General features: G+C 58.4%; 114 protein-coding genes, 2 tRNA genes, 1 rRNA gene and 1 riboswitch (1 of these 118 running past the window's edge). Of the genes, 53 read left to right on the forward strand and 64 right to left on the reverse strand.

Going from position 1 to position 115,343, the window contains the following annotated elements; genetic code table 11:
• The first annotated feature begins 97 nt into the window (after positions 1–97).
• From rrf to A37O_RS0100075, 15 genes are all read left to right on the forward strand, one after another.
• Positions 98–215 (forward strand): 5S ribosomal RNA (gene rrf, locus A37O_RS0100005).
• A 137-nt stretch (positions 216–352) separates the two neighbouring features.
• Entirely contained in the window at positions 353–1,273 is a 921-nt protein-coding gene (locus A37O_RS0100010; RefSeq protein ID WP_018295433.1) for a tetratricopeptide repeat protein, read from the forward strand.
• Between the two features lie 10 nt (positions 1,274–1,283).
• Complete coding sequence (locus A37O_RS0100015) at positions 1,284–2,267, forward strand: HAD hydrolase-like protein (protein ID WP_018295434.1); 984 nt, start codon at positions 1,284–1,286, stop codon at positions 2,265–2,267.
• A gap of 2 nt (positions 2,268–2,269) precedes the next feature.
• The gene (locus A37O_RS16615) at positions 2,270–2,437 is read left to right on the forward strand and encodes a hypothetical protein (RefSeq protein WP_018295435.1); all 168 of its coding nucleotides are present in this window, start codon (positions 2,270–2,272) and stop codon (positions 2,435–2,437) included.
• 27 nt (positions 2,438–2,464) lie between these two features.
• Positions 2,465–3,286, forward strand: a complete 822-nt coding sequence (locus A37O_RS0100025; protein ID WP_026195985.1) for a TlyA family RNA methyltransferase — start codon at positions 2,465–2,467, stop codon at positions 3,284–3,286.
• A gap of 4 nt (positions 3,287–3,290) precedes the next feature.
• The gene (locus tag A37O_RS0100030) at positions 3,291–4,235 is read left to right on the forward strand and encodes an NAD kinase (RefSeq protein WP_018295437.1); all 945 of its coding nucleotides are present in this window, start codon (positions 3,291–3,293) and stop codon (positions 4,233–4,235) included.
• Positions 4,236–4,244: 9 nt separating this feature from the next.
• Positions 4,245–5,960, forward strand: coding sequence for a DNA repair protein RecN (gene recN / locus A37O_RS0100035; RefSeq protein WP_018295438.1), 1,716 nt, complete (start codon positions 4,245–4,247; stop codon positions 5,958–5,960).
• A gap of 52 nt (positions 5,961–6,012) precedes the next feature.
• Complete coding sequence (steA, locus tag A37O_RS0100040) at positions 6,013–7,206, forward strand: putative cytokinetic ring protein SteA (protein WP_018295439.1); 1,194 nt, start codon at positions 6,013–6,015, stop codon at positions 7,204–7,206.
• Between the two features lie 33 nt (positions 7,207–7,239).
• On the forward strand, positions 7,240–8,166 hold the full coding sequence (locus tag A37O_RS0100045; protein WP_018295440.1) for a copper transporter: 927 nt from the start codon (positions 7,240–7,242) through the stop codon (positions 8,164–8,166).
• A gap of 104 nt (positions 8,167–8,270) precedes the next feature.
• Positions 8,271–9,905 (forward strand): CTP synthase, encoded by a 1,635-nt coding sequence (locus A37O_RS0100050; protein ID WP_018295441.1) that lies wholly within the window; start codon positions 8,271–8,273, stop codon positions 9,903–9,905.
• A gap of 10 nt (positions 9,906–9,915) precedes the next feature.
• Positions 9,916–10,569: an NUDIX domain-containing protein gene (locus A37O_RS0100055; protein WP_018295442.1), complete on the forward strand. Its 654-nt coding sequence runs from the start codon at positions 9,916–9,918 to the stop codon at positions 10,567–10,569.
• Complete coding sequence (gene xerD, locus A37O_RS0100060; protein WP_018295443.1) at positions 10,566–11,471, forward strand: site-specific tyrosine recombinase XerD; 906 nt, start codon at positions 10,566–10,568, stop codon at positions 11,469–11,471. Before A37O_RS0100055 ends, xerD begins: the two co-directional genes overlap by 4 nt.
• Positions 11,472–11,494: 23 nt before the next feature.
• Positions 11,495–12,415 (forward strand): hypothetical protein, encoded by a 921-nt coding sequence (locus tag A37O_RS0100065; RefSeq protein ID WP_018295444.1) that lies wholly within the window; start codon positions 11,495–11,497, stop codon positions 12,413–12,415.
• Positions 12,416–12,518: 103 nt separating this feature from the next.
• Entirely contained in the window at positions 12,519–13,406 is an 888-nt protein-coding gene (locus tag A37O_RS0100070; protein ID WP_026195988.1) for a ParA family protein, read from the forward strand.
• Positions 13,407–14,204, forward strand: coding sequence for a segregation and condensation protein A (locus A37O_RS0100075; RefSeq protein ID WP_018295446.1), 798 nt, complete (start codon positions 13,407–13,409; stop codon positions 14,202–14,204). It abuts the gene before it with no gap.
• On the opposite strand, the gene A37O_RS0100080 is transcribed toward A37O_RS0100075, so the two are convergent.
• Entirely contained in the window at positions 14,201–14,764 is a 564-nt protein-coding gene (locus A37O_RS0100080; RefSeq protein WP_018295447.1) for a GNAT family N-acetyltransferase, read from the reverse strand. The genes A37O_RS0100075 and A37O_RS0100080 overlap by 4 nt on opposite strands.
• Positions 14,765–14,925: 161 nt before the next feature.
• Here A37O_RS0100080 and A37O_RS0100085 point away from each other — a divergent pair, with 161 nt between their 5' ends.
• From A37O_RS0100085 to A37O_RS14325, 6 genes are read left to right on the forward strand one after another with little or no spacing between them, the layout of a single operon-like run.
• The gene (locus A37O_RS0100085) at positions 14,926–15,699 is read left to right on the forward strand and encodes a sulfurtransferase (protein ID WP_018295448.1); all 774 of its coding nucleotides are present in this window, start codon (positions 14,926–14,928) and stop codon (positions 15,697–15,699) included.
• Positions 15,700–16,239 (forward strand): SMC-Scp complex subunit ScpB, encoded by a 540-nt coding sequence (gene scpB / locus A37O_RS0100090; RefSeq protein WP_018295449.1) that lies wholly within the window; start codon positions 15,700–15,702, stop codon positions 16,237–16,239. It begins immediately after the preceding gene.
• Positions 16,240–16,284: 45 nt separating this feature from the next.
• Positions 16,285–17,199 (forward strand): pseudouridine synthase, encoded by a 915-nt coding sequence (locus A37O_RS0100095; protein ID WP_018295450.1) that lies wholly within the window; start codon positions 16,285–16,287, stop codon positions 17,197–17,199.
• The gene (gene cmk, locus A37O_RS0100100; protein WP_018295451.1) at positions 17,196–17,891 is read left to right on the forward strand and encodes a (d)CMP kinase; all 696 of its coding nucleotides are present in this window, start codon (positions 17,196–17,198) and stop codon (positions 17,889–17,891) included. Before A37O_RS0100095 ends, cmk begins: the two co-directional genes overlap by 4 nt.
• Positions 17,888–19,468: a ribosome biogenesis GTPase Der gene (gene der, locus A37O_RS0100105; RefSeq protein WP_018295452.1), complete on the forward strand. Its 1,581-nt coding sequence runs from the start codon at positions 17,888–17,890 to the stop codon at positions 19,466–19,468. Before cmk ends, der begins: the two co-directional genes overlap by 4 nt.
• Positions 19,469–19,471: 3 nt before the next feature.
• A complete protein-coding gene (locus A37O_RS14325) occupies positions 19,472–20,371 on the forward strand; it encodes a CE1 family esterase (protein WP_018295453.1) in 900 nt (299 codons plus the stop codon).
• 2 nt (positions 20,372–20,373) lie between these two features.
• On the opposite strand, the gene A37O_RS0100115 is transcribed toward A37O_RS14325, so the two are convergent.
• Together A37O_RS0100115 and A37O_RS0100120 are read right to left on the reverse strand one after the other, a co-directional pair.
• A complete protein-coding gene (locus tag A37O_RS0100115; protein ID WP_026195989.1) occupies positions 20,374–21,657 on the reverse strand; it encodes an HNH endonuclease signature motif containing protein in 1,284 nt (427 codons plus the stop codon).
• Between the two features lie 409 nt (positions 21,658–22,066).
• The gene (locus tag A37O_RS0100120; RefSeq protein WP_018295455.1) at positions 22,067–22,855 is read right to left on the reverse strand and encodes a class I SAM-dependent methyltransferase; all 789 of its coding nucleotides are present in this window, start codon (positions 22,853–22,855) and stop codon (positions 22,067–22,069) included.
• A gap of 32 nt (positions 22,856–22,887) precedes the next feature.
• Here A37O_RS0100120 and A37O_RS0100125 point away from each other — a divergent pair, with 32 nt between their 5' ends.
• The 4 genes from A37O_RS0100125 to A37O_RS0100140 are packed head-to-tail and all read left to right on the forward strand — an operon-like array spanning position 22,888 to position 28,043.
• On the forward strand, positions 22,888–24,330 hold the full coding sequence (locus A37O_RS0100125; RefSeq protein ID WP_026195990.1) for an ABC transporter transmembrane domain-containing protein: 1,443 nt from the start codon (positions 22,888–22,890) through the stop codon (positions 24,328–24,330).
• The gene (locus tag A37O_RS0100130) at positions 24,327–26,087 is read left to right on the forward strand and encodes an ABC transporter ATP-binding protein (protein ID WP_018295457.1); all 1,761 of its coding nucleotides are present in this window, start codon (positions 24,327–24,329) and stop codon (positions 26,085–26,087) included. Before A37O_RS0100125 ends, A37O_RS0100130 begins: the two co-directional genes overlap by 4 nt.
• Positions 26,084–27,064: a CE1 family esterase gene (locus A37O_RS0100135; protein WP_169332140.1), complete on the forward strand. Its 981-nt coding sequence runs from the start codon at positions 26,084–26,086 to the stop codon at positions 27,062–27,064. The genes A37O_RS0100130 and A37O_RS0100135 overlap by 4 nt, the downstream gene beginning before the upstream one ends.
• Before the next feature lie 10 nt (positions 27,065–27,074).
• On the forward strand, positions 27,075–28,043 hold the full coding sequence (locus tag A37O_RS0100140) for a diacylglycerol/lipid kinase family protein (protein WP_018295459.1): 969 nt from the start codon (positions 27,075–27,077) through the stop codon (positions 28,041–28,043).
• A gap of 6 nt (positions 28,044–28,049) precedes the next feature.
• Here the strand turns inward: A37O_RS0100140 and A37O_RS0100145 are convergent.
• From A37O_RS0100145 to A37O_RS0100155, 3 genes are all read right to left on the reverse strand, one after another.
• A tRNA-Pro gene (locus A37O_RS0100145) sits at positions 28,050–28,126 on the reverse strand.
• Between the two features lie 67 nt (positions 28,127–28,193).
• Complete coding sequence (locus A37O_RS0100150) at positions 28,194–28,559, reverse strand: YchJ family protein (protein ID WP_026195991.1); 366 nt, start codon at positions 28,557–28,559, stop codon at positions 28,194–28,196.
• The gene (locus A37O_RS0100155) at positions 28,556–29,716 is read right to left on the reverse strand and encodes a bifunctional alpha/beta hydrolase/OsmC family protein (RefSeq protein WP_018295461.1); all 1,161 of its coding nucleotides are present in this window, start codon (positions 29,714–29,716) and stop codon (positions 28,556–28,558) included. The genes A37O_RS0100150 and A37O_RS0100155 overlap by 4 nt, the downstream gene beginning before the upstream one ends.
• A gap of 128 nt (positions 29,717–29,844) precedes the next feature.
• On the opposite strand from A37O_RS0100155, the gene secA2 reads away from it, so the two are divergent.
• The 5 genes from secA2 to A37O_RS0100180 all read left to right on the forward strand — a co-directional run bounded on the left by secA2 (position 29,845) and on the right by A37O_RS0100180 (position 34,762).
• Positions 29,845–32,136 carry an accessory Sec system translocase SecA2 gene (gene secA2, locus A37O_RS0100160; protein ID WP_018295462.1) on the forward strand — a complete coding sequence of 764 codons (2,292 nt, stop codon included), beginning with the start codon at positions 29,845–29,847 and terminating at the stop codon, positions 32,134–32,136.
• 108 nt (positions 32,137–32,244) lie between these two features.
• Positions 32,245–32,673 carry an oxoglutarate dehydrogenase inhibitor Odhl gene (gene odhI, locus A37O_RS0100165; RefSeq protein WP_018295463.1) on the forward strand — a complete coding sequence of 143 codons (429 nt, stop codon included), beginning with the start codon at positions 32,245–32,247 and terminating at the stop codon, positions 32,671–32,673.
• Between the two features lie 62 nt (positions 32,674–32,735).
• Positions 32,736–33,482, forward strand: coding sequence for a transcriptional regulator FtsR (gene ftsR, locus A37O_RS0100170; protein WP_083912549.1), 747 nt, complete (start codon positions 32,736–32,738; stop codon positions 33,480–33,482).
• Positions 33,483–33,506: 24 nt separating this feature from the next.
• Positions 33,507–34,076 carry a bifunctional nuclease family protein gene (locus tag A37O_RS0100175; RefSeq protein ID WP_026195992.1) on the forward strand — a complete coding sequence of 190 codons (570 nt, stop codon included), beginning with the start codon at positions 33,507–33,509 and terminating at the stop codon, positions 34,074–34,076.
• Positions 34,077–34,198: 122 nt separating this feature from the next.
• Positions 34,199–34,762, forward strand: coding sequence for a MerR family transcriptional regulator (locus tag A37O_RS0100180; protein ID WP_018295466.1), 564 nt, complete (start codon positions 34,199–34,201; stop codon positions 34,760–34,762).
• 73 nt (positions 34,763–34,835) lie between these two features.
• On the opposite strand, the gene A37O_RS0100185 is transcribed toward A37O_RS0100180, so the two are convergent.
• The 6 genes from A37O_RS0100185 to gndA form a co-directional block, all read right to left on the reverse strand.
• The gene (locus A37O_RS0100185; protein WP_156802447.1) at positions 34,836–36,203 is read right to left on the reverse strand and encodes a vWA domain-containing protein; all 1,368 of its coding nucleotides are present in this window, start codon (positions 36,201–36,203) and stop codon (positions 34,836–34,838) included.
• Between the two features lie 13 nt (positions 36,204–36,216).
• A complete protein-coding gene (locus A37O_RS0100190) occupies positions 36,217–37,074 on the reverse strand; it encodes a hypothetical protein (RefSeq protein WP_018295468.1) in 858 nt (285 codons plus the stop codon).
• A 4-nt stretch (positions 37,075–37,078) separates the two neighbouring features.
• Positions 37,079–38,131: a hemolysin family protein gene (locus A37O_RS0100195; RefSeq protein WP_018295469.1), complete on the reverse strand. Its 1,053-nt coding sequence runs from the start codon at positions 38,129–38,131 to the stop codon at positions 37,079–37,081.
• Positions 38,131–39,510 carry a hemolysin family protein gene (locus A37O_RS0100200; RefSeq protein ID WP_018295470.1) on the reverse strand — a complete coding sequence of 460 codons (1,380 nt, stop codon included), beginning with the start codon at positions 39,508–39,510 and terminating at the stop codon, positions 38,131–38,133. The genes A37O_RS0100195 and A37O_RS0100200 overlap by 1 nt, the downstream gene beginning before the upstream one ends.
• Positions 39,511–39,537: 27 nt before the next feature.
• Positions 39,538–40,866 (reverse strand): DEAD/DEAH box helicase, encoded by a 1,329-nt coding sequence (locus A37O_RS0100205; protein ID WP_018295471.1) that lies wholly within the window; start codon positions 40,864–40,866, stop codon positions 39,538–39,540.
• A gap of 158 nt (positions 40,867–41,024) precedes the next feature.
• Positions 41,025–42,479 (reverse strand): NADP-dependent phosphogluconate dehydrogenase, encoded by a 1,455-nt coding sequence (gene gndA, locus A37O_RS0100210; RefSeq protein WP_018295472.1) that lies wholly within the window; start codon positions 42,477–42,479, stop codon positions 41,025–41,027.
• Between the two features lie 95 nt (positions 42,480–42,574).
• Between gndA and A37O_RS0100215 the strand changes: the two genes are divergently transcribed.
• The gene (locus A37O_RS0100215) at positions 42,575–43,012 is read left to right on the forward strand and encodes a PaaI family thioesterase (RefSeq protein WP_026195994.1); all 438 of its coding nucleotides are present in this window, start codon (positions 42,575–42,577) and stop codon (positions 43,010–43,012) included.
• A gap of 10 nt (positions 43,013–43,022) precedes the next feature.
• On the opposite strand, the gene corA is transcribed toward A37O_RS0100215, so the two are convergent.
• Complete coding sequence (gene corA, locus A37O_RS0100220; RefSeq protein ID WP_018295474.1) at positions 43,023–44,105, reverse strand: magnesium/cobalt transporter CorA; 1,083 nt, start codon at positions 44,103–44,105, stop codon at positions 43,023–43,025.
• Between the two features lie 75 nt (positions 44,106–44,180).
• On the opposite strand from corA, the gene A37O_RS0100225 reads away from it, so the two are divergent.
• Positions 44,181–44,783: a class I SAM-dependent DNA methyltransferase gene (locus tag A37O_RS0100225; RefSeq protein ID WP_018295475.1), complete on the forward strand. Its 603-nt coding sequence runs from the start codon at positions 44,181–44,183 to the stop codon at positions 44,781–44,783.
• Here the strand turns inward: A37O_RS0100225 and A37O_RS0100230 are convergent.
• The 5 genes from A37O_RS0100230 to A37O_RS0100250 form a co-directional block, all read right to left on the reverse strand.
• A complete protein-coding gene (locus tag A37O_RS0100230) occupies positions 44,780–46,264 on the reverse strand; it encodes a bifunctional hydroxymethylpyrimidine kinase/phosphomethylpyrimidine kinase (RefSeq protein ID WP_018295476.1) in 1,485 nt (494 codons plus the stop codon). The two genes, A37O_RS0100225 and A37O_RS0100230, sit on opposite strands and share 4 nt — an antisense overlap.
• A gap of 55 nt (positions 46,265–46,319) precedes the next feature.
• Positions 46,320–46,422, reverse strand: a riboswitch (TPP riboswitch).
• A 68-nt stretch (positions 46,423–46,490) separates the two neighbouring features.
• A complete protein-coding gene (pflA, locus tag A37O_RS0100235) occupies positions 46,491–47,363 on the reverse strand; it encodes a pyruvate formate-lyase-activating protein (protein WP_018295477.1) in 873 nt (290 codons plus the stop codon).
• 32 nt (positions 47,364–47,395) lie between these two features.
• Positions 47,396–47,647 carry an autonomous glycyl radical cofactor GrcA2 gene (gene grcA2, locus A37O_RS0100240; protein WP_018295478.1) on the reverse strand — a complete coding sequence of 84 codons (252 nt, stop codon included), beginning with the start codon at positions 47,645–47,647 and terminating at the stop codon, positions 47,396–47,398.
• A gap of 35 nt (positions 47,648–47,682) precedes the next feature.
• Positions 47,683–49,773, reverse strand: coding sequence for a pyruvate formate lyase family protein (locus A37O_RS0100245; RefSeq protein WP_018295479.1), 2,091 nt, complete (start codon positions 49,771–49,773; stop codon positions 47,683–47,685).
• Positions 49,774–50,038: 265 nt separating this feature from the next.
• The gene (locus A37O_RS0100250; RefSeq protein ID WP_018295480.1) at positions 50,039–51,445 is read right to left on the reverse strand and encodes an NAD(P)/FAD-dependent oxidoreductase; all 1,407 of its coding nucleotides are present in this window, start codon (positions 51,443–51,445) and stop codon (positions 50,039–50,041) included.
• Between the two features lie 163 nt (positions 51,446–51,608).
• On the opposite strand from A37O_RS0100250, the gene A37O_RS0100255 reads away from it, so the two are divergent.
• Entirely contained in the window at positions 51,609–52,937 is a 1,329-nt protein-coding gene (locus A37O_RS0100255) for an SAM-dependent methyltransferase (RefSeq protein WP_018295481.1), read from the forward strand.
• Positions 52,938–52,949: 12 nt separating this feature from the next.
• Here the strand turns inward: A37O_RS0100255 and A37O_RS0100260 are convergent, their stop codons facing one another.
• Together A37O_RS0100260 and A37O_RS0100265 are read right to left on the reverse strand one after the other, a co-directional pair.
• Positions 52,950–53,372: a VOC family protein gene (locus tag A37O_RS0100260; RefSeq protein ID WP_018295482.1), complete on the reverse strand. Its 423-nt coding sequence runs from the start codon at positions 53,370–53,372 to the stop codon at positions 52,950–52,952.
• Positions 53,373–53,395: 23 nt separating this feature from the next.
• Positions 53,396–54,466 carry a M20 family metallopeptidase gene (locus A37O_RS0100265; protein ID WP_156802448.1) on the reverse strand — a complete coding sequence of 357 codons (1,071 nt, stop codon included), beginning with the start codon at positions 54,464–54,466 and terminating at the stop codon, positions 53,396–53,398.
• Positions 54,467–54,510: 44 nt separating this feature from the next.
• Between A37O_RS0100265 and A37O_RS14330 the strand changes: the two genes are divergently transcribed.
• Positions 54,511–55,011: an SRPBCC family protein gene (locus tag A37O_RS14330; RefSeq protein WP_018295484.1), complete on the forward strand. Its 501-nt coding sequence runs from the start codon at positions 54,511–54,513 to the stop codon at positions 55,009–55,011.
• A gap of 81 nt (positions 55,012–55,092) precedes the next feature.
• Here the strand turns inward: A37O_RS14330 and A37O_RS16620 are convergent, their stop codons facing one another.
• From A37O_RS16620 to A37O_RS0100285, 3 genes are read right to left on the reverse strand one after another with little or no spacing between them, the layout of a single operon-like run.
• Positions 55,093–55,260, reverse strand: a complete 168-nt coding sequence (locus A37O_RS16620) for a hypothetical protein (protein ID WP_018295485.1) — start codon at positions 55,258–55,260, stop codon at positions 55,093–55,095.
• A gap of 14 nt (positions 55,261–55,274) precedes the next feature.
• Entirely contained in the window at positions 55,275–55,955 is a 681-nt protein-coding gene (locus tag A37O_RS0100280; RefSeq protein ID WP_245533761.1) for a YceI family protein, read from the reverse strand.
• A gap of 29 nt (positions 55,956–55,984) precedes the next feature.
• The gene (locus A37O_RS0100285) at positions 55,985–56,323 is read right to left on the reverse strand and encodes a hypothetical protein (RefSeq protein WP_018295487.1); all 339 of its coding nucleotides are present in this window, start codon (positions 56,321–56,323) and stop codon (positions 55,985–55,987) included.
• A 114-nt stretch (positions 56,324–56,437) separates the two neighbouring features.
• On the opposite strand from A37O_RS0100285, the gene A37O_RS0100290 reads away from it, so the two are divergent.
• On the forward strand, positions 56,438–56,809 hold the full coding sequence (locus tag A37O_RS0100290) for an RNA polymerase-binding protein RbpA (RefSeq protein ID WP_018295488.1): 372 nt from the start codon (positions 56,438–56,440) through the stop codon (positions 56,807–56,809).
• A 50-nt stretch (positions 56,810–56,859) separates the two neighbouring features.
• Here A37O_RS0100290 and A37O_RS14335 read toward each other — a convergent pair whose 3' ends face one another.
• The 7 genes from A37O_RS14335 to A37O_RS0100325 all read right to left on the reverse strand — a co-directional run bounded on the left by A37O_RS14335 (position 56,860) and on the right by A37O_RS0100325 (position 63,057).
• Positions 56,860–57,267, reverse strand: coding sequence for a RidA family protein (locus A37O_RS14335; protein ID WP_018295489.1), 408 nt, complete (start codon positions 57,265–57,267; stop codon positions 56,860–56,862).
• 21 nt (positions 57,268–57,288) lie between these two features.
• Positions 57,289–58,290, reverse strand: a complete 1,002-nt coding sequence (locus A37O_RS0100300; protein WP_018295490.1) for a polyprenol monophosphomannose synthase — start codon at positions 58,288–58,290, stop codon at positions 57,289–57,291.
• Positions 58,291–58,336: 46 nt separating this feature from the next.
• Positions 58,337–59,806: an apolipoprotein N-acyltransferase gene (lnt, locus tag A37O_RS0100305; protein WP_018295491.1), complete on the reverse strand. Its 1,470-nt coding sequence runs from the start codon at positions 59,804–59,806 to the stop codon at positions 58,337–58,339.
• Entirely contained in the window at positions 59,803–60,348 is a 546-nt protein-coding gene (locus A37O_RS0100310) for an FxsA family protein (protein WP_018295492.1), read from the reverse strand. The genes lnt and A37O_RS0100310 overlap by 4 nt, the downstream gene beginning before the upstream one ends.
• A 77-nt stretch (positions 60,349–60,425) precedes the next feature.
• Positions 60,426–61,145: an SDR family oxidoreductase gene (locus tag A37O_RS0100315; protein ID WP_018295493.1), complete on the reverse strand. Its 720-nt coding sequence runs from the start codon at positions 61,143–61,145 to the stop codon at positions 60,426–60,428.
• Between the two features lie 35 nt (positions 61,146–61,180).
• A complete protein-coding gene (gene ygiD, locus A37O_RS0100320; protein WP_018295494.1) occupies positions 61,181–61,954 on the reverse strand; it encodes a 4,5-DOPA-extradiol-dioxygenase in 774 nt (257 codons plus the stop codon).
• Complete coding sequence (locus A37O_RS0100325; protein WP_026195997.1) at positions 61,951–63,057, reverse strand: M24 family metallopeptidase; 1,107 nt, start codon at positions 63,055–63,057, stop codon at positions 61,951–61,953. Before A37O_RS0100325 ends, ygiD begins: the two co-directional genes overlap by 4 nt.
• 46 nt (positions 63,058–63,103) lie before the next feature.
• On the opposite strand from A37O_RS0100325, the gene A37O_RS0100330 reads away from it, so the two are divergent.
• Positions 63,104–63,661, forward strand: a complete 558-nt coding sequence (locus tag A37O_RS0100330) for a trypsin-like serine peptidase (protein ID WP_018295496.1) — start codon at positions 63,104–63,106, stop codon at positions 63,659–63,661.
• On the opposite strand, the gene A37O_RS0100335 is transcribed toward A37O_RS0100330, so the two are convergent.
• Genes A37O_RS0100335 through A37O_RS0100385 form a run of 11 tightly spaced genes read right to left on the reverse strand, consistent with a single transcriptional unit; the run spans position 63,648 to position 76,497 of the window.
• Positions 63,648–66,404, reverse strand: coding sequence for a DEAD/DEAH box helicase (locus tag A37O_RS0100335; protein ID WP_018295497.1), 2,757 nt, complete (start codon positions 66,402–66,404; stop codon positions 63,648–63,650). The two genes, A37O_RS0100330 and A37O_RS0100335, sit on opposite strands and share 14 nt — an antisense overlap.
• A 9-nt stretch (positions 66,405–66,413) precedes the next feature.
• Entirely contained in the window at positions 66,414–67,364 is a 951-nt protein-coding gene (tatC, locus tag A37O_RS0100340; protein WP_018295498.1) for a twin-arginine translocase subunit TatC, read from the reverse strand.
• A gap of 59 nt (positions 67,365–67,423) precedes the next feature.
• Positions 67,424–67,735: a Sec-independent protein translocase subunit TatA gene (gene tatA / locus A37O_RS0100345; protein WP_018295499.1), complete on the reverse strand. Its 312-nt coding sequence runs from the start codon at positions 67,733–67,735 to the stop codon at positions 67,424–67,426.
• A 55-nt stretch (positions 67,736–67,790) separates the two neighbouring features.
• Complete coding sequence (locus A37O_RS0100350) at positions 67,791–68,729, reverse strand: helix-turn-helix transcriptional regulator (protein ID WP_018295500.1); 939 nt, start codon at positions 68,727–68,729, stop codon at positions 67,791–67,793.
• The gene (locus A37O_RS0100355; protein ID WP_342661945.1) at positions 68,722–69,651 is read right to left on the reverse strand and encodes a helix-turn-helix transcriptional regulator; all 930 of its coding nucleotides are present in this window, start codon (positions 69,649–69,651) and stop codon (positions 68,722–68,724) included. Before A37O_RS0100355 ends, A37O_RS0100350 begins: the two co-directional genes overlap by 8 nt.
• Positions 69,652–69,664: 13 nt before the next feature.
• Positions 69,665–71,065, reverse strand: a complete 1,401-nt coding sequence (pafA, locus tag A37O_RS0100360; protein WP_018295502.1) for a Pup--protein ligase — start codon at positions 71,063–71,065, stop codon at positions 69,665–69,667.
• Between the two features lie 5 nt (positions 71,066–71,070).
• Positions 71,071–71,253 (reverse strand): ubiquitin-like protein Pup, encoded by a 183-nt coding sequence (locus tag A37O_RS0100365; RefSeq protein WP_018295503.1) that lies wholly within the window; start codon positions 71,251–71,253, stop codon positions 71,071–71,073.
• A 57-nt stretch (positions 71,254–71,310) separates the two neighbouring features.
• The gene (gene dop / locus A37O_RS0100370) at positions 71,311–72,873 is read right to left on the reverse strand and encodes a depupylase/deamidase Dop (protein ID WP_018295504.1); all 1,563 of its coding nucleotides are present in this window, start codon (positions 72,871–72,873) and stop codon (positions 71,311–71,313) included.
• A gap of 10 nt (positions 72,874–72,883) precedes the next feature.
• Entirely contained in the window at positions 72,884–74,395 is a 1,512-nt protein-coding gene (arc, locus tag A37O_RS0100375; RefSeq protein WP_018295505.1) for a proteasome ATPase, read from the reverse strand.
• Between the two features lie 9 nt (positions 74,396–74,404).
• Positions 74,405–75,238, reverse strand: coding sequence for a tRNA (adenine-N1)-methyltransferase (locus A37O_RS0100380; RefSeq protein WP_018295506.1), 834 nt, complete (start codon positions 75,236–75,238; stop codon positions 74,405–74,407).
• 41 nt (positions 75,239–75,279) lie between these two features.
• Positions 75,280–76,497, reverse strand: a complete 1,218-nt coding sequence (locus tag A37O_RS0100385; RefSeq protein WP_018295507.1) for a M18 family aminopeptidase — start codon at positions 76,495–76,497, stop codon at positions 75,280–75,282.
• Positions 76,498–76,536: 39 nt separating this feature from the next.
• Here A37O_RS0100385 and A37O_RS0100390 point away from each other — a divergent pair, with 39 nt between their 5' ends.
• Positions 76,537–77,355 carry a RecB family exonuclease gene (locus A37O_RS0100390; RefSeq protein WP_018295508.1) on the forward strand — a complete coding sequence of 273 codons (819 nt, stop codon included), beginning with the start codon at positions 76,537–76,539 and terminating at the stop codon, positions 77,353–77,355.
• Here the strand turns inward: A37O_RS0100390 and A37O_RS0100395 are convergent.
• The 9 genes from A37O_RS0100395 to A37O_RS0100435 form a co-directional block, all read right to left on the reverse strand.
• Positions 77,352–79,004, reverse strand: a complete 1,653-nt coding sequence (locus tag A37O_RS0100395) for a formate--tetrahydrofolate ligase (RefSeq protein ID WP_018295509.1) — start codon at positions 79,002–79,004, stop codon at positions 77,352–77,354. The genes A37O_RS0100390 and A37O_RS0100395 overlap by 4 nt on opposite strands.
• A gap of 4 nt (positions 79,005–79,008) precedes the next feature.
• Positions 79,009–80,316 carry an anaerobic C4-dicarboxylate transporter gene (locus tag A37O_RS0100400; RefSeq protein WP_018295510.1) on the reverse strand — a complete coding sequence of 436 codons (1,308 nt, stop codon included), beginning with the start codon at positions 80,314–80,316 and terminating at the stop codon, positions 79,009–79,011.
• Positions 80,317–80,434: 118 nt separating this feature from the next.
• The gene (gene aspA, locus A37O_RS0100405) at positions 80,435–81,859 is read right to left on the reverse strand and encodes an aspartate ammonia-lyase (protein ID WP_018295511.1); all 1,425 of its coding nucleotides are present in this window, start codon (positions 81,857–81,859) and stop codon (positions 80,435–80,437) included.
• Positions 81,860–81,930: 71 nt separating this feature from the next.
• On the reverse strand, positions 81,931–82,776 hold the full coding sequence (gene hisG, locus A37O_RS0100410) for an ATP phosphoribosyltransferase (RefSeq protein ID WP_018295512.1): 846 nt from the start codon (positions 82,774–82,776) through the stop codon (positions 81,931–81,933).
• 32 nt (positions 82,777–82,808) lie between these two features.
• A complete protein-coding gene (locus A37O_RS0100415) occupies positions 82,809–83,078 on the reverse strand; it encodes a phosphoribosyl-ATP diphosphatase (protein ID WP_018295513.1) in 270 nt (89 codons plus the stop codon).
• 4 nt (positions 83,079–83,082) lie between these two features.
• On the reverse strand, positions 83,083–83,739 hold the full coding sequence (locus A37O_RS0100420) for an HAD family hydrolase (protein WP_018295514.1): 657 nt from the start codon (positions 83,737–83,739) through the stop codon (positions 83,083–83,085).
• Between the two features lie 10 nt (positions 83,740–83,749).
• Entirely contained in the window at positions 83,750–84,130 is a 381-nt protein-coding gene (locus A37O_RS0100425; protein ID WP_018295515.1) for a hypothetical protein, read from the reverse strand.
• Between the two features lie 24 nt (positions 84,131–84,154).
• Entirely contained in the window at positions 84,155–85,372 is a 1,218-nt protein-coding gene (gene mshC / locus A37O_RS0100430) for a cysteine--1-D-myo-inosityl 2-amino-2-deoxy-alpha-D-glucopyranoside ligase (protein ID WP_018295516.1), read from the reverse strand.
• A gap of 10 nt (positions 85,373–85,382) precedes the next feature.
• Entirely contained in the window at positions 85,383–86,210 is an 828-nt protein-coding gene (locus tag A37O_RS0100435) for an undecaprenyl-diphosphate phosphatase (protein ID WP_018295517.1), read from the reverse strand.
• A gap of 61 nt (positions 86,211–86,271) precedes the next feature.
• On the opposite strand from A37O_RS0100435, the gene A37O_RS0100440 reads away from it, so the two are divergent.
• From A37O_RS0100440 to A37O_RS0100450, 3 genes are all read left to right on the forward strand, one after another.
• Entirely contained in the window at positions 86,272–87,123 is an 852-nt protein-coding gene (locus A37O_RS0100440; protein WP_033377612.1) for an aldo/keto reductase, read from the forward strand.
• Between the two features lie 71 nt (positions 87,124–87,194).
• Entirely contained in the window at positions 87,195–88,208 is a 1,014-nt protein-coding gene (locus tag A37O_RS0100445; protein ID WP_018295519.1) for a YncE family protein, read from the forward strand.
• Positions 88,209–88,214: 6 nt separating this feature from the next.
• Positions 88,215–89,300, forward strand: coding sequence for a quinone-dependent dihydroorotate dehydrogenase (locus A37O_RS0100450; RefSeq protein ID WP_018295520.1), 1,086 nt, complete (start codon positions 88,215–88,217; stop codon positions 89,298–89,300).
• Here A37O_RS0100450 and A37O_RS0100455 read toward each other — a convergent pair.
• Positions 89,275–89,622, reverse strand: a complete 348-nt coding sequence (locus A37O_RS0100455; protein ID WP_018295521.1) for a hypothetical protein — start codon at positions 89,620–89,622, stop codon at positions 89,275–89,277. The genes A37O_RS0100450 and A37O_RS0100455 overlap by 26 nt on opposite strands.
• The gene (locus A37O_RS0100460) at positions 89,623–90,177 is read right to left on the reverse strand and encodes a YbhB/YbcL family Raf kinase inhibitor-like protein (RefSeq protein WP_018295522.1); all 555 of its coding nucleotides are present in this window, start codon (positions 90,175–90,177) and stop codon (positions 89,623–89,625) included.
• Positions 90,178–90,334: 157 nt separating this feature from the next.
• Between A37O_RS0100460 and A37O_RS0100465 the strand changes: the two genes are divergently transcribed.
• The 3 genes from A37O_RS0100465 (at position 90,335) to A37O_RS0100475 (ending at position 92,687) form a co-directional block, all read left to right on the forward strand.
• Positions 90,335–90,423, forward strand: a tRNA-Leu gene (locus A37O_RS0100465).
• Between the two features lie 373 nt (positions 90,424–90,796).
• Positions 90,797–91,300: a nuclear transport factor 2 family protein gene (locus A37O_RS0100470; RefSeq protein WP_018295523.1), complete on the forward strand. Its 504-nt coding sequence runs from the start codon at positions 90,797–90,799 to the stop codon at positions 91,298–91,300.
• A gap of 82 nt (positions 91,301–91,382) precedes the next feature.
• Positions 91,383–92,687, forward strand: coding sequence for an MFS transporter (locus A37O_RS0100475; protein WP_018295524.1), 1,305 nt, complete (start codon positions 91,383–91,385; stop codon positions 92,685–92,687).
• 69 nt (positions 92,688–92,756) lie between these two features.
• Here A37O_RS0100475 and A37O_RS0100480 read toward each other — a convergent pair whose 3' ends face one another.
• The gene (locus tag A37O_RS0100480) at positions 92,757–93,545 is read right to left on the reverse strand and encodes an SDR family NAD(P)-dependent oxidoreductase (RefSeq protein ID WP_018295525.1); all 789 of its coding nucleotides are present in this window, start codon (positions 93,543–93,545) and stop codon (positions 92,757–92,759) included.
• Positions 93,546–93,609: 64 nt separating this feature from the next.
• Positions 93,610–94,035, reverse strand: a complete 426-nt coding sequence (locus A37O_RS0100485; protein WP_018295526.1) for a cupin domain-containing protein — start codon at positions 94,033–94,035, stop codon at positions 93,610–93,612.
• Between the two features lie 82 nt (positions 94,036–94,117).
• Between A37O_RS0100485 and A37O_RS0100490 the strand changes: the two genes are divergently transcribed.
• Both A37O_RS0100490 and A37O_RS0100495 read left to right on the forward strand, forming a co-directional pair.
• Complete coding sequence (locus A37O_RS0100490) at positions 94,118–94,771, forward strand: TVP38/TMEM64 family protein (RefSeq protein ID WP_018295527.1); 654 nt, start codon at positions 94,118–94,120, stop codon at positions 94,769–94,771.
• A 4-nt stretch (positions 94,772–94,775) separates the two neighbouring features.
• Positions 94,776–95,336: a hypothetical protein gene (locus tag A37O_RS0100495; protein WP_018295528.1), complete on the forward strand. Its 561-nt coding sequence runs from the start codon at positions 94,776–94,778 to the stop codon at positions 95,334–95,336.
• Here A37O_RS0100495 and A37O_RS0100500 read toward each other — a convergent pair.
• The 3 genes from A37O_RS0100500 to A37O_RS0100510 are packed head-to-tail and all read right to left on the reverse strand — an operon-like array spanning position 95,314 to position 97,825.
• On the reverse strand, positions 95,314–96,543 hold the full coding sequence (locus A37O_RS0100500) for an SPFH domain-containing protein (RefSeq protein ID WP_018295529.1): 1,230 nt from the start codon (positions 96,541–96,543) through the stop codon (positions 95,314–95,316). The genes A37O_RS0100495 and A37O_RS0100500 overlap by 23 nt on opposite strands.
• A 3-nt stretch (positions 96,544–96,546) precedes the next feature.
• A complete protein-coding gene (locus A37O_RS0100505) occupies positions 96,547–96,975 on the reverse strand; it encodes an NfeD family protein (RefSeq protein WP_018295530.1) in 429 nt (142 codons plus the stop codon).
• A 10-nt stretch (positions 96,976–96,985) separates the two neighbouring features.
• Positions 96,986–97,825, reverse strand: coding sequence for a DUF3097 domain-containing protein (locus A37O_RS0100510; protein WP_018295531.1), 840 nt, complete (start codon positions 97,823–97,825; stop codon positions 96,986–96,988).
• 33 nt (positions 97,826–97,858) lie between these two features.
• Between A37O_RS0100510 and A37O_RS0100515 the strand changes: the two genes are divergently transcribed.
• On the forward strand, positions 97,859–98,608 hold the full coding sequence (locus tag A37O_RS0100515) for a hypothetical protein (protein WP_018295532.1): 750 nt from the start codon (positions 97,859–97,861) through the stop codon (positions 98,606–98,608).
• Here A37O_RS0100515 and A37O_RS0100520 read toward each other — a convergent pair.
• From A37O_RS0100520 to A37O_RS0100530, 3 genes are all read right to left on the reverse strand, one after another.
• Positions 98,590–99,627 carry a ferrochelatase gene (locus A37O_RS0100520; RefSeq protein WP_018295533.1) on the reverse strand — a complete coding sequence of 346 codons (1,038 nt, stop codon included), beginning with the start codon at positions 99,625–99,627 and terminating at the stop codon, positions 98,590–98,592. The genes A37O_RS0100515 and A37O_RS0100520 overlap by 19 nt on opposite strands.
• A gap of 31 nt (positions 99,628–99,658) precedes the next feature.
• The gene (locus A37O_RS16860) at positions 99,659–101,578 is read right to left on the reverse strand and encodes a DIP1281 family NlpC/P60 protein (protein ID WP_281167704.1); all 1,920 of its coding nucleotides are present in this window, start codon (positions 101,576–101,578) and stop codon (positions 99,659–99,661) included.
• Between the two features lie 492 nt (positions 101,579–102,070).
• Complete coding sequence (locus A37O_RS0100530) at positions 102,071–102,538, reverse strand: Rv1476 family membrane protein (RefSeq protein WP_033377626.1); 468 nt, start codon at positions 102,536–102,538, stop codon at positions 102,071–102,073.
• Between the two features lie 314 nt (positions 102,539–102,852).
• Between A37O_RS0100530 and acnA the strand changes: the two genes are divergently transcribed.
• The 3 genes from acnA to A37O_RS0100545 all read left to right on the forward strand — a co-directional run bounded on the left by acnA (position 102,853) and on the right by A37O_RS0100545 (position 107,055).
• Positions 102,853–105,633 (forward strand): aconitate hydratase AcnA, encoded by a 2,781-nt coding sequence (gene acnA, locus A37O_RS0100535; protein WP_018295536.1) that lies wholly within the window; start codon positions 102,853–102,855, stop codon positions 105,631–105,633.
• Positions 105,634–105,728: 95 nt separating this feature from the next.
• Positions 105,729–106,304: a TetR/AcrR family transcriptional regulator gene (locus tag A37O_RS0100540; RefSeq protein ID WP_018295537.1), complete on the forward strand. Its 576-nt coding sequence runs from the start codon at positions 105,729–105,731 to the stop codon at positions 106,302–106,304.
• A gap of 25 nt (positions 106,305–106,329) precedes the next feature.
• Positions 106,330–107,055, forward strand: a complete 726-nt coding sequence (locus A37O_RS0100545; RefSeq protein ID WP_018295538.1) for a glutamine amidotransferase — start codon at positions 106,330–106,332, stop codon at positions 107,053–107,055.
• Here A37O_RS0100545 and A37O_RS0100550 read toward each other — a convergent pair.
• Complete coding sequence (locus A37O_RS0100550) at positions 107,052–107,723, reverse strand: NAD(P)H-binding protein (protein WP_018295539.1); 672 nt, start codon at positions 107,721–107,723, stop codon at positions 107,052–107,054. The two genes, A37O_RS0100545 and A37O_RS0100550, sit on opposite strands and share 4 nt — an antisense overlap.
• A 90-nt stretch (positions 107,724–107,813) precedes the next feature.
• On the opposite strand from A37O_RS0100550, the gene A37O_RS0100555 reads away from it, so the two are divergent.
• The 3 genes from A37O_RS0100555 to A37O_RS0100565 all read left to right on the forward strand — a co-directional run bounded on the left by A37O_RS0100555 (position 107,814) and on the right by A37O_RS0100565 (position 112,279).
• A complete protein-coding gene (locus A37O_RS0100555; protein ID WP_018295540.1) occupies positions 107,814–108,083 on the forward strand; it encodes an ACT domain-containing protein in 270 nt (89 codons plus the stop codon).
• Positions 108,084–108,096: 13 nt separating this feature from the next.
• Positions 108,097–109,461 carry a PFL family protein gene (locus A37O_RS0100560; RefSeq protein ID WP_018295541.1) on the forward strand — a complete coding sequence of 455 codons (1,365 nt, stop codon included), beginning with the start codon at positions 108,097–108,099 and terminating at the stop codon, positions 109,459–109,461.
• A 127-nt stretch (positions 109,462–109,588) separates the two neighbouring features.
• Positions 109,589–112,279: a cation-transporting P-type ATPase gene (locus A37O_RS0100565; RefSeq protein ID WP_026196004.1), complete on the forward strand. Its 2,691-nt coding sequence runs from the start codon at positions 109,589–109,591 to the stop codon at positions 112,277–112,279.
• Here A37O_RS0100565 and A37O_RS0100570 read toward each other — a convergent pair.
• Both A37O_RS0100570 and A37O_RS0100575 read right to left on the reverse strand, forming a co-directional pair.
• Positions 112,257–112,928 carry a YczE/YyaS/YitT family protein gene (locus A37O_RS0100570; RefSeq protein ID WP_018295543.1) on the reverse strand — a complete coding sequence of 224 codons (672 nt, stop codon included), beginning with the start codon at positions 112,926–112,928 and terminating at the stop codon, positions 112,257–112,259. The two genes, A37O_RS0100565 and A37O_RS0100570, sit on opposite strands and share 23 nt — an antisense overlap.
• Before the next feature lie 65 nt (positions 112,929–112,993).
• A complete protein-coding gene (locus A37O_RS0100575; RefSeq protein ID WP_018295544.1) occupies positions 112,994–114,622 on the reverse strand; it encodes an ABC-F family ATP-binding cassette domain-containing protein in 1,629 nt (542 codons plus the stop codon).
• Between the two features lie 101 nt (positions 114,623–114,723).
• Between A37O_RS0100575 and A37O_RS0100580 the strand changes: the two genes are divergently transcribed.
• Complete coding sequence (locus A37O_RS0100580) at positions 114,724–115,149, forward strand: hypothetical protein (protein WP_018295545.1); 426 nt, start codon at positions 114,724–114,726, stop codon at positions 115,147–115,149.
• 68 nt (positions 115,150–115,217) lie between these two features.
• On the opposite strand, the gene A37O_RS0100585 is transcribed toward A37O_RS0100580, so the two are convergent.
• Positions 115,218–115,343: the end of a metal-sulfur cluster assembly factor gene (locus tag A37O_RS0100585; protein ID WP_018295546.1), read on the reverse strand. The gene runs 312 nt beyond the window's last position; the window shows 126 of its 438 coding nt (coding positions 313–438); its start codon lies beyond the right edge, outside the window; its stop codon occupies positions 115,218–115,220.

Raw genomic sequence — 115,343 nt, forward strand, 5'->3', positions numbered from 1 at the left:
AACACACCCCTAACATGGTGGTGGTTTGTGTGTTAAGTGAATATGTATCATGTCTACTAGTCGCCTAGTAACAGTGCTGATACACCCCAATAGGTGTGTCGGTGGTTGATGGCGGCGGGGAAACGCCCGGTCCCATTCCGAACCCGGAAGCTAAGCCCGCCCGCGCTGATGGTACTGCATCCGGGAGGATGTGGGAGAGTAAGTTACCGCCGACCAAATAATTTAACAGTGAAACAGGAGTGTGGTTGTGAGTTGAGTCGTATCAATACGAACTCCTTACAACCACACTCCTTTTCGCATTCCTATAATGGTGAAGAGCTTCACCAATAAACCAAAAAGGAAGGTCCCTGAGATGAGCGACGATAGGAATCGTGGAAACGATCGACGAGGTAACCGAGGCGAGGATCGCCCGGACCGTCGAAACTCACGCCCAAATGATCGTCGCTCCAACGACCTCAACTCCTCAGGACGTAAATACGAAGTACGCGGCTCCGAGGGTCGCCGCTCAGACAGCCGGAGTTCCGAACGCCGTCGTGAAGACGGCAAGATCCGCCACGACCGCTCCAACCCGCAGCGTCACGGTTTCCGCGAAGACCGGATGGCACAAAAGCTCTCCGAGCCAGACCTTCCAGGCGACGTAGACATCAAGGACCTAGACCCAATGGTCCTGCAGGATCTGCGCCCTCTCTCCAAAGACAACGCCGATCGCGTGGCGAAGCACATGATCATGTCTGCCTCTTTGATGGCTGATGATCCACAGCTTGCTCTGCGACACGCCCGTGCGGCCAAGAACCGTGCAGGTCGTGTCGGTGTGGTCCGCGAAGTCAACGGTATCGCTGCCTACCACGCAGGTGAGTGGAAAGAAGCCCTAGCAGAGCTGCGCGCAGCACGACGTATGTCGGGAGGCCCCGGACTGCTCGCCGTCATGGCTGATTGTGAGCGAGGCTTAGGACGCCCAGAGAAGGCTATCGAGCTGTCCAAGAGCCCGGATGTCCGCGAGCTTGACGCCGAATCGAAGATTGAGCTCGGGATCGTCGCTGCCGGCGCACGCCGTGACCTTGGTCAGAACGACGCAGCCGTTGCGACTCTTCAAAAGCTTAACCCGTCCCTGGATTCTTCCGGTTTGAGTCAGGTGCGTCTGTCTTATGCCTATGCCGACGCGTTATTGGAAGTGGGCCGTAAGGATGAAGCAAAACAGTGGTTTGAACACGTCGTTGACATCGATACTGATGAATCCACGGACGCTGCTTTGCGCGTCGAAGAGCTAGGCTAAAGTCTTACTTATGACGCTTTCTCAACAGTATGATTCGCTGCTCCTTGATCTTGATGGAACGGTCTGGGCTGGAGGTGCTGCAATCGACTGGGCCGTTGACTCAATCAAACAAGCGGGCCTGCCGTCTGTCTACGTCACCAACAATGCCTCCCGGGGTCCCCAGGAGGTGGCAGACAAACTCAACGGCATCGGATTGGATGTTGCTGCTACGGACGTTCTGACTTCGGCACAGGCCGCCATCACCCTGGCAGAAAGCGTTTTGGAGCCGGGTGACCCTGTCTATGTTGTGGGCGCACCTTCCTTTAAGGATCTCGTCACCTCGGCTGGCTATCGCGTCGTCGACTCAGCAGATGAGAATCCTAAGGTCGTGCTGCACGGTCACTTCACGGAAACTGGCTGGCACCAACTTTCGGAGGCTGCCCTTGCCATTCGCGGTGGCGCGACGTACCTCGCCACAAACCTTGACACGACGTTGCCAATGGAGCGTGGACTGCACGTCGGTAACGGCTCGATGGTCGCAGCTGTCACCTCTGCTACTGGAGTTACTCCAGCGTCTGCGGGCAAGCCTGGCCCGACGATGTTCCATCAGGCTGCATCTGGTTTGCAGTCTCAACGTCCTCTTGTCGTGGGCGATCGCCTCAACACCGATATTGCTGGTGGCGTTGCCGCAAAGATGGATGTCTTGCATGTCCTGACTGGCGTTTCCGGCCCACTCGAGCTCATCGAGGCACCTGCGGAGCAACGTCCGACCTATATCGGCGAAGACTTGCGCGCGTTGTCGGAGTTCGGTGCGAACCTGGTTCCAGGACCTCAAGGCGGCTTTACCGCACGTGTAGACGGTAATGACATCTTGCTGCTTGCCGGCGACGAAGGGGCTACCAGCGTGCAGGCCCTGCGTACCGTTCTCAACGTGGCTTGGGCGATGAATGAGCCACCTGAGTTCATTCGCCCCATGTCGGCGCAAGCCGAGGCCGCAACCGCTCAGTGGTGGTGACAATGTCGGCACCCAAACCGCATGATCCGCGTGCCACCGGTATTTCACCGGATCAGCTCACGGCTCAATTCGAGGAGATCCTGGCTCAGCCAACGCATTCGCTTGCCGACGAGGCTGAGGTCCTCGGCCAAGCGCATACGCTGCTGAATGAAGCGCTCCAGGAAAGATGATCAGCTACTAAGAGGAAGGACCGCGCTGTGGCCCCAGGACGTCGTCGCTTAGACGCCGAGCTAGTTCGACGCAAAATCGCACGATCACGGGAACAAGCCGTGGAGTGGATTAAGTCAGGGAAAGTCTCGGTTGGTGGGTTTGTTGCTACGAAACCTGCCACCGTCGTGGAACCCGACGTGTCTATCAAAGTTGCTGCGAGCTCGGACGACGAGTGGGCATCGCGAGGTGCTCATAAGCTGATCGGCGCCCTAGATGCCTTCGTGCCTCATGGGTTGCAGCTCGAGGACCGTCGCGCCCTGGATGCAGGTGCGTCTACAGGTAGCTTCACCGATGTGCTGTTAACTCGCGGAGTAAAAGAAGTCGTCGCCGTTGATGTCGGTTATGGCCAATTGATTTGGCGGCTGCAGAATGACGATCGGGTAGTGGTGCTTGATCGGACAAATATTCGCCATCTGACCCCCGACATGATGGGCGGGCCCGCTGACCTGATGGTCGGGGACCTTTCCTTCATCTCTCTCAAGCTCGTCCTTCCCGCAATCGCAGCATGCATGACCGATGGTGCAGATTTGCTGCCGATGGTGAAGCCTCAATTCGAAGTGGGCAAGGAGCGACTCGGTCACGGTGGTGTCGTCCGCTCGGATGAACTGCGAGCCGAAGTTACTCACGATATCGCCGCGTTCGCGCTCACTTTGGGCCTGAGTTGCAAGGCGGTTGTCGCCTCTCCGCTCCCAGGGCCCAGCGGCAACGTAGAATATTTCCTATGGCTTGTGAAAGATGGCGGCCAGTCGGGGCCGTCGGATGACGAGTTAGTGCACATGATCGCCACAGCAGTGGAGGAAGGTCCGTAATCTCATGACTGAACAACCTCAAGCTCGAGGTGCTCAGAAGAAACGCGAAATTCTTCTCGTTCCGCACACCACGCGCTCAGGCAATATCGCCGCAGCCGCGCGGGCGGCGGAGCTGATCACCGGGGCAGGAATCAGTCTGCGGATCTTGGAGCAAAACGACATGCGCCCGGTCGTCGAGCATCCTTCGTTGGCCAGTTTGGAAACAGTCCCACACACCGCCGAGGCAGCCAAAGGCTGTGAGCTCGTCCTCGTCCTCGGCGGCGATGGCACATTCCTGCGCGCTGCTGACCTTGCGCATGCTCAAGACATTCCAGTACTGGGTATCAATCTCGGACATGTCGGCTTTTTGGCAGAGGGTGAGGCAGAGAGCCTTGACCTCGCCATCGGCCGTGTCATTGACAAGACGTACCGCGTCGAAGAGCGCATGACTATCGACAGTACGGTCTTCGACGATGAAGGAAACATCATTGACACCGGCTGGGCACTCAACGAGGTCAGCGTCGAAAACTTAAACCGCCGGGGCGTCCTCGATGCCATCCTCGAGGTCGACGAGCGTCCGGTGTCCTCCTTCGGTTGCGATGGTGTACTCATCTCTACACCTACGGGTTCTACCGCCTACGCCTTTTCCGCGGGCGGGCCCGTGATGTGGCCTTCCCTCGACGCGATCCTGGTGGTGCCGAATAATGCGCACACCTTGTTTGCAAAACCTCTGGTAGTGTCCCCGAATTCGATGGTAGCGGTGGAATCTCGTCCAACCACCTCGCCGGCCATGGTCGTCATGGACGGTTTCCGCCCCATCGCCATGCCGCCGGGCTCCCGGACGGAAGTCGTGCGCGGCAAGCGCGCCGTGAAGTGGGTGCGTCTCGACGATTCAACCTTCACCGACCGCCTCGTACAAAAGTTCCGCCTCCCAGTTTCGGGTTGGCGCGGACCCGCAACGCCAAAGTAGGCTCGAAGCGTGCTTGTAGATATTTCCATTGAGAACCTCGGCGTGATTCCCAAGGCCTCTGCGGAACTCCACGAAGGCCTGACCGTGCTCACTGGTGAAACCGGCGCGGGTAAGACCATGGTTGTTACCGGGCTCCGCCTGCTCACGGGCGGGCGCGCTGACGCGTCGCGTGTGCGTACAGGGGCAGATCAGGCCGTCGTCGATGGCTCGTTTAGCACGCAGAAGTTGCCGGAAGCCGACCAGGCCGAAGTCCGCAAGATCGTGGATGAGGCAGGCGGAAGCCCGGACGAAAACGGCGAGTACTTGGTGTCTCGATCGGTCAAGTCCTCGGGTCGCTCGCGCGCGCATCTAGCAGGTCGTAGCGTGCCGGCAGCGACGATGGCGGAATTTTCCTCCCGATTGCTCACCATCCACGGGCAAAATGACCAACTGCGCCTGCTCGCACCCGAGGAGCAACTGGCCGCCTTAGATCGTTTTGACCCTTCACTCGGCGGGCTGAAAGCAACATATCGCGAAAGCTTTCTCCAGTGGCGAGAGCTGGCGAGGGACTTAAAGGAGCGTACGGAGAAGCGTCGAGAATTAGCCCAAGAGGTCGACCGGCTGCAGTTCGCCATCGATGAAATCGACGCGGTGAAGCCCGAAGCAGGCGAGGATGAACTGCTCTTGGCGGACATCCGCAGGCTCCAGGACGTCGACGCTCTGCGCGAAGCCGCACAAACCGCCCTCGGGTCGATCGATGGCAACGACGATTACGGAGACGAACAAGCTGCCTCCTCGCTGGTGGGTGCCGCCGAAAGCGCGCTGACCCAATCCAGCGACAAGGAGCTGCAAGAGCTCGGCGAGCGTGTGTCTGAGGCCTCGAGCATTCTGGCAGAAGTCGCGGGTGATTTGGGCAGTTACCTCTCGGATTTACCAAGCGACCCGGCCGGGCTGGAGTCGCTGCTGCAGCGTCAGCAGGACTTGAAGTCGTTGACAAAGAAATACGCCTCGGACGCGGCCGGTGTCGTGGAGTTTCGGGATAAAGCTGAGCAACGGCTGGCGAAAATTCATACCTCCTCGGAGGCCTTGGAGGAACTAAAGAAGCAGGCGGCGGCCGCAGAGAAAGACATGGTGGCCAAGGCCGCGACGCTGACCAAGGCGAGGAAGAAGGCTGCAAAGTCTCTGGCGGCCGCTGTGACCAAGGAGTTGCACGGTCTGGCAATGCCGAAAGCCAGGTTAGAGGTGGTCGTCGATAAGCAAAAATACAGCCGTGACGGTGCTGATACCGTCGAACTGCGACTTGCTCCCAATGATGCGATGGAGGCGAAGCCTCTGGCTTCGAGTGCGTCGGGCGGTGAGCTATCGCGAGTGATGCTGGCACTCGAGGTGATTTTGTCGTCGACATCGACGGGCACGACTTTGGTGTTCGACGAGGTCGACGCAGGTGTCGGTGGACGCGCAGCGGTGGAGATTGGGCGCAGGCTCGCGCGACTGGCTACGCACAACCAGGTCATTGTGGTGACGCACTTGGCGCAGGTGGCGGCGTATGCGGATACGCATTTGCATGTGTCGAAGAATGTGGGGGACACCTCGGTGACCTCGGGAGTGGCCACGCTTGACGGTGAGGAACGAGTAGAAGAGTTGGCGCGCATGATGGCGGGTCTCGACGATACTGACACCGGTCGGGCACACGCTCAGGAGTTGCTCGATCGCGCGCAAGTTGAAGTCGCAAATATGAGGCAATAATTCCCCGCGTGCCTTCGCCACTTTTGACGATTCACCGGCAACAATAGCGGGCATGAGTAGCATCTTCTCCCGCACCGACGATCAGCCAGGACTGCAAGGCACGTTGCGCGATTGCACGGCAGAAGCCAAAGGAAAAGGTTTCAAACGCTTAGGCGTCGGCGACATTGCTGTGATCAATTCGCCCGACCTCTCTCGCCGGGAAGCCCAATTACTAGTCAACGCGCAGCCGGCCGCGGTGATCAACCTGTCGAAGTTCTCCACGGGCTCGATTCCCAATTTCGGCCCGCACATGCTGCTCGACGCCGGGATTTTGCTCATCGAGGACGTCGATACCGAGGCTCGCGAGAGTCTGCGGGGCGGGAAGAAGAGCACCGTCACCGCCGATGGCGAGATTTACGTCAGTAACAAGCCGGCCGGCAAGGGCACCGTGGTTGACCGGGAATCGGCGGATCGCAACTTCAGCGAGTCCCAGACGCACCTGGTCGACCACATGGAGGCCTACTTCGGTAACACCATCGAGTTCATCCACTCGGAGGCCCCGCTACTCATCGATGGGGTCGGTGTGCCAGATCTTGGCGACGAGATGGCCGACAAGAAGGTGCTCATTGTCTCTCCCGAGGCAGGCCACCGCGACAGCGTGATTAACCTGCGCAACTTCATCCGCGAATACGATCCAATCATTATCGGCGTTGCGCAGGCGACCGACACCCTGGCGGAGCTGGGCTATAAGCCAAACTATATTGTCAGCGACCCGAATGACGTCTCGAACGACAGCTTGCGCGGCGGCGCACGGGTGATCCTGCCCGCCGATCCGGACGGACATGCGGTGGGACTGGAGCGCATCCAGGATCTCGGCGTCGGTGCAATGACCTTCCCGTCGGCGCTGGACTCGCCGATGGATCTGGCCGTGTTGCTCGCGGTCTTCCACGACGCGCAGATGATTGTCACGGTCGGCGACCAGGTGGACCTCGACGCGATTTTTGCTGGAAACGAAGATGCTGGTCCGTCGTCGATGTTGACCAGGTTGAAGGGCGGTGCCCGCATCGTTGATTCGCAGGTGATCGAGGATCTATATCACGTCAGTTCCGGTCGCGGCGTCGCCTGGGCTTGGGCACTATTCGCGGTACTGGTTGCCATCGCGGTGATCATTCTCGTCGCAGGCCTGGGTGGGGATGACTCGTTCGGAATGAACCTAATCAATACCTGGAACAATATCGCGCTGACGGTGCAGAGCTGGTTCAACTAATTTCTCGGGTTTTCCTGGAAGGAGGACAACACAATGGCTAAACGACGAGGCCAAGGTGGCTGGGTAGTCACCGGGCTTGGATTCGGTGTCGCTCTTGGTGTAGCGCTGGGCACGCTGGTTATTGCACCGGCGCTTAACATCGGCGGACCAGTGGCATCTGAACAGGCCACCGCCCAACCTGCCGACAATCAGGCAGACACCCAAGCCGCTGAAGCTCAGGCGCAGGCCGCCGACGAAGTCGTGGCAGGGTCCTCCTCGGAGCTGGTGGCGGACACGCTCACCGATCGCCCGGTGGTTGTCCTCGTAGCCTCTGACGCGCCGCCCGAGAGTGTCGATGCGGTGACCGACCTCCTTGACCAGGCAGGCGCCCTGAATTCTGGGCAGATCACCTTGACGGAGAAGTTCTTTGATCAAGACTCCACCGACGAGTTGATGTCGTTGATCTCGAATACCCTTCCTGCCGGGGCACAGTTGTCGGAGGACAATCTGTCGCCGGGTATTCACGCTGGCGAATCGTTGGGTTCCGCATTGATGTACGACCCGGAAACCGGCGAACCGCTCTCCAGCGTGGCCGATCGCGCCCTTGTACTGCAAACGCTGCGTGAGCAGGGCTTTATCGACTATGAGGATGGCACTGTTCTCCCAGCCCAGGGCGCGGTGGTGCTCACCGGCGACGGTGAATCGGAGCACGCAGCTTCGGTGTTGGCTGATTTCGCCACCGCCCTGAGCACCCGCGGTGATGCGGTTGTTGCTGCGGGCGGCGAGTCTGCGGCGGCAGGCGAGGGGGCCATCGGCCAGCTGCGCGCCGAAGGGCCAACTGACGTATCCACAGTGGATTCGCTTGATCGTGCCTGGGCGCAGGTAGCCACAGTTCTTGCGCTGCAGGAGCAGTTTACTGGTGGTGCTGGTGCCTATGGTGTGGCTGAGAACACCGATAGCGTGATGCCCACCACCGAATAGTGAGCTGCGTCACTCTGATGGTTTTTAACTGTCAATTGATAGGCTAGTGGTTGTACACTGAGGGTCCGTAAGTTTTTCCCATTCCTACTTACGGGAGGCACCTGATGGAAACCACATCAGAAACCAAATTTATCGTGGTCACCGGTGGCGTCGTATCGTCGCTAGGCAAGGGCCTCACCGCAGCATCGTTGGGCCGTCTGCTCATCTCGCGCGGGATCACCGTGACCATGCAAAAGCTGGATCCGTACCTCAATGTCGATCCCGGCACCATGAACCCCTACGAACACGGGGAAGTGTTCGTCACCGACGACGGCGCGGAAACCGACCTGGACCTCGGCCACTACGAGCGCTTCCTGGATCGCAGCCTGACCCAGAACGCGAATGTCACCACCGGTCGCGTCTACTCCAGTGTGATCGCGCAGGAGCGCCGCGGGGGATACCTGGGCAAAACCGTCCAGGTCATCCCGCATATCACCGACGAGATCAAGGCACGCGTGTTGGCCATGGCTGACGATCAGGCGGACGTCGCCCTCATCGAGATCGGCGGCACCGTCGGCGATATCGAGTCCCAGCCCTTCCTCGAGGCCGTCCGCCAGCTGCGCCGCGACATCGGACGTGAGCGCATCATGTTCCTGCACTGCTCGCTTGTGCCCTACATCGCGCCTTCGGGCGAGCTAAAGACGAAGCCGACCCAGCACTCGGTGGCCGAGTTGCGCTCCATCGGCATCCAACCCGATGCGATCGTGCTGCGCAGCGACCAGCCAATTACCACTGCTATCAAGGATAAGATCGCGAATTTCTGCGACGTTGACATCGACGGCGTTGTCTCCTGCCCGGATGCGTCCTCGATTTACCAGATCCCTGACGTGCTGCACGAGGAAGGGTTGGACGACTTCGTCGTCAAGCGTCTTAATCTTGGCGGCGGCGAAGCCGACCTGACTACCTGGCACGACCTCACCGACCGCGTCGAACACCCCTCCGGCGAGCTCACCGTCGGCATTTTGGGCAAGTACGTTGAGCTGCACGACGCGTACTTGTCCGTCGCGGAGGCAATCCGTGCTGCAGGGTTCGCTTATCGACGAAAGACTGTCATCCAATGGATCACCACGGAAGGCATTACCACTGACAACGTCGCTGATCAGCTGTCGCACCTCGACGCCATTGTGGTTCCCGGCGGCTTTGGTGGGCGTGGCATCGACGGCAAACTGGCCACGATTGCCTACGCGCGCGAAAACCAGGTGCCTTTCCTAGGCATCTGTCTGGGTTTGCAGTGCGTGGTGATTGAGGCCGCCAAGCGCTCCGGTTTGCCGGAGGCGACCTCCACGGAGTTCGACTCGGAGACCTCCACACCGGTGATCTCCACCATGGCGGAGCAACGCGCGGCCGTGGCAGGCACCGCGGACCTTGGGGGCACGATGCGCCTGGGCGCCTACCCGGCAGTGCTCGATGCTGGCTCCGTAGTCGCGTCGGTCTACGGTGCGACTGATGTCTCTGAGCGCCATCGTCACCGTTTCGAGGTGAACCCGGATTACGTGTCTCAGATTGCTGCTGGTTCCGGCCTGGTCTTCTCGGGCAAGAGCCCGGACGGATCTCTGGTCGAGTTCGTGGAATACCCGCGCGAGGTGCACCCGTACTTCGTGGCCACGCAGGCGCACCCAGAGTTGAAGTCGCGCCCGACGCGTCCGCACCCTCTTTTTGCCGGCCTCGTCGCGGCAGCAGTGGAGCGTGGCCGGGAGTAGATTGTAGGACATGACTCGCCATAGTTTTGAAGTGACCGATTCCGAATTGCTCGTGGACGCACCGATTATCTCGTTGCGCCGCGACACCGTCACCATGCCCGGCGGTGGCACGGCCAAGCGTGAAATCGTGGAGCACTTCGGCGCGGTGGCAGTTGTCGCGCTCGATGATCAAAACCGCATCGCTATGGTCGAGCAGTATCGTCACTCCGTGGGAGCGCGTCTGTGGGAGCTGCCCGCGGGAATCCTCGACTTCGCTGGCGAAGAGCCGCTCACGGGCGCGGAGCGCGAGCTTGCCGAAGAAGCCGGGCTCGCCGCCGATTCCTGGTCGCTGCTGACCGATATTGTTACCTCGCCGGGTTTCTGCGAGGAGACCGTGCGCATCTTCTTGGCCCGCGACCTCCGAGAGGTGGAGCGCCCCGAGGTGAGCGAAGAAGAGGCCGACATGAACTTTTCCTGGGTTCCTTTTCACGAGGCGGTCAACGCGGTGATGGCGGGCAAGATCGCCAACTCCATTGCTCTGGCAGGGATCATGACTGCCGCGGAGGTCGTGGCTGGACGCCATGAAACCCGCGACATTGACACCCCGTTTGAGTTCCGCCCGAGGTCCATGCCGGATCGTCGTCAAGCGCAAGGCATTGTCCCCGACATGAAGCAGATCCGTTGAACGCCCGCGACATCGCGGGCACGTGGCTGAATCACCTCGCCGTCGAGCGCGGGTTGTCGCAAAATACGCTGAGCAATTATCGACGAGACGTTGAACGCTACCTCGACTGGCTCGATCGAGCGGGCAAGACTGATCTCAGTGACGTGTCCACCGCGGATGTTGAGGCCTATTTGCAAGACCTGCGCCGCGGTGTCGACGGGGCAAAGCCGCTCGCGAGCTCGTCGGCAAGCCGTGCCCTCGTTGTGGCACGTGGCCTGCACAAATTCGCGGTGTCGGAGGGCAATGTCGCCGCCGATGTCGCGGCTGACGTCTCGCCGCCGTCGAGCGGGCAGCACCTCCCGGATACGCTGACGGTCGCGGAGGTCACCTCACTTCTCGATGCTATCCCCACCGAGGATCCCATCGGCCTGCGCGACAAGGCGCTGCTCGAGCTGCTTTATGGCACGGGCGCGCGCGTGTCCGAGGCGCTGGCACTGCTTGTCGACGATGTCACCGACAACGACGGCGTCATCGTGATTACCGGTAAGGGCGATAAACAGCGGATCGTGCCGATTGGCTCGCATGCACGCGACGCCGTCGATGCCTATTTGGTGCGGGGGCGGCCCGTATTTTCGCGTGGCAAGTCCCACGCCTTGTTTCTGAATAAACGCGGTGGTGCGCTTTCTCGACAGAGTGCCTGGACGATCATCAAGCACGCTGCGGAGCGCGCCGGCATTGACAAGGAAATCTCGCCTCACACGTTGCGGCACTCATATGCCACGCATCTGCGCGAAGGGGGAGCCGACGTGCGCACTATTCAGGAATTGCTAGGGCATTCATCGGTGACCACGACGCAGATCTATACTCATATCACTGCGGATAACCTCCGCGAAGGGTGGAACCTGGCGCATCCCCGCGCCTAATCAAAAACCGAAAGGCGCCTATAGTGCGAGTTCGTTCACTGGTTGCAAGCGTTGCTGCCGCAACATTGCTTGGATTCTCGGTCCCTGTTGCTTCGGGACAGATTCCTGAAGGACTCGATCCTTTGACGGTCCAGTCGATTATTCCGTCGACTGTTCCGGTTCCGGCGGGCACGACCACAACCGTCGACCTCGGGGTTCCCGTAGAGGTTGCATATAACGACGCGGGCTGGAGTGTTTCCTCCTCCGGAACAGGTGTGACCGTGACAGCGCCGAATGAGCCAGGTTCTCAGATTAGTGTTCCGGTTACCGCTGGTGACTATTCCGCGACCATCACGTTGGTAGCGGAAGGCGATTCTGGTGCTCCTGATTCTGGTCTCGAGCCTGAACCTGCGCCGGTACCTGCTCCTGCTCCGGCTCCCGCTCCGGCGACTCCCGAGCGTCAAACCGCATCCACCGTCGATTCAAGTCAAGCCAAAAAGCTTTACCTGGACGGTGTTGTCGAAGACAACGTGCTTCGCGTGCAGTTGTCCATCAACCAAATCTCCGATGTGATGCCGCTGGTCAACGCCTCGCGCGACGGTAGAAAACTGCGCTACCTTGACATTAATGGCCAGATCATCAAGAACGTTGAACGCGAAATCAAGGTGACCGAGCGTTCCATTACCCTGACCTACCCGGCAGGTGAGACACCGGACAATCCGTTCATCATGGAAGTCGTTCGTGACGATACTGTTGCCGAGTTCTACGCCATCATCACGGCATCAAATGCGCCGGTAGCGCAGCCGAAGTCGGATGGGAACCAAGAGGGCTCAGTAGCATCGATGGCACAAGATACCGAGGCGGCCTCCGAGCAGCAATCATCCTCGATCTGGTGGATTGCCGGGGGAGTCATTGCGTTAGTGTTGGTGCTTGGTGGCGTGTTCGTTTGGCGAATGCGTCGCTAATCTGAGGTCGCTCATGGCTGTGTCGCTACCATAGGAAATGACACGCATGTAAGCTAAGGCTCGTGGACCCAAAAAGCCGGGAGTCAAGGAAGAAGGTATGACGGTGAGCAAAGACGGACTGTTCGACGCTTCTGAAGCGAAGGAAGCTCCGGATGCGCCGGTGGGGCTGACTGGTCGCCCGGTTCGCGAGCTTCCGCAGCCAGCACCTTTAGAGAAGCACGGTCCGGCACGCATCATCTCGATGGTGAATCAGAAGGGTGGCGTGGGGAAGACCACCTCTTCAATTAACCTGGGAGCGTGCCTGGCAGAGCAGGGGCGTAAAGTCCTGCTCGTTGACTTAGATCCGCAAGGTGCGTTGTCTGCCGGTCTTGGTGTGACGCAGGAAGAGGATGCCATAACGGTCTATGACCTGATGCTGGATAACACTGCGAGCATTCACGGAGCCATCCGCCATACCAATGTCTCCGGGTTGGATCTGGTGCCGGCGAACATCGACCTTTCCGCTGCGGAGATCCAGTTGGTCAACGAAGTTGGCCGCGAGCAAGTGCTGGGGCGTGCCCTGCGACCTGTTCGAGGTGACTACGACTACATCATCATCGACTGCCAGCCATCGCTTGGCCTGCTTACCGTGAACTCCCTCGCATGCTCTGACGGTGTCATCATTCCGATGGAATGTGAGTACTTCTCGCTGCGTGGTCTGGCGCTGTTGACCGATACGGTGGAGAAGGTCCGCGATCGCATTAACTTCGATCTGGAAATCATTGGCATCCTGGTCACCATGTTTGATCGCCGCACCACCCACGCACGTGAGGTGATGGACCGCGTGGTGGAGGTCTTCGGTGATCGCGTATTCGATACCGTCATCACTCGCACCGTGCGCTTCCCGGAGACATCTGTTGCCGGTGAGCCCATCATCACCTGGGCACCAAGCTCCCAGGGTGCCCAGCAATACCGGAACCTAGCCCTCGAGGTCATTGAGCGGACGGTTTAAGTGACACAACCCGAGATCACCGGATTCAACCTCGTTTTAAATAACTTCGAGGGTCCGTTCGATCTGCTGCTGAAACTAATCAGTGGCAAGAAACTCGATGTCACTGAAGTGGCTCTTGCCGAGGTGACAGACGAATTTATCGCCTATACGCGCATGCTCGGGGAGAAGGCCAACCTCGACGAAGTCACTGAGTTTCTCGTCGTCGCGGCCACGCTGTTGGACCTCAAAGCGGCGCGCCTTGTCCCGCGCGGCGACGTCGAAAGCGACGAGGACCTCGAGCTGCTGGAATCCCGGGACCTGCTTTTTGCTCGCCTGCTTCAGTACAAGGCCTACCAACAGGTGGCCGACCTGTTTGTGGAGTGGCAGCGTGACGCCGCACGCCGCTATCCGCGGGCAGTGTCCATTGAGCAACGTTTCGCGGATCTTCTTCCACCAGTGCGCCTGGGGCATACTCCTTCGACTTTCGCGCACCTAGCCGCCAGCGTATTTCGTCCCAAAGCCGCAGAGCGCGTCGGCATCGATCATATCCACCAGGTGGAAGTCTCCGTGCCACAGCAAGCGGGCAAGATTTTGGACACACTCAAAGTCATTGGCCCAAACAAGTGGCTGTCGTTTACTTCGCTGACTCGCGATTGCACCCGCTCGATGGAAGTCGTGGGCAGGTTCCTTGCGCTACTTGAACTCTATAAAGCGCGCGCAGTGGAGACGGAACAAGAAGAAGCGCTGGGCCCACTCGAAGTCTCCTGGACGGGACTTGAAGTGGACCCAGCGGTAGTTGCGGCGTCTAACTGGACTTAAGGACGATCCCGCAGCATCGAGATTGCTGGCTCTGGCAGCTCTCGATCCGAGTAAATGCGGACGTCCGGCTCGTCGGGGTTATCCTCGGTACCCACGCGGCGACCTTCCCAGACCGATTTCAGCCCAAGCTTTTCAATAACGCGCCCACTGGCAGGGTGATTCGTCGTAATGCGCGCTGTAACAGGCAATTCCGGATGCTTCTTCTTCGCTGCCTTCACGGCCGCCTCGGCGATCTCGGTAGCGTAGCCTTGGCCCCACTGGTCTGGGCGGAGACGATATTTCACGTCCCAGACCTGGCCATCAACCACTTCAGCGCCGCCGATGCCGACAAATTCCGACGGACGCTCGCGAAGGTAGATGCCCCATGGCCCAAGATCGAAATCCTCCCACGACTTATGGGTGCGCTTGATAATGTTGCGCGTCACTTCCTCATCCGTGTGGACTGCCCACGGCCGGTGTGCCCAAATGCGGGTGTCTGAGTAGACGCGAAATGCCTCCGCGGCTTGGTCCTCGGTCAAAGGGACGAGGATCAGGCGGTCGGTTCGTGTGATCTGTGCCATACCGGCATGTTACTGCGATTGTCCTCACCATAAAAGTAGATTCTTAACATTTCTTCACAATCACACCTGTGTAACTCTTGTGAGGTGCTTTTACCATGGAAAACATAGCCAAGAAAAAAATTTCGCGGGGGTAACAATTCCTCCCGCTACACTTGGAAACCATGAATAGCTTGCTCTCGGTCGACGAATTTCGACGCTTAGAAAATCCGGTTGTCTTTCATTCCTCCATGGGCCCAAACATCCCACAGCAGGTGATCCCAGGTGCCTTCATTGCGGATCTGGAAGGGGACTTTTCCGACCCCGCTAGTTCTCTGCCGCACACTGTTCCGGCCACTATCCAGCAGGTTTTCGCCTCCTATGGCATCAGCGACGACACCCAGGTTGTCATCTACGATGCCGATGGTGCCACCGCCGCGCGCGTCTGGTGGCTTGCCCGCGTCGCCGGATTAAGCAACGTCGCACTCCTCGACGGCGGACTACGCGCCTGGGTCGCCGCCGGGGGAGAGCTCACCGCACCTTCGACTCCTACCTCGACGGGCACTATCAGCGCCGCACCCCGCTGGGATTTGCTTATCGACGCGCCCGAGGTCGCCACGACCTCACGGACAGTAGTGGACGCACGGTCGCATGGCCGTTTCACGGCTGCAGAGGAAGAGCCACGTCCAGGATTGCGGGCAGGCCACATTCCTGGATCCCGCAACGTCCCATTTTCGTCGTTGTACAACGAGGACGGCACCTTCAAGAGCCCAGACGAATTAGATGCGATCTTCCCCGATGATCACCTCGCTTTTTCCTGCGGTTCGGGAGTAACTGCGTGCGTGACCGCCTTTGCAGCTACCCAGGCGGGGCGCAGCGACTTGGTTGTCTATGAAGGTTCGTGGTCGGACTGGGGCCGGCCGGACTCCGGTTACCCGGTAGCAGTCGGAGAGGCGTAGATGATTCCGCAGTTGCGCAGCCAAATCGAGTCGATCCTCCTTGTCATCGACTCGCCGACGACGGTGGCCTCATTGGCACAGGCGTTGGAAGTGGAAGAGGCCATCGTCGATAAACATTTGCGTGACATTGCCACTGAGCTCACGTCGAGGGGATCCGGAATCGACCTGCGGGAGACGGAGGAAGGCTGGCGGTTATACACGCGTCCCGAGAATGCGCCAGCCGTGGAGAAGTTTTTGCTCGACGGCACGCAGTCTCGGCTGTCGCGGGCTGCGATGGAGACGCTCGCGGTCGTCGCTTATCGACAACCGGTAACGCGCGCCCAAGTCGCCGGTGTGCGTGGGGTCAATGTTGACGGTGTGATGCGGACTCTGACGCTGCGCGGCCTCATCAGCGAAGTAGACCCCGACGAATCGACGGGCGCGCACAAGTACGTGACCACCGAATTGTTCCTCGAGCTGCTCGGCATTGATTCGCTTGAACGGCTTCCTGACCTCGCCCCGTTGCTTCCGGATATCGATTCTATCGACGAGGAATGGTAATATGGCCCTCGTTGAAAATCGCATACTAGATTAAGGACACGTAAAGTGACCCCTCCCGCTCGCCGAGAAGGCACACCGGACCCAGAGAAGAAGCTTCCCAAGAAGGAAGACGAATTCTTTCTCTCCAACGCGAAACCGGCGCGTCACCAGAACGTTGATATCAATCAGCGTCGCGAAAATGCCGAGAAAAACCCACTCGAAGACAATTGGTGGGACGACGATAAACCCCAAGGCGTTCGGCTCCAAAAAGTTCTTGCCCAAGCAGGCGTCGCTTCCAGGCGACATGCTGAGGTCATGATTGACAAGGGCCGCGTCGAAGTAAATGGCCAGATCGTGCGCAAGCAAGGCGTGCGCGTGAACCCGAACGTGGATGTTGTCCGCGTCGACGGTGTCCGCATCAACGTCAACGAAGAGCACGAGTATTTCGTGTTCAACAAGCCTCGCGGCGTGCACACGACCATGAGCGACGAAATGGGCCGACCATGTGTGGGCGACTACCTTTCGGAGAAGACCTTCTCCGGCCAGCGTCTCTTCCACGTCGGTCGCCTCGACGCTGACACGGAAGGCCTGCTGCTGCTCACCAACGACGGTGAGCTTTCCAACCGTCTCATGCACCCGAAGTACGAAGTTTCAAAGACCTACCTCGCCACCGTGCTCGGCGAAGCCAAGAACACCCTTGTGCGTGACCTGAAGAAGAGCATTGAGCTCGACGACGGGCCAGCCAAGGTCGACTTCGCGCAGATCATCGACGTGCACCAGGGTCAGTCCCTCGTGCGTCTCGAGCTGCACGAAGGCCGCAAGCATATCGTTCGTCGCATGCTTAAGGAGGCTGGCTTTCCTGTCCAGCGCCTCGTACGCACCAAGCTCCACACCGTTCAGCTCGGCGAGCAGAAGCCAGGCACCATGCGTGCGCTGAACTCGTCCGAGCTGACCTCTTTGTACAAGGTGGTGGGAATGTGAGTCTGTCGAACATGCCCAATGACGGCTTGATCCTTGCCGTCGATGGTCCATCGGGCACTGGTAAATCGACGACCTGCCGGGCACTGGCAAAGCGCCTTGATGCCAAGTACGTCGACACCGGTGCAATGTACCGCGTCGCCACTCTTGCAGTGCTGCGTGCTGGCGTTGACCCAGCCGACACTGCCGCAGTAATTGTGGCAACAGCCAACTTGCCACTTGAAGTTTCAGACGACCCCGATTCCACCGAAGTTTTACTTGATGGGGAAGACGTCTCTGGCGAGATCCGTGGCACCGAAGTCACGCGGAATGTCTCCGCTGTTTCCGCGATCCCAGAAGTCCGCGAGAACTTGGTGGCTCTGCAGCGCAAGCTCGCAGCCGATGCCCACCGCGCGATCGTTGAGGGCCGTGATATTGGCACAGTCGTGCTCCACGACGCCCCCGCCAAGGCGTATCTCACTGCTAGCGCCGACGTGCGCGCACAGCGTCGCTTTGACCAAGATATCGCTGCTGGGCGTGAAGCCGATTTTGACACCGTCTTGGCCGACGTCCAGCGACGCGATGAACTCGACTCCTCGCGCGCGACTTCTCCATTGCGCCCTGCTGATGACGCAGAGGTGATTGATACTTCCACTATGCCGATCGACGAAGTATTGGACCGTCTGATCGCCTTGATTGAAAAGAGCGCGAAATGACTGATAAGCAAAATCACTCCGACGAAGAAACTAGTTTCGTTTACGCTTTCGGCGGTGGCGAAGAAGTAGACGCCGATCAGGCCTACACCGACGAGATCATCGAAAACCCTGGTGGCGGCTGGGCTGCTGATGACTTCGACGAAGATCAGTTCGACTTCGAATTCGATGAAGACACTGACTTTGACGACCTCACTGAGGAACAATGGCAGGAAGTTGACGAGCAGCTCGGCATCCTCGACCCAACCATGGTGGAAGAGGCTTTGCCTACCGTCGCTATTGTTGGACGCCCAAATGTGGGTAAGTCGACCCTGGTGAATCGCTTCTTGGGTCGTCGTGAAGCTGTCGTTGAGGACCACCCCGGTGTGACCCGCGACCGCGTCAGCTACCTCTCTGACTGGGGCGGACGTCGCTTCTGGGTCCAAGACACCGGCGGTTGGGATCCCGACGCTAAGGGCATCCACGCAGCCATTGCACGACAGTCTGAGGCTGCAATGCAGACCGCTGACGTCATCATCTTCGTGGTTGACTCGCACGTTGGCATTACCGAATCTGACTCGGCCATGGCACATGAGCTGCAGCGTTCTGAGGTACCAGTCATCCTGGTGGCCAATAAGTTTGAGTCCGACAACCAGTGGGCTGACGTCGCAGAATTCTACGGTCTTGGACTCGGTGACCCTTGGCCAGTGTCCGCACTGCATGGACGAGGTGGCGCCGACGTTCTCGACGAAGTTCTGCGCCAGTTCCCAGAGGTGCCGCGTGCGGCGAACTCGATCACCGACGGTCCGCGACGCGTCGCTCTTGTGGGTAAGCCGAATGTCGGCAAGTCCAGCCTGCTGAACAAGCTGTCGAAGTCGAACCGTTCGGTGGTAGACAATGTTGCAGGCACGACGGTGGATCCAGTCGACGAATTGATTCAGCTCGACGAGCGCCTGTGGCAGTTCATTGATACGGCCGGGCTTCGTCGTAAAGTTAAAACCGCCCAGGGCCACGAGTACTATGCATCGCTGCGAACCCGCAACGTCATCGAGGCTGCCGAGGTCTGCGTTGTCTTGATCGACTCTTCGCAGGAGATCACCGAACAGGATCAGCGCGTGCTGTCGATGGTCCTGGAAGCCGGCAAGGCGCTTGTGATTGCTTTTAACAAGTGGGATCTCATGGACGAGGACCGCCGATACTTCTTCGACCGCGAACTCGAGGAGCAAATTGACCGGTTGCCGTGGGTAACCAAGGTGAATATCTCTGCCGAATCGGGCCGCGCTCTGCACAAACTCGAGCCAGCGATGATCGAGGCGCTCGACAACTGGGATCGCCGTATTTCGACCGGGCAGTTGAACAACTGGCTGCGCGAAGCGATTGCAGCTAACCCGCCACCGATGAACAACAACCGACTTCCTCGCTTGCTGTTCGCCACCATGGCGTCGACTCGTCCGCCAACAATTGTGCTGTTTACCACCGGCTTCCTCGAGGCTGGGTACCGCCGCTATTTGGAGCGCAAGTTCCGTGAGCAATTTGGTTACCACGGCACTCCAGTCCGTATTGCGGTTCGCGTGCGTGAGCGCCGAGGCCGGAACCGTTAGCAAATGGGCCACTGGGGTCTTCGCGTCGGTGCAGTAAGTGCAGCACTTACCTGTGCGATTGTCGCGAGCGCGTGTACTCCGGGTTCCGTCAGCGACCAGGCTCTCGGTGGCGCGCTGAACTTCGGGCAGCAAGTACCCAGTGGTTTGCAGCGCCAATCTCTCAATGTTGAGGGAGAGCATCGCTCCTATCTGATCTCCGTTCCAGAGGGCGATTCCCCCAAGCCCGTAATCTACGTCTTTCATGGCTGGGGCTTGAACGCGGCAACGATAGCTGAGGATACTGATTTCCACGAAGCAGACGCGATTGTTGTCTACCCCGAGGGCAGCAACAACGCGTGGGCACCGGCTTATTACGCGGACGATCCCTCGGGTAGAAGCGACCTCTTTTTCATGGATGCGGTGCATGAAGATGTGAAGGCCACTTACTCGGTAGCGGAGGATCGTGTTTACGCTGCTGGATTCTCCAACGGTGGTGGCTTCGCAAGGTACCTTTCTTGCCAACGCCCAGGACTCATAGATTCGATTGCTACGGTCGGCGGTGCGTTTTTCGACACCACCGTGAGCGAATGTGCTGCGGAGCCGACACCTTTTCTGAATATCCACGGCACCTCGGACCCCACCGTCGCATACGGCGGACGGATCCACATGAATGACGGCGTCCCGTATACCTATCTCGGTGTCAGCCAAGTCCTGGACCACGCCACGACGAGGAATAACTGCAGCACTGATCGCGAGGAAAAACGGGAAAGCGAAACCGTCACCCTTGTTGATTACAGCGATTGCGAAGGCTATCCCATTGAGCACCTCCGAGTATCGGGATTGAGCCACTTTTGGCCTCGTGGTGAGCTCGATTCCGGTGGGGTGGATGCCACTGAGCGAACATTGACCTTCTTTGGCTTGTGAGATCATGCCGGGTCACCCGGGAATTCGACGTCGACGTCGTCGAATGAATCACCAGGCAGGAGAAAGCTCGGCAGCTTGTCTTGCTTCTTAGGTGCGCTAGCTTCGCGACGAAGTCGCGGTGGTTGGCGCTTGGTTGATGTGTACCAGCTTCCATCGGGGAAGTAGTAATGTATGTCCCCGTTTTCCTTTTCGATTCGAATTTGACCCATCGTTACCATGGTGTGGCAAGAACTACACAGGGCTAGCAAGTTATCCATATCAGTTGCCCCACCCTCAGCCCATTCGTGGAGGTGATGAATCTCCATGTAGTTACAGTTGTTGCAGCCGGGCATGCCACATTGCCTGCGAGATTGCTCGAGTACGCTATCAGCCTGATGATCAGTTGCAATGCGCTGAGTACGCCCTCTGTTGATGACAATCCCGTTCTCGTCGACGAGATCGAGTTTGAAAAATCCGTTTTCAATCACGCCACGAAGTACGCTGCTTGGCGCGCCAGGCTGGAAGGGGAGAAAAGCATGACCGTCCGTTGTCATCGTGACATTGATTTGGGCACCCGGTGCCCGCCTGCATTGGATCGGTTGGGACCTGGCGATGTTGAGCAATCCCCTTAACCCGAGCAGCTTATTCGCACGGGGTGTCATGCCGAATCGAGATGGATCAGGATGCTCAGCTTCATCGTGAGCTTTGTCCACAGCTTCGTCATCAGCGAAATCATCGCCTTGGAGTCCACCGAAGTCCTCTTTGAAAGAGAGTTCGCCGATCTTGATTGCAGATAGGAAGTTTGCACCGTCTATTGGATTTAGATTGAATGATCCGACGACTCGACCATCTTCATCTACGTGGTACGTAAGTTTATCAGCGGTTGGTTTTGGTTCTTCGGCTGGATCTAGACCAGCGAGGGCAAGCCTCAATTCTTCAATAGTTAACTCTCGTGCAAGGTCTACCAGGGAAAACTCATTTTCATAGGTCATGTACTTTAAGATCATTCGAAGAGCTGAGTAGCTTATTTCCCCCGAATGCAAGCTTTTCGCTGCGACATTGAAGTCAAGCAGGGCAGTACCAACGCTTATGTACTCGTGAGCAGATTGCCTACTAAACCCATATACACGCACCAGCCAAGCAGAAGTACTTTTTGCCCCATTAGATTCTGCAAGTTTTCGCTTGTGAAATTGAGCGATAGAGATGAGTAGTTCCGCTTTGGAACGTCGAGCCTGAAAACTCGTTCGCTGGACCTCGTGGATAATGTCTTCATCTGATTGAGACTCGAGAAATTCGGTGTATGACATGGTTGAAACGCCCCCGGTGCGTCGTATCAGTACGACGCGTTGCAAGAATGTCTTTGTTTTCCGTTGTATTTCATTTTAGAACACTTGTGTCAAATATGGAACACCTGTACGAAAGAAATTTGCGCTTAGTTTCTATCGTTTGATAGTCCGCCGTGCGGACAAATTGCGACCCTGAAGCCGAAGTAGAGTACTCAACGGGATGGCCCGAAACTGACTAACGCAACGCCAATACCTATCACTCAATAGTCCGCCGAGCGGACATTGTCAGCTGGCAGACTTATGTTTAGGTGGTTGATGGGATGGGCCAGGAGCGGCCTACACCATGCATCAATACCTATTGCCTGACAGTCCGCCGTGCGGACAAATTGCGACCTCCAAAGGACCAAACGCCAGGGACACCAAATAGCGCCTAGTCGCGCTTATACACAAACGCCTCAGTGCGATACGGGATAGGTAAGAGTTGCCCAGGCTGAAACTCGAGACGGTCAAAGAGATACCAACGCAGGTTCTCCTTCATGCGTTCGCGGACCTCCTCAGAGGCGCGCAACCAGGAGGAACGAGTCTGGGAAAGTGCGTACACCTGGTCGGTTGTGAGGTGCTGGATCCAGCGCATGCGGAGCTCGTCGTGAAGCACCCACGGCGCGCTGACCTCAGGGTAGAAGCCCTCGCGCTGGATGTCGCCAGAGCGCATGATCCGGGCGAGGCGCAGAATCCATGGGTGGGAGACATCGAGGGTGTTCCAGACGAGGAGGAGCTTGCCGCCCGGCGCGATGACGCGGTCGGCTTCAGCGGATGCGGCAGCGGTGTCCACCCAGTGCCAGGTTTGGGCGCAGGTCAGAGCATCAACACGAGAAGAACGAAGCGCAGTGTTTTCGGCAGTCGCGCGCCAGACTCCAAGAGAAGGAAAGGAAGCCGCCAGGACTCGGGTCATGTCGGCGGAGGGGTCGCTGGCGAAAACTGTTCGAGTGGGGCGCAGCAGGGTAGAGGTCAGCTTTCCGGTGCCGGCGCCGATGTCGGCGACGCGGGAGCAATCGTCGATAAGCATTGCTACCTCGGGCGGATAGGACGGCCGGACGTCGTCGTAAACGTCCGCTCCGCGGCGAAATGCTGCCGCAGAATCCGCGCGGTGCGAGGCGTCGCGAAACGTGGGCGCGGCCTTCTGACTCGCGGGACGGTGGAGGCTGCCGACGGGATTCATGGTTAGACAATTTACCCGTATGATGTGGCCTCATGAGTAATTTGCCTGCCCCGGACAATCCGCGATGGCTGATTAAGACTGTTACCTCTCGTTGGCGGAGCACGGTGCCCGCGGCGATTCTGATGGCCACGGGATTCGTGTGCAACGGATTAACTCCTGTGATTGTTGGGCAAGCTATCGATGATGCGATTGCCAACGGGAGCGTCAATCGATTGGTGAAGTGGATCGCAATTCTGGTGGCCACGTACTTGGTCAATATGACTGTGGCGTATTTCGGCCGTCGCCTGCTGATCAGCGCGACTCTGTGGGTCGGCCACGACCTGCGCATGGCGGTGACCGATCGCGTGATGCATCCGCGCGGGATCGCAGGCAAGAAGCGCACGGCGGGCGAGCTGCTCTCCATCGCTTCCTCCGATACCCAGCGCGTCGCGGATGCCGTGATGATGACCGTGTTTCCGGTCGCCGAAGTGACCTCCATTATTTACGTTGGCGTGATGATGATGGCGATCAATGTGCCGCTCGGCATTGCTGTGCTCGTGGGTGGGCCAGCCGTCGTCGCTATTGCGCTTTATTCGGCGACACCACTGCGTGTCGCGTCGGGCAAGCGGCAGAAATCTCTGGCTGCGACCGCCGCGATGGCGACCGACGTGGTGCAGGGGCTGCGCACGCTCAAAGGCCTCGGCGCGGTCAGTACGGTCCGCGAACGTTACAACACCGTCTCGAATGAGGCGTACGAGCGCACCGTCGACGCCAATGCCGCACAAGCGAAGCTCAATACCGTGACTGAGACGACGGGCTCTCTCTACGTTGTCGCAGTCGGCATCGCGGCGGGTTTTATGGCACTGAACGGCACAATCTCGATCGGCGAGCTGATCACGGTTGTCGGCCTGACGCAGTTCATCATCCAGCCGATGACCATGTTGGGCAAAAACATTGCGTCGCGTTGGGCATCGGCGCAGGCCTCTGGCGCACGCATTCGCAAGATTCTGGGAGCAGGATTTTCGCTTGACGACGAAGCCACTGACGTCCCCGCCTTGGCGCAAGGAATCACGGTGAATACCGGTGAAGCCCCAGACGCGCTGCTGACGGCTCCGCGTGATCGGGTTGTCGTTTCGCCACACTCGGCTGAGCTGTTTTCGGGCACTGTGCAGGACAACGTGCACCCCGACCCCGAAGTGGCCAAGCATGCCCTCTGGGTAGCAGCGGCCGAAGATATCCCTGGCGGGATTGAGAAGGAAGTTGGTGAAAACGGCGGACAGCTCTCTGGCGGGCAACGCCAACGCGTGGCGCTGGCGCGCGCCATTGCGGCTGACCCAGAGGTGTTGGTGCTGCAGGATCCAACAACGGCCGTGGACTCGATCACCGAGCAAAGAATCACCGAACGTCTCGCCGCCGAGCGTGATGAGAAGCCGACGGTGATCTATACGGAACAGCCGGCCTGGCTGCGAGTGGCAAAGGTGGTGGAGCAAGCATGAGATTCCCTCTAGCTACCTTCGGTGAAGTGCGCCGCGAACTTGGCGTGCAGCTTAGGGCCGTGCCGAATGCGCGGTCGCAGAGCATATGGGCGCTGATCCTGCTCAGCGTTGGTGCCTACGCAAACGTGGTGGTGCCCCAGATCCTGGGCTCGGTTGTGGACATCGTGATCGAAAACGGAACAGCTCGCTCGCTGTGGGAGTCCGCCGGCTGGCTTGTCGTCGCCTCGTTTGTGTCCGCGGGAGCCAGCGCGCTGGGATTCTTCCTTGTCGCGAGCATTGCCGAACGCGTGATTGCCAACCTGCGCGAGTCGATGGTGGGTACGGCGCTAGGGCTGCCCGTCCACCGCGTGGAAGAGGCTGGCTCGGGCGACTTGGTCTCGCGCTCAACCGACGACGTCTCCGAACTCTCCACGGCTGTCACCGAATCCATTCCAGTTCTGGCATCAAGCGCCTTCACTCTTCTGGCCACTGCGGTAGCGCTGACCAGCATGGACTGGCAATTCCTGCTCGTGCCACTGGTTGCTGCACCCGTGTACTTCTTTGCGGCGCGACGCTACCTCAACGTGGCACCGGAACGCTACGCTGCCGAGCGCGCCAGCATGGCAGAGCGAGCGCGGCGCATCTTGGAAGCCATCCATGGTCGCGCCACAGTACGCGCCTATCAAATGGAAGAAGCCACTCACAAGCACATCGACGAATCCTCCCTCGCCGTGGTCAAGAACGGCTTCAAGGCGCGTACCACCATGATCACCTTGCAGATCTGGATCTCGGTCGGCGAGGTACTCATGCTGTCGGCCGGCCTCGTCGTTGCCTTCGTGACGGTGAACTCGGGTGCCTTGACCGTCGGCGCCGTCACCGCGGCCATGCTGATGCTGATCCGCGTTCGAGGCCCGATCATGGGCTTGATGCGCATTCTGGACACCATCCAGTCCGGCTACGCCTCGCTCGCCCGAATCGTCGGCGTGACTGCGCACCCGCCGGAGCAAATTCCTGACGTCGGCGCGCCTGAGATCGAGGGCAATGTCGAGATGATCGACGTGAGCTTTGCCTACGGCGAGGCAGGGGAGCACCTCGCAGTGGACAGCGTGAACCTCAGCATCGCGCCAGGTGAGACCGTCGCGCTGGTGGGTGCCTCCGGCGCAGGAAAGACCACGGTTGCGTCGCTCGCCTCGGGGCTGCGCATCCCTTCGGCAGGCAAAGTCCTCGTCGACGGGGTAGAGGTACACAAGCTTTCCGACGACGAACGCGTCGCACGAATTGCGATGGTATCGCAGGAAGTTTATGTTTTTTCCGGGACGCTTCGCGACGACCTCTCGCTCGCCACTCCAAACGCGAGTGATGAGGAGTTGTTGCAGGCTCTTGACAAGGTGGGTGCGGATTGGTTTGCGGACTTACCTGAGGGACTAGACACAGTAGTCGGCGCGCAAGGTTTCCAGCTAGAACCTTTTGAGGCGCAACAATTGGCCCTGGCGCGAATTTTGCTTCTCGACCCCGCAGTTGTCATTATGGATGAAGCAACAGCCGAAGCAGGCTCTCGGAACGCAGGAAATCTCGAACAAGCGGCAGCAACTGTAGCCCGGGATCGAGCAGCGTTGGTGGTTGCGCACCGCTTGGATCAAGCGCGTACGGCTGATGAAGTGATTGTGATGGATAATGGACGTATTATTGAATGCGGTCCCCATGATGAGTTAATCGAGCTCGACGGAGCATACGCCCAGATGTGGCAGGCATGGCAGGAAGGACGACACCCCGAGTGAGTTTGCAGACCCGCATAGCCACTGCGCTTGCAGCGGCTATTTCGCTCGTCGCATCAAGCTGCAGTGCGTCGGAAGAAGAAACTACACCTCCCGTGAACGACGCTTTCGGTGAATCCGAAGTTCGCGAAATTGAACCAGAACCGGAACCAGAGCCACAGTCGGAAGCGGCAGCACCGACCACTGAAATGATTGGCGAGTCCCGCTCTGGCCGGCGCACCATCCAGGTGGGCGATGAGAGTCGCAATTACTGGATTACTGCGCCCCCAGCCGCCCTTAATGGCCAAAAAGTGCCACTCATCTTCGTCTTCCACGGCATGACCGAGTATGCGAGCGCGATCCGTGAATACTCAAACTTCGACAAGGCCAATGCCATTGTGGTGTATCCGAATGGAATCGAACAGGCGTGGGCGCCAGCACCCTATGCAGAAACAACTGGCGAGGAAGATATCGCCTTTGTCGATGCGATTCGTGAAGACGTGGAATCGCGCTACTCTGTCGATTCCGCTCGCGTTTTCGCGGCTGGCCTTTCCAACGGAGGTGGCTTCGCGGCGTATCTAGGTTGCCAGCGCCCGTATCAGTTCACCGGCATCGCGACCGTGTCGGCTGCCTACTATTGGCGCGTTTCTGACGGTTGTTCAGAGATACCAATGAAGCACATCGACATCCACGGCACCGCGGACGAGGTCATCGAATACGACGGCGGAACACGCCACGAAACCGAATACCACTCGGTGCCGGAGATGTTGAATGAAGCCGCACGTCGTAACCACTGCAGCGACGAGGTCGTCCTCACTCAAGTTGGCAATACTGCCGTCAAATCCACGTATCAAGGCTGCGACGCACCATTGGAGCACATCCGTGTGGGAACCGGTGGCCACGTGTGGCCAGGACACCCCACTGATAAATCCGGCGTGGATTCCGATTTGACGACCAACGAGATTTTGAACTTCTGGGGCGTGGCGTACCGGGGCCAGTAAAGTAGGTGGGGTGAATACTCCAGCACCGCGGAAAACCGCGACCGTAGTGTACAACCCCATTAAGGTAAACCGGGAAGAGTTAGCAAAACTCGTCGACAAGCATGCTCACGGCTACGACGTGAAGTGGGAGGAAACCACCGAGGACGACCCCGGATACTCCCAGGCGAAGAAGGGCGTCGACGCGGGCGACGACTTAGTCATCGCTTGCGGTGGCGACGGCACCGTGCGGTTGGTGGCGGAGGCTGTCTCGGAGACGGAGGCCAGCCTGGGCATCATTCCTGCTGGAACCGGCAACCTCTTGGCGCGGAATCTGCGCTTGGATGCGGACTTCGAAGCGGCCGTGCGCACGGCGTTCGGCGAGAAGGAACGCACAATCGACCTGTGCCATGCCGAAGTCACTTACCCCGATACTTCGAAGGAAACTTTTCCCTTCGCCGTGATGGCAGGTGTCGGCATTGATGCGCAAATGATTGCCAACACTGACGACGATTTAAAGAAGCGCATCGGATTCTTCGCATATGGAGTAGCGATTCTGAAGTCGTTGAAGGGCGGCAACCGGATCAAGCTCACCCGGCGCCTGGATTGGGGTCGCTGGAGAACGCTGCGGGCACACAGCGTGATCGTGGGGAACTGCGGTGATCTGGTTAATAACCTGACCCTTTTGCCGGATGCCGTTCCCGATGACGGCAAGCTTGATGTGGTGATCATGCGCCCGAACGGCATCTTTGGCTGGGCCATTATCGGGGGTCGTTTGGTGTGGCAGATGTCGCAGAAGCTTTGGTTCACCCTGCGCGGGCAGCGAGAGAAGGCTAAGAGCTCCGGCGACGGCAGCGATTCACTGCGTTACCTGCAAGGCGAGTCGATTGAAGTCTCGTTCTCGCACCGCGAGGTTTTCGAAGTCGACGGTGACGAGATTGGGGAAGTGGATGCGTTCCACGTGCGGATCGCACCCGGTGTGTTGAAGGTGCGCGTGCCTTAGAAAAATTGGTCGGACTGACAGGATTTGAACCTGCGACCCCCACACCCCCAGTGTGGTGCGCTACCAAACTGCGCCACAGCCCGCGTGCCACAAGTGGCAACGATTTACAGGTTACAACATTGTGAGTTTCGAATGCTAATTGCCCTAGGGCTAGCTCACGTCACCCTCGGCGTAGACCCAGCTACCATCATCTAACCTGCGGAAGGAGGAGCGCTCGCGCTGGGAACCGCCCTTGTAGAAGGCTTCGAACTCGACGATTCCGGTGGTATCGAAAAGGCCGCCACCTTGTTTATCAAGGATGACTAAGCGCTCCCACTGCACGGGCGAACCCGACAGGTCGAGGGAGCCGGGACGACTCTCTGGAGCCCAGGTGCGCAGGAGGTACTCGGAATTGCCGGTCGCGAAGGCACTGAAGCGCGAACGCATGAGTGTCTCCGCAGTGGGGGCCTGCTTACCGGCGTGATATTGGCCGCAGCAATCCTTGTAAGCGAGGCCGGAGCCGCAGTAACAGGTCACTGATGCACCGTCACGATCTTGCGCTTGGCCAGAATCTCGTCGATCTCTGAGGTGTTCGCGGCGGCGTAGAGGGTGCGCTTTTGATCGTCGTTAAGCTGCCCGTACAGCGTGATCTTGCGCTCGAAAGTGGCACCGGTGATGTGGGTGACCTCGACGCGGACGTCGTCGAGTTTCATGCCCTTCGCGGCCTCGCGGATGGCTTGGGAGGTGGAAGTTGCCAGCGAGCTCATGAACAGGCCCTTGGACGTGACACCCTGACCGCGGCCGCCATTGTTGCGAGGGCGATCGGTAGTGATTTCCCTGTTAGAGGTGCGCACGACATCACCGAAGCGGGTGCCGCGGGCGGTGCGCGAAATTGCGTTGTCGTCGGTGGTGGGCTCGGGCGTGAACTCGGGTTCGATGTACTGCTTCGCCCACGTACCGATGATGTCGGCGGCGCGCTGCGCGGTGCCGGTCTTGGTGAGCAGGTGGTCGGCCTTGTCCAAGCTCATCAGGCTCTTGGGGTAGCGGGTGGCGCGGAAGATGGTCTGCGCGTTGTCGATGCCCACCATCTGGTCGATGGGCGAGTGCACGAGCAGCAGCGCCTTGCGCAGCTTCGGGAGGTAGGTCTCCGGGTTCAGCGAGGCGAGGTCCTCGAGGAAGGCGCGCGAGATGACCAGGTCCTTGCCGCCCAAGGTAACCGTGACGGAGCCGTTCTTATCGGCCTCGCTGACGCTATCTGCGTAGTGGAGCACGGAGTGCGCTGGATCGAAAGGCGCGCCGACGGTGGCCACGGCATGGAGGTAGGGCATCTTGTGCTCGGAAGCAGCACGTAGCACGGCGGCGCCGCCGAGGGAGTGGCCAATGAGCAGCTGGGGAGCGCGGTAGTTTTCCTTGAGCCACTCCGCGGCAGCGACCACGTCTTCCACATTCTGGGTGAAGGAAGTGTCCGCGAAATCACCTTTGGAGCCACCGAGTCCCTGAAAATCGAAGCGCAGCGTGGCGATGCCATGTTCGGTTAGCTGCTTCGACATCCGGGAGGAACCAGGGGTGTGGCGAGAGCCCGCGAAATTGTGAGCCAAGACCGCATATGCAGTGGCTGGAGCATCTGGCCGATCAATGGTGCCGGCGAGTTCCACTCCCGTAAATGAAGGGAACGTGACGTTGACAGATTGCATGGCGCGAAATACCTCCGGAAGCGTGTGGACCTGTATCCATTCAAGAATAGGTGAGTGCTCCGACAGGCGCTTAGCCAACTCACGTAAACTCGTCGGCTAAGGCACATTTAAGGGAAGGACTTTTGCGCATGGCTGCATTCGACTGGTTTTGGAAGGCGATGGGCGCATCGGGCGAACGCAACACCAAAAAGTCGAAAGGCATCGTCGACGAGGCGCATCAGCGCATTGATTCGCTCGCAGCGCTATCGAACGAGGAGCTAGCCGCCAAGGCGCGCGGACTGGTCACGGAGAACCAGATCACCGACAAGTCTGAGTTTTTAGCGATCTTGTCCATTGCTTCCGAGCGCACCCTCGGTATGGTGCCTTTCAACGTGCAGAACCAGGCTGTTCTACGCATGCTCGAGGGCGATGTGATTCAGATGGCTACTGGTGAGGGTAAGACCCTTGTCGGAGCGATGGCGGCCACCGGCTACGCGCTGACGGGCCAGCGCACGCACGTCATTACGGTGAACAACTATCTTGCCGAACGCGATGCGCAGTGGATGCGACCGCTCGTCGAGTTCTTTGGTCTGACCGTGGGGTATGTGACGGAGCGCACGCCGCGGAGGGAGCGTCGCGCGGCGTATGAGAGCGACGTGGTCTACGCGCCAGTGACCGAGATCGGGTTTGACCATCTCCGCGACAACCAGATCACGCACCGTGATCAGACGGTCCAGGTCCCAGCGCAAGTTGCGCTCGTCGATGAGGCCGATTCCGTGCTTGTCGACGAGGCGCTCGTCCCACTCGTCCTCGCTGGCTCCGAGCCCGGCGTGCAGGCTACCGGGCAGATCACGGATGTGGTGGCACACCTGCGCGAGACCGAGCACTACACAATTGACGACGACCAGCGCAACGTCTTCCTCACCGACGAAGGTGCGACACGGGTAGAGAAACGCTTGGGCATCGACTCGTTGTATTCTGACGAACACATCGGCACCACGTTGGTCAAGGTCAACTTGGCCTTGCACGCCAAGGCGCTGCTTCTGCGCGACGTGCACTACATCATCGACGACGGCAAGGTCTCCCTCGTGGATGCCTCGAAGGGGCGCGTCGCCGAGCTGCAGCGCTGGCCCGATGGCCTCCAGGCCGCCGTGGAGGCCAAAGAAGGCATCGATGTAACCGAGGGCGGGCGAATCCTCGATTCGATCACGCTGCAGGCGCTGATGCGCAGGTATCCGCGCGTCGCTGGCATGACCGGCACCGCCGTGGAAGCCACCGACCAGCTGCGCGAGTTTTATGACTTGCATATCTCTGAGATTCCGCGCGCCAAGGAACTGCAGCGTTTCGACGAGGCCGATCGGGTCTACCACACCATGGCCGATAAGCAGCACGCCATCGTCGAGGAGATCGCGCTGCTCCACGAGACGGGTCAACCCGTTCTAGTTGGTACCCACGATGTTGCCGAGTCTGAGGCACTTTCTGAGGCGCTGGAGGCACGCGGGATCACGGTCAACGTGCTGAACGCGAAAAACGATAGGGAAGAAGCCCGCATCATTGCCGAGGCAGGCGACTTGGGCCGAGTCACTGTTTCCACACAGATGGCAGGACGCGGCACCGATATCCGGCTCGGTGGAGCAGACGAATCCGACCACGACGAAGTGGCGAAACTCGGCGGGCTCGCCGTGATTGGTACCGCGCGTCACCGCACATCACGCCTGGACAATCAGCTGCGCGGACGAGCGGGACGCCAGGGAGATCCAGGCTTGAGCCTGTTCTTCGTGTCCATGGAGGATGACATTGTGGTCTCCGGAGGCGCCGACAATGAGCTGACCGTCAAACCCGAACCCGACGGGCGGATCCAGACCAAGCGGGTGCAAGACTTCGTCGAGCACTGCCAGCGTGTTACCGAAGGCCAGTTGTTGGAGATCCACAGGCAGACCTGGAAATATAACCAGCTGCTCGCCGATCAACGCGAGATTATCGACGAGCGTCGCGCGACGTTGTTGGATTCCGATAAGGCCTGGGAGGAGCTCGCTGCCCGTTTGCCAGAGCGGGCTGAGCAGTTGCAGGGGCTTGAATCGTCGATACGCGAACAAGCAGCGCGCGAGATCATGCTGTACCACCTGGACAACGAGTGGTCGGAGCACCTGGCGTTGATGGATGATGTGCGCGAATCGATTCACCTGCGCGCAATCGCAAGGGAGACTCCGATTGACGAATATCACAGGATTGCGGTTGCCGAATTCAAGGAATTGGCACAGCGTGCCGTAGATGAGGCCGTAGAGACGTTTGAGTCGGTTGAGATTGATGGAAATGGTGCCCACCTGGAAAATGCGGGGTGGAAGCGCCCGAGCGCGACGTGGACCTACATGGTCTCGGACAATCCACTGGCAGGCAGCGGCAATTCGGTCATCTCGGGAATCTCCAATATGTTTAGATAGTGAAGGCCGAAATGTGGCACTCCGCGACTCTTACAGCGCGAGGGAACCGTTTATCGGTATGATATCCGTTAGTTACTAAATCCTTTGGAATAGTGTCAGGAGAATAAATTGAGCGAGAACACCGGTACTCCAGAGCAGCAGGTTGAAACCACTTCGGTTTTCCGTGCAGATTTGCTGAAAGAAATGGAAAATGGTGCGAGCCCTGCGTCCACAAATCAGGGCGTAGATAACCTTCCTGAGGGTGCGGCGCTGCTCGTTGTCAAGCGCGGCCCTAACGCAGGCGCACGTTTCTTGCTTGACCGCGACACCACCACGACCGGTCGCCACACTGAAGCGGATATCTTCCTCGATGACGTTACGGTGTCTCGTCGTCACGCGGAATTCCGTCGCAATGAGGGCGAGTTCGAGGTAGTAGACGTGGGCTCCCTGAACGGCACCTATGTCAACCGTGAGCCACGCAACTCGCAGGTGCTCACCACTGGCGATGAAATCCAGATTGGTAAGTTCCGCCTGGTTTTCATTACCGCAGAAAAGTAAGCAGTTAGTCCCCTCAAGGGAGATCCATATTCATTGAACCTGAAGTAGAGCAAGAGACACACGTGAGCGCTGTACGCAAGACCCAGACGCACCCGACCTCGCCGAAGGCCGGGCAAAAGACGGGGAAGAAGACCATGTCCATCGGCGTGGTCATTGAACGCCTGCGCGAAGAGTTTCCGGACGTTACCGTCTCGAAAATTCGTTTCTTGGAATCTGAAGGTTTAATTACTCCACAGCGCACCGATTCGGGGTACCGTCGCTTCACCGAAAGCGATGTCGAGCGGCTGCGCTACATTTTGGTGACCCAGCGCGATAATTATCTGCCGCTCAAAGTGATTCGTGAGCAGCTCGACGCGATGGACTCGGGTCAGGTCACGGCGCTCTTATCTGGAACCGATGCCGAGCCGATGATCTCGGCGGATAAATTCCGCGCTCCTGCACAGACGCGCTTGACGGATGCGGATGTGGCACAGCAGGCCAATACGTCCGTTGATCAGATTACTGAGCTCACCCAGATCGGCGTGCTCTCGCCTGACTCTTCTGGCCTGTATAACGCGGACGATGTGCAAACGGTCTCTACGGCATTGGCGTTGAAGGAATTCGGGTTCGATGCTCGCCACCTGAAGTCGCTGCGCAATACAGCTTCACGGCAGGCAGACCTCATCGCGCAGGTGACAGGCCCTGTAGCCAAGTCACAGCGTTCCACGGCGAAGCAACAGGCCGAGGATCTTGGGCAGCAAATGTCTGCCTTGGTGGTCTCGCTTCACGCCTCGCTGGTAAAGAAAGAACTCCGGTCCCGGCTGGACTAGGTTGGGCCTGTAGAATCAGGGACTATGAGCATGGTCCCTTTAACTTATTACGGCGTACATTCTGTTGGCCCGGAAAATTTCCTCTGTGCCCTGTTGCACTGGGAGGAGCGGGGCCGCATTGTTCCAGTCTGGATCCCACCAATTGAAGGTGCTCGCTTGGCGGCGCGCGACGCGATGTGGGAATCTGACCGCCCTGACACTTATGATTTGATGGTCTCCATCATTGAGCAATCCACTCAAGGCGTGAAAGCCATCGAGATTTCCAGCTACTATCACGGCACTTTCGTGGCCACGCTGGAGATGGAAGACGGCGAAGAGATTGATGCTCGGCTGTCGGATGCACTAGTTCTCTCTACGATTTTAGATCTGCCGATTGAGGCGGACGAGACGGTGCTTTCGCAGGCGTCGATCTGGATTTCGGGGGAGGATGCCCGCGATCAGTTCGGGATCGATCTGCCGGTGGCGAAGGAAGACGACTCGGCTTCTGCCAGCGGTGATGCGCAGGCAGATGCGGATTTCGAGTCTCTCATGCGCAGCCTTGGTGTGGATGAGGCAGACATCTCCGGCGAGTCTAATGACAACGATGAAACTTAAGCCTAAACTTAAACTTTAGGTTTAGACTTCGGCGTGTTTCACCTGTCTAGGCTTGACCAACGTCTACGCTTGGCATTTAATAGCTTTTAAGGCGCATTCATAAACACCATGGGAGTAATTACGTGAGTACACAACACACCGACCACACAGATCAGGCAGTGCAGGAGTCACTCTTCGACATTGGTCCATCCGATGAAGTCGGCTACCGCGTGCCCATCGCATGTCAGGTTGCGGGCATCACCTACCGCCAGCTGGATTACTGGGCACGCACCGACCTGGTGAAGCCTTCCATCCGCGGCGCACAGGGTTCCGGCTCCCAGCGTTTGTACTCCTTCAAAGACATCCTGGTTCTGAAGATTGTCAAGCGCCTGCTCGATACCGGTATCTCCCTGCAGAATATCCGTCTCGCAGTAGACAAGCTGCGTGACCGCGGTGTCAACGACATCGCCGAGATCACCTTGGTCTCTGATGGCACCTCCGTGTACGAGTGCCGCAGCGCCGACGAAGTAATTGACCTCCTCAACGGCGGCCAGGGTGTGTTCTCTATCGCCGTCCCAGGTGTGATGAAGGAACTCACCGGAACCATCTCGTCCTTCCCATCCGAGCGGATCGCCACCGATGGAGACGACGACAACGTGGTCACCATCGATGAACTTGCAGCCCGCCGCCAGCGCAAGACCTCCTAAAATTTTCTCCCATTAGCGCCCAAAAGGCCCGCTACCTCCCAGTCGAGGTAGCGGGCCTTTTGCTCTGTCTTGGTTAAACCCCTGAAGCAGCGGAGACTGCAGAGGCAAACTCGTCGTTCGAGGTTACGGTGACCTCGTTTGTGGCGAGCTCCTTGATGCCCAAGTCCACGCCGGCGTCGCCAACGTGTACGACGTCAAGTTCAATGCCTTCGTCCAGTAGTGGCTGGAGTAGATCGACATAAGACTGATCGTCGTAGACATCATCGGAACCAGCGGTGATCAACACGATGCGGAAGTCGCCTTCAGAGCCAGCGACAGCATTCACCGCAGCTTGAAGCGACTCGCGGGTATTGGACATGCCCGCATTACCCAAGCGCTCTACCGAGTTAGCCACGGCATCAGGCTCGCTGGTGAATTGGAGGTTTGTACGCCAGCTCTGGGTCACGCCAGGGTTCAGCGGGGAAGAGTAGTTCCAGAGGGCCACTTCGTGGCCGCCCTCGATCACAGCGTTGGATGCCTCACCAACGGCCGCCGCTACAGCATCGGAATAAGGCGCCATCGCATTGGAGGTATCAACGAGGTACAAGGTGTCGCGCGCCTCGTTGGAAGCTGCAGGTTCCTCGGATGGCTCCTCGGAAGGTTCTTCTGATGGCGATGCTTCAGCAGAAGGCTTCACCGAGCCCGCGACTACTGAGGAAGCGGCGGCGAGGACCTTTTCTGAGGCATTGGACTCTACTGCTTCGCCGGTGAAGTTCTCGGAGGCGAAATCTGCCAGGGCGCTGCCGGCGCGAGTTTGGTCCTCGTTGACCTGGTCGGTCGCGTTCAGCGGGAAGGCGTAGTAGGTAACCTCAGCCCCGTCGATCGCCGTCACGGATTCTCCATCGGCGCGAGCGATGTTCACGTCGCCCGAACCGCCGAGCGCGGCTTCCGCAGCTGCCTCATCGGAAGCAAGCGCGGTGGCAACAGCCGCGGCGGCGGATGCATCAGGTGCGGAGGAGTAGTTCACCTGATCTGCCTCGGCGGTGGACTCGCCGTCTAAGCCGAAGGCCTCGGTGATTACGGCGGTGGGCTCCGAGGACGAAGCGGTGCGGGACGCCTCGGAGAGGGCTTGCTCGGTTACCTGGTTATTTGCACCGATATAAACGGCTGCTTGATCCACGGAATCAACCAACACCGGTGTCGCGCAATAGTCTCGCACGACGGGTTGAGAGTCCGCCCAATCGTCGATAAGCGACTGTGCGACCTCTTCATTAGCGGCCGCAACTGGGACCTCGAGGTCGCCGGAGACGCATTCTTGCGCGGTAGTTTCCTCCCCAGCATTATTGCCGCGGAAGAAGAAAAACCACACCGCTAGGAGTACAAGGACCACGAGTAACGCGAGCACCGCAAGGGCGTTACCGGACAGAGAATAATTATTCTTCCCACTACTATGACGAGCCATACGGCTATCTTAGCTATTTCAGAGCAAACACAAGGCGATTGACAAGCCGGGCACGCAGGTCTTTTCCGCGATCGGCAAGAGCACGCTGCCGGGAAACGTATTCCGCTTTGCCCTCCGGGGTCTCGATCGCGACGACGTCGAAGCCCAAATCCCGACAGTCATACGGTGAGGCTTCCATGTCTAGACGACGTGCGTCTGTGGCCAGCTCGAAGCAGTCGAGGACGAGCTCACCAGGGAAAATAGGGCTAGCCTTTATCGCCCACTTGAACAAATCCATGTTGGCATGCACACAGCCGCCCTGCTCTGACACGGCCTGAGACTCACGAGTCAAGACGGTGAGGTTGAGGGGGCGCGCGGGGGTAGTGAAAAATCGGAACGCATCATAGTGAGTGCATTTAATACGATGCTTATCGACGACTGCCTCCGTGCCTTCCTTGCCAAGTCGCAATGGAAGGTCGTGGCGCGGAGCATCCGTGCGATATACCATGGCCCACTCGTGCAGCCCGAAACAATCAAACTGGGCGGGGTTCGAAGTCGTGCCCTGCAAAATGTCGAGAATCTTTTCCAACCCGTCTCGGCGGCGTGCAAGGAAACCAGCGCCATCGACGCTCAAGGAGTTGTTCTCGTCGAGGAGATAATCGCGCCACTGGGCCTGCGGTAGTTCCTGGGCTTCGAGCAGACAGGTGTCCATGCCCGGAGACCACCGATAGAGGTGAGAGGGCCGCAGACTGTAGTACTCGAAGAGGAAATCCCAGACGGGATGATTTTCACCACGTGCGCGCCGAGCCAGGTGAGGCTCGACCCATTGGGCTGCGCGGGCGTGGTGCTCTTCGATCAGCACCTGCCACTGTTGAGGTTCTAAAACGCGCACGATGCTAGTGGGGATCCTCGTGGGTCCAGTCGGTGACAGTGCCAACGTATTCCTCGATCAAGTCCTCAAGCGCGATGATGCCAATCAGCTCGCCGTCGACGCGGACCTGCGCCATGTGCGCGCTGCGGCGGTGCATGGCGGAAAGTGCATCGTCGAGCGAACCGGTGCCCTCGACGATACTTAAGGGGCGGATCCGGTCATAGGGGATGAGCGCGTCTTCTTCGTTATCGAGGAGATCGAGAACATCCTTGACGTGGATATAGCCCAGTAGGGAACCGGATTCGCCCGAGACGGGGAAGCGAGAGAAGCCGGTTTCTTGCACTTTGGCTTCGAGCTCGCGCATCGGAATGCCGGGCGCTCGGTAGGAAACGGTGACCACGTCGTCCATCGGGATCATGACGTCTTTGAGGCTGAGCTCGTCTGTCATCAAGGCCTTGCGCAGGCGGTTAGTCTCTTCCGCATCGAGGAGACCTTCCTTGCTGGACTCCTGAATCATCGAAGCGAGTTGGGCCTCGTCGACGCTGGTATCTAGCTCATCCTTCTGCTCCACGCCGACCAGCTTGAGCACCATGCGCGCAACCCAGTTGAGGAAGTTAATGATGGGGCCTGTGATCTTGATCCAGACGTCCATCGCAGGGGTGAGCCACATCGCCAGAGACTCCGGGCCAGCGATGGCGATGTTCTTCGGGATCATCTCGCCGAACAGGATGTGCAGGTAGGTGATGATGGCCAGGGCGATCACGAACGAGATCGGGTGGATCAGGTTCTCGGAAATACCCATGGCGATAAATGGCGTCTCGAGGAAGTGGGCGACAGCCGGTTCCGCGACACGTCCCAGGACCAGCGAACAGATGGTGATACCGAACTGTGCGCCGGCCAAGTAGATCGACAGGTGTTCCGTGGCGTTAATGACGCGCTTTGCGCCCTTATTACCTTGGGCTTCAAGGGCATCGAGCCTATCGCGTCGCGACGAGATCAGCGCGAACTCAGCCGCAACGAAGAAACCGTTCGCGGCGAGCAGTGCCACGATCAGCAGAATTGTTGACCAAATACCCATTACTTGTACTCCTCCGACTGCTCATTGGTGATCGGAGTCAAGATGGCGCGGTCGACGCGACGATCATCCATGACGGTGACATGCGCGATCCAGCGTCCACGAATACCGGACTCAAATTCCTCACGGGCATCGTGCTCGGTCTCCGGTAGGAGAACAACGTCGCCTACCTGAGGGATCGACCCCTTAACCGACATGATCAGCCCGCCGAGCGTTTCAAAAGGCCCGTCTGGCGAGGTGTAGCCGATCTTTTCTGGCAACTCGTCCAGGCGCACCAAGCCTGCGATCTCCCAGGAGGCGCCGAAGCGCTGGAAGTCTCGTTCGGATTCAGCGTCATCGTACTCGTCGTAGACCTCACCGAGGATCTCCTCGACAACATCTTCGATCGTGACAAGGCCCTGGGTACCGCCGTATTCGTCGGCAACGAGGACAACCTGGGATCCAGCCGAGCGCACGCTATTGAGCACCGAGTCACCGTCCAAGGTGCCGGGCACATAAGGCACTGGCTTAGCCAAGCCCTCGAGGCGAGTGGTGGAACGAAGTTCCTTCGGGATAGAGAAGGCGTCCTTAATGTGCACCACACCAACCGTGTCGTCGAGGTCACCGCGGCGCACAGGGAAGCGGGAGTGACCCGTCTCTCGTGCCAGAGCGATCAGGTCGGAAACGGTGTCATCGACATCAAGCGAGTTGATGGTGGAACGCGGTGTCATGAGCACCTCGGCGGTTGTCTCACCGAACTGCGGGGAGCGATCGAGCACGCGGGCCGTGGAGGCGTCGAGGCCACCGACCTCAGCGGAGTTGCGCACGATGGCACCGAGCTCCTGGGAGGATCGCGCGGAAGCTGGCTCGTCGGAAGGCTCGAAGCCGAGCTTGCGCACAAACCAGTTCGCGGACGTGTTCATCGCGTTGATAAACCACTTGAACACGGTATTGAAGGCGTTGACAGGTGGGACCACGAACCTGGCGACATTCAGCGGGTCAGTAATCGCCCAGTTTTTGGGCACCAGCTCGCCGAAGACCATGGACAAGAACGTCGCGACGATTAACGCAAGCACCAGGGCGACCGAGCTGGCCGCACTTTCGCTCAGCCCCATGAGTTCAAGCAAAGGCGTGAAGTATTGGGACAGGACAGGCTCCGCGAGGAAGCCCGTGGCCAGGGTGGTGACGGTGATGCCCAGTTGGGCGCCAGAAAGTGTAAAGGAAAGGTTCTGGTAATCGCGCTGCACAGCGTGGGCGCGACGATCGCCTTTCTCTTTCACATGGTTGTCAATCGTTGAGCGCTCAAGGCCTGTGAGCGCGAATTCGATTGCAACGAAAAAACCGGTGGAGGCAGTCAGCAGCACGAAGCCGACCAGCGCAAGAATAGATAAGGCTATGTCCATTAGTTATCTGACGCCACATCAGGGGAGTTAAGTCGAGCGTCCGTCTTTCCTGGGTGTGCGGCGTCCGGATTTCGAACGGCCGTAATTCCTACCACGGTTCGACCCCGACGCCTGCCTGCGGGAATTCGAGGAATTCCCACGTTTCGTGTTGTTCTTTGGCTGCGCCGCCTGCCCGGGAGGAGGGAGCGGAGACCCCTTGGGTGCCCGCGCTCCCGTAATTCTAGCCAACGAGTCGGATTCTGGTGTGACCCGCACCGGTTTTGCATCCACACCTGCCTTTTTTAGGAGGGCTTCGACTTCTTTTTGTTGGTCGTCGGTGACAAGCGTGACGACGACGCCAGAGGTGCCAGCACGTGCGGTTCGACCGGCGCGGTGCAGGTAGGCCTTGTGTTCGGCAGGGGGATCGACGTGGACAACGAGCGAGACATCGTCGATATCAATGCCGCGTGCAGCGATATCCGTGGCGACGAGCACTGGGGAGGAACCGTCCGCGAAACCCTCGAGGGCGCGGGTGCGTGCGCCTTGGCTCTTGTCGCCGTGAATACCCTGGGCGTCGATGCCCACGCGGCGCAGCTTCTTCACCTGGCGGTCCACGCCGTGTTTGGTGCGCATGAACATGATGGTCTTGCCCTCGCGAGCGCCGATGCTCAAGACGACATCGCCGCGTTCGTTGCGGTCAGTGACCAGCAGGCGGTAGTGCTCCATCGTGTCCACGGACGCTTCCACCGGAGCGGTGGAGTGCGTGACAGGATCGTGCATGTAGCGCTGGACTAACTTGTCCACGTCGCCGTCAAGCGTTGCGGAGAACAGCAGGCGCTGCCCATCGCGTGGGGTCAGGTCGAGCAGCTTGCGTACCTGGGGCAAAAAGCCCATGTCAGCCATTTGGTCAGCCTCGTCGATCGCGGTGATTTCCACCTGGTCGAAGTAGAGCTTCTTCTGGTTAATCAGATCCTGGGCACGCCCTGGCGTAGCGACGAGCAAATCCACCGGTGCGGCGAGCGCCCGGATGTGGTGGTTGATGTTTACACCACCGACGATGTCCAACAAGCGCAGGCCGAGTGCGGCGGCGGGCTCGTCGAGACGCTCTCTTACCTGGGTAGCCAACTCGCGGGTGGGAGTTAAGACGATCGCGCGGGGATGACCCGGCCGTGATGGGGCTCCGGCGAGTTGGGCCAACATGGGCAGCCCGAAGGTAAAGGTCTTGCCCGAACCGGTCGGGCCGCGTCCGAGGACATCTCTTCCGGCGAGCGCGTCAGGGATCGCCGCCTCTTGGATAGGGAACGGCTCGGTAATGCCTTGCTTATTAAGCACGTTCACAATGGGCCGTGGAAGGCCGAGGTCGGCAAATGTAGTCATTTACCGAAGCTTACAGCTTAAAATGGGGGTCCATCAAAAGCAGGTCCGGCGGGTCATTAACTATTTGGTATTTTCATTGGAAACTATTGGGAATATTCCGACTAAAAAGCGCCCTGTGGGAGATTCCACAGAGCGCTTCGTCGTCAAGCGAAATGCTTTTAGGCTTCGACCTCGGAGCGGTCTCCCGACCACAAGGTGTGGAAGGTGCCTTCCTTGTCGATGCGCTTGTAGGTGTGCGCACCGAAGAAGTCGCGCTGACCCTGGACGATAGCTGCTGGCAGGCGCTCTGCGCGCAGCGAATCGTAGTAGGACAGGGAGGAGGTGAACACTGGAGCAGGCAGGCCGAGGCGGGTTGCGTAGACAACCACGTTGCGCCAAGAATCCATCAGGCCCTCGAGCTCGCCATTGAAGTACGGGTCGAGCAAGAGGGACTCGAGCTCTGAGTTGTTGTCGTAGGCGTCCTTGATGCGCTCAAGGAAGGCCGCGCGGATGATGCAACCTGCGCGCCAGATCATGGCCATGTCGCCTGGGTTGACGTCCCAGTTGTACTCGTCGGAGCCAGCCTTGATCTCGTCGAAGCCCTGTGCGTAAGCGACGAGCTTGGAGGCGTAGAGGGCCTTGCGGACCTCCTCGACGAAGTCCTCCTTGGACACGCCGAGCTCCTCGAAGGACTGCACGGTGCCGGTTGGGAGGTTTCCCTGGGCCGCCTTGCGCTGGCCGAGGGAGGAGGAAAGTGCGCGGGCGAAGACGGCCTCGCCGATGCCGGTGGTTGGGATGCCCAGATCGAGGGCTTCCTTGACGGTCCAGCGACCGGTGCCCTTCTGGCCAGCTGCGTCGAGGATGACGTCGACGAGTGGCTTGCCGGTCTCGGCGTCGACCTGGCGGAGAACTTCCACTGTAATCTCGATGAGGTAGGAGTTCAGGTCGCCCTTGTTCCATTCGGCGAAAATGTCGGCGATTTCAGCTGGCTCGAAGCCTGCGCCGAAGCGGAGGAGCTGGTAAGCCTCGCCGATGACCTGCATGTCTGCGTACTCGATGCCGTTGTGGACCATCTTCACGAAGTGGCCGGCACCGTCAGGGCCGACGTGGGTCACGCACGGGGTGCCATCGTCTGCGCGGGCTGCGATGGACTCCAGGAGTGGGCCGAGGGTCTCCCAGGATTCCTTCGGGCCACCAGGCATGATCGAAGGGCCCTTGAGAGCGCCTTCCTCACCGCCGGAGATGCCGGCGCCGACGAAGTGACGGTTGCGCTCGGACATTTCCTTTTCGCGGCGGATGGTGTCGGTGAACAGTGCATTGCCGCCGTCGATGATAATGTCACCGTCTTCCATGGCATCAGCGAGCTGATTGATCACGGCATCGGTGGCAGGGCCAGCCTGCACCATGATGATGGCCTTGCGGGGGCGCTCAAGGGAGTTGACGAACTCCTGGATGTCTTCGCCGGCAACGAAGTCGCCGGTGGAGCCGAAGTCTTCCATGAACTGTTCAGTCTTAGCGTAAGTACGGTTGTATACAGCGACTTTGTGGCCGCGGGAGGCAAAATTACGGGCGAGGTTGGAGCCCATAACTGCGAGTCCAACGACGCCGATTTGTGCGAGATTATCAGTGGTCATAATTTCAATCATACGCATGTGCAAGGTACGTGTCAGGAGGTTTTGGCAAATAATAGTACCTTTAATGTTCTTACGAATGTGTATTCTTATCAACCATGAACTATGAAATGCTTGCGCGGGCGAAAGAAACTCCATTAACCGCTGCGGAGTTGGATGAACTGAATGCCGCTCTTCCCGCATTCGACAAGTACATTGAACTTAAATTCACGCAGTTCAGCGGGGAATTAGTCGAGGCGGAGGTCGAGGTCCACGACGGTATTTTGCAGCCGACGGGGATCGTCAACGGCGGCGTTCTGGCCTCGATCGGTGAGACTGTGGGATCGACCGCGGGGGTAATGCACGCCAATGCACCGGTCTCGGGGGTCAACAACTCGGCGGATTTCCTGCGTCCGGTCAGCGTTGGCACCATCATCGCTCGCTGCGAGCCCGTGTATTTGGGTCGGCGCACGCAGCTGTGGCGAATTGAACTGAAAAATAATGAGAAGCTGGCCGCAGTCTGCCAGCTGCGGACGATGGTGTTGGAAAAGCGCTAGAGGCTTTGAGCTAGAGCCAGTTGTTGCGCCTGAACCACCACAGCATGGCGAGCACGAACGCCAACATCAGGAGCAAGGACATCGGGTAGCCGAACTCCCAATGAAGTTCCGGCATGTTGTCGAAGTTCATGCCGTAAATACCCGCGATGAGTGTCGGGGCGGCGACCATACCGACGACTGCGGAGATGGTGCGCATGTCGGTATTTTGTTGCATGGTCACTTTGGCCACTGATGCGTCGAGCAGCGAGGAGAGCCGCTCGTCGAAGCCATGTACCTGGTCGTTGACGATCATCGCGTTATCTTGGACGTCGCGGAAGTAGCTCCGAATCTGCTTCGAAAGCAGATCCTTATTCGCCGAGATGCCGGTGCGTAACGCCGGACCCAGCGGGCCAACAGCATGGCGCATCTCCAAGATCTCTCGTTTATACATGTAGATCTTGTCAATGTTGATCTTTTTGCGAGGCGTAAAGACTTCGTTTTCCAGCTCATCAACGTCCTCGGACAGCTCGGCGGTAATGCGTGCGTAATCGTCGACAAGGTGGTCTGCGATCTTCCATGCGATCGAGGCGGGGCCCAGTGCTGCGACCTCAGGCTCGGCATCGATCTCGGCGGCCAGCCGGGGCATCACGGCGTTGTGGCGCACCGTGACAATGAAATCGGGCCCGATGAGCATCTGGACTTCGCCGGTGGAAATGATCTGACGGGTATCGGTGACTTCTTCGTCATCCATGTACTTCACCGAACGCACGACCACAAACAACTGATCGTTATAGCGCTCTACTTTAGGCCGCTGGTGAGCAGAGACGGCATCCTCCACAATCAGCTCGTGGATGCCGAAGATATCGGCGACCTTTTCCATCTGCTTGGTGCTGGGCTCATGCAAGGAAAGCCAGACAAATCCGGTATCGACCTCGCGAGCTTTGTCCAACGCCGCGCTGATCTGATACTCACCGGCCAGGCGCAATCCGTCGTGGAAGACGCGACAATGGTCTACTGCACGTTCAACTGGCACCGAATAGGTGTGGGAGGGACGCGACTCATCCGATTCGTTTGGCCGTACCGGCTTGTTTGCACGCGGAATACGAGGTGGCATGTGTCATCCCTTCCAAAAGATTCGGCTAGGCGGTGCTCAACCTGTCATAGTCTACCCCTGCCTATACTGGATTCTATGCCCACTTGGAAAGAAATCACTTCAGCTAACCCAGCCCATTCGCAGAACTACGCGCAGCGCTGGGAGAACATGATCGCGCAGGGACACGACATCGACGGGGAAGCCCGCCTCATCGATGCCATCGCTCCCCACCGCGAATCGAGGATCCTCGATGCAGGGTGTGGCCAAGGCCGTCTCGGCGGATATTTAGCGCAGCGTGGCCACCAGGTTGTGGGCACAGATATCGACGAGATCCTGATCGGTGTAGCCAAGGAAAAATATCCCGAGGGGACCTGGTACGTCGGTGACCTGAGCGCCGATCCGATCGCCGAGAACGACTTCGAGGTGGCTGTATCCGCAGGAAACGTGATGGGCTTCCTCGACCCGGCCGGCCGCGAACCCGCGCTGCAGCATATCTACGATGCACTCGCCGAGGACGGAAGGTTCATCGTGGGCTTCGGTGCGGGACGGGGCTGGGGATTCGACGACTTTATGGACACCGCTCGGCGCGTCGGTTTTACGGCCGAGAATGTCTTTGAGTCCTGGGACCTCAAGCCACTCGAGGAGGGCTCCCAGTTCCTCGTCGCCTTCTTCCGTAAGCCGGCCAAGCTGAGCTTCTAGTTGCTGACCCAGGCACGATCAGCCTGGGCGAAAAACTCCACCTCGTGGCGGGACGCGAGTCGGCATGCTTCCGCGGCCTCGTCGAGAAGCTCTGGGCTTTGCTCGAGCGTGCGCTCAATGCGCCGCACTGCCGAGCGCGCCGAATTCTCGAAGTCCGGACCTGAATAGGTATCCAGCCACTTGCGGTAGGGATGCTCGGCGGAATTTCGATCCGCAAGCCGCGTCCCCACTTCGAAGTAGAGCCAGTAACAGGGCAGGACAGCGGCCTCGCCGATGGCCTGGGGCTTGGCGTGAGTCTCGGCCACCAGGAAATCCGTATACGCGCGCGTGACCGGAGACGGCGACAGGGTAGCGGCAGGCGAGTGGGCTAGCCACGTGCGATGCATGTCCTGCTCGACCTCGATGGCGTTGTCGGCATCAATCGCCCAGTCGCCTCCCAGCTTGCGCAGCGCCGTGGCATACCGGTTCAGGTAGAGCGCGTCCTGCTGCACGTAGAAGGTGAAATCGGCGTGGCGGAGTGCGCCGGAGCCTAAGTCGTGGATGAAGGGCAGCGCCATGATGTCCGTCAGGTATGGGGCGGATTCTTGCCACAGGCGCTCGGTGTAAGGGCCGGCGGGTGCGAGGCGTGCTTCGGTCGGGGCCGAAGTCGAGTGTTCCCACGGGCGTGTGGATGCGGCAGCAGTCATTCGTCGTAAAGCGTGCGTGTGGTCGACGGGGCCGTTGCCGTCGCCGATGTGGAGCTCGTCTGCGTAGCGAATCGACTCGTGGATCCAGCGCGTGGCCCACTCAGCCGCATCGTTCGGCGACAGTCCGGCGGCCAGTTTGGTCGCCAGCGCCGAAGAGAGCGAACAACCGGTGCCGTGAGTGTTCGAGGTATCTACCCGGTTGACGGGGATGCGATGAACACTCCCGTCGGGGCTGACCAGGGCATTATCTGCCTGTCCGCCGCATAGGTGGCCACCCTTCATCAGCACCAGCGCATTGATTTTCCCGGCAAGGCGGGTGGCCTGGGCAATCGCAGCCTCGATGGTGTCAGCAACGGGCTCCTCGGCCAGCACTGCCAGTTCGGGGAGGTTGGGTGTGACCACATCGGCGTGGTGCGCGAGCGCCAACACGGCCTGTTCCGCATCCGAAGCGAGGAGGCGGTCGCCGGAGGAGGCAATCATCACCGGATCAAGGATGACGGGGCAGTCAAGCTTTGCGACGAAGGCAGCGACGATCTCAGTGACCTCGATGGAGCCGAGCATGCCGATCTTGACGGCGTCGATGGCAACGTCGTCGCGCACGGCTGCGAGCTGGCTGAGCAGGGTTTCAGGAGGGGGAGTGTGCACCGCGGTGACGCCACGGGTGTTTTGAGACACCACCGAGGTGATCACGCTATAGGCGAAGCCGCCTGCAGCTGAGATGGACTTAATGTCGGCTTGGGCGCCAGCGCCGCCGGTGGGGTCGGTGCCGGCGATCGAGAGGATGCGGGGAATCATGAACGACCCCCGAACTTTTCAGCGCGGTGGCACAATACGGCCAGTTTCATGGCATGGTGAAGCATCAGGACTATCCCTTCGCTAGTACGAACTAGAGCAGGTTCGACGGGTGTGATCTCAGCATTCCTTTCAGTTGGAATGCACCCCGTGTCACGTGTTGATCACCATAGCACGCACAAAACCCGGCTGAAGGGCTTTTGTCCTTCAACCGGGTTGTGGGGTGACGCTAGTACGTGGTTAATCCGCGGGAGCGGAAGATGTTGCGAACGTGCTCGGTCGACTCCAGCGTCGGTGGCTTCACGTCCTCGAGCTCGTAGGTGAACCCGATGTTGCGCCACTTGTCGGCGCCCATGTTGTGGAAGGGGAGGACCTCAACGCGCTGCACGTTGTCTTTCCACTTCTCCACAATATCGGCGACGTTGTTGACGTTTTCATCCGAATCAGTCAAGCCTGGGACCAGGACGAACCGAATCCAGACCTTCTTGCCCATCTTGTTCAGGCGATCGCCGAAGTCGATGGTGGGCTGCAGCTCGCGGCTGGTGACCCGCTTATAGGTTTCCTCATCGCCGGATTTCACGTCGAGGAGGATCAGATCGATATTGTCTAGGTCCTCGTCGGTGAGGCGGGAGCCGAGATAGCCCGAGGTGTCAATGGTGGTGTGCACACCAGCGTCATGCACTTCCTTGAGCACGCGGCGGGTAAAGGCGATCTGGAAGAGTGGCTCGCCACCGGAGATGGTCAGACCCCCGCCCGAAGCGTTGAATACCGGGCGGTACCGCAGGACGCGTTTGACCACGTCACCGACGGTTTCGAGGGTGCCCTCTTTCATCTCCATCGTGTCCGGATTGTGGCAGTAGAGGCAGCGCAGCGGACAACCGGACATGAACATGGTCATTCGGGTACCCGGCCCGTCCACGGCGGTGACCAATTCCCATGAGTGGACTAACCCGATATCACCGGTGCGACGCGCTTCCATCAGCTCCGGGCGAGTGAAATCATCGCTTTCAAAGTCCCCGCCGATTCCGGCGGCGACTCCGCGGACCTTCTCACCTTCCTCCGGTGAAAGTGTGACAATGCCTGTTACACCATCTTGTGCCACAGTGATACCCCTAACTTAGTTGAAGATGCAGGTTATGCCATCTTGTGGAAAGTACGCGAGATGACGTCGCGCTGCTGTTCCTTGGTGAGCTTGACGAAGTTCACGGCGTAGCCGGACACGCGCACGGTCAGGTTGGGGTAGTTCTCTGGGTGCTCCATCGCGTCTTCGAGAGTGGACTCGTCGAGGACGTTGATGTTGGCGTGGTAGAGACCTGCCTCCATGTTGTTCTGGGTGCGTTTCGATTTCATCGAAGCCATGCGCTCGTCGAAAGTTTTAGCGGACATTGTGTTCTCCTTGAAGTGAAGTGTGTGAGGTTGATTTATTCGCCAGTGTCCATGATGAAGCCGGCGTCCATGATTCCCACCAGGTTGGTGATCTGCTCGTCCTTGGTGCGGCCAAGGCCCGATGGGGTGATGGTGTTGGTTAGCGAGATGCCGTCCAGCGCATCGTTGTAGTCGAGCTTGCCCACCGAGAGCATGGAGGCAACCATGCCGTGGCTGTCGGCACCGTTTTCAGGGTTAGCGCCTGGCGCGAACGGGGTGCCCGCCTCGTGGCCGGATGGGAAGGAACCGGTGTTCTTGCCGTAGACCACGTTCGAGGTAATCGTCAGGACAGACTGGGTAGGTACAGCATCGCGGTACATCGGGATGGCCTTGATCTTCTCCATCACGGTGTGGACGACGGTGGCAGCAATGTCGTCGGCGCGGTCATCGTCGTTGCCGTAGAAGGGGAACTCACCCTCAGTCTTGTAATCGACGACCAAGCCTGTTTCGTCGCGCACTGGGTAGACCTTGGCGTACTTAATCGCAGAGAGCGAGTCAGCGACGATGGACAGGCCGGCGATGCCACAGCCCATGGTGCGCACAATGTCGGAATCGTGCAGCGCCATCTCGACGGATTCGTAGGCGTACTTGTCGTGCGCGTAGTGGATGATGTTCAGTGCCTCGACGTAGGTGCCAATGACCCAGTCCAGCATGAGCTCGTACTTTTCCCAGACCTCGTCGAAGTCCAGTGGGCCGTCGCCCTCGATGGGAGTGTGCTCGGTGGTGATCTGCTTGCCGGTCATCTCGTCGCGGCCACCGTTGATGGCGTAGAGCAGGGACTTCGCAGCGTTGACGCGCGCGCCGAAGAACTGCATCTGCTTGCCCACGGTCATCGGGGAGACACAGCAGGCAATAGCCGCGTCGTCGCCCCAGCGGTCACGGATCTGCTTATCAGACTCGTACTGAATGGACGAGGTCTCGATGGAGATCGCGGCACAGAACTCTTTGTAACCGGAAGGCAGGTTGGAGTCCCAGAAGATGGTGATGTTTGGCTCCGGTGCAGGGCCGAGATTGCGCAGGGTTTGCAGCAGACGGAACGAGGTCTTGGTGACCTGGTGGCGGCCATCGTCGGAGAAGCCCGCATCAGACCAGGTTGCCCAGTATGGGTCGCCGGAGAAGATCTGATCGTAGTCCTCGGTGCGCAGGAAGCGCACGATACGCAGCTTAATGACGAGGGCGTCAATGATTTCCTGAGCGCCATCCTCGTCGAGCAGGCCCTTTGCCAGGTCGCGCTCGAAATAGATATCGAAGAACGCAGAGAGGCGACCGATGGACATTGCCGCGCCGTCCTGGCTCTTGACCGAGGCGAGGTAACCGAAGTAGGTCCACTGCACAGCTTCCTTGGCAGTGGTAGCTGGACCGGAGATATCGAAGCCATAGCTCTCCGCCATGGTCTTCAGCTTCTTCAGCGCCTTGACCTGCTCGGAGTGTTCCTCGCGGTAGCGTGCCCAATTCTCGCTGAAGGGTTGATCGGCAACCTTATCCTTGGCGACCAGCTTTTCGTCGATAAGCGCATCGACGCCATAGAGTGCCACGCGACGGTAATCGCCGATGATGCGACCGCGACCATAAGCATCGGGCAGGCCGGTAATGATGTGCGCCGAGCGTGCCGCGCGAATGCGCGGGGTGTAGATGTCGAAGACGGCATCGTTGTGGGTCTTGCGGTACTTGGTGAATGCAGTCTCGACTGCAGGGTTGACTTCCTTGCCGGCCTCTTTCACTGCTTGCCTGACCATGCGGTAACCGCCGTTTGGCATCATCGCGCGCTTAAGTGGCGTATCGGTCTGCAGGCCGACGATCACGTTATCGTCGTCGGAGATAAAGCCTGCGTCAAAGGCATCGATGTCCGCTGGGGTATCGGTGTCCACGTCGTAGACGCGACGCTCGCGCTCGACGGAGAGATAGTTCTTTTCTAGATGGTCCCAGGTGCGGAGCGTCTTCTCCGTCGGCCCCGACAGGAATGCAGCGTCGCCGTCATAGGGGGTGTAATTGCGCTGGACGAAGTCACGAACGTTGATTTCGTCGGTCCAGGGGCCTTCATCGAAGCCTTCCCAAGCTTGCTGGGTGGAAGTGGTGACAACAGTCACGTCTGGGTTCCTTTCGCGAGGATGTTTAGTTGAGCTGGGGTGGAGTTCACGCTCTATCATCCAAACAACACGGAGCGCGCCCGCCACGTTCACTACAATTATATAGGTAATACCTTTTTGGGGTACCCCCTTAGAAGTGACCATAATCACTGGTAAACCTATTAACTGATACATCCCACTCTAGCCCCAAGACAAAGCCCGGTCCACCGAATGAACGGTGGGCCGGGCAGTGATGTTGCTTTAGGTGGCGCAGATTACTTTGTGTTTACTGCTCGCCAAATTTCGAAGTGTCGCGGATTTCTGCATGCGCCAGCTCAGAATCAGCAAGGGAGCGCTTCAGCTTCAAAAAGCCGGTGCGACCGTGCATCTGCTGAGAGGTGGTAGCCAGGTTGTAGCGACGTGGCGAGAGAGCGTTGAGGCCCCAGGTGAACATGGAGACCAGGCGGTTACGGAAGCCAACCAGGAACATCACGTGCACAACGAGCCACATGATCCAGCCCAGGAAGCCGGTGACCTCAACCTTGCCCATCTTCACCACGGCGGAGAAGCGGGAAACAATGGCCATGGAGCCCTTGTCGAAGTACTTGAAAGGCTCGCGCTGATCTGGGGTCTGATCCTCGTTGACCTGATTCTTGATGGCTTCAGCGGCGTACTCGCCACTCTGGATTGCCACCTGAGCAACACCAGGAAGACGATCAAGGCCCATCATGTCGCCCACGACGAAGACGTTGCGCTCGTCGCCGACCGACAGGTCTGGGTTCACTGGGACGCGGCCAGCGCGGTCGACCTCGAGGCCAGTCTGCTCAGCGATAAGCTTGCCCAGTGGGGAAGCGGCCACACCAGCGGACCAGATCTTGGTGCGGGAGTAGATGGTGGTTTCCTCGTTGGACTTGGTGTCCTTAAAGGTCACTGTTTCTTCGTCGACGTTGGTCACCATGGCGTTGAGGCGAACGGTAACGCCGAGCTTCTCCAGCTGGCGCTGTGCATTTCGGCCCAGACGCTTGCCGAATGGAGGCAGCACCTGAGGCGCGCCGTCGAGCAGGATGACCTTTGCCTGAGAAGGCTCAAAGTTAGAGAAGTTGTCCTTGAAGCTACGTGTTGCCATCTCAGCGATCTGGCCAGCCATCTCCACACCGGTTGGGCCGGCACCGACGACGACGAAGGTAAGCAAACGCTCGACCTCTTCAGGGGTCTCTGCGACCTCTGCACGTTCGAAAGCGCCGACGATGCGCGCGCGAAGTTCCAGTGCGTTGTCCAAAGTCTTCAGACCTGGGGCGAATTCAGCAAAGTGATCATTGCCGAAGTAGGACTGGCCGGCGCCTGCAGCAACGATCAAAGAGTCGTATTCGTACTCCTGAGTGCGGGAAGGCAGATCGACGGTGACAGTCTTTGCCTCAACGTTGATGTCGCTGACATCGCCCTTGACTACGGAAGCGTTTTGCTGCTTAGACAGAATCTGACGGGTGGAGCCGGCGATCTCGCCGGAAGAAAGGATGCCCGTAGCCACCTGGTACAGCAGTGGCTGGAAGAGGTGGTGGTTGCTGCGGGAGATCAGGGTGACGTCTACTTCTGCATCAGCGAGCTTTTGGGCGGCAAAAAGACCACCGAAGCCAGAACCGATGATAACTACATGATGGCGGCTGCCAGCAGGCCGGTATGGCTTGTCAGACAAAGTGACACTCCTTGTATTTAAGTATTGCTCCGGGTATTTTCAGGCCACATGCCAGTTTAGCGATTGGCTTAAACTTGCGCTGACCGTTACAGCGATTAATCATACGCTCATACGGTTTAATCGCGACCCACGCGCCTGCCAAAGAATGTTAATCGGCCGGTATATGGTAGTTGGCGTGATCAACCCTCCCCACACTCGCGCACTCGATACCGATATGTGGCCCGGCGTAGCGTCGGTCCCAGACGGATTTGGCATGAAAGTGCGGAGCCGTTTGGCAGAGGCGCAATTTGCCCGTGCCGTCGCAGCGGCTGGGCTGCACCTACGCGTTGACGAGTCGGACACAACACCTGACCTCGTCATTGAGTATCCGGAACTGTTTAACCGCCTCGCTGAGGGCGGCTGGGTTGGCCTGGCCGAGGGCTACCTCGCAGGAGAGTGGCGGACCGAAACCCCCGAGGACCTCGCCAGAGTTCTCAAGGAGCTGCTCTCGGCCAATTATCGCCCGAGGACTACTCGCATCGATCCGAACAGCACATTCGTCGGAGGAGAGATTCCGCCGGAACTCGTGGCTCGTTACTCAGGCGATGGCATGAGCTCATTCGCCGGCCGCTTCGCCACTGGCGTACCGACGACGCAGCGCATCAAAGCCGATTCGCATGTCCGGGGCGCGGGACGAGGCAACGAACCGGCCACCCATTTCATCGATGTGACCGAGATCAGCGAACCCGTCGACGTGGAGCGCGCCGATCTTGGCGATGCCCAACGTCGCAGCGTGGAAGCAATCCTCGAGACACTGTCGGTCGGGCCGGGAAGCCACGTATTGGAATATCCGTCGGCGGGTGGCGCGTTCGCTATCGCCGCGGCGCAGCAGCGCGCGACAGTAGATACTGTCACATCGGATCCCGCAGTCTCCGCGGCGATCAGTGAAAGGTTCACGTTCGCCGGGGTTTCTGAGGCAGTGCACACAGAGCTTCTCGACGACGCCTCGTTGAACCCTGGCTCGTGGCACGGCAGGTACGACGGCATCGCCAGCATGGAAAAGCTAGAAACCTTGGGGCATCAGCAACGCGCGGGATATCTCTCAGCAATCGATCGACTCCTAGCTCCAGGCGGGCGCGTTGGGCTGCAGTCGGTGGTAGCGACGGATCTGATGAATCAGGCAGGCTCGGCGTCTCTCGAGTCGCTGCGGGCGTATGTGTGGCCAGCGCTGGACTATCCTACGGTCGAAGGTTTTCGGCAACTCGTCGATAAGCGAACTGGCCTGCGAGTTGTTGGCGAAGTGCATGCCCCGAAGCACCTCGAGCTGACGTTAAGGCTGCAGCGAAAGATGTTCACTGGTCAGCTCCGCGAGGCAGCGGCCGACGGGTTCGATGTGGTGTATCGCCGACTGTGGATCTGGCAATTATCGTTGCGGGAGGCGCTGGCTGCGCTGGGGATGATTGACGTGGTGCAGTTTACGCTGACGCACCGCCACCGAGGTGGCAGGCGCTAGCGCGATCGGGACCTAGTTGCCGACGTTGAAGAACCAGTGGGTGCCGAACTTGTCTTGCAGCATGCCGAAGGACGCGCCCCACGGGACCTGGCCGAAAGGCATGCTGATCTCGGAATCTGCGCTGAGCTGATCCCACCAACCCTGAATCTGTTCGAGGTCTTCTGGGCCGCCGGTGATGGCCACGGGAGTGTCATTGCCAAGGATAAGTTCTTGCGCGTCAGGGGAGTCAGAGGCAAAGAGGATGGGCTCGCCGTTAACGCGCAGCTCTGCGTGCATGACGAGGTCGAGGTTTTCGGCTCCACCGACTTCTTCAGCGGTGTGGACCTGGTCGAATTTCATGATCTGGAGTTCTCCGCCGAACACCGAGTTGTACAGCTCCATTGCCTGGGCTGCGGTGCCTGGAAAACGTCGGTACGAAGTAAATTGTGCGGTCATGGAGGCCAGTGTAGACCTGCGAATTAATTCATGCTGCGCAGCAATTCCTGATAGTTTTCGATCGCCGTCTCCAGCATTGTGAGATCCAGTGATTCGTCCACCGCATGCATCTGGGAGCGCTCGCCTGGGCCCCAAATTACTACACTTGAGCTGGGGAAACGCTGATGCAATACGGCTCCGTCGGTGACATAGGTTTGTGGGCCCGCGTCAGTGTGGCTTGCCAACACTTCCAATTGGGTGTGCGGCCTCAGTGGTGGGAGATCAGCCACGGTTTCTACGGTGAGGCGCCCATCGTCGCCACACAGCTCACGCAGCCAGTTTTTGAATGGTTGCGAGCTCCCAACGGTGCGGATGTCGAGGACGAGTTCGGCAGATTCTGGGACGATATTGGGCGACGTGCCGCCGGAAATGGTGCCCAGGCTGATCGTGTCGGCGCCGAGGTAATCGTCGTGACGCGCGGGGAATTTATCAAGCTTGGCGACGATCCGCTCGCATAACAACTGGATGGCGTTGACGCCCAGCTCTGGTGTCGAGGCGTGTGCGGACGTTCCCGTCGCCGTGACCTTGAACCAATTGGCACCGCGGTGGCCCAGGGAATATTCGTTATCCGTGGGCTCGGGAATGATGATCAGGCGCGGGTCGGGCAGAGGCAGGGCTGGGGCCGCATCGCTAGCACCGAGGATGCCTACCTCCTCGTCGGCGGTAAGTAGGAGACCGGCCGAAAAACCCTGTTCATTGGCATAAAGCAACGCTGCGACGGCGGCTGCGATGCCACCTTTCATATCAACGCTGCCGCGCCCATGGACGCGACCATCAGCGACAACGCCGGAGAACGGGTCGCGCGACCACAGAGCGGGGTTACCGGGAGGCACAACGTCGACGTGGCAGGCAAAGAGCACCTCCGGTGCCTCGTCCGTAGCCATGAGAGTCCACGGGTAGCGCGTGCCGCCGTCGCGGAGAATGAAGGACCCTCGCTCGTTCAAGAACTTTGCGACGATTTGCTGTAGCTCACGCTGGGCTTCAGGCTGGCCGGATACCGTATCTTTTTGGATCAGCTCGCTCAATAGCGGTATTACGTTATGTAAACTACTCACGAGGAACCATTTTAGCCGCCATTTTCGGGCGTACCCTAGGTGGCATGCCACAAGATAAAACAGGCCGCATTGAAAACGGCTCGCTCATCATTCCTGTCGAATTTGATTATCCGCAGCAGGCGGTGTGGGACTTCGTCACCACATCGGACACACTCGTCACGTTCTATGGTGCCTTCACGGGAGACCCGGCCTCGGGCGAGGTCGAACTCGCCATGGTCGAAGCACCCGACAATCCGGGCAAGGTTACGATCAATCGCTGCGAGGCTCCGGATCTACTCGATGTGCATATCTACGATCCGAACGGCGCACCGTGGTCGCTGATCCTGAAGTTTCAGCCCATCGACGAGACGCGCACCCGCGTGGAGTTTATTCAGGACATCGTTGGCTTTGAGTCGATGGCCGCCGACGTCGGCGCGGGTTGGGAGTTTTATCTGGAACGCTGGAAAGTGGCGATGGCGGGAGGGGACGTCAATGAGATTGTGTGGGAAGACTACGCGCCGTTGGCAAAGCAGTATGAGCCAGAGGTACCGCCGGTAAAATCTTAGTTGACATAATGTACATTATCGGACAATTGCCGGAGAGGGACAATGTCCCCAATTACGTCAATGTGACGTAATTACTTGGGACTATTTCCTTGACTCCCGATAAGCCATTATGAGCTGATATGCCGACATCAGGGCCAGCAATGCGCCCACAACGGCAATGAACCACATTCCTTGCCAGGCGACGAAGATCGTAAACAAGATGACCACAATCAGCCGCAGCCAGATGGCTGGGATCATTTTCTGAGCCATGCGAGATCTCCCTCTTAGTTCGAAGCCTGCGAAAGATTAATGCGCAGGTTCACTTCGCCTTCATCTGCAATCGTCGCCGCAACAAACTCTGGAGACTCCACGCCGTAGTCCTGACGGTTGATCGGAATGTCTCCGGCGACGATGAGATTGTTACCAGAACGCACTACGTCAAATGTATGGGTAATCTGGCGCGTTTCTCCATGGATGGTCAAATCACCGGTCAGCTCAACATTGCCGATCGAGCCGTCATCCGGGAGATTTGATACATCAGCAGGCTCGGTCAGGACAAAGTTGGACTCAGGGAATTCATCGGTGTGCAGGATCTTCTGCCGCACATTTACGTCACGGACATCCCGATCTGTGACGATATTCGTCATGTCGACGGTGATCTCGCCAGCCTTCACCTGACCTTCAGCGATTGTTACTGCACCAGTTACACCTTCAGTCGAACCCGAGGTGACCTTACGCTCTGCGGGCAGCACCTCGTAAAAGGTGAATCCCGCTGACGAAGAATTAGGCCCAGGCGCGGTATTTACTTGCCACTCGCCATCGACCTCAGTAGTTGCAGGTTGCGTCCTTTGCTCGTTGATTCCTTCAGTTTTTACTCCAGCGCCCATCACGAGTGTGTAGATCACCGGAAATAACGCAAACGCGGCTAAAGCCAAGATCACGAGTACGACGACCGCCAATATCACATTGGTTGTCTTTGACCTTTTCTGCACGCCTACCTCAATCTCTCAATCTTTGTGGCCATGGTGACGAGTTCGTCACACAGCTCATTTATCTCATCCGGATCTGCACCTTCACGCGATGCAGTGGCAATGTCCTCCGCAGCGCAACGAAGCGCATAAAGATTATCGCGAAGATCATCTGCCTTCTCCGGGCGCATGATCACTGCGTCTTGAGGAATGGGAGTCCCAGAAATATTGTTGCGTTGCTCGTAGGCACGCTGCTTACAGGTGGCGCTGCAGTATTTCCGACGACGGCCTCTCCCCTTCTGCTGAGCTAATTCACGTCCGCACCACAAGCAGGTGGGGCTCTTCGGCTCAAGGTGAACAGTCACGGATTTATATCCTAGTCCACCCAGGGAACAAACTAAATGTCATCGCCGTTATAATAGGAAGAACGTAATGGTGCCCTTGTCTTGGGCACCCTTAAATGAAGGGATGGATGCTACATGGCAGATCGCGTATTGCGCGGAAGCCGCATGGGTGCAGTCAGCTACGAAACTGACCGTGACCATGACCTCGCCCCACGCCAGATGGTCAAGTACCAGACTCCATCAGGTGAAATCTTTGATGTTCCATTCGCTGATGATGCGGAAATTCCAGAGGAATGGATGTGCAAGAACGGTCAGCTTGGCACCCTGATTGAGGGTGAAGGCGTTGAATCGAAGCCAACCAAGCCCCCTCGTACCCACTGGGACATGCTGCGTGAGCGTCGCTCCATTGAGGAGCTCGATGTCCTCCTTGAGGAGCGCTTGGAGCACCTGCGTAAGCGTCGTCGCAGCGCTGCTCGCCTGGCAAAGGAACAGCAGGGCGAGAGCTAAGCGCTTAAAACTAAAGCACTCAGACTTTAAATTAGTCTGAGTGCTTTTTGCTATGCGCCGAGATAGGCGACTGCTGAGATCTCTACGAGGAATTCCGGACGGGCTAAAGCCGCTACACCCACGACTGTGTGGGTGGGCAGAACTTTCCCGGTGAAGTAGCGACCGCGAGCGATGTTGACTACTGGTGCATCGGTGACGTCGACCAAGTAGGTCGTCGTGGAGATGATATTTTCCAGGAATCCGCCTGCTTCCTCCACGACCGCTTGGAGGTTCTGAAACACCTGATCGGTTTGCGCTTCGATGTCATCTATACCGACGATGTTGGCTTCCTGGTCAAAGGCAACCATGCCGGAGATATGAAGGAAATCGCCGGCACGGACGCCATACGAGTACATCGTTCGCTCGGCAGGACCTGGTGGGAGTTGGGCCGGCATAATGGCCTGTTGTTTCTGGTTCATGCAGATCCGGCCTTTCTCTTGCTAAACCTCGCCGCGGGCGTGCTTGACTTCGTAATCTAGCAGCTTGCCGCCTTCGGAGACCATGCCAGTGACTTGCTGGGCGCCTTCTTGTACCTTTCCAGGTACGTCAGCGAGTGAGGAATGCTGTACTTCGTACTTGGCCAACTTGGCTCCCTCAGAAACCATTCCAGTGACCTGCTTGAAGACGCGTCGGATGTCCTTCGGTGCCTCAGCCAATTTCGAGTGCTTCAGCTCATAACCAGCCAAGCTTGTTGCATAGGAGGTGACGTCCTTCAACTGGCTCAGGCGGTGCTCAATGCCCCACTTGGTGACCTCTACAAGTGACTCACCTGCAAAGCTTGCGTCCAGCTTGGATTCACCCAGCTCACGCTCGGTGAAAGTGATGGGCACCTCGCGCACGTCGAAATCCTGTTGAATCGCCCTAAATGCGAACTCCGTTTGGAAGATGTAGCCCTTCTTCGAGAGTTCATGCACGTCGATGGTTTCCAACACTTCGCGACGAATCGCGCGGTAACCAGCAGTCATGTCCTTAATATCGCCGGTCAAGGCAAGCGAAATGTACAGGTTGCCACCCTTGGACAAAAGGTAACGTTGCTTTGGCCAGTTCACAACCTTGCCGCCCTCGACGTAGCGAGAACCGATGACTAGGTCCGCGCCGTCGTCGATTTGCTCGAGCAAAAGGTGGAGCTGTTCTGGAGCGTGGGAGCCGTCAGCGTCCATTTGAACGACTACTTCATAGCCCTTTTCTTGTGCCCACTCGAAGCCACGGATGTAGGCCCCAAGCAGACCGTCCTTGGTCTCGCGGTGCAGCACGTTGATGTTCTCGTCCGCGGCTGCCATTTCGTCAGCCTTCTCACCGGTGCCATCGGGAGAGCTATCGTCGACCACCAAGATATCGACCTGAGGAGTGGACTTGCGCACACGTCCCACGATGAGCGGGAGGTTCTCAACCTCATTATAAGTTGGGATGATTACCAGCGTTGAGTCACTAACCTTGGACAACGTTCCGGGCTCCTTTGCTTTCTGGTGGCGTGGTTTAGGCACGAGCTTACCTGCGCTTGCGCAATACAACCGATGCAAGCATCAATAATACGCCCATACCGACGAGAATCCATTCGACGACCTGCCCGTATCGCGCGGCAAAGGTGATGGAATCTCGCAGTGGAAGCGTCTCAGTGAGGGTTGCCGCCTCAAACATGCCCGTTTCCTGGGACACGGTGCCGTCGGGGTGCACGATGGCAGAAACACCGGAGGTCGCCGCAACCACGACGGCGCGGTCAAGCTCGATGGCCCGCATCCGGCTCATCGCGAGCTGTTGGTAGGTCATATCGGTGAATCCGAAGGTGGCGTTGTTCGTCGGTGTGGTGAGAATCTGTGCGCCATTGAGAACCGCGTCGCGGTAGGCCGCGTCAAAGATCACCTCGTAGCAGGTGGCTACACCCACCACGATGCCTCGCATGGAAACGGTGCCGTCGCCGTTGCCAGGTTTAAAGTCACCGGCTAGATCAACGTATTCGGAGAAGAGCCGGAAAAAATCGCGCATGGGCATGTATTCGCCGAATGGCTGCAGGTAGATCTTGTTGTGGTAGTCACCGGGCCCAGTCTCTGGGTCGAAAACGACCATAGTGTTTCGCGCGCCGACTTCGTCTCGCGTGATCGTCCCGACAAGTACGGGGGCGTCGACTGCGGCGACGGCGTCGTCGATAAGCGAACGTGCTTGAGGATCTGTAAACGGATTGACGTCAGAGGAGTTCTCGGGCCAGATGACGATATCGGGCTGCTCCCCGGAGTCGGCGAGCTTGTGCGTCTCGCGGGCATGATTGGCGAGCACGGCGCGGCGTTGCGCGTTGAAATCCAAGCCCATGCGGGGGACGTTGCCTTGGACCGCGGAGGCCGTGACCTCTTCTGTGGTGTGGGCGGGGTTGTTCACGGTAAATCCGGCGCCGATGGCCAGCACAAGCGGGACGACGATGGCAACTAGTCCGCCGCGCAGCGAGGCGAGTAGGCCGACGATGCCACAACCTATGAGGGCCGTGGCCAGGGTGACGAGGGCTGGGCCGCCCCAGGGCGAGAGGTCGGCGAGCGGCCCGTTGATTTGGCCCCATGCGAGACGCACCCAGGCGAATCCGCCGAAGGGCAACGACGAGCGGACGAATTCGACGGCCACATAGATGAATGGGAAGGCGAGAAAGCCCCACTTGTGCCGCGCGATGAGCACACCGAAGGCGCCGGTGGCCAGTGCGTATAGCGCCAGGACAATGGAGAGAGCGATATAGGGCAGATTGCCGACGAATTCACCGATCCACGGCAAAAGCAGGAGGTAAAGCGCGAGCGCGTGAACGAACCCGAGTAAAGCACCGGCCCAACCGGTGGGACGGTGCTGTTTCCATGGAATGAGGGAGGCATAAAACAACGCGATCCCCAGGATACCCGCTCCCCACCAGCCGATTGGCTCGTAGGAGGCGTAGACGAGTACCCCGGAAACCGCGGCTAGGAGCAACCGGGCAAGTAGGATCACTTACCCTCCTTGAAATCGTCCGGGTCGAGGCCCTCGGACCATTCCTTGATTTCTTCTTCGTCGATCACCATATCGTTTTGATCCATGGGGTGAGCATAACCCTGAGACGGGTGCTGGCGCCGAGCGGAGTCATCGCCGAAGGAACCATATTGAGTGTGCTGCTGGGCCATCGGAGACTGCTCGTACATGCGGACACCGAAGTCCTCGATGCCGTGTGTGAGGCGGCGGGCGGCGCTGCGTCGAATCAGCGCGCGAGTCGGGCCAAAGACCAAAAGCAGCCCAATTATGGAAGACACAATTCCTGGAACCAGGCTGAGGACCCAACCGGCCATGATCAGGCCGGTGTCCCCTGCGATCCGTCCCGCATTAGCCTGCGGAGAGTTGGCGGCTTGCAAGGTGCGACGCAGCGAGATGCTCGCGAGGAGTGAACCGAACAGCATGAGACCGACTGCGGTGAGGATCGCCCAGCCATAGCCGATCCATGCACCTAAAGCGATAAACGCGACCAGTTCTACAAGCACATATCCAAGCACTAAAGGCATGGTGCCAGACTACCTGCCTTCTGTCTTAAGTATCCACAGCGGGTTGCTGTGGGCATGTTGGGAATGTGGCCGGAAATTTAACGGGGCATCCTGCGCCAAATAGGTCGCGGAACCACATTCATGATCCAGGCCAGTAATTGCAGCGGACGAGGAATCCAGACGGTGCGACTCCCCTTCTTCTCCATGGCGTCAACGACATGCTTTGCGACGACATCCGGGGTGACCGACATGATTGCAGGCTTCATGCCTTCGGTCATGGAGCCGATGACAAACCCTGGCCGAGCGGTGATCAGGCGGACGGGTGTGCCATGCAGGCGATCAGTCAGGCCCTGGCAAAAGGCGTCGAGGCCGGCCTTCGTCGAGCCGTAGACGTAGTTCGCGCGACGGGCGCGCCAGCCTGCGATGGAGGAAAAGGCGATGATGTCGCCGGAGGTCATCTCGTCGGCGAGTACGGTCAGGACCGATACCTGCGCCAAATAATCCACCGCGGCGATTTCGACGGCGTGGTGCTCGTCGAGTTCTGCTCGCTGTTGGTCGCCTAAGATACCGAAGCAGACAATGGCCGTGGTGGGTTGGGCAGCTGTGATTAACCCGCGGTGGGAATCCGTGTCTGTTGCTTCAAAGGCGACGGTGCGCACTTCTTTGGCACCGGCTGCGCGTAGCAGCGCAATGTTGTCCTCGAGTGCCTCTGGGCGTCGGGCGGCGAGTACGACGTCGCGGCCGGCGCACAGGCGTTGGGCAATTTCGATACCGATATCGCTCGTGCCACCGAGGACCAGGATGGGGCCAGAATTCATGCCCGCTAGTCTACTGGGTGGCCCGCTACCGGGAACTAGGAGTTGACGGTGAAGCCAGTCATCGACAGTGAACCCATGGTGCGTTGCTTGTTGAACTCCCCGACCTCGGTGCCCTTCAGCGCGGAGGCGGCACCTGCGATATAGGCCAAAGGAAGGAAGTGATCCGGCGTTGGCACTGCACGCTGGTAGGCCTCGTGGGATTCCAGTGCGGCGAGGCGCTCTGGTTCGGTAGCCATAAGTTCTGCGGCAGCCTCGTCGAAGGAGTCAGCCCAGCCGAAGCCGGTATCGCCTGCCTGCCACTGCACCATGGACAGGTTGTGTACGACGTTGCCGGAACCGACGATGAGCACATCGTTTTCTTCCGCGAGGCGGGCGAGCTTCTGACCTAAATTGATGTGGTGCTCCAGTGGCTTGGTGCCGTCGATGGACAGCTGCACCACGGGGATGGTGGCCTCTGGGAACATGTGCTTAAGCACCGACCAGGTGCCGTGGTCGAGGCCCCAGTTGAAGTCTTGCTCCACCAGGGTGGGCTTGGCAATGTCGGAGACTAATTCTGCGATCTCAGGGTCGCCCGGTGCGTGGTACTCAACAGCGTTGAGCTCTGGTGGGAAGCCCCAGAAGTCGTGGATGGTTTTCGGATCGGTCATAGCGGTCACACCCGTGCCGCGGGTGTACCAGTGCGCGGAAACGGACAGGATGGCGCGCGGCGCCATGCTCTTGCCCATTTCGGCCCATTTCCGGGTAAAGGTGTTGTCCTCGATGGCGTTCATCGGTGAGCCGTGGCCCACGAAGAGTGCTTGGGTTGTCATCGCAAATCCTTTGGTTGAAAGTTTAAGTATTCTGCTTGTGTATACCCTACAACAACAATGTCCTCTATGCGCATTCCCCACTCGCCCGGCTTATAAATTCCAGGCTCGATGGAAAACGCTATCCCTTCCTGCAGCACGACGTCATTGCCGCTGATAATGAACGGAGCCTCGTGCATAGCTAGGCCGATGCCGTGACCGAGGCGGTGCGTAAACCACTGCCCAAATCCCGCCTCGGTGATGATGTCTCGCGCCACCGCATCCAGTTCACCTGCGGTAATGCCGGGACGCACCGCGTCACAGGCAGCCTGCTGGGCCTGCTGCAAGACACTGTAGGCACGAAGGAACTCCTCGTTAGTCACCTCCCCCACCTGATAGGTGCGAGTGCAGTCCGAGTGATACCCCACTCCGACCGTGCCACCGAGATCAACGACCACAGGATCACCCTCCTCCAGGACGCGGTCGGAGAAAGAATGGTGCGGGTTGGAACCATTGGGACCTGAGCCAACGATGACGAAATCCACCACGTCGTGTTCTTCCAGGATGAGTTGCTCCAGGTCCGCGGCAACTTCGCGCTCGGTGCGCCCGGCACGCAGCAAGGAAGGCACCTGCGCATGCACCCGGTCGATGGCGCCACCGGCAAAGCGAAGCTGTTCCAGCTCAGCCTCGTCCTTCGACATGAATAACTCGGCCAGCACATCGGTGGCCAAAACGGTCGCCGAGTGCTCGTCGAGAAGCGACTGCAACGTCAACACATGATCGGCCGTGAGCGATGAGCCGACCCCGACCGTGCCGCTGCCGAGCGGTGCGACTGCGAGTTCGTAAACGGCGTCACCGTCCTGCCACCCGACGATGTCGACGCCGTCGAGCTCGAGCGCGCCGATATCGGTCATCGGGGCAACCAAGCGCGGCTGACCCGTGGCCGGGATGGTCAGCGCCGTGAGCCTCTCGTGGGAGGAAATCCACGACCCGGTGAGATACGCCAGTTCCGGACCCGTGCCCACGATGACGCCGGCCAGCGACCGCTCTCGGCACAGCTTCTGGGCGCGCGAGATGCGCTGCGTGTACAAGGAGTGCGGAAATGTCTTATCAATAGATGTGCTCATAACGCATATGGTAGACCCGCTCGCGCCACAGACTAGTCTGGGCTGTGTGCTCACCAACACGCTCGTCCGGATTACCAACGGCAACCGTTATTGCACCGGCACGCTGATCACCCCGAACACCGTGCTCACCTGCGCCCATTTCTTCCGCGAGGAACCCCACAACACTTATGTGTGGGTTGCCGGACGCAGGCTCGTCTACAAGGACATTCAGTTCTTCGCCGGCACGGACGTTGCGCTGCTGACGCTGCCGACGAGCATTTCGCTTGACGACGATGCCTATCCCGAACTCGGGTCAGCCCCCTCCCCAGGGGCACCGACCGCCACGGTGGGGCTCGGTGGTACCCATCGTCGTGACGGCTCGTACCGGATTCGTGCGGGGCGTTACCTCTTCCCTGTCCCCTTTTCCACCTCTCGCGACCGGAAAACGAAGGTGCGGCGCGGGGGAATGATCTTCAATATCAACTCTGCGGTGAAAGGTGACTCGGGCGGGCCGGTATTTGTTAACGGGAAGATTGTGGGGGTGCAGTCGATGATTACTGATCCCTTTAATCTCAACCTGCACCTAGCCACGATTGCGCTGGTCGGTCACCTTAATCTCCGATAGCAACGACCCCGCGACGAATCGCACCGACGGCCGAGCGCGCGGAACGTTTAATCCCGTCGGTATAGCCGGTCTTCGCAACCTGCTCTAAAAGGTCGATGACCTGACGGCACCACCTCACAAAGTCGCCGGGAGTGAGCTCGGCACCGGACTCCTTAGCCGCGGCGAGGCAATAACCCAGCGGTGCGCCTGCCGCCCACTGGTGAATAGAGAGGGAGAATCCGGACTCCGGTTCGCGCGTCAGCGGCAGTTGGAGGCGCTGCTCGTCGGCGATCAGCTCCTGATAGATACGGTAGGTATCGTTCATTGCGTCCGCCATGCGATCCGTTGCCGCCTCGGCTGATCCGCCGGTGGTCTTACGGTTTTCGAAGACACACATGGAAGCCACACCTGCGAGTTCAGCGGGATCCAGCTCGTTCCAGATGCCGCGACGCAAACACTGCGCGACGAAGAGATCGGACGAGTTGTGGATCATGGCCAGGCGTTCGCCCTCCTCGGAGACTTCGGGTTCCCCGTTGACAATGTCGACGTAATCCATTTCGGTGAGCAGGCCGATGATGCGCTCGAAGGTGCGTCCGAGAGTATCGGTGGCACGATCGACGCTGGATTCCAACTTGTTTAACTTGCTTTGCTCGCGGACCAATTCGTTGGCCACTCGTGCCAACATCTCCCGGTCCGTGGCCGGCCAGGAATGCACCGGGTGCTCGCGGATTGACTCGCGCAGCGCCACCATCTGCTTGGTTGGGCGCACGCGTGCCTGTTCCTTCAGCTTCTTCGGTGCATTGAACTGGCCCTTGTGCAGCTGATCAACGATCCTGCGGGTATGACGCCGCGGCTGATCGCTGACGTGGCGAGGCACCTTGATATGCCCCACCACCACCGGAGGATTTCGAAAAGTTGCACTATCGATCCTGCCTGACCAGCCCCGCTCCGTGGTAATCCAGGGCCGCGGATCGTGCTGCTTCCCCGCCGGGGCCACTACAGCGGCAAGCTCTGGGCGCTTTTTCGACGGCAGCGCAATCACATCGCCGACGCGCAGGCGCGACAGGATCTTCTCTGTCTCCTGCTGGCGATCTTCAATGGCGAAGCGTTTCGCGTCCTTCTCCGCCTCGGAAAGTTCGCGGCGCATCTCCATGTAGTCAACGAGATCACCTGCGGCATCGTCGGAAGGCGGCGCAAACGAGGAGATATCGCGGTCCAGTTGAGTGCGCAGCTTGTTGACCTTGGCCTGTGCCCGCTCGATTTCGCGCACCTCGCCGACGACCGAGCCGTCGGCCTGGTACTGGGCGAAAGACTTCTCAATGAGGCGCAGCGAATCGTCGTAACCGTTCATGGCCAGCAGGTTGATGGCCATGTTGTACCCAGGGGTGAAGGTGGAGATCAGCGGGTAGGTGCGCGTCGAGGCGAGACCGGCAACCGCCTGCGGGTCCATCGCCGGAGCCCATTGGACCACGGCGTTACCCAACACGTCGATGCCACGGCGACCAGCACGTCCCGTGAGCTGAGTGTACTGGCCCGGAGTGAGATCAACGTGGGCTTCCCCATCAAATTTGATCAGTTTTTCCAGCACTACCGTGCGCGCTGGCATGTTGATACCGAGAGCAAGAGTCTCGGTGGCGAAAACGGTGCGCACGAGCCCCTTGACGAAAAGCTCCTCGACGATGTGGCGGAAGCCGGGCAGCATGCCCGCGTGGTGCGCCGCGAATCCCCGCGACCACGCCGTGCGGAGCTGACGGAAATTCAACACCTCCAGGTCTTCTTCTGGGATGCCTTCCACGCCCTTATCGACGATGGCCTTAATCTCCTCCGCCTCTTCAGGCGTGGTCAACTGCATCCGTGAGCGCACGCACTGGAACAATGCACCGTCACAGCCCGCGCGGGAGAAGATGAACACGATTGCCGGGAGCATGTCTTTGCTCCCCAGTGCGCGGATTACCTCCGGCCGGCCCGTGGGCAAGAAACGATCCTGGGGACGATCAGCACCACTGCGCCGACCTGCTGCGCGGGCGCGAAAGCCCTTGCCCTGCTCATAATCTGCCCGGCCTTCTTCTGCCACACCGGATTCCAGGCGGGCAATCTTGCGCTCCAGCTCGCGGTTGACTCGGCCGCCTTCGCCAGGCTCAAAGAGCGGGTAAATCTGCTTGCCCACCATCATGTATTGACTCAGCGGAACCGGACGGTGTTCGGACACGATGACGGCTGTATCGCCGCGCACCGTGGAAAGCCACTCGCCGAACTCCTCGGAGTTCGACACAGTAGCGGACAAACCAATAATGGATACGGACTCGTCGAGGTTTAAGATGACTTCTTCCCACACAGCGCCGCGGTCGCGGTCTGCCAGGTAGTGAATTTCGTCCATGACCACGTAGGCCAAACGATCCAAGGTGGGCGATTGTGCGTAGATCATGTTGCGCAGTACTTCGGTGGTCATCACGACGACCTCTGCGGAACTGTTGATGCTGACATCGCCGGTGAGCAGGCCCACAGACTCTTCCCCGTGTTCAGCTACGAGGTCGTGGTATTTCTGATTGCTCAGCGCCTTGATCGGAGTGGTGTAAAAGCATTTCGTGCCACGGTGCAACGCGAGCGACACAGCGAACTCGCCCACAATGGTTTTGCCAGCACCGGTAGGTGCACACACCAAGACACCGCGGTCTTGTTCGACCGCGGTGCAACCCTCGATCTGAAACTCGTCGAGGGGAAACTTCCGACTAGCGCGGAACTCATCCAAGTGCGTAAGTGTCATGCCCCTACATTAGAGGACATCGTCGAAATAGTCGGTCGACGGGAGGTCCTTCTTCGAACTTGTTTGAGGCGCAGATTGAGCTGGCGAGATTGCCACGGAGCCTGCACCCTCGATGGGTTCAGCGGCCGCAACCTCGGTGGGCTTTTCCTCGTCGGTAAGTGCGGACGAAGCATCGTCGTCAAGATCCATCCATTCAGGACGCTTCTTTTCACGACGCTTGTCGTTGATCCGGCAGAACTGGAAAGCCAGTTCCACTAAAATATTGATGGCAATGGCAAGGATCACCATCGAGTAAGGATCTTGGCCCGGAGTCATGAACGCCGCGAAGATGAAGATGACGACGATGATCATGCGACGCTTGTCCTTGACGTGCTCGTATTCGAGCACACCGAGGATATTGAGCATGATGATGATCAGCGGCACTTCGAAGCTGACACCGAAGATGACCGTCAGGCCCAAAACGAAACTGTAATAGCGCTCGCCTGTCAGCCACGCCGTTTGGAACTCGTCGCCCATGGACAGCAAGAACTCGAGACCAACATCGAGGATGAAGTACGCCAGCAGTGCGCCTGCAACGAACAGGGCGACCGCAAAGGTGACAAAGATGAAGGTGTAGCGCTTTTCCTTGCGGACCAAGCCTGGAGTGATGAAGAGCCAGATTTGAGTCAGCCAAACTGGTGACGACAGCACTAAACCAGCAAGCGCGCCGACCTTGAGGCGGAGCATGAACATCTCGAACGGGCTGGTAGCCAGGAGACGACATTGCTCGTTCTCGCCGAAGGTGACGCGGAGATCTTCAGGCAGGTTGCAATAAGGCCTGCGGATGATCTCGCCGAGGGACATCATGCCGAAGGGTGCGTTTTGGTACCAGATGAAACCGATTACCGCACCAATACCGATAGCCACCAAGGAGATGACCAGACGGCGACGAAGTTCCTCAAGGTGTTCCTTGAGGGCCATTGTGCCCGTCGGGTTCTTCTTTCTCTTCTTCTTGGTGGATTTATTCTCAGCCACTGGAATTAGTTCTGAGGGTTCTGCTGTGGCTGCTGATTAGGCTGCTGCGGCGCCTGAGGAGCCTGCTGAGCTTGTGGAGCCTGCTGGCCTGGCTGGTTCTCTGGGCGATCCCAAAAATCCTGCTCTGGCTGCTTGTTCGCCGCAATCTCGCCTTGATTCTGTACCTCGTCTTCAGCCTTCATTTCCTTGACTTCGGACTTGAAGATGCGAGCAGAACGACCAACGGAACGAGCCAAGTCCGGCAGCTTCTTTGCGCCAAAAAGAAGCAAGATGACGACGAGGATGAGGATGATTTCCGTGGCACCAAGATTTGGCATGTGAAAGCCCTTTCGAGAGTAAGTGATGCTTTGCCGTTGAGTACTAACTTAACAGCTAAACACCGTTGTTCGAAAGATCATATCGCTCAAGCGCGCCATTCGCTCGGCGAGCTATTTCATCAGCGACGGATAGTGGTGCGACAACGCGAATCCGGTCCGCCTGGCTAAGACAAAATCGCACGAGCCAGTCCTCGCTGCCATATGACATTTGGGCGCTCCACCACCCCGACTCGGTTTCCTCGCCGAGCTCCAAGTCCCAATACTCGCTCAGCCACGTGGCCTCGGGCGCAATCAACAACTCGGCAAAATGATCGTCAGAAAAACCAAAGGGGTCATCGGCATCGAATTTCTGGGCAGGGGCGGAGCTTTTTTCGTCGAGAAGCGATGCGGCGCTGATGCGATCGAAACGGTAACTTTTGCTGGTCTGGCCATCCCAGGCGTTGAGGTAGGTCTGGCCGTCGCGGTGGAAGAGTCGCTGCGGGCTCACCACTCGCTGTGAAGAAGTGTCTGAGGAGGCCGAATGGTACGTGATGGAGAGCTGACACCCCTCGGCAATTGCTTGTGCAATGACAGTGGCGACGGCGCCATCCTGGGCTGCAACCGAGTCGTCGATACCGGCGCTGCCAAGGACGTCGCGTAGTTTCTCCGCGGCGGAGGTAACAGCACCCTGGTCGACCAGGCCAGGCAGGGTTTCCAAGGACTCCAAGGTCAACAACAGGGCGTTTGCTTCCGTGGGGGTCAGCCGCAGGGGCTTGTCGAGGCCCTGGTCATTGATCAGTGTCACACCTGTCCAGTCCGCGACGAGATCAATCATCTCGCCGGGGCCGTTGCCCACACCGGTGAGATGCAGGCGTCGGAGCGCGTCCATAATTTCCTGGGGCTCTGCGTTCAAGTCGCGGGCGACTTCCATAATGGTGGCGTTTGGATGCTGCCGAAGGTAGGGAATCAAGTTCAAAGAGTTGACCAGACTTTGCATCTTAGTTGTCTTATCCATGAGTACCTCCCGCTTTCTGCAGTAATGCGATTACGTCAGCTCGGACATCGTCCGGTTCTAGCACCACCGCATCGGGCGCAAAGCTTGCCGCGGTTCGGACCAACCAATCGCGCTCAACATTTGTGTAGGTGACGGTCTCGCCGTCCCTCGTGCCTTGCTCGCTCAGCTCGTGGGCCTTCCCTACTGGCACAATTAAGGTCGCATCGATGAGTGGGCCGCGCAACGAATCCTCGACGACCTCTTGCAGTGGCCGGCTCGCTGGGACGAATTCGGTCGTGCGGATCCGTTTCACATCGGTCACGCGCAATGCGCGGAAACTACGCTCCGCTTCTCTCTCAACGTCCCACCCCACAACGTACGCACGGTTGTTGAGTGCGACGATCCCCCACGGGTCCATGACGCGTCGCTGCTTTTCGGCCGTCGGGGTGGGCTGGTAGGAAAAACTCATCCGCTGATGATTGCGGATACACGCGGTGACCGCCTGCACCACTTCCGCGGGCACGCGCAGGACATCGTTATCCACGGATGTGAGAGGACCATCATCGAAAGAGCGCGTCGCACCTGAGGCGGCAAGCTTGGTCCACCCCGACCTGGCGAAAGCGCCGAGGCTGCCCTGTTGACCAAGATCACCTGCAAGGCCCAAGACTGCTGCCTCGGCGTCCGTGAATTCAATCGGGGGCAGTTCGTAGGAGTCCTTATTGACCCAGACTTTCCCACCCTCCATGCGCGCGGGTACTCCCGTCCGGCGCAGAGAGCTAATGTCGCGAGTCAGCTTCTTATGGAACGAGGCTTCGGACTGATCGCGGTCATACCCATCGACGTGGGCACGGACCCACTCGTAGCTGCGTGGCGACTCGGCCCCAAGCAGGGCAAACGTGAGGTTGGTCAGTCTTTCCACTGATGCGTCATCTGCACTCATCATTTGCCCTTTCGCTCTAAGACTCGGCGCTGGCGCGCATGTATCCGATCAGCTCGTCGACACGCTCATCCTCGGTGACGAAAGGATCGAGCATCTCAACGACCTTCGGTTCCGGACGTTCCACCTTGAGATGAACCCAATCGATGGATGTTTTTGCATTGTATTTACGTGCGGCCGCCAAGAATTGGCCGCGCAGGGTGGCGCGGGTGGTTTCGGGAGCGGTGTCTACTGCGTGTGCAATCGCCTCGTCGGTAGTCCAGCGTTTGACGGCGCCCTTGCGCTGCAGCAAGTAGAAGAGGCTGCGTTCCGGGTGAATGTCGTGATATGTCAGGTCGATCTGCTTCAGCTTGGGATGGTCGTATCCCGCCTCCGCACTCAGGCCCAGCTTGTCACGGTACTTGTCTAGCAGGATGCGCTTGATCACCCAATCGATTTCCTTGTCGACGGAAGAGAAGTCTTGGGTCTCAATCGCTGTCAGCGTGCGCTCCCAGAGATCGATGACTCGACCTATTTCCTCATTCGGCGTGCCTTCGTCGGGGCGGACCTCCAGCCACTTCTTTGCTGAAGCGAGAATGGATTTCTGAACCTCGAGAGCTGTCACCGTTCCCCCACCGACAAGATCAAGAGGTGTGGCGCCGGTGGCATCGTCGGCAATCTCGCGAATGTGCAGGATTGGGTTTTCGAGCTCGAAGTTTTCCAGGTCAAAGCCCGCTTCCAGCATTTCAATGACCAACAGGGTCGAACCGACCTTGAGCGCGAACGTGGGCTCTGCCATGTTGGAATCGCCCACGATCACGTGCATGCGACGGAAACGATGCGAATCCCCGTGTGGTTCATCGCGGGTGTTAATGATGGGCCGGGTGCGCGTCGTTGCCGAGGACACACCTTCCCACACCTGGTCAGCTCGCTGCGATAAGACAAAGCGACCGTCCTTGATCAGGCCGGCGCCTGCGATGAGTTGGCGCGTAATCATAAACGGCAGGAGCTGCTTGCCGAAGGATTTCAGCACCATTTCGCGGCTAATCAAATAGTTTTCGTGAGCACCATAAGAGTTGCCTTTCGAGTCCACATTGTTCTTAAACAAGTAGACCTGCCCACCGATGTTATCGTCGGCAAGCGCCTGCTCAGCCTGAAGTGCAAGCTGGTGGAAGATTTTCTCCCCCGCCTTGTCGTGGTTGAGCAACTGAGTCAGGCTGTCGCACTCAGCGGTGGCGTACTCAGGGTGCGACCCGACATCGAGGTATAAGCGGGCCGCGGACGGCGTGAAAATATTGGAGCTCGAGTATTCGGCCACAATCGGGCGGAATAGGTAGCGTGCTACCTCTTCCGGTGACAGGGCTGCGTGCCCATTACGGATGGCGGTGATGCCGAATTCCGTTTCCACGCCCATAATGCGACGGGTATGAACAGTGGACATGCGGCTTACTGTCCGCCCTTTTGAACATATGAGCGGACGAACTCCTCGGCGTTCGTTTCCAACAGGCCGTCGATTTCGTCCAGCAAATCGTCGGTGCCCGCAGTATTGATGTTTACTTGGCCGGCCTGGGTCTCGTCGGTCGGGTCATCCCCGCCACCGGTATTTCCGTGGACTTGTTGCTGTGCCATGGGTACTCCTTAAGTTTTGGCCTATGCGTTCTGCTCTGATTCCACACTAATCGTGATCTAGTGCGGGTGTGGCGTATTTATATGATCGCGCTCATGGTGCGTGTGATAGTACGTCGGGGTCTGTTCAATTGCCTCAAGGGCTGAAAGTAGTTCGTCCGTCGTGGCGGAATTGTCAAGGATCTCGCCCATCTCATCGACGGTGAACTTATCCACGTCGGTGATGGCAATTTTCGCCGTACCCTCGGAGTACTTAATAATCACGGTCTGCCAGCTTGATGCGATGACGTCGTCGCCGAACTTTTCGCTGACGCGCCCGCGGAAGTAGGCCCGCGAGGATTCCGGAGCCTCATTTGCTGCGCGCTCGATCTCTTCAGCGCTGACGAGGGTTTTCATTCGACCAGCACGTACAAGGGCGTGGTACAGGGACTTCTTAGGATCGATGTCTGAGTACTGTAGGTCAATCAGCTTCAGCTTCGGATCAGAGATGCTAATTCCGCGGTCCAAGTAGCCCTTGATCAGGGCGTACTTTGCGGTCCAGTCGAGTCTGTCGGCCGTGGACAAAGGATCGCGCTCGAGATCGTCGAGAAGCTCGGCCCACAGAGCGATGACCTTGCTGTCCACGTCGTCGGTAGCCACCACTCGGTCGCGGTAGATGCGCAGGATCTCAATCGCGGTGAGCTCGCGGCCGTCCTTGAGCTTGAGCTTGTGCGTCAGGGTCGGATCGTGACTGATGCGCTTGAGCTCCTCGACGCTTTCGACGAGGGCGAGGTCCGTGAAATCTACTTCGTTCTCAATCGCATCGATGACGAGTTTGGTCATGCCCAACTTCATGAAGGTGGAGTACTGGGACATGTTGGCGTCACCGATGATGGTGTGGAGGCGTCGGAACTTCACGGCGTTGGCGTGCGGCTCATCGCGCGTATTGACGATGCCTCGGTTCAGAGTAGTCTCTAGCGAGATCTCCTGGACGAAGTAGTCGGCGCGCTGCGAGACCTGGAAGCCATCCTGCTCCCCTTCTGGGCCGATGCCGATGCGACCGGCGCCGATGATGACCTGGCGGGTAACGAAGAAAGGAATAAGCGCCTTCGTCAGCACGTCAAAGTCGGTGGCGCGAGCGTACTGGTAATTCTCGTGGGAGCCGTACGACGCGCCCTTGCCGTCGACGTTGTTCTTATAGATCTTCAGGGGCGGGCAGGGCTCGTGGCCCTTGAGTACCGAGACTCCCTGGTCGTAAAGCGCCTGGATATTCTCGGTGGCAGTGTTCAAAATGTGGTCGCCAGCGGCATCGTAAATCATGGCCTGCCAGGCATCGGGTACCTCGGGCGAAGCGTACTCGGGGTGAGCGTGGTCAACGTAGAAGCGCGCACCATTGGTGGTCACCACGTTGGCTACACCAACCGCGTCCGGCTCCACGACCGGGACCGTGTGGTAGCGCTTCAGGTTGAAGCCGCGGGCATCCTGCAATGGAGCCTCGTCCTCGTAGTCCCACCTCGACCTGGCACCGGTGTTCATCGCCGCGTAGGCCACCACCGCATGGGTCGAGGTGACAATTGGGCTCACCTCGGGTTGGCTCGGCGTGGCAATTCCGTACTCAGTTTCAGTTCCCATGAAGCGTGTCATGGGCTATACCTTAGCCGACTACTTCCACGGAAACTACGCGTTTACCTTGACGGCCTGCGATGCGGGACCACTCATCGGGGCTAGCGGTATTGGGGAGATCTTCGCTTTCGTTTTGTTCAGCGACCACGGCGGCACGCAGGTGATCGGCGCTGAGGCCATCCTCGCTGATTCCGGCGATGTGATCCTTGATGGCGAGCTTCTTCGCGCGGTCAACGATGTTGGCAATCATGGCGCCCGAAACGAACTCGGAGTAATTGAGGACCTCAGAGGAACCGTCAATCATTTCCAGGCGTACATATGGGCGTGGCGCGAACAATGCACCCACGCCAGCGTCGATAAGCTCTTCGATGCTCCCCGAGTGCGGCACGGCCTCGGTGAGGTGGCGGGAGAAGATGTCCGCCGACTCTTCCCTGCCAGGACGGTCGACACGGACCTTGATGTCCAGGCGACCGGGACGCAAGATTGCCGGGTCGATGAGTTCCTCGCGGTTCGTGGCACCGATGACAATGACGTTGGAGATTCCCTCGACGCCGTCGATCTCCGTGAGGAGCTGGGGCACAACGGTTGTTTCCATATCCGAGGACACGCCGGAACCACGAGTGCGGAAGATGGATTCCATCTCATCGAAGAAGATGATCACGGGGCGACCATCGCCGGCAAGCTCACGGGCGCGTTCGAAGATCAGACGGATCCGGCGTTCGGTCTCGCCGACGAACTTGTTCAGCAGCTCTGGGCCCTTGACGTTGAGGAAGTAGGCCTTGCCACCGTCGCCGATGCGCTGCGAAAGCGAATTCGCCACCGCCTTGGCGATGAGAGTCTTGCCACATCCCGGAGGGCCGTAGAGCAACAAGCCCTTTGGGGGCTGCAGATCGTACTTTTTGTACAGATCGGGGTGCGAAAAAGGCAGTTCGACCGAATCCTTGATGGTTTCGATCTGAGGGCCCAAGCCACCGATGTCCTCATAAGTGATGTCCGGGATCTGTTCGAGAGACAGCTGGGCTACTTCAGTCTTATCTACGCGCTCGACGGCGAAACCCGCCTTCGCGTCGATAAGCACGGTATCTCCGGCCCGCGAATTGGCGCGCATGGGGTGGGTCAGGTGCACGAGCGATTCGTTGCCCAGCTGATCGGCGACAATCGCGCGGTCAGTGCCCACCTTTTCAATCAGGGTGGCAAGTGTACCCGTGTCGCTAAAACCACAGGCCTCGACGACGACGGAGCCTTCGCCCAGGCGGACCAGCGCGCCGGGTTCCAACGTGCCGGGCTCAATATTCGGCGATACAAGCAGGCGCATCTGACGCCCGCTGGTAAATACTTCCGCCTCGCGGCCCCGGTTCGAACCGGAGAGGTAAATACCGTAAGTCGAGGCAGGTTCTCCCAGCGCATCGACCTGTGCGTGTAAATCCTTCAGCTGGTCACGGGATTGCTTCAGCAGCTGCGCCAGCTTCGCATTACGCGAACTTAAGGATTGGACCTGACGCTGCAGGTCACGGTTCTCGCTAAATGTTTCCTCGGAGCTCATAGCTCCAGCTTAGCGCCGTGCCTTTCGCTGCGGGCGAGGTGGTACCGCTCCATCTGCTAGACGACGAGTCCACACCAGGAATGCAGTATGGGCATTCATCCGGTGCTCGGGGCGGGTTGCCAGGCCTTCAACTTTCCACTCTCGCAGCAGGGTTTCCCACGCGCGGGGTTCGGTGAAGCACTTCGCCTCGCGGATGCCTTCCATGACGTTCATCAGCTGTGGCACCGTGGCCACGTAGGTCATGAACACACCGCCAGGAATCAGTACTTCCTTCACGGTGTCGATGAAGTGCCAGGGCTCGACCATATCCAGGATCACACGATCAACTGGGCCACCGAGGGCCTCCTGGTTGACCTCCCCGAAATCGCCCAAGCGTGGCGTCCACCACTTCGGGTGTTCCCCGAAGTAGTCGGCGACGTTGTCCTTGGCGTACTGCAGGTGGTCGTCGCGAATCTCGTAGGAGAAGACGTGCCCCTCTGGTCCCACAGCGCGCAGCAGGGACATAGTCAACGCACCCGAGCCGGCGCCAGCCTCGAGGACGCGGGCACCCATGAAGATGTCACCCTCGACAAGGATCTGAGCTGCGTCTTTGGGGTAGATCACGGCGGCACCGCGCGGCATGGACAAGACGTGGTCGACTAGGAGGTGGCGGAAGCACAAGTAGTCAGATCCCATCGACGACTTCACAACGGAACCTTCATCGGAGCCGATGATCTCATCGTGTTCAATGTGTCCCTTGTGGGTGTGGTACTTCGCACCTGGGACCAGCTCGATGGTGAAATGCCGACGCTTGGCATCGGTGAGCTGGACTTTGTCGCCGGCTTGAAATGGGCCTGAGTACATAGGGCGAGAGACCTCCATAAGGGGTGCACGTAAATGGTGAATTAGTGTCCGGTCAAGTATGCCGTAAGAGCATCCTTAAACCATATTTGGTCCTGGACACCGGCAAGCTCACGCGCCGAGTGCATCGACAGCAGCGGGACACCCACGTCGACAGTGGGAATGCCCAGGCGCGTTGCCGAAATCGGCCCGATCGTGGAGCCGCACGGCACCGCATTATTGCCGACGAAGGTCTGCACCGGCACATTCGCGTTGCGACACGCATTGATCCACATCGCCTCGGTGACGGCATTGGAGGCATAACGCTGATTCGCATTGATCTTCAGCACTGGGCCCTGATTAATCAGGGGGTGATGGGTGGGATCGTGCTTGCCTGCATAATTCGGATGCACCGAGTGGGCGGCATCAGCGGATACGAGAGAACTCGCGGCGAACATCTCCATCGGATCGCCCCACGCGCGGGCAATCTTTAGCAAGATCCGCTCAAGCAAAGGCCCACCGGCTCCGGTCGTGGACTGCGATCCCACCTCTTCGTGATTAAACGCTGCCATAACCAGGATGTCTTGGGCGTCTTCCTTCGCTTCGATCAGCGCCCGCATCGACGCATGCACGCTGGACAGGTTGTCTAGACGCCCAGCCGCCAGGAGGTCATTGAATACCTCGCCCTCGGCAGCGTCCGCGCTGATAAGTTCGTGGGACAGGATGTAGTGCTTGTCCACGTCCGCGGCTTCGGCCACGATGTCCATGATCGACTCCGGAGCTGATTCAGAATCCCCCACCGACATGATGGGTTGCATATGTACTTGACGATCCGGAATAAATTCGCTGGAGCGTTCCAAATGGATGGCAAGGTGCGGGATCCTCGCCACAGCTCCGGTGTTCACCAGACGCTGCGACCCGTCTGCCAGCACGATCCGACCGGCAAAGGTAAGTTCGCGGTCGAACCAACTTGCCAGGATCGGCCCACCATAGACTTCTACCGCCAACTGGTGAAAACCATGCGCCTTGAAATCGGGCTGAGGCTTGAGCATGAACCCCGGCGAATCCGTGTGCGAGCCAATGATCCGGAATGCGGGATTCGGCTCATCGGGCACCCACCAGGCTATGACTGCCCCACCGTCAACATAGACGTGCCCGCCCGGCGAGGTGGACAGGTCCTCTACAAAACCATGACTTACTAAGGTCTCAGCGACCTCTCGGGCCGCATGAAACGCCGAGGGGGAAGCCGAAATGAAATCGATCATGTCGCGAATGTGGTCCATGACTGTTCACTTTAGGCACCCTCTAAGATGGAATCCATCATGACACCACGACCCATTGCGCTCTCCCCTTCCCGTGCCTCCGATTACAACCAATGCCCGCTGCTCTACCGGCTCCGGGCGATTGACCGAATCCCCGAGGACAAAACGCTGGCTCAGATCCGCGGCACGCTCGTTCACGCAGTCCTCGAGGACGTCCACGGTTGGCCGCGCGAGGAGCGCACCTACCCGGCGGCGGTCAAGAGGATCAAGCCGAATTGGGCAAAGATGTTGCAGGATGATCCAGAGATCGCATCGCTTGTCGACGACGAGACAACGTTTTTCGTTGAGGCTCGCTCACTCGTCCGTGGATATTTTGAAATGGAGAACCCACAAGGATTTGACTCTTCTGACCAGGAACTTTATGTCAACACCGTCCTACCCAACGGCGTGCCGGTGCGCGGTTTCATCGACCGCGTCGATAAGGCGCCATCAGGTGAGGTCCGCGTTGTCGACTATAAAACCGGCAAGAAACCACTGCCACGCTACTCCCAAGACGCACAGTTCCAAATGCGCTTCTACGCGCTGGTGTACTGGCGCTTGTTCAACACGGTGCCGACCCAGCTGCGCTTGATGTATCTCAAGGTCATCGACTCGATGATCCTGACTCCTTCGAAAGAGGAACTCGAATACTTCGAGCGCGACCTGGGCGATCTGTGGTCGAAAATTGAGTCGGACGGAAAATCCGGATCCTTCCGCACCAAGAAGTCCAAGCTGTGCGGGTGGTGTTCCTTCCAGGACATGTGCCCAGAATTTGGTGGCACACCGCCGCCGTACCCAGGGTGGCCGGGTTCGACGGCGGACGTAGCAGAAGAGGCCTAAAACAGCCCGGTGATCTTGCCGTCGACGACGTCGATGTTCGTGGCGGCGGGCTTCTTCCCCAGCCCGGGCATCGTCGTTACGTTCCCTGTCATGGCAACGATAAATCCTGCGCCTGTGCGCGGCCTGAGCTCGCGGACGTGCAGTGTGTGCCCTTCTGGTGCGCCGAGCAGCGAGGCGTCATCGGAGAATGAGTATTGTGTCTTCGAGATACACACGGGCATGGCGTACCAGCTATTGCGCTTGATGGTCTCCAGATCTTTGAGTGCCTGAGGCGAGTATTCGACGCGATCGGCGTGGTAGATCTCGCGGGCAATCGTTTCGATGGAGGCCTCAACACCTTTATCTCTGTCATAGAGCTGGTGCGAAGAATCGACGAGGTTGTCAACGACGGTCTCGGCGAGCTCGATTGCGCCGTCGCCGCCCTTGGCCCACACGTCTGCCTCGGCGAGTGCCACGCCGAAATTCTTAGCCCACCTGCGCATGTAGTCACGCTCGGCCTGGGTGTCGCTGGCAAACAAGTTCACCGCGACGACGGGCTTGACCCCGAACTTGCGCAAGTTCTCCACGTGGCGCTCGACGTTAACGATGCCCGCTTCCAAGGCCGCGAGGTTTTCGTCGGTGAGGTCTTCGCGAGCGACCCCACCGTTGTATTTCATGGAACGGATCGTGGTCACCACCACGGCTCCAGCCACATCGAGATCGCCGTACTTGGCCTTGATGTCGAAGAACTTCTCTGCGCCGAGATCGGAACCGAAACCTGCTTCGGTCAGCACGATGTCGGCGTATTGCTGCGCCGTCGTAGTGGCGATGAGCGTGTTGCAGCCGTGAGCAATATTGGCGAAAGGACCACCATGGATCAGCGCGGGGGTGCCGCCGAGAGTCTGTACCAGGTTCGGATTCACGGCTTCCTTGAGCAGCGCAGTCATCGCACCATGGGCGTCGAGGTCGGCCGCGGTGACAGGAACGTCGTCGTAGGTGAAGCCGATGGTGATTTCCCCGAGGCGTCGCTTCAGATCGTCAAGGTCTGTGGCAAGCCCGAGCACGGCCATGATCTCGGACGCCGCGGTGATAGTGAAGTTTGTTTCGGTCGGCACGCCTTGTTTTGGACCTCCGAGGCCGGTGACTACATGGCGCAGGGATCGGTCGTTGACATCGAGACAGCGCTGCCACGTCACCTTACGTGGATCAATGCCGATGGCATTGCCCTGCTGGATGTGGTTGTCGATCATCGCGGCCAGGGTATTATTGGCCGAAGTGATGGCGTGAAAATCGCCTGTGAAGTGCAGGTTGATGTTCTCCATCGGAACGACCTGGGAATAGCCGCCACCGGCGGCACCACCCTTGATACCCATAACTGGGCCAAGGGAAGGTTCGCGCAGTGCAACCATCGCCTTGTGCCCGAGTGACGCGAGGGCATCGGTCAAACCAATTAGCGTGGTCGACTTTCCCTCCCCTGCAGGGGTCGGGGAAACACCAGTGACCAGTACAATCTTGCCCGGCTTTGCGGCCGGTGTGACCTGGTTCAGATCTACCTTGGCCATGTACTTGCCATAAGGAATCAGGGCATCCTGGCTGATTCCGGCCCTCTCTGCGATCTCGGTGATGGGTTCGAGAGCGTGGGCTTGAGCGATGTCAACGTCTGAAAGCATGGTTCTAGAGTATTACGGAGCCGAAGGCAGAGGAGAGAAATACCGAAACTGCAATGCACAACACCCCTGGGACCAAGAACGGGTGATTGAACACATACTTGCCGATGCGGGTGGAACCAGTGTCATCCATCTCCACGGCGGCCAGCAGCGTGGGATAGGTCGGGAGGACGAATAGCGCCGAAACCGCGGGGAATGCGGCGACAGCTGTGAGTGGACTGACTCCCATGGCGAGAGCAGCAGGCATCAGAGCGCGTGTGGTTGCTGCCTGGGAGTAGAGCAAGGACGCGGCGAAGAAGAGGATCACTGCCAGCAACCACGGTTGCGCTTGCAGGATATCTCCCGCGATAGCCTGGATGTCTTCAAGGTAATGGTTGATAAAAGTCGTGCCCAACCACGCCACACCAAGGACACACACCGATGCCGACATGCCGGATTTAAACACCTGGGTGTTCAGGATCTCGCCAGCAGGGATCCTCGTAATCAAGACGATGATGGTGGCAGCCGAAAGCATAATGGCCATGATGGCCTCGTTGCGCGGGATCGTAGGATCACTGATCAAGCCGATCTGCTCGGAGATCGCGGTGGCGTAGAGCATCACGGAGACGATGGCGATCAGGAAGACAACCACCGATGTTTTTGCGCCGCGTTTCGGGCGGTACTCGGCTGCTGGTTTAGGCTTGCGCACCAACCCTTTGGCTAGTCTCTCCTGGTAGACGGGGTCGTCGTTAAGATCTTTGCCCAAACGATTAGCCAACCATGCCGTTGGGAAGATGGCGAGGAACGTCGCGGGAATCATCACGCCGAGGAGCTGGAGATAGCTCACGCCGAGGGGTTCGAGCAGCGAGGCCATGTACACAACCGCGGCGGAAAGTGGCGAGGCGACGATGGCCATTTGGGAGGCAACCACTGCGACCGACAGCGGGCGCGACGGGCGCACGTTGCCCTCCTTCGCTACTTCGACGATGACGGGCAGCGTGGAAAAGGCGGTGTGGCCGGTGCCTGCGAACACCGTCATCAGCCAGGTGACAATTGGCGCGTAGACGGTGATCTTTTTCGGGTTGCGGCGCAGAAACCGCTCGGCGATATGGACTAAGTAGTCCATACCGCCTGCACGTTGCATCGCGGCGATGGCGGTAATGACGCACATGATGATGCCGATGACATCGAAGGCAATGTCATCGGCCGTGACGTTCATGCCCGTGATGCCGAGGAGAATGACTCCGAGGCCACCAGCGAAGCCGATGGCGATCGAGCCCAGACGAGCACCAAGGATGACGGCGCCGAGCAGGATGGCAATGTGAAGAACAATCATGAGAGGTGTCCTTTGAACGTGGGATGTTCCGCTCACCATTATCAAACAAAAGTATGATCATTTTTGGTGTTCTAGCGGAACGTGATCAACCCCACGCCCAGCACCCCGCTCGGGGATTCTACTTTTCTTCGAGGTAAATCTTGCCCCGGTACTGCGGGTGCATCAGGTTCTCTTTGGACAGGACGTTGTTCAAAGTTTCTTCGTCGAGAAGCCCCTTCTCTAGGATGATCTCGCGCACTCCGCGACCGGTGGCTGCCGCCTCCTTGCCCACCAAGTCGCCATTGTGGTGACCGATGAATGGGTTGAGGTAGGTGATGATTCCGATCGAATTATCCACGTAGCTCTGGCACACCTCGGGGTTGGCGGTGATGCCCACAACGCACTTTTCGCGCAGGGTGTGCGCCGCGTTGCGCATGATGGTGATGGATTGGAAGAGCGACTCGGCGATGACAGGTTCCATCACGTTGAGCTGTAGCTGGCCGGCTTCTGCTGCCATGGAAATGGTCAGGTCATTGCCGAAGACCTTGAAGCACACCTGATTAACTACCTCGGGGATGACCGGATTGACCTTCGCCGGCATGATCGACGAACCTGCCTGGCGCTCAGGCAAGTTGATCTCGTTGAAGCCCGCGCGCGGACCGGACGACAACAAGCGCAGATCATTACAGATCTTCGACAGCTTCATCGCGGAGCGCTTCACCGCGCCGTGTGCCATGACGTAGCCGCCGGTATCGCTGGTGGCCTCAATCAGGTCCGGCGACGAGGACACTGGAAGTGCGGTGATCTCGCGGAGTGCCTCGAGGACGGCCTCGCGGTAACCGGACGGAGTGTTCACGCCGGTGCCGATGGCCGTTGCGCCGAGGTTGAGCTCAAGGAGCATCTCGGACGCGTTGATCAGGGTCTTCTGCTCCTCGGCCAGGTTCGCACCGAACGCGCGGAACTCGGAACCCAAAGTCATGGGCACAGCATCTTGGAGCTGCGTGCGACCCATTTTCAAGATATCGCCGAACTCATCGCCCTTAGCGCGGAAAGCTTTTTGGAGTCTGTCGAACTCCTCGATGAGCTCTCTCATGGCGTAGTGCAAGCCCAAGCGAAGGCCGGTGGGGTAAGCATCGTTGGTGGACTGCGCAAGATTGACGTGATCGTTCGGGTTGATCACGTCGTAGGAGCCCTTCGGCAACCCGAGTTTTTCTAAGGCGAGGTTGGCCACAACCTCATTGGTATTCATGTTGGTGGAGGTACCGGCACCACCTTGGTAGGCATCGATCGGAAACTGATCCATGCACCGACCCTCGTCGAGAATCTGGTCACATGCCCAGATAATCGCGTCGGCCTTGTCCTTCTGCAGGGTGTGCAGGCGACGGTTTGCCATGGCCGCGGCTTTCTTTACCTGCACCATGCCGCGAATGAAGTACGGCATGTTGTTGATGGATGTGCGCGACATTTTAAAGTTATCGATCGCGCGCATCGTGTGGACCCCGTAGTACACATCCTCTGGTACTTCGACGGTGCCGAGAAGATCCTCTTCAGTACGTGTTTGCACAGCTTCCCTTTCGCTTGACTGTGGAGTCTTAACTGGAGCTTGGAATACCTACCTCCCACAGCCTAGCGAAATTACAGTCGCGCGATACGAAGGTCGGAGGCCAGAATTGCCTCCCCACCGACTGCCGCCAACTGGTCCATAACGGCGTTGGCGCGCTTGCGCGGAACCATCGCGCGGACGGCGACCCAGCCTTCGCGGGACAGCGGGGACACCGTCGGACCGGACAGGCCTGGGGTGATCGCCGAGGCATCTGCCAGACGGTCACGATCAATGTTGTAGTCGAGCATGAGGTAGTTGCGCGCGTGCAGGATACCCTGAATGCGGGAGAGCAATACCTGCATTTCGCGGGTGGTTTCTACGCCCTTGCGCTTGACCACTACTGCCTCGCTAGAAACGATGGGGTCGCCGAAGGGTGCGAGTCCCTGCTGGCGCAAGGTAGCTCCCGTTGACACCACGTCGGCGATGGCGTCTGCCACGCCGAGGCGGATGGAGATCTCCACCGCGCCATCGAGGCGGATCACATCGGCCGTGATCCCCCGCTCGGCAAGGTAATCCTCCACCAAGTGCGGGTACGAGGTAGCAATGCGCTTGTCTTGGAGCTCCTCGACCGTCCAGTCTTCGTCGGCAGGTGCCGCGAACCGGAAGGTGGAGTCACCGAAGCCCAACGACAAGGCCTCGTCGACGCTCGCGCGGGAATCGAGGGCCAGATCGCGCCCGGTGATACCGAGGTCAAGGTGACCGGCCGCCACGTAAATCGCGATGTCCTTCGGGCGAAGGAAGAAGAACTCAACCTGGTTTTCGCTGTCGAAGATATTGAGAGCCTTGGTGTAGCCACGGCTTTTATAGCCAGCTTCCTTCAGAATTTCCGACGCGGCTTCCGACAGGGATCCCTTATTGGGAACGGCAATCTTGATCATGAACGTCCTTTTGAGGTGCGTGGTGTACGAGCTTAAAGGTACTTATAAATATCTTCAGGTTTCAGGCCACGGGAGACCATCATGACCTGGGTCCAGTACATGAGCTGGCTCATTTCCTCGGCCAATTCCTCATCGGACTGGTATTCAGCGGCGATCCACACTTCACCAGCTTCTTCGATGATCTTCTTGCCAATCGTATGTACGCCCTTATCTAATGCCTCTACCGTGGAGGATCCTTCCGGGCGCTCCGTCGCGCGTGCGGACAATTCAGCAAAAAGCTCATCAAAATTTTTCACGGACATCACTTTAGCCCATGGCCTTAAACCACGTCGCGACATCCTCGGCTGTAGCCCCGATGAACCGAGACGAGTCGAAGGGAACAACACCTGCGGGGACCTTCTCAGCCAAACCCAACACCTTGCAGCCGGCAGCAGCCGCCGCGCTCATACCCGCCCACGAGTCCTCAAAAACCAGGCAATCTGCGGGACTTTCGCCCACGCGTGCCGCGGCCTCCAGGTACATTTCCGGGTCAGGTTTGCCGTGTGCAACCTCATCGCCGGTGATGGTATCCTCGAAATACTCACGTCCCACAGCGTCAATGCAATAGTTCGCCAAGTAGCGCTCCGTGTTCGTGGTCACCAACATCCGCATGCCACTAGAATGCAGCGAGCTCAAAAGCCCTGGTACGCCTGGATTCGGTTCGAGCTCCTCAGACAAAAGCTGACCCATGCGCTCATACATCCAGGATTTATGTGCGGCAGCCTCATCGTCGTTAAGCGACACTCCTGCCCACTGCGCACAAAGACCTAGCGTGTGAGCGAAACTCCCGCCGATCGTCTCTTCGCGGATTTCAGGCGTGATCCGACGCCCAAGGCGTTCGGAGAGCTCGTAGGTGGCAATGCCCCACAGGGGTTCCGAATCGATCAGAGTGCCATCCATATCCCAGAAAATTGCCTTGGGCATCGTGTGTGTTTTACTCCAGGTCAGGTAGTTGGTTCAGCGCCTCTTCCTCGGCGCCTGTTGCGGCAGAAGCGTTGTAGATCAACTGCTGCAGCTCTTCTTTTTCCTCTGGCTCCAACACAGCATTGGCGTGCTGCTCGTTGAAGGCATAAATATTCGTGTGGAAGTTCTCCACCACCGCGACAAGTTCTTCGCTGCCTGGATCATCGTCCAAAGTTTCCAGGGCGTCGAGGAACATTTCAATGAGTTTCTGCAAATCAGGCAGCACCTTTGGATCAAAAGGCTGCTCCCAGAACTCTTTGTCTTCCTCACGAAGATACGAGCCCGAGGCGAATGTATGCAGGTCTGAGATGAATTCGTCGACGTCAGCTTGGAACTGTTCACGGATGGTCATGATGACTATTGTCTCCCAAATTCCTTAGAGGCGCACGCCGAGAAGCCCATGGACAGCGGTTTTGATCAAATCGCCGTGGTCGCCGGTGGCATTATCGACGATCTCGAGCGCAGCAGGTGTGTCCAGATCGTTCGAGAGCGCTTCGCGCAGCTTCACGACGATTGCCTCTGCCTCCAATTGGGAACTTTCCTGCGACAGATTTTCGCGCCATTTAGTCAGGCGCTGCTCTGCCTTCTTAAGAATGTCCTCAGAGAAGTCCCGATCGTCGCGGTAGTGGCTGGAGAACAACGCGAGGCGGATGGCGCCCGGCTCGTGGCCCTGCTCGGTGAGCTTGTGCACGAAGACCAGGTTGCCCAAGGACTTGGACATTTTCACGCCATCGAGTCCGATCATGCCCGAGTGGACATAGTGGCCGGCCATCCGGTCGATGCCGTGCGCTGCCTCGGCGTGTGCAGCCGAGAACTCGTGGTGCGGGAAAGCCAAGTCGCTGCCGCCACCCTGGATAGCGAAATGCGACCCAAGGCGGTTGGTGGCAATGGCGGAACACTCGACGTGCCAGCCAGGGCGCCCCGGGCCAAAAGGCGAGGACCACGCGGGTTCACCTTCGCGGTGGCCACGCCACACGAGTGCGTCAAGGGGATCGCGCTTGCCTTCGCGGTCAGGGTCTCCCCCGCGCTCCGCGAATGCCTCTGCCATCTCGGTATCAGAGTAATTCGACTCGTAGCCGAAATTCTCGGTCGCCTCGATGGAGGCGTAGACATCGCCCTGGTCGAGCTTGTAGGCGGCGCCTTTTTCTAGCAGCGCGGTGACCATGTCGATGACTTCGTCCACCGATTCTATTGCACCGATGTAATCGCGGGGCGGGATGATATCGAGGACATCCATGTCAGAGCGGAACAGATCGATCTGGCTCTTGCCAAGATCCCGCCAGTCAACGCCGTCGCGCTCGGCGCGCTCAAACAGTGGGTCATCGACATCGGTGATGTTTTGCACGTAGTGGACTTTGTGCCCGTTGGCCAAAAGGATTCGGTGCACCAGATCGAACGTGAGATACGTGGCCGCGTGGCCCAGGTGAGTCGAATCATACGGGGTAATTCCACAGACATACATGCCAACTTCGGCGTTAGCGTCTGTGGAGTTGACCTCCACTGGGCGGATCTTTTGATCCGCCGTGTCATAGAGATTGAGTGGTACTTCTTTTCCCGCAACGACGGGTATTTCAGGTTTTGGCCAAGACTGCATGCGCTTAACCTTACATCGGTGCCATGACACCGGTTGCAAGCAAGATCATGACGATGATGCCCACAGGGATGCGGTAGGCCGCGAACCATGCAAACGAGTGGTTGGAGACAAACTTCAGCAACCAGGCAATAGAGACATAACCCAGCACGAAACAGATGAGCACGCCGACGCCGAGCTGCATGCCCGTCGCAGCCATACCAGCCTGAGGGGCAAAGGCGTCAGGCAAGGAGAACAAGCCCGAAGCCAAGACCGCAGGGATGGCCAGCAGGAAGGAGAACCGGGTGGCAACTTCACGGTCGAGGTTCATAAACAGACCACCCGAGATCGTGCCACCGGAACGCGAGACACCAGGAATCAGTGAGAGACACTGGAACAAGCCCATGACAATGGCGTCCTTCATGGTCAGGTCCTCATATCCGCGGTTCTTCTTGCCCACGCGTTCCGCCCAGATGAACACGAAAGAGAAGACGATCAGCACGGTCGCGGTGATCCACAGATTGCGCAGGTTCTCACGGATGAGGTCCTTGCCGAAGAATCCGAGGACACCGACTGGGATCGTGCCGACGATGACCATCCATCCCATCTTGTAGTCCTGGCCGCGCTTGTCCTTATTGAAGACACCGGCGAACCAGCCGGTCAGGATGCGCCAGATGTCTTTTGCGAAGAACACCAGCACGGCTGCTTCGGTGCCGAGCTGGATCACCGCGGTAAATGACGCACCTGCATCTTCGCCCCAGAACAACTCCGAGACGATACGCAGGTGCCCTGAAGAGGACACCGGAAGAAATTCGGTGAGACCTTGAACGACGGAAAGCACGATGACCTGTAACCATGACATCTGATCCGCAACTTGAGCTACTTCATTCACGTCGAACCACCCTACCGCTAATGTGGGGCGAGTGAAGAAACGAAACGTGGGACACAGCGGACTGAAAATTTCACCGATTGGGTTGTCCGCTGCCTCGTGGACTGCCGACACGGCAACTGAACTTTTGAGCGCATTTGTTGACGCTGGCGGAAACCTCATCACCGTTACCTCCGAGATGCTGCCACTTATTGCTCCGGCGATTGCACAGGTAGGGCGAGAAAAACTGGTGATCTCCTTGACCGCGGGTGTGGACATGTCACTGCCTGTCGGTCAGCGCGTGGATTGTTCCCGAACAGCTTTGCGACGAAGTCTCGTCCGCGCGTTGAGCGAATCGGGCCTCGAATACGTAGATATTTTCTCGGCGGCTTACTGGGATCCCCGAACCCCATCACATGAAGTTTCAAGCACGCTCGCGGAAATCGTACAGTCAGGTCACGCAATGTACGCAGGTGCAGCTGGCTATGCGGGGTGGCAATTGGCGGTGACTCCCGGACTCACGGCAGCGCACAACGAGTACTCCCTTTTGCGTCGAGAAGTAGAAGAGGAACTTCTACCGGCCGCGGATCACCTCGGGGTTGGCACGATTGCCGCCGCACCATTGGCCCGCGGACTGCTCTCGAGTGGCTATACAGTCAATTCGCCCGCTGTCCACCCATATCGCGGCGACAAATCCCGCACCATCGTCGAGGCCGTGGCAACGGCCGCCGAGGGCTTGTCCATGAGCCCCGCCGCAACAGCATTGGCCTGGGTTCTCGGCCGAGAAGGCATTAGCGGAGCGATTGTCGGGGCCCAGTCTGCTGAAGAGCTGACGCAACTCCTTCCTGCTGCGCAGACCCCGCTTCCCCGGCCGATCATGGCCGCCCTCGACGACGTGTCAAAGTAACAGTTCAACGTGACGTACATCCTCACGATTGAATAGGGCTTCTTAGGCGCGCCTTGCTAGGCTTAACCTCTGTGAAGAACCTCAAAACCATCGCCCTCATCTCTACTCTGACACTTGGGCTTGCTGCATGCGGTCAAGACACCGCTCCAGAAGCTTCTCAAGAAATGGGTGATGCAAAGCCACAGGCCTCACCGCAAGATGCCAATCCCGATGGCGAGGTCCACGAATTCGACTCCATCATCGATATGGATCAGACCGGCGACGTTCTCGGTCTCAGGACTGATTCCATACTGACTGTTGGCACCATTGATGCCATCACCTCGGGATCGGCCACGGAAATCCCGCTGGATGACACCTGCACCGATGTCTCCGCCAATGACGGAAAGTTCGTTATCACCTGCGACACCACGGTGCGCGTCATTGACTCTGCGACGGACTCGGAATCCTCGATCACGACTGAGGAGCCGATGCAATCGTCGGCAATTGTTCGTTCTGGCGAGATCATCACCGCATCGGGTACCGAAAACAAGGCATGGGTCTACCGCGACGGAGAGCGTGTCGACGATTTCATGGTCCAGGACCCCACCGACGAGATGATCGCAGTGCAACACGACGATGGGCAACCTGATTCCATCGTGCGCATCAACCGCCTCAACACCACCATCCAGGACCTCGACTGGGAAAACGGGCGGGCTGGCGGCACGCTGCGCGTGGGCATGGGCATTGGGCAAGCAGTCCCAGGCAATGACGGTCTGGTGATTGTCTCCGACGCCATGGGTCCTCAACTGGCTATCTATACAGTGGGCGAGGTCGTCCGCTTGCAACAAACTGCTCCAGTTGCAGCAGATCCTTGGGGTGTTGCATGGGATAACAATCGCAACCTCGCGTGGATTGCGTCGACATCGACGAATACCGCGTCAGGCTACGACATCTCCAACGGCGTTCCACTGGAACAATCAACCGTAAACACTGTCCCCGATGCACTCGATATGGCAGTTTTGGAAGACGGAACCCTCGTGTTCGCCTCCGCATCCGGTGCGGGTCTGCAAGTTATCAATCCAAATTCTGTGACCGAAGAAGGATAATTCACCATGGGCCTTTATGACCTAGCGCTTAAGACAATGTTTCTCATCCCACCGGAGCGCATCCACGGGATTATCAACTTAGGGCTTAAAACCCTCCACTCGGTCCCCGTGGTCAACCGGGCAATGGAGTCCGCGGTGCGGGTCAAAGATCCCGTCCTCTCCCAGGAGCTGTTGGGCACCACTTTTCCCGCGCCGCTCGGCCTAGCCGCAGGTTTCGACAAGAACGCTGCGTCAATTGACGCGTGGGGTGCCGTCGGTTTCGGTTACGCAGAGCTTGGCACGGTCACACCCAAGCCGCAGCCTGGCAATCCCGCACCGCGCCTCTTCCGCTTGCCTCAAGATAAAGCCATCCTCAACCGGATGGGCTTTAACAACAAGGGTGCGCTCGAGGTTGCTGAAGGACTAAAGAAGCGGAAGTCCTCGGATGTCGTCGGCATCAATATCGGAAAGAATAAGACGTCAACGGACGCTGTTGCCGACTTCCGCCAAGGAGCCGCGGCCTTAGGTAATCTCGCGGACTATGTCGCGGTCAATGTCTCGTCTCCAAACACGCCTGGTCTGCGCGACCTGCAGGCCGTCGCAGAATTGCGGCCCCTACTCGTCGCAGTAAAAGAAGCGACAGATTCCCCGGTATTGGTAAAGATCGCACCTGACTTAGCTGACGACGACATCCTGCAGATCGCAGACCTCGCTATCGAGCTGGGTCTGGCGGGTATTATTGCCACTAACACCACGATCTCGCGCGAAGGACTGGCAACAGACTCCGACGAGGTCGCTGCAATGGGAGCTGGCGGAATCTCCGGGGATCCGCTCAACGAACGCTCGCTTGAAGTACTCAAGCTCGTGCGCAAGCATGTAGGCGACAAACTGCTCATCATTAGCGTGGGAGGTATTTCCACGCCTGAGCGAGCATGGGAACGTATTACGGCAGGCGCAAACCTGCTCCAAGGCTATACGCCTTTCATTTACGGTGGCCTCGGGTGGATTCACTCCGTGCACACCGGTTTGGCAAGCCAAGTCCGAGCCCACGGCCTCAGCAACATCAGCGAAGCGGTGGGCAGCGGACTTACATGGCGGAACGACGCAATATAAGCGCGCAGAGCACCGCGACACCGGCGTACATTGCCAACCAGTAGGTGGCCATGACGCCGAGCTCAATCGTCGGCAGGAAAACGCTAAGCAGGATCAGCGCAACGGCGACGATGAGCGCTGCTACTTGCTTCTTTGAGGCTGGCTGGTCGCGGCGCATCGTCGCAAAGCCTCCGAAGAGTAATGCACCGATCCAAATGAAGACGCTGCCGAGCGTGATAGTAAACACTCCGCCACCGTTGATGAAGGCGATGACAGCTTGGATGATCAGAACGAGGGCGAGTGCCATGAAGGCACCGCCCACGCGAATTTGTAAAGGAATCATTTAAGACTTGTTCTCGTAATATCCCCACAGCACTGTCCGCGCAATGGAATGGAAGTAAAGGTTAAAGCCGAGGACAGTGGCAGTGGAATCGGGATCGATGTCCAATTCCTCTACGTCGACAGCATGTACAGCATACAGGTAACGATGCGGTGCATGGCCTGCGGGAGGTGCAGCGCCGTAGTGCTCGCGCAGCCCGGAATCACCCTTGAGAGTGACTACCCCATCGAGTCCGCGCAGAGTGGCATCGGAGCCCGCTCCCGTAGGCAGTTCGGTGACTGACACAGGGATATTAAAGACTGCCCAGTGCCAAAAGCCGGATGCGGTTGGCGCATCCGGATCAAAACACGTGATTGCCAGGGACTTTGTGCCTGCGGGAAGGTCGGACCACGAGAGTTGCGGAGAAATGGATTCCGGAGCGCGAAGCTTTTCCGGAAGTTCCTGGCCATTTTCCAAGTCCGTGGAGGTCAGAGTAAACGATGGCAGGTCCTTCAAAGGTGCATAAGGATCAGGACCTGGGAATTGGTCTTGCACATAATCTGGTGTGTTTGTAGCCATAGTTCTTTTCTACCTGAATCGAGTCAAAGATGTGATGGATTACAACGATGCAATTTTATCGCCTCAATTATGCGGTTAACGTGGCGATTTGTGTGTAGTTAGTAGTTCGGGATAAAGTACTTCAAGTGCCCAGCCGAGAGGTTGAAAACAATACCCAGCCCGGGTGGCGGAATGGCAGACGCGCTAGCTTGAGGTGCTAGTGTCCTATTAACGGACGTGGGGGTTCAAGTCCCCCTCCGGGCACCATTATGTGTGCGGTTTCAGACATTAAATGTTTGGAGTCGCACACTTTTTTATTTAAATCTTTAAAGATGTGCACTTTGCACGACTTTGTTTTCTACGACCTGCGGTTTTATATTTCGCAGTGCGTTAGGTTCGGGCCGGGGGCTCCAGTTGGTCGAAAAGCGGACCTAACGTCGGGCGTAAACTAAAACCCCAGGTCAGATAATGGTGATATCTGGCAAACTGCACCTACTGGGTGTTACCCCACGATTCCCACTTTGCCGGCGGAAATAATATTGGTGTTTCCTTTGTTCTTGGCGTTAGAATGTTTTGTACCGAGTAGTCCATCGCACTAGACTGAGCGGTACGTCAAACTCAAGGAGACACCGGAGACACCATGGCACTGACAAACGAAGACCTGATCACACGCACTGAGATCCACGACGCACTCGTCGCCTACTCTCAGGGCCTCGATCAGCGTAACTGGGACCTGTACGACAAAGCGTGGACCGAAGAAGCAACCTTCGAGGCTCCCGATGAGGGAATCGAGCCTATCAAGGCGACCGACCTGAAGAAGTTGCTGCAAAGTTCCAACGATTCGACCCGTTTGTCGGGCCAGCATCTGCTGAACAACACCCACTACCACATCGACGGCGACACCGCCCGGACGATCACTGAGGTCTCCTGGGTGACCCTCCAGACCACGGATAAGCCAAATATCGTCTTCGAGGTCCGCGCTGGCGGCATGTACGTCGATGACTTGGAGAAGACTGAGGCTGGCTGGCGCATCGCCAAGCGCATTCTGGTCACGAAGAACAAGAGCACTCGTGGCGTGTTCTACACGGATGAGCGCATCGCAAATATCCGCGACTACGCGTTGAATACCAACTGGTACAAGTAAATAACCGCACTCCTAGCGACGATCAGCCGGAGCAACTAACTGCTTTGGGGATCGTCGTTATGTCTTGATAGAAGGAACAATAGTGTCAACCTCGTCGTCTCAAACTGCGGATGATCAGCCCGGGAAAGTGCTCGGCATTCCGAAGAACCAACTGGCGGGTGTGGCTGTCGGCCAGATCGTTGAGTGGTTCGATTGGACCGCCTATGCCCTACTCGCGGTCTACTTCTCGCACCTCTTCTTCCCTGCCGATGCCGATCCTCTTACCTCGTTGTTAGGTTCATTCGGCATCATGGCCGTGGGCTTCATCGTCCGCCCACTTTCCGGTCTGGTGGTCAGCACGATCGCTGACCGGTTTGGACGACGCCCCGCACTGCTGTTCACCATTTGGGGCATGGGTGCGGCCAGCCTGATCATCGGTATCGCGCCGACGTACGAGCAGGTCGGAGTGCTTGCCCCGATTATCCTGTTGCTCGCCCGAATCGTGCAGGGCGTAGCCATTGGTGGCGAGTTCTCCTCCACGGCCGCCCTGGCCATGGAGTCAGCCGGCGAGGGCCGCCGTGGCTGGGTGGCGGCGCTGTTTACCTGCTTTGGCTACTTTGGCCAGATCCTGGTGATCCTCATGGTCGCTGCATTTAGCTTCACGCTTAGCGACGATGCGATGGGCAGCTGGGGCTGGCGTGTCATTTTCATCTTCGGCGCCGCTCTCTCGGTACTGGGAGTCTTCCTGCGACGTCACATGGAGGACACGGTAGACACCTCGTCTGTGCAGAAGAAATTTAGCTGGTCCGCCATCTTCGAGCCAATGCGCAAGCATCCAAAGCAGACCATCCAGGTCGTTGGACTCACCGTTGGTTTCACCGCGATGGTCTACGCGTGGGGCTCCTACTTCCCTACCTTCGCCAATACCTACCACGGCCTGGATCTGAGCTGGGGCAACCTTTCGCTGTTGATCGCCAACTTCGTCAATATCGTGGCAGTATTGATTGCCGGCAAATTCTCCGACCGGTTCGGACGTAAACCGGTGATGATCACCGCTGGCGTCTTGCTCACCCTGATCACTGTGCCAGCTCTGGGTTTGCTCAACGACAGCGTTGTGCGGCTCATCCTGGTGCAGTCGGTAGGCAACGCTCTTGTGGCATCCCTTCAGGCAGCCGTGGTCCCGCTCTACACCGAGCTGTTCCCGAAGAAGTTCCGCGCGGCAGGATTCGGTTTCCCTTATGCTTTTACCGTGGGTGTCATCGGAGGCACGGTTCCACTGATCGGTACCCAGCTCGCCAGTGTGGGCATGGAAAATATCTTCCCGTGGTACCTGGTCACGCTTATGGCCATTTCCACCATGTTCTATATCGGCGCCAAGGAAACAGCGTTTAAGCCGCTACCGAAGTAGCAAAAGAAAAAGCACTGCCCCGGCTCCATGTGCACGTGGAGCCGGGGCAGTGCTTCGTCGTAAAGCGAATTAAGCGAGACGACCGCCATCGACGGCGATGTCTGCGCCGTTGATGTACGACGCCGCGTCGGAGGCAAGGAAGACAACCACGTTGGCAATCTCGTCGGGGCGCGCGTAGCGACCCATCACGGTGCCGGCCTCGAAGGTCTCCTTCGCCTTCTCTGGGTGCTCGGAATCCCAGGCCTTCTCCACATTGCGCATCAAGTTCGTGTCTACCTGGCTCGGCAGGATGCCGTTGACGCGCACGCCCTTGGACACACCCTCGCGGGCGGCCTGGTGCGTCAGGCCGCGGATGCCAAACTTGGAGGAGGTGTACGGCGACATCGGCGAAGCACCGACGATCGCGCCGTTAATGGACACGGTGTTCACAACGGAACCCTTGCCCTTTTCGTACATGATCGGCAGCACGTTTTGCATCGCGATGAACGCGGCGCGCAGGTTGACGTTCATGACCTGGTCGAACTGCTCCAGGGTGAGGTTCTCGATGCGATCAACGGTGCCAGAAATGCCGGCGTTGTTGAACAAGACATCGACGGTGCCGAAGCGCTCAACGGTCTTGTCGACATAGTTCTTCGCCTGCTCCGGATCGGTCACATCGGCAGCGACGGTGAGCACGCGCTCCGGCGCGGCCAGCTTGTCTGCGAGCTCTGCAAGCGCCTCAGCGTTGAGGTCGATGAGAGCAACGTTTGCGCCATTATCGACGAATGCCTCTGCCGTAGCAGCACCGATGCCACCGGAAGCACCGGTGATGAGCACGGTCTTCCCCGTGAAATCAAAGTAATCAGTTAAGCGAGACAAAGCAGTCTCCTTTCCCTAGGGTTATCTGTCTAGCAAGTATAACCCTATTGGGCATACCAACCTTTTAGTCCTGCTCGTTAGGGTCGTTGTCAGCGTCTTCCTTCGTCTGATGGAAAGTGCCCTTGACGTGATCTGGGGCCGCGTAGATGGAGTACAGCTTCACCGGCTCGTCGCCGTTGTTGACCATGTTGTGCCACTTACCTGCCGGCACGAACACAGCGAAGTCCGCTTCTACGTCTTGGTCGACCTCCAGGTCGTCGGGGGAATTACCGATCATGAAACGACCGGTGCCACCTTCAAGGCGCAGGAACTGATCGTGATCAGCATGGACTTCCGCGCCGATCTCACCACCAGCCGGAATGGACATGACCGTCATCTGCAGGAACTGGCCGGTCCACAACGTGTCACGGAAGGCATCATTTTCCAAAGTGACGTTCTCAATGTTGAGCACGTAAGGGTTCGGGCCGTGGTCATTGCGCAAATCGCTCATGGAATTCTCCTTGGTTGTATCTACTGAACACCTGCTCCCTAGTGTAGGAGGAATCGCAGTGGCCCGCCTACACTATTCCTCTATGACCGCGAATCGCTTCAGAATCCTCCTTCTCACCCTAGCGACGGTCCTTTTTATATCTTTGTGGGCAGCAATCGATGTTCCGCCACTTTCGGTATTGCGCGACTGGGCGGATTCCACGGGCCCTTGGTTTCCCGTCTTGTTCTGGCTGATGTACGTGGGCATCACCCAACTCCCGATTCCTCGAACGGTGATGACGCTTTCGGCAGGCGTCTTGTTCGGCACCGGCTGGGGCATCCTCATTGCGGTGACAGCCACTACCGTGTCCGCCGCAATTTCGTTGCTTATCGTGCGCGGCTTGCTACGCGATTGGATTGCGCCCCGGCTCACGCATCCGACGGTGCAAAAGATCAACACTCACCTGGAGCAGCGGGGCTGGGTCGCGGTGATCAGCTTAAGGATGATCGCTGCAGTGCCGTTTTCCGTGCTCAATTATGCGGCAGCACTGACAAAGATCAAGGTGGTGCCATTCACCGTGGCCACGCTGATCGGCTCGGCGCCGGGAACAGTGGTCACTGTGTTGTTTGGGGATACGCTGACGGGGCAGGCCAATCCGATTGTGGTCGTTGCCACCGTAGTGCTGGCAGTCATCGGCATCATTGGTTTGATTGTTGATGCCCGATCTGCCAATCGTCAAGGCCAGAAAGTAGACTAGAAGCATGATTGCCGTCCACGCTCGTTACCGCGGCCGAGAGACCCGCCGCGCAGATCTCGTTCGCCGCTCAGCTGAGGCTTTAGCCACCCTCCCCGGGGTGGGCACCTTTGAAGAAGTAGGTGTCGAAGACATCCGTGCGCACGTCAGCGGGCCTGTCGAAACCGTCGATCTGATTATGGCCCTGCTCTCTGACGGAAACTGGGCCATTGGGCTCGGAATCACCCAGCACGGACCAGCTGTGTTTGCGGCGACTGAGGCAGTAGGCACACGCCCAGCACAGGTCCGTGTCAACGTTGACAAGGCTGATGTCGGCACTGAGGCGCGCGATATTGAGGCGACCTTCGCGCTTATCGCTCACGTGCTGGCTAAGCGCACCGTCGAAGGCCGCGAGGCCACCTCACTTGTGCGCCGGGGCCTGAACCAAAACGAAGCCGCCCTGGAGTTGGACATCTCCAAACAGGCGATGAGCCAACGCCTTCAGGCGGCTGGGTGGCAGGCTGAGCAAGCTGGCTGGCAGCTTGCGGTGAACTTAATTAGCTGGGCTAGCTCTCCTCAGGCTCAGTAACCGGCCGCTCCTGTGGCTGCTCCTGCTTCAGTGTGTCCCCTGCGGACGCTGGCAGCGTCGGAGCACCAGTGCTGGAGCTGCGCTCCAACTGCTCGAGTTCGGCGGCGATCGGCGAATCTGCTGGCCTATTCGCCACGGCACGTGCCTCGGCGACGGCGCGGGCAATCTCAGGATCCGAGGAGGTATCAAACCAGGCATCGGTATCATCCTGGCCGGCCATTTCCTTGGTCTCCTGATCGGCCTTGGATGGCTCGTAGCGGAAGACCCCGTCCTCGTCCTTCTTGGCAAACGCCTTCGCAAACTGCTCGAGCGAATCTCCAAACTGCGAAGGAATCATGAACATCGTTGACGCCTCGCCCTGCGCCATTTGTGGCAGCTTGTCCAAGTACTGGTAGGTCAAGACCTCAGGCGTGACTTCCGACGACTTAATGGCTGCGTTGACCTTTTGAATTGCGCGGGCCTCACCTTGAGCGTTGAGGTACTTTGCGGCGCGCTCACCTTCAGCACGAAGGATGGTGGCTTGTCGCTCAGCCTCTGCCTGGAGAATCGACGCGTGCTTCTCACCCTCTGCGGAAAGGATTCGCGCCTGCTTTTCACCCTCGGCAGTCTTGATGTCGGATTCGCGCTGACCTTCTGCGGTAAGAATCATTGCGCGCTTCTCGCGGTCGGCTTTCATCTGCATCTCCATCGACTGCTGAATCGATGGTGGCGGATCAATCGCCTTCAGCTCGACTCGGCTAATGCGAAGGCCCCACTTCGCGGTCGCGGCATCGAGCTCGCCGCGCAGGCGACGGTTAATGGTTTCACGGGAAGTGAGAGTTTCTTCCAGGGTCATGCCACCGACGACGTCACGCAGGGTAGCAACGGAAATCTGCTCCACACCGACGAGGTAGTTGTCCACGCCGTAAATCGCGCGGGCGGGATCATTGATCTGGAACGTCACCACGATGTCGATGGCGACTGTCAGGTTATCTTGGGTAATCACGGCCTGAGGCGGGAACGAGACGACTCGCTCACGAGTATCAACGCGGGCGCGCACGCGATCGATAAAGGGCACCAGTAGGGTCAGGCCACCGGAGACCGTACGGGTATAGGAACCCAGTCGCTCAATTACGGCAGCCTCGCCCTGCGGGATCAACGCGATGGACTTAAATACCACCGCGACCACGAGGACGAGGACAAGTATTACGACAATGGTTGCAATCATGATTTAGGAATCCTTCCAAACAATGGCAGTCGGCCCGTCGATCTCCGCGACCGTGACGTGCACTCCCACCGGAATGTTTTCGGATGGGTCAATAGATTTTGCCGACCAGATCGATCCGTCGAGGCGAATCTGGCCACCAGAGGAAGTAATCGTCTCAATGACTTCCGCTTTAGTTCCAACGAGGGCCTTCGGGGAGGTATCAAGCGCCCGGGGCTGGTGGTAGCGACGCTTCAAAAGCGGCCGCAAGAAGACCAGCAGCGCTGCAGATGCACCAGCGAATACGACGACTTCCGCCCAGAGAGGGACCCCGAGAAGGGCAACACCGGTAGCGGCGAGAGCACCACCGGCGAGCATGAGCAGAGTAAATTCGCCCACGGCCAGCTCAAGGCCGGCGAGGACTAGCGTTGCGATTAACCAAATTAAGGGGCCCACGCCTCAAACATTACAGATCTTCTTTACTTAAACCAGGGTTAGTTACGAAATCGACGAGTCTTTCAACGGCACCGATCAGGGTCGAATCCAGGTCTCGAAACGAGTTAACCGCACCATAGACACGGTTCCACCCTTCCTTCGGATCACTCCACCCCAGCCGCTGGCACACCCCCGTCTTCCAATCCTCGCCGTAGGGCACCTCAGGCCATGCGCGGATGCCCAGTCTTTCCGGCTTCACCGCAGCCCAGATATCAATGTACGGGTGGCCCGTCACCAGCACATGCGGGCCAACATTGTGCACGAGGCGAGTTTCCTTCGATCCTTCCACCAAGTGGTCAGCCAAGACGCCGATCCGACGACCCTGTTCAGGACCGAACTCAGCCAGACGCTCCGGCAAGTTGTCTAGGCCCTCAAGATATTCCACGACAACACCTTCGACGCGCAGATCATGCCCCCAGACCTTTTCGACGATCGCCGCGTCGTGGATACCCTCGACCCAGATCCGCGAAGGCGCCGCCACTTTCGCCTTTACGTTCTCTACTTTGCGCGAGCCAGAATTGGATCGCGCAGGAGCACGCTTTGCGACGAAGCGCGTCAACGTCACCCGATGCCCCTCATAAAGGAAGGCACCGGGAAGCAATTGAAAGAGCCGCTGGGTGCCATAACGATCCTCCAAGCGAACGAAATGGCCCTGGTAGGTCTTCTCAAAGTTGATCACGGCCCCAACAAAATCGTCGCCATAGACCTCTACGACGATGCCCGGCTTGGCAGGAACCTCTGGGTAGGTGGGTGCTTGGTTGCGCGCATGACCGGAAAGAATATCGCCACGGTAACGATCATCAGACTTCATAGTCGGGTAAGTCTATCGGCTAGAATGCCCTCCGTGGATATGCGCGCCGAAGTCTATTCTCCCCTGCAAAATACCGCGGTCTGGTTGGCCGCCTGGCTGTACGGGGACGAGTCCACCGACGAACTTTTGAGCGCGCTGACCGCTCTGGGAGGCAAGCACTCCTGGGACGGCGGTCCGATCACGGACATGCTGCGCGAGATCCGCGCTGTCGCCGACGTTGCAAGTGAAGATCCCGTCATTCGGCTTATTTTGTGGGGGCCCGGGCAGGCGGCCGGGATTCCGGCTGGCTCCCCTGCTGCTGAGGCACTGACCAGGGCGGGGGCAATCGTCGTCAAGCAATCTGGCGGTCTGTCGCACATCCTTGTCCCCACCTATGCCACCGAAGGCGTGCACTGGCGGTGGTTTGAGGAAGAAGCCCGTCTCCCGGAACCGGCGTGGTTAACGCCGGGTGAGGCGGATCAGTTGCTGTCGCAGGCAACGGAGCAGGCCGCGCAGTTGATTGAGGCACTGGGCTATCGCACTTCCGAGCTGCGGAACCCGCGGCTAACGGTGGGCTCCCTGGCGGATTTCTATGACACCCCAGGTCTGCCCAACGGGGTGACCCCGCGGGCGGCGAAGCTATTTGCTCGCGCCGACAAGGTTGCTGCGATCATCGAGACGGTCACTGATCGCATTGGCGATCACAGCCTCGATCCGCAGTTGTTTGCGCTGTGGCGCCACATCCGCACTGCCCGGATGGCGGGCGTTGCGGATGCGGTGCATGACTATTGGCGCGAGAGCTGACAGCAGCCAGGTGAGCACGGCGCGCCGTTGACGGTGCAGCCCTGAACCGTCACTGTGGACAGCGATTCCACTTCCTCTTCGCGGCCGATCGTCTCAGCAATTTCGACGACCATCTGCGCAAATTCCGGTGTGTGGCCCACCGTTGGCGTGCGCGTCAGGGTGATGGAACGCTCCTCGCACGACTCCTTGAGCTCGGAATCCAGATCCCAGATCACTTCCATATGATCGGAGATGAAACCGACCGGCACGCAGATGAGGTGCTTGAATGAGCTGTCTGCGGCCGCGAGTTCTTCGGTTCGGTCCACGACATCAGGCTCCAGCCACGGCGTTGCCGGGTTGCCCGAGCGCGATTGCCACACGACCTCGTACTCAGTAACTCCTGCCTTTTCGGCAATCAACCGGGAGGCCTCCTCCACCTGGCGGGAGTACAGATGTGCGTCATCAGGACCGCCAGCTACCTTGTCAGCGGCCGTGGGCACGGAGTGCGCGGTGAACAGGACCTTAGTTTCGGCTTGGTTGGCGCCGTCCCATGCCTGCTTAAGGTCCGCAGCCATGAGGCTGATGAACGTAGGGTGCGCGTAGAACTGCCAAAGCTTGGTGAAGTCGATCTGCGGGGTGACTTCGCGCATACCGACGATGTCCTCGTCGTATTGGCGGCACGCCGAGTAGCCGCCCCATGCAGAAGTGGCGAAGACAAGCACGCGCTTATGACCGTCCGCCGCGATTTGCTGGGCAGTGTCGTTGGCAAACGGGTGCCAATTTCGGTTGCCGAAATAGACGGGAAGATCATGACCGCGGGAGGCAAGTTCGCTCTCGACGTTCGAGATGATCTCGCGGTTGAGCCGGTTCAGCGGGCTGACACCACCGAAATTGAAGTAATGTTCGCCGACCTGCTCGAGTCGCTCGCGGGGGATGCCCCGGCCGCGAGTGACGTTCTCTAGAAAAGGCACAACCTCGTCATTACCTTCGGGTCCACCGAAAGAAAGGACGAGGAGTGCATCATAATCGCTCAATGACATGCGTATGAGCCTATCAAACTTTCGTTCTAGATTAGATTAGACGAACAGCGTATTCCGACATGCTGGACCAACGCACAGGTGACTTCTTCACTACGTCGCCGGAAGCTGGTGCTTCGATCATCATTCCGTCGCCCAAGTAGATGGCAACGTGGCTGTTTCCCTGTGGACCCCAGAAGAGCAGATCTCCGCGTTGAGCTTCGCTCGGAGAGATCTTGGTGCCGCGCTGGTACTGGTAACCGGTGTAGTGCGGGAGCGAAATTCCGGCGCCCGAGAAGGCGAACATGGTCAGTCCAGAACAGTCGAATCCGACTTTGTTGTAGTCGCCGTGGCTATCGGCCACCCCGCCATCGGAGATGCCGCGGGTTGGTCCGTTCGCATTGCCTCCGCCCCACGCGTAAGGCGTTCCCAGCTGGGATTCGGCACGAGCGATCACGGTTTCGATCTGCGCCTCGCGCGACGAGTCCTGTGCGAGTGTGTTGGCCTGGTCGCTGACATCCTCAGCGGTAGGGACCTGCGGCAGAAGCGCCTCAAGCCCTTCTCCTCCGGGGGCGATCTCGCCGGTCGTAGGAGGGATCGTCGAGGTGACATCGGAGTCAGTGCTTGACGACGAGTCGCCTGCCGGATCGGTCTCTGGCGCGAGTTCGGGGGATGTCTCCGTGGTTTCCGGGGTAGACGAATCCTCGGTTGTCTCTTCGGTCGCTGTGGTCTCTTCGGTCGCTGTGGTTTCGGCGGTATCCGCCACCTCGGCTATTGAAGCGTCAACCTCATCTACTGCGGGCCCAAAAGTCTCGGGACTACCAGTGAATGAGGACAGATCGGCAAAATCGGTGTCTCCCTGCGACGCAATGACGACGAGAACTGCGGCGACAAGTCCCGCCGCCGCAGCGATGTCGGCAGCATTACTCTCGTCAAAGGATCCGGAACTCAGCTCAACGCTATTAACCGCCTCAGCCACATTGGCCGAAGAAGGCTGTGAGATCTCTAAACTCGGAGCGGACTCGGACGCTACTTCGACTGCTTGCTCTGAGATCTTATCTTCGGCCTTCTCTGAGACCTTATTGTCGGAAGATTCTGATTCTTCTGAGTTTTCCGAAGACTGTCCATCGACTGCAGAATCGGCAGAAGAGTCAGAGTCAGCTTCCTGAGTTTCCTCAGCTTCCTTAGCTTCCTTAGCTTCCTCAGTGACGTCCTCTTGAGCGGCTGCTTGAGGCGCGGGGCTATGGTCCGGTGTCCCCGCAGAACCTGGCCGAACAGTTTCCAGCTCTTCCTGTGCCTGCTGAAGTTCATCCTCCGCTACAGAGCGCTGATCAAGAGTCGACTCAAGATTGGCTTGGCTCTCAGCCAGAAGTTCTTGAGCGTGAGCCTCCGCAGCCGTGGCCTCGTCCGCGCGATCGCTCGCTAGTTGGCTAGCTTGGCGTAACAAGGATTCGTTGTTGGCATCTACGGTGCGTTGATGCTCGAGCTCAGTCAAGGTGTCTTGCTTGTCGCGCTTTTCTCGTTGCAGGTAAGCACTGCGTTCAAGTGCGTCTTTCTGCGCGTCTCCGCTGGTGGCTTGGCTGGCAGGTCCAGACGTGCCGGCCGCCCGATAGGTTGAACGGGATAGCTCATTGAGAGCCTTCTGTGCCTGCGCCACGGCCTTTTGTGAGCCATCGAGCTGCTTGCGCGCCTCCTCGGCCCCCTTACGGGCTTGCTCAGCTGCAGACCTAGCGTCGCCTAAATCAACGATCGCGCGATTGACCGACTCGCGCAGGTCACCGACCGTCAAATTCAATTGGTCGATATTTGCCTGGGCATCCGAAATTTGCGACACCAGCTGGCTCGCAGAGACACCGCGTTCCTGGGCCATGGCAGGCGCAGAAAATGCGACGAGAGATATGGACGTTGTACTGGCGACGACGGCAAGCCAAGTTTTGACTCGCAGCCCGCGCCCAGGGGCATATGGATAAGCCACGTAGGTGCTCCTCACACCGCACGTCAAAGTGGGCATGCGTTCATAAAGGCATGAACATAGCCCAAAAAGGTCAAGGTGCTCACCTTGACGTGTGATTGTTGCTGATCGACTACAGGGAGAAGGCGCACGAGCGAAGTGCCATACCGATTCCCCACAGCATCATTTTTCGGAGCTTGGCGTGCTTCCCCACATGCCCGAACCGATCCTTCGATACTGAAGTGTTTCAATTGCATTGACACCGACTCGCGAGCCGACACCAGTACCATAAGCCACTTTGTCACTTCGTTGCAGAATCTTTACCATCTTTAACTTCGGTCAAGTCATTTCCCATGACTTACCGGGTCCGTTGCCTGCATATTTAACGACACGCACAAAAAATGTGATATTCACCACAGGAGAGATCACATTGACATAACTCTTCGACAACAGTTCAGGGGTTCAAGTTATCTTCCTTGACTGCCTGAGAGGCCTTAAAAATACAGGAAGGGGAACTTAACGCCGCTTAGAGAAGTAGGCCGTAGCGAACAAAACGACAACGATCGCGAGCGCGACGACAACTGATACGGCCAACCAGGGAATGTTAAAGCTCGTGACACTTTCGGCAAACGCGTGAAGCCCTGTCGCATAATCGGGTTCCGCCATTAATGCACGTTGCGCCGTTTCAATCTCCGCCCGGTCCAACGTATCGCTCACGACCGCCACGGAGTTGGGAGTGCGAACAACTACCGTGTCAATGCCAGTGGCTAGATTCATGTCTTGAGCCAGATCGCGCAAAGTCGCCGCAGAATCCGACGTGCCCTCGAGAACCACTACCCCAATCTCGGGGAGATCCATCTCATGAATCTGATCGAGGGAATGAAACAACGATTCTTCTAGTGCCCAGTTGTTGAGATTGTCAGACCCAAAGGCAACTCCATCTTGTTGGAGCTGTTCAACGAGGGAATTTTGATCGTAATTCATGGCGAGGCGCACTTTCTGCGGTGGTTGAATTTCTGTGGATCCTTGGTGGATCGCGCTTTATCTGCATTGAGCGTAGCCCGAACGGGGGTAAGCGAACACCTTAAAAGAGGATTACGCGCTCGAATTACATGCCAACAAAACGCCCGTACTGTTAGACTGGCGGAAGACCGTGGTCACTTTGCCTACAATTGGCTGTTGACCGCTGTGCTGACGTTAATCATCGAGAATTTATTTTCAAAGAAGATTGACGTAAGTCCCAATAACGGGTCATTCCTAGTGATAATACGGACCAACTTAGAGAAATGGAGCTCCCTGTGGCTGAAAGCAAGAACTCCTTCAATGCCAAGAAGACGCTCAGTGGCGGCGAAAAGTCCTACGACTACTTCGCACTTGACGCAGTCGAGGGCATGGAGAAGCTTCCCTACTCCCTGAAGGTTCTCGGCGAGAACCTCCTGCGTACCGAAGACGGTAAGAACGTTACCGAAGATCACATCAAGGCAATTGCTAACTGGGATCCAAAGGCTGAGCCTTCCATCGAGATCCAGTTCACCCCAGCACGTGTGTTGATGCAGGACTTCACCGGTGTCCCTTGTGTCGTTGACTTGGCTACCATGCGTGAGGCAGTTTCCACCCTGGGCGGCAACCCAGACCAGGTGAACCCACTGGCTCCTGCTGAAATGGTCATTGACCACTCCGTCATCATCGAGGCATTCGGCAGCTCCGACGCTGTTGAGAAGAACGTCGCCATCGAGTACCAGCGCAACGAAGAGCGCTACCAGTTCCTGCGTTGGGGTGCAGAGAACTTCTCCAACTTCCGCGTTGTTCCTCCTGGAACCGGCATCGTCCACCAGGTCAACATCGAGTACCTGTCCCGCGTTGTCTTCGACAACGATGGCCTGGCATACCCAGATACCTGTATCGGCACTGACTCCCACACCACCATGGAAAACGGCCTGGGCATCCTGGGCTGGGGCGTTGGCGGCATTGAGGCCGAGGCAGCAATGCTCGGCCAGCCAGTCTCCATGCTGATCCCTCGCGTTGTTGGCTTCAAGCTGACCGGCGAGATCCCAGTAGGCGTGACCGCAACTGACGTCGTTCTGACCATCACCGAGATGCTCCGCGAGCACGGCGTCGTGCAGAAGTTCGTTGAGTTCTACGGCAACGGCGTGAAGTCCATCCCACTGGCAAACCGCGCAACCATCGGCAACATGTCCCCAGAGTTCGGTTCTACCGCAGCGATCTTCCCGATCGATGAGGAGACCATCAACTACCTGAACCTGACCGGCCGTAGCCAGGAGCAGATCGACCGCGTCGAGGCTTACGCAAAGGCACAGGGCATGTGGCTGGAGCAGGACGCTCCAGAGGCTGAGTACTCCGAGTACCTCGAGCTGGACCTGTCCACCGTTGTTCCTTCCATCGCTGGTCCAAAGCGTCCACAGGACCGCATCCTGCTGTCCGAGTCCAAGACCTCCTTCCGTAACCAGCTGCCTGATTACAACACCGCCGGCAACGAGACTTCCGAGCCAGTTCGTGCAGAAGCAACCGAGTCTGTCGAGTACAACGCTTCTTGGCCAGCAAACGGCGAGTCCGCTGCAGCAGGCGCTGAGGGTCGCGCTTCCAAGCCAGTCATCGTGGAATCCCCACAGGGTGGCGAGTACACCCTCGACCACGGTGCGGTTGTAATCGCTGCTATCACCTCTTGCACCAACACCTCCAACCCTTCCGTCATGGTTGGCGCTGGCCTGTTGGCACGTAAGGCTGCTGAAAAGGGCCTGAAGTCCAAGCCATGGGTCAAGACCATCATGGCTCCTGGTTCCCAGGTCGTTGACGGTTACTACAACCGTGCAGACCTCTGGAAGGATCTTGAGGCTGTCGGCTTCTACCTCACCGGCTTCGGCTGTGCATCCTGCATCGGTAACTCCGGCCCACTGCCTGCAGAGGTTTCTGACGCGATCAACGAGTACGACCTGACCGCTACGGCTGTTCTTTCCGGCAACCGTAACTTCGAAGGCCGCATCTCTCCTGACGTGAAGATGAACTACCTGGCATCCCCACTGCTGGTTATTGCATACGCAATCGCTGGCACCATGGACTTCGACTTCGAGACCCAGCCACTGGGTCAGGATCAGGATGGCAACGACGTCTTCCTGAAGGACGTTTGGCCTTCCTCCGAGGAGATCGAGTCCACCATCGCTGGCACCATCTCCCGCGAAATGTACGTCGACGATTACGCTGACGTCTTCAAGGGCGACGAAGCATGGCAGAACCTGGATGTTCCAGAAGGCAAGACCTTCAAGTGGAACGAAGACTCCACCTACATCCGCAAGGCTCCTTACTTCGACGGCATGCCAACCGAGCCTGAAGCAGTTCAGGACATCAAGGGCGCACGCGTGCTGGCTAAGCTCGGCGATTCGGTCACCACTGACCACATCTCCCCTGCTTCCTCCATCAAGCCAGGCACCCCAGCTGCTAACTACCTAGACGAGCACGGCGTCGAGCGCAAGGACTACAACTCCTTCGGCTCCCGTCGCGGTAACCACGAGGTCATGGTTCGCGGTACCTTCGCGAACATCCGCCTGGCTAACGAGCTCGTAGACGTCAAGGGTGGCTACACCCGTGACTTCACCCAGGAAGGCGCACCACAGGCGTTCATCTACGACGCAGCTCAGAACTACGCTGCTCAGAAAACCCCACTGGTTGTCCTCGCTGGTAAGGAATACGGCACCGGTTCTTCCCGTGACTGGGCTGCAAAGGGTACCAACCTGCTCGGCGTGAAGGCTGTTATCACCGAGTCCTTCGAGCGTATCCACCGCTCCAACCTCATCGGCATGGGTGTCATCCCACTGCAGTTCCCTGAGGGCGAGTCCCACGGCTCCCTCGGCCTGGACGGCACCGAGACCTTCGATATCTCCGGTATCACCGCACTCAACGATGGCACCACCATCCCAGAGTCCGTGAAGGTCACCGCTACCAAGGAAGACGGCTCCACCGTGGAGTTCGACGCGAAGGTTCGCATCGATACACCGGGTGAGGCTGACTACTTCCGCCACGGCGGCATCCTGCAGTACGTGCTGCGTCAGATGGTTAAGAGCTAGTTCATTCAGACTGACCTCTGAATAGCTGGATCTAGGGGCCGCGCCTGCATGTTCAGGCCGGCCCCTTCCACTATCCCCATACTTAGGAGCGTCCTATGCCAATTATCAGTGAAGACGAATTGATCCGCCGCCGACAAGAGATACTTGATGGTGCTCGAAAATGCTTTGCTGAATTTGGCTATGAGGGCGCTACAGTCCGATTGCTGGAAGAGGCCACCGGGAAGTCCCGCGGGGCGATCTTCCACCACTTCGGCGACAAGGAATCACTCTTCCTCGAGATTGCTCGCGAGGACGCACAACGCCAGGCCGACGTTGTCTCCGAAGGTGGCCTTGTCGAAGTGATGCGCGACATGTTGCGTCACCCCGAACGATACGACTGGTTAGCCACTCGCATCGAGATCGTCCGCAAGCTGCGCTCCGACCCTGACTTCAAGTCCCGGTGGCATAAGCACCAGGAAGTCCTCGACCAGGCCGTTGCCAAGCGCCTGCGCGAGAACGCAAGTAATCACCGGATGCGCACCGACGTACCCATGGAGGTATTGCACCTCTACCTCACCACGTTTATGGACGGGTTCATCACGCGCCTCGCCTCGGGTGAATCCACCGAGCACATGGAAGCCGTACTCGACCTCGTAGAACAGTCTGTCCGGGCACTGAGTTATACCGAATAGACCAAGCGGTATAGAATAGTGGGCTATGTCGAAAATTTTGTTGCTGTCGCTGCGCGACGGCCCACTTGGAAATAGCATCGCTGCGGCTGAAGCCCGCGATGTCATGGCCGCCACTGGGCTCAACAACGACACGATGGTCCACCGCATCATGGGCACGACGGATCAGATTATCGGCAGCCTCGACGGCATCAGCGGCGTCATCGTGGGCGGCAGCTCGCTCAATATTCTGAACGACACGTGGTCACCGTGGCAGCACCACGTCCACACACAGTTGGATTCGCTTATCGACGATTCACTGCCCGTCTTTTTAATCTGTTATGGCGCAAGCTGGCTGACTAACCATACGGGGGGATCAGTTTCCCACGACCATGCCGAAGAATCTGGCCCTAGTTGTGTGAAACTCACTGCCGCAGGTCGAATCGATCCCCTCCTGCGTGGCTTCCCCACGACGTTTACGTCGTTGACAGGGCATACCGAAAACGCGGAACACGTCTCGGATCGCCTGACCGTATTGGCCAGCGGACCAACTTGTCCGGTGCAACTTGTGCGGTACCGAACTCAGGTGTGGGCTAGCCAATTCCATGCCGAAATGGACGCTCAGGCAATGAAGACCCGCATGGACTTCTATTACGACTACGGCTATTTCGCTCCGGAGGACTACGACCAGATCGTGGAGTCTCTCCCCTCCATCGACACAAAGTGGTCAAACAAACTATTGCATCGCTTCGTGGACTATAGCTTTAGGCGCTAAATAACTTGAGAGAGTTCCTCATCTCCGTCGATGAAGGCAAGAGCCTGAATATTCGGCAGAGAATCGCGCAGAGCTACGTCGGCGATAACTTCCGCGACTAGCTCACGCGAGGTCGTCGCCTGCTCCACCCGGCCCTGCGTATTCTCGATGATCTTGATGCCCGCAGCGGGCTCGTCAGTCAATACCGCAGGTGCAAGGATCAAGAACTCTAGGTCTGTTTCGAGCAGACGCTTGTCGGCGGCCTTCTTCGATTCCACGTAGGCATACCAAGTTCCGCCATCATCTTCGACTTCGTTCTCCAGGGAACCAAGGTAGGAGACCATGATGAATCGAGGTGGAAGCTCAAGCTCCGTCAGAGCATTAATCACCGCGATGGCACCGTCACGGTCGACCGCATAGGTGACGTCGGCTCCCCCGCGTCCGCCGTTACCCGCGCTCCAGACAACCACATCAAATTGCCCGAGGATTTCCTTCCACTCTTCGTGGCCAACTTCGGTGAGGTCTCGCACTAAAGCGGTTGCACCCAATTCTTCGACTTCGGGGACAGAATCTTGGTTGCGGACTAGGGAAGTTACCGAGCTATTTGCCTCTACCAACATCGTTGTAGCCAGCTTGGCAATCTTGCCGCGACCACCGATTATCAGAACATTTTGTGCGCTTCGAGTCATAAGTCCACGCTACATAAAAGAAGTGGCTTTTACGACCACTGGAGGCTACCCAATGAGAAAGTTGAAACACTGGTAGATACACTAATTTCCATGTATGCCATCATCACCGTCACCGGCGCGGATCACACCGGAATTATCGCTGCAGTCACCACTGCTCTCGCTGAAAAAGACATCAACATCCTCGATGTTTCCCAGACCCTCATGGACAAGTGGTTCACCATGATCTTGCGCGTTGAGCTGGGCGATTCTTCTTCCGACATCGCGGGGCTGCAGAAGCATATGGATGAGGTTGGCGAACGCGAAGCGTTGGTCATTCGCATTCAGTCTGAAGCACTCTTCACCGCAGTCAACGAAATCTAGAGGGGCTGCACACATGGATCTCAACTTTGCCAGCCGAAATATTCTTGACACCATCGACATGATCGAGAAGTACCGTCTTGATATTCGTACGGTGACCATGGGTATCTCGCTTCTGGAATGCTCTCGTACCACGATGGAAGAGACCGCCCAAGCAGTCTATGATCGTGTGACCACTCAGGCAGCACGCCTGGTAGAAGTCTGCGAAGGCATTGAGACGGAACTCGGTATTCCTATCGTCAATAAGCGCGTCTCGGTCACTCCGATTTCGTTGGTCACGGCCGGTTGCGAGGGCGATCCCGTGATCGTCGCAAAGGCGCTAGATCGCGCTGCCCAGGAGATCGGCGTCAACTTTATTGGCGGGTACTCAGCACTCGTCGAAAAGGGCGCAACAACGTCCGAAAAGAGGCTGATCAACTCTATTCCTGAAGCCCTGTCCACCACTGATTTGGTGTGTGGCTCGGTCAATATCGCGACGTCCCGCGCTGGCATCAATATGAATGCAGTCGCTCGGATGGGCGAGATTATTAAGGAAGCCGCCGAACTAACCAAGGACCAGTCATCGATTGCGTGTGCAAAGTTCGTCGTCTTTGCGAACGCCGTCGGCGATAACCCCTTCATGGCGGGCGCCTTCCACGGTGTCGAGGAGCCCGACTGCGTGGTGTCCGTGGGTGTCTCCGGACCTGGTGTCGTCGACCGCGCACTGGGTTCGCTCAAGGGTGCCTCTCTCAACGAGGTAGCCGAGGAGATCAAGAAGGCAGCCTTCAAGATCACCCGCACCGGCCAACTGGTGGGCAACATGGCCGCTGAGCGTCTCGGCGTCCCGTTCGGCATCGTCGACCTGTCCCTGGCACCAACGGCCGAGATGGGTGACTCCGTGGCTCACATCCTAGAGCACATGGGTCTCGACCAGGTGGGCACCCACGGCACGACCGCTGCACTCGCGTTGCTCAATGACGCGGTGAAGAAGGGTGGCATGATGGCGTGCTCGCGCGTGGGCGGGCTGTCGGGTTCCTTCATCCCCGTCTCCGAGGACAAAGGCATGATTGACGCTGTGCGTTCCGGCTCCATCACGATGGACAAGCTGGAGGCCATGACCTCGATCTGCTCCGTCGGTTTTGACATGATCGCGATCCCTGGCGATACTCCGGCGACGACGATCGCCGGCATGATTGCCGACGAAGCCGCAATTGGTGTGATGAATCACAAGACGACTGCTGCGCGCTTAATCCCAGTGCCTGGTACTAAGCCAGGCGACGAGGTCAACTTCGGTGGTCTTTTGGGATATGCGCCTGTTATCCCTGTTAATGAGGTCGGAAATGCCGATTTCATAAATCGCGGTGGTTATATTCCAGCTCCAGTACACGGCTTCCGAAACTAACAGCCCTGTGCTTCGCGGGGGCGTTAGAGAACTCACCGCTACGTAATTGTATTGGTACAGCCTGGGTGAGCAATTCTTTCGCTAATGTAGGGGTTAGGAACTAATCACTACTCGGAAGTGAAAAACATTGAGCGCCCCCGCTACTACTCCTCAGTCCCCCCACGCACGCGACACCAGTACAGTTCTCGCGGAATTGAATGTGACCTCCGATGGATTGAGCACTTCCTCGGCGGATCAACTCCGTGAGAACTATGGTCCTAACTCCCTGCCGCAGGCAGAACAAGAAACCGCCTTTCAGAGGTTACTCAGGCAGTTCAACGATCCATTGATCTACGTACTGATCGCCGCGGGCGTGCTGACCGCAATTCTTGGTCAGGTCATGGACACCATCGTGATTGCTGCCGTGGTAATCATCAACGCGCTCGTCGGATTCGTGCAGGAGGGCAAGGCAGCAGACGCGCTTGAATCTATTCGCAACATGCTCTCCCCGGAGTCCGAGGTCTTGCGCGATGGTGTCTGGTGCAAGATTCCTGCGGAAGACATTGTCCCCGGAGATATGATCAAGTTGCGTGCTGGCGATAAAGTCCCGGCGGATGCGCGCGTTTTGGAGGCTGTGAGTCTCCGAGTTGAAGAATCAGCGCTGACGGGCGAGTCGGTTCCGACTGATAAGTCCACGCATCCCGTCGCCGAGGAATCGGACCTGGGCGATCGCACGTCCATGGTATTTTCTGGCACCACAGTGGCCGCCGGCAGCGGTGTTGCCGTTGTGACATCAACGGGTAAGGCCACCCAGATTGGCCATATCACCACGATGCTCGAGGAAGTCGAGTCCGTTGACACTCCTCTGACAAAATCGATGAGCAAGCTCTCGTCGGTCATCGCTGTAGTTGCGGTGATCTTGGCGGTTCTGATGATCGCCGTCGCCTTCTTCTTGTACGACTATTCGTGGTTTGACCTGATCATGTCGGCCATCGGCTTCGCGGTGGCGGCAATTCCGGAAGGCTTGCCTGCGGTCATGGCCATCACCCTTGCTCTTGGTGTGCAGAAGATGGCGGAGCGCAATTCCATTACCCGCCGGATGAATTCGGTGGAGACTCTCGGCTCCGTCACCACAATCTGTTCCGACAAAACGGGCACCTTGACTAAAAACGAGATGACCGTGCGCGAGGTGGTGACCAACCAACACAGCTTCAATGTCACTGGAACCGGCTACGCTCCCATCGGCGAGATCACCTTGGACAAGCAGCAGGTTGAGGCTGCAGATTACCCCGATCTGCGCCGGGTTGCCGAAGTAGCCGCCTTTACCAATGATGCTTCAGTGCTTCAGCAGGACGACGGATCCTGGACGCTCAATGGCGAGCCAACCGACGGTGGTATCCGCACCTTCGCGCTCAAAGCCGGCATTGAAGAGCCAAATCACTCCCGCCGCATCGCCTCTGTGCCTTTCGATTCCGAATATAAGTACATGGCCACCGTCGATCAGCTTGACTCGGGCACCGTGGTACACCTGAAGGGTGCCCCGGATCGTCTCCTGAACCGCTGCGATACCCAGCTCGCGGCGGACGGTAGCACTGAGCCCCTCGACACCGCGAAGTGGGAGCGCATTATCGACGAGCTCGGTGCCAAAGGTCACCGCGTGCTCGCCGCTGCTTCACGACGAGCCACTACAGAAGATTCTCATCTCACCACCTACATCGTCGACGATGGCGGTTTCACTCTCCTCGGCCTCTACGGCATCATCGACCCGCCTCGGGAAGAGGCCATCGAAGCCGTCGACACCGTGCAAAAGGCTGGCATCCGTGTTCGCATGATCACCGGCGACCACGCCTCCACCGCGACTGCAATCGCCAAGGAAATCGGTATTGCCGAAGGCGACCACACGATTACCGGATCAGATATCGAGGCTGCAACGGACGATGAGCTGCGCGAAATTGTCAAGGACACTTCGGTCTTCGCGCGCACCTCGCCCGAGCACAAGCTCCGCCTGGTGCAAGCCCTCCAAGCTAATGGCGAGGTTGTCTCGATGACCGGCGACGGTGTCAACGATGCCCCATCGCTGAAGCAGGCTGACGTCGGCGTGGCCATGGGTATCAAGGGCACCGAGGCAACGAAGGATGCCGCCGATGTCGTCCTCGCGGACGATAACTTCGCGACGATTGCCCACGCGGTGAAGATGGGTCGCACAATCTACGACAATCTGCGCAAAGCAATTGTCTTCATGCTTCCTACCAACGGTGCCCAGGGTCTGGTCATTTTCGTGGCCATGCTGCTTGGCATGACCCTTCCGATTACTCCCCTGCAGGTCTTGTGGGTCAACCTCATCACTGCGGTGACCTTGTCGCTCGCGCTCTCCTTCGAGCCCCCTGAGCCGGGAATTATGAAGCGCAAGCCCCGCGACCCGAAGGAATCCTTCCTCAATAGCGAGGCAGTCATCCGCATTGCCTATGTGTCCATCCTGATCGGTGGATCCACAATCCTCGTTTTCAACTGGCTCGACTCAATGGGTGTCGCGCTGGAGATTGCCCGCACCGTCGCTGTGAACACCCTTGTCGTGGCGCAGATTTTCTACTTGTTCACTGCCCGCTTCTCAAAGGTGAGTGCGCTGCGCAAGGAATTGTTCACCACGAACCCGATTTCATGGATCTGCGTTGGGATCATGGTGGTGCTTCAGATCGGCTTCGTCTACCTGCCATTCATGCACACTGCTTTCGACACGACTTCAGTAGCCCTGAATACCTGGGTAATTCCGCTGATTGTCGGCGTTATTGTCTTCGCAGTAGTCGAGATAGAAAAGGCTATTCGCCGGGCACTAGCTTAGCGACGATGCGCTGCACCGTCGGGGTGACCCACCCCACCACGGTGCCGATCATGAACGCTGCGATGACGGTGCCCTCTCGGATTCCCTCCAGCTGCCCAAAGAGGATGAACGACAAAATGACGGCCAACACCACCAGGGTCACATCATTTCCGATCTTGACCTTGGAGAAGTCCCATCCCGTGACGGTGCTAATCGCAACGACGAGGCCTTCGCCTGGCATGAACAAGAGCTTTGGAGTCACCGAAATGGAGACACCAAGTGCCAGTAGGAAAATTCCGATGCAGAGGGTAACTAGCTGCAGCGCATAGTTCGATGTTTCCACCCAAGACAAAACATTCATCCACAGATCTAGGGTGAGCGACGAGACGCCCAATGCTGCCAGCTGCCACCAACCTGATTTGGGAAACCTGCCACGCAAAATCAGTAACTGCAACACGATCAACATTAGGTTCCACACGGCTGTCCAACCGCCGAAACTGAGGCCGCCATGGAGCGTCAAGACCCAGATCACCGCCGATATCGGCGAGGTACCCAGTCCCGCTAACGTGACCATAGCAACGCCACTCATCATGATGGTGACGCCGATGACCGAGATAATCAGCCTGATGATCAGGCTCGCACCACGGTATTTATTTGTAGAACGTTCCATGTTCCCCCATTTCCTTCAGGCAAGATAATAACCCGTGCCAAGGGAACAAGATGCACAGCGTTCCGTTAGGCGAGTTCGACGATCTCCATGTACTCGTCGCTCCACATGTCCTCATCACCTTCGGGCATGATGATGACCCGCTCAGGCTTCAGAGCGCGCACGGCGCCAGGGTCGTGGGTGACAAGGACGACGGCCCCTGTGTACGTGCCAAGAGCGTCGAGCACCTGCTCGCGGGACTGCGGATCGAGGTTGTTGGTCGGCTCGTCGAGAAGCAAGACGTTGGCGCGCGAGGACACCAACGTGGCCAACGCCAAACGAGTCTTCTCACCACCGGAGAGCGTGCCTGCGGGTTGTTCGAGCTTGTCTCCTGAAAACATGAAGGCACCCAGGAGGCCGCGTAGGTCCTGCTGATCGGCATCTGCGCACGCCTCGATGGTGTTCTCCCACACGGTTTTATCTGGATTGATGGTGTCGTGCTCCTGGGCGAAGTAGCCGATCTTCAACCCGTGTCCCGACACGATGCCACCCTCGCCATCGGTGCGTTCCACACCAGCCAACAGCTTGAGCAAGGTGGTCTTACCCGCGCCGTTGGTACCCAGCACAACAACGCGTGATCCCTTGTCAATGGCGAGATCGACACCAGCGAAGACTTCCAAGGAGCCGTACATCTTCGTCAGGCCAGTCGCATTCAACGGCGTCTTGCCACACGGTGCAGGTGCTGGGAAAGAAATCGATGCGACGCGATCGTTGACGCGAACCTCGTCCAGCTCGTTCATCATGCGGTCAGCGCGGGCCAGCATCTGCTTCGCCGCAGCCGCCTTCGTCGCCTTCGCGCCGAGTTTCGCGGCTTGCTGCTTGAGGGTCGATGCCTTCTTTTCCGCGTTCGCCCGCTCGCGACGACGACGGGCCTCATCCTGTGCTCGAGCTTCCTTGTAACGGGAAAAGCCCATATTATACACGTCTGCCTCGGAACGGACAGCATCAAGGAACCAGATCTTGTTGCACACGTCGTCGAGCAGATCGACATCGTGGGAAATCATGATTAAGCCGCCTTCGTGCTTCGACAAGAATCCACGCAGCCACGAGATGGAATCAGCATCAAGGTGGTTGGTGGGCTCGTCGAGAAGCAATGTCGTTTCGGACTTACCCGCACCATCGTTGGCGGCAAAAAGAATCTGAGCCAACTCGACGCGGCGGCGCTGACCACCAGAAAGCGTTTTGAGCGGCTGGTCGAGGATGCGCTCATCGAGGCCTAGGTTGTCGCAGATCTGGGCAGCTTCTGCATCGGCCTCGTAGCCCCCGAGCGCATGGTAGCGCTCCTCAAGACGGGAGTATTTATTGATCGCCGAATCACGCTTGGAGCCGTCAGCGACCTCCATAATCTCCTGCTGCTTCTCCATCGAAGCACGGATCTGATCCAGTCCTCGTGCCGAGAGAACGCGATCGCGCGCGGTTTGCTCGATAAATCCCTCGCGAGAATCCTGCGGCAGATAGCCAACTGGTCCACTGTTGGTGACGCTACCGCCGTAAGGCTCGGTCTCGCCAGCCAAGATGCGCATAGTGGTGGTCTTGCCTGCGCCATTGCGCCCGACAAGACCAATTCGGTCACCTGGCTGGACGCGTAGCTGCTGGCCAGGGGCCTCGAGCAGAGTACGGGCGCCGACACGGACTTCAAGATCATTGGTGACAATCACAACAGGTCAGTGTACACTTTCCTGCCCCGTTCCCCACTACTGTGAATGTTTGTGCGCGATACTAGTTGACGAGCGGGGCACAGTGACCTAAACAAGAGGGTATGAACAGTCAAAACGAGCCATTCGGGCGCGAATACGTCATCTCGTATGTGTTGAATGACTACCAAAAAGGTTCGCTCGTCGCTCGTTTCGACGGTCAGCCCTCCACCGCGCAAATGAAATCATTTCTGGCCGGCTACAGCTTGTCATCGTCCGAGATCAAGGAAGTCACGGCACGTCCGGCGGCCACGGTGTCTATTCAGAGCCCACGCTCGGCTAATCCGACGATTCAAACCAATCGTGCCCAGCCCAGCGCTGCGTCAGGCACGTCCATGTCCGATTTCCGCCAGCAATTGGATAAGTTGAATAATCGAAAGTCAGGCAAGTCTCGTGGAAAGACGCCCGCGAAAACCAAGAATTCCATTGCTGGGTTCATCTTCAGTGTCATCGTTGCACTGATTGTCATTCTTCTTGGGCTCTTCGCCTAGAGATATAGGTGAAAACAGCTGCGCGCCCTTCCGTGTTTGCGGAAGGGCGCGCAGTTGTGTGGGAACTGTTAGACAGCAAATCCCAGGGCGCGAAGTTGCTCGCGGCCATCTTCGGTAATCATTTGTGGACCCCAAGGTGGCATCCAGACCCAATTAAGAGTCAGCTTATCGACGAGGCCGTTGCCCACGACCGC

Origin of the sequence: Corynebacterium lubricantis DSM 45231, assembly GCF_000379425.1 — a bacterium.
Taxonomy (GTDB): Bacteria; Actinomycetota; Actinomycetes; order Mycobacteriales; family Mycobacteriaceae; genus Corynebacterium; species Corynebacterium lubricantis.

Bases quoted from the DNA above. Each gene is read 5' to 3' on its own strand.
- A37O_RS0100010 (WP_018295433.1), top strand. From the start codon at position 353: ATGAGCGACGATAGGAATCGTGGAAACGATCGACGAGGTAACCGAGGC.
- A37O_RS0100015 (WP_018295434.1), top strand. From the start codon at position 1,284: ATGACGCTTTCTCAACAGTATGATTCGCTGCTCCTTGATCTTGATGGA.
- A37O_RS16615 (WP_018295435.1), top strand. From the start codon at position 2,270: ATGTCGGCACCCAAACCGCATGATCCGCGTGCCACCGGTATTTCACCG.
- A37O_RS0100030 (WP_018295437.1), top strand. From the start codon at position 3,291: ATGACTGAACAACCTCAAGCTCGAGGTGCTCAGAAGAAACGCGAAATT.
- steA (WP_018295439.1), top strand. From the start codon at position 6,013: ATGAGTAGCATCTTCTCCCGCACCGACGATCAGCCAGGACTGCAAGGC.
- A37O_RS0100045 (WP_018295440.1), top strand. From the start codon at position 7,240: ATGGCTAAACGACGAGGCCAAGGTGGCTGGGTAGTCACCGGGCTTGGA.
- A37O_RS0100050 (WP_018295441.1), top strand. From the start codon at position 8,271: ATGGAAACCACATCAGAAACCAAATTTATCGTGGTCACCGGTGGCGTC.
- A37O_RS0100055 (WP_018295442.1), top strand. From the start codon at position 9,916: ATGACTCGCCATAGTTTTGAAGTGACCGATTCCGAATTGCTCGTGGAC.
- A37O_RS0100080 (WP_018295447.1), bottom strand. From the start codon at position 14,764: ATGGCACAGATCACACGAACCGACCGCCTGATCCTCGTCCCTTTGACC.
- A37O_RS0100085 (WP_018295448.1), top strand. From the start codon at position 14,926: ATGAATAGCTTGCTCTCGGTCGACGAATTTCGACGCTTAGAAAATCCG.
- scpB (WP_018295449.1), top strand. From the start codon at position 15,700: ATGATTCCGCAGTTGCGCAGCCAAATCGAGTCGATCCTCCTTGTCATC.
- der (WP_018295452.1), top strand. From the start codon at position 17,888: ATGACTGATAAGCAAAATCACTCCGACGAAGAAACTAGTTTCGTTTAC.
- A37O_RS14325 (WP_018295453.1), top strand. From the start codon at position 19,472: ATGGGCCACTGGGGTCTTCGCGTCGGTGCAGTAAGTGCAGCACTTACC.
- A37O_RS0100115 (WP_026195989.1), bottom strand. From the start codon at position 21,657: ATGTCATACACCGAATTTCTCGAGTCTCAATCAGATGAAGACATTATC.
- A37O_RS0100120 (WP_018295455.1), bottom strand. From the start codon at position 22,855: ATGAATCCCGTCGGCAGCCTCCACCGTCCCGCGAGTCAGAAGGCCGCG.
- A37O_RS0100125 (WP_026195990.1), top strand. From the start codon at position 22,888: ATGAGTAATTTGCCTGCCCCGGACAATCCGCGATGGCTGATTAAGACT.
- A37O_RS0100130 (WP_018295457.1), top strand. From the start codon at position 24,327: ATGAGATTCCCTCTAGCTACCTTCGGTGAAGTGCGCCGCGAACTTGGC.
- A37O_RS0100155 (WP_018295461.1), bottom strand. From the start codon at position 29,716: ATGCAATCTGTCAACGTCACGTTCCCTTCATTTACGGGAGTGGAACTC.
- secA2 (WP_018295462.1), top strand. From the start codon at position 29,845: ATGGCTGCATTCGACTGGTTTTGGAAGGCGATGGGCGCATCGGGCGAA.
- A37O_RS0100175 (WP_026195992.1), top strand. From the start codon at position 33,507: ATGAGCATGGTCCCTTTAACTTATTACGGCGTACATTCTGTTGGCCCG.
- A37O_RS0100185 (WP_156802447.1), bottom strand. From the start codon at position 36,203: ATGGCTCGTCATAGTAGTGGGAAGAATAATTATTCTCTGTCCGGTAAC.
- A37O_RS0100195 (WP_018295469.1), bottom strand. From the start codon at position 38,131: ATGGGTATTTGGTCAACAATTCTGCTGATCGTGGCACTGCTCGCCGCG.
- A37O_RS0100200 (WP_018295470.1), bottom strand. From the start codon at position 39,510: ATGGACATAGCCTTATCTATTCTTGCGCTGGTCGGCTTCGTGCTGCTG.
- A37O_RS0100205 (WP_018295471.1), bottom strand. From the start codon at position 40,866: ATGACTACATTTGCCGACCTCGGCCTTCCACGGCCCATTGTGAACGTG.
- gndA (WP_018295472.1), bottom strand. From the start codon at position 42,479: ATGACCACTGATAATCTCGCACAAATCGGCGTCGTTGGACTCGCAGTT.
- A37O_RS0100215 (WP_026195994.1), top strand. From the start codon at position 42,575: ATGAACTATGAAATGCTTGCGCGGGCGAAAGAAACTCCATTAACCGCT.
- corA (WP_018295474.1), bottom strand. From the start codon at position 44,105: ATGCCACCTCGTATTCCGCGTGCAAACAAGCCGGTACGGCCAAACGAA.
- A37O_RS0100225 (WP_018295475.1), top strand. From the start codon at position 44,181: ATGCCCACTTGGAAAGAAATCACTTCAGCTAACCCAGCCCATTCGCAG.
- A37O_RS0100230 (WP_018295476.1), bottom strand. From the start codon at position 46,264: ATGATTCCCCGCATCCTCTCGATCGCCGGCACCGACCCCACCGGCGGC.
- grcA2 (WP_018295478.1), bottom strand. From the start codon at position 47,647: ATGTCCGCTAAAACTTTCGACGAGCGCATGGCTTCGATGAAATCGAAA.
- A37O_RS0100255 (WP_018295481.1), top strand. From the start codon at position 51,609: ATGGTAGTTGGCGTGATCAACCCTCCCCACACTCGCGCACTCGATACC.
- A37O_RS0100260 (WP_018295482.1), bottom strand. From the start codon at position 53,372: ATGACCGCACAATTTACTTCGTACCGACGTTTTCCAGGCACCGCAGCC.
- A37O_RS14330 (WP_018295484.1), top strand. From the start codon at position 54,511: ATGCCACAAGATAAAACAGGCCGCATTGAAAACGGCTCGCTCATCATT.
- A37O_RS16620 (WP_018295485.1), bottom strand. From the start codon at position 55,260: ATGGCTCAGAAAATGATCCCAGCCATCTGGCTGCGGCTGATTGTGGTC.
- A37O_RS0100290 (WP_018295488.1), top strand. From the start codon at position 56,438: ATGGCAGATCGCGTATTGCGCGGAAGCCGCATGGGTGCAGTCAGCTAC.
- A37O_RS14335 (WP_018295489.1), bottom strand. From the start codon at position 57,267: ATGAACCAGAAACAACAGGCCATTATGCCGGCCCAACTCCCACCAGGT.
- A37O_RS0100310 (WP_018295492.1), bottom strand. From the start codon at position 60,348: ATGCCTTTAGTGCTTGGATATGTGCTTGTAGAACTGGTCGCGTTTATC.
- A37O_RS0100315 (WP_018295493.1), bottom strand. From the start codon at position 61,145: ATGAATTCTGGCCCCATCCTGGTCCTCGGTGGCACGAGCGATATCGGT.
- ygiD (WP_018295494.1), bottom strand. From the start codon at position 61,954: ATGACAACCCAAGCACTCTTCGTGGGCCACGGCTCACCGATGAACGCC.
- A37O_RS0100325 (WP_026195997.1), bottom strand. From the start codon at position 63,057: ATGAGCACATCTATTGATAAGACATTTCCGCACTCCTTGTACACGCAG.
- A37O_RS0100335 (WP_018295497.1), bottom strand. From the start codon at position 66,404: ATGACACTTACGCACTTGGATGAGTTCCGCGCTAGTCGGAAGTTTCCC.
- tatC (WP_018295498.1), bottom strand. From the start codon at position 67,364: ATGGCCCTCAAGGAACACCTTGAGGAACTTCGTCGCCGTCTGGTCATC.
- tatA (WP_018295499.1), bottom strand. From the start codon at position 67,735: ATGCCAAATCTTGGTGCCACGGAAATCATCCTCATCCTCGTCGTCATC.
- A37O_RS0100350 (WP_018295500.1), bottom strand. From the start codon at position 68,729: ATGGATAAGACAACTAAGATGCAAAGTCTGGTCAACTCTTTGAACTTG.
- A37O_RS0100355 (WP_342661945.1), bottom strand. From the start codon at position 69,651: ATGATGAGTGCAGATGACGCATCAGTGGAAAGACTGACCAACCTCACG.
- pafA (WP_018295502.1), bottom strand. From the start codon at position 71,065: ATGTCCACTGTTCATACCCGTCGCATTATGGGCGTGGAAACGGAATTC.
- A37O_RS0100365 (WP_018295503.1), bottom strand. From the start codon at position 71,253: ATGGCACAGCAACAAGTCCACGGAAATACCGGTGGCGGGGATGACCCG.
- dop (WP_018295504.1), bottom strand. From the start codon at position 72,873: ATGACACGCTTCATGGGAACTGAAACTGAGTACGGAATTGCCACGCCG.
- arc (WP_018295505.1), bottom strand. From the start codon at position 74,395: ATGAGCTCCGAGGAAACATTTAGCGAGAACCGTGACCTGCAGCGTCAG.
- A37O_RS0100380 (WP_018295506.1), bottom strand. From the start codon at position 75,238: ATGTACTCAGGCCCATTTCAAGCCGGCGACAAAGTCCAGCTCACCGAT.
- A37O_RS0100385 (WP_018295507.1), bottom strand. From the start codon at position 76,497: ATGGACCACATTCGCGACATGATCGATTTCATTTCGGCTTCCCCCTCG.
- A37O_RS0100390 (WP_018295508.1), top strand. From the start codon at position 76,537: ATGACACCACGACCCATTGCGCTCTCCCCTTCCCGTGCCTCCGATTAC.
- A37O_RS0100395 (WP_018295509.1), bottom strand. From the start codon at position 79,004: ATGCTTTCAGACGTTGACATCGCTCAAGCCCACGCTCTCGAACCCATC.
- A37O_RS0100400 (WP_018295510.1), bottom strand. From the start codon at position 80,316: ATGATTGTTCTTCACATTGCCATCCTGCTCGGCGCCGTCATCCTTGGT.
- hisG (WP_018295512.1), bottom strand. From the start codon at position 82,776: ATGATCAAGATTGCCGTTCCCAATAAGGGATCCCTGTCGGAAGCCGCG.
- A37O_RS0100415 (WP_018295513.1), bottom strand. From the start codon at position 83,078: ATGTCCGTGAAAAATTTTGATGAGCTTTTTGCTGAATTGTCCGCACGC.
- A37O_RS0100420 (WP_018295514.1), bottom strand. From the start codon at position 83,739: ATGCCCAAGGCAATTTTCTGGGATATGGATGGCACTCTGATCGATTCG.
- A37O_RS0100425 (WP_018295515.1), bottom strand. From the start codon at position 84,130: ATGACCATCCGTGAACAGTTCCAAGCTGACGTCGACGAATTCATCTCA.
- mshC (WP_018295516.1), bottom strand. From the start codon at position 85,372: ATGCAGTCTTGGCCAAAACCTGAAATACCCGTCGTTGCGGGAAAAGAA.
- A37O_RS0100435 (WP_018295517.1), bottom strand. From the start codon at position 86,210: ATGTCATGGTTACAGGTCATCGTGCTTTCCGTCGTTCAAGGTCTCACC.
- A37O_RS0100450 (WP_018295520.1), top strand. From the start codon at position 88,215: ATGGGCCTTTATGACCTAGCGCTTAAGACAATGTTTCTCATCCCACCG.
- A37O_RS0100455 (WP_018295521.1), bottom strand. From the start codon at position 89,622: ATGATTCCTTTACAAATTCGCGTGGGCGGTGCCTTCATGGCACTCGCC.
- A37O_RS0100460 (WP_018295522.1), bottom strand. From the start codon at position 90,177: ATGGCTACAAACACACCAGATTATGTGCAAGACCAATTCCCAGGTCCT.
- A37O_RS0100470 (WP_018295523.1), top strand. From the start codon at position 90,797: ATGGCACTGACAAACGAAGACCTGATCACACGCACTGAGATCCACGAC.
- A37O_RS0100485 (WP_018295526.1), bottom strand. From the start codon at position 94,035: ATGAGCGATTTGCGCAATGACCACGGCCCGAACCCTTACGTGCTCAAC.
- A37O_RS0100490 (WP_018295527.1), top strand. From the start codon at position 94,118: ATGACCGCGAATCGCTTCAGAATCCTCCTTCTCACCCTAGCGACGGTC.
- A37O_RS0100495 (WP_018295528.1), top strand. From the start codon at position 94,776: ATGATTGCCGTCCACGCTCGTTACCGCGGCCGAGAGACCCGCCGCGCA.
- A37O_RS0100500 (WP_018295529.1), bottom strand. From the start codon at position 96,543: ATGATTGCAACCATTGTCGTAATACTTGTCCTCGTCCTCGTGGTCGCG.
- A37O_RS0100510 (WP_018295531.1), bottom strand. From the start codon at position 97,825: ATGAAGTCTGATGATCGTTACCGTGGCGATATTCTTTCCGGTCATGCG.
- A37O_RS0100520 (WP_018295533.1), bottom strand. From the start codon at position 99,627: ATGTCATTGAGCGATTATGATGCACTCCTCGTCCTTTCTTTCGGTGGA.
- A37O_RS0100530 (WP_033377626.1), bottom strand. From the start codon at position 102,538: ATGAATTACGATCAAAATTCCCTCGTTGAACAGCTCCAACAAGATGGA.
- A37O_RS0100540 (WP_018295537.1), top strand. From the start codon at position 105,729: ATGCCAATTATCAGTGAAGACGAATTGATCCGCCGCCGACAAGAGATA.
- A37O_RS0100545 (WP_018295538.1), top strand. From the start codon at position 106,330: ATGTCGAAAATTTTGTTGCTGTCGCTGCGCGACGGCCCACTTGGAAAT.
- A37O_RS0100550 (WP_018295539.1), bottom strand. From the start codon at position 107,723: ATGACTCGAAGCGCACAAAATGTTCTGATAATCGGTGGTCGCGGCAAG.
- A37O_RS0100555 (WP_018295540.1), top strand. From the start codon at position 107,814: ATGTATGCCATCATCACCGTCACCGGCGCGGATCACACCGGAATTATC.
- A37O_RS0100560 (WP_018295541.1), top strand. From the start codon at position 108,097: ATGGATCTCAACTTTGCCAGCCGAAATATTCTTGACACCATCGACATG.
- A37O_RS0100570 (WP_018295543.1), bottom strand. From the start codon at position 112,928: ATGGAACGTTCTACAAATAAATACCGTGGTGCGAGCCTGATCATCAGG.
- A37O_RS0100580 (WP_018295545.1), top strand. From the start codon at position 114,724: ATGAACAGTCAAAACGAGCCATTCGGGCGCGAATACGTCATCTCGTAT.